This window comes from Spiroplasma gladiatoris (assembly GCF_004379335.1).
Lineage (GTDB): Bacteria > Bacillota_I > Bacilli_A > Mycoplasmatales > Mycoplasmataceae > Spiroplasma_A > Spiroplasma_A gladiatoris.
Window position 1 is genome coordinate 346,027 of the sequence record NZ_CP038013.1, and the last position, 115,343, is coordinate 461,369.

At 24.4% G+C, this 115,343-nt stretch carries 109 protein-coding genes, 2 tRNA genes and 1 pseudogene (2 of these 112 only partly in view); 94 read left to right on the forward strand and 18 right to left on the reverse strand.

What is annotated here, in order from left to right:
* The 5 genes from SGLAD_RS01635 to SGLAD_RS01655 form a co-directional block, all read left to right on the forward strand.
* A protein-coding gene (locus tag SGLAD_RS01635) for a CinA family protein (RefSeq protein WP_134297302.1) crosses the window boundary here: on the forward strand, positions 1 to 453 show its 3' portion. 3 nt of this gene lie to the left of the window's left edge; only the last 453 of its 456 coding nucleotides appear in the window; its start codon lies off the left edge, out of view; its stop codon occupies positions 451 to 453.
* Between the two features lie 58 nt (positions 454 to 511).
* Positions 512 to 1,546 carry a recombinase RecA gene (gene recA, locus SGLAD_RS01640; protein ID WP_279585903.1) on the forward strand — a complete coding sequence of 345 codons (1,035 nt, stop codon included), beginning with the start codon at positions 512 to 514 and terminating at the stop codon, positions 1,544 to 1,546.
* Between the two features lie 41 nt (positions 1,547 to 1,587).
* The gene (locus SGLAD_RS01645; protein ID WP_134297303.1) at positions 1,588 to 2,391 is read left to right on the forward strand and encodes a hypothetical protein; all 804 of its coding nucleotides are present in this window, start codon (positions 1,588 to 1,590) and stop codon (positions 2,389 to 2,391) included.
* A 177-nt stretch (positions 2,392 to 2,568) separates the two neighbouring features.
* Positions 2,569 to 4,095 carry an Rnase Y domain-containing protein gene (locus SGLAD_RS01650; protein ID WP_166739152.1) on the forward strand — a complete coding sequence of 509 codons (1,527 nt, stop codon included), beginning with the start codon at positions 2,569 to 2,571 and terminating at the stop codon, positions 4,093 to 4,095.
* 341 nt (positions 4,096 to 4,436) lie between these two features.
* Entirely contained in the window at positions 4,437 to 5,600 is a 1,164-nt protein-coding gene (locus tag SGLAD_RS01655; RefSeq protein ID WP_134297305.1) for a hypothetical protein, read from the forward strand.
* Positions 5,601 to 5,709: 109 nt separating this feature from the next.
* Here SGLAD_RS01655 and SGLAD_RS05300 read toward each other — a convergent pair whose 3' ends face one another.
* Positions 5,710 to 5,847, reverse strand: coding sequence for a hypothetical protein (locus SGLAD_RS05300; protein WP_166739153.1), 138 nt, complete (start codon positions 5,845 to 5,847; stop codon positions 5,710 to 5,712).
* A gap of 270 nt (positions 5,848 to 6,117) precedes the next feature.
* Here SGLAD_RS05300 and SGLAD_RS01660 point away from each other — a divergent pair, with 270 nt between their 5' ends.
* The 3 genes from SGLAD_RS01660 (at position 6,118) to SGLAD_RS05455 (ending at position 7,103) form a co-directional block, all read left to right on the forward strand.
* Positions 6,118 to 6,381 (forward strand): hypothetical protein, encoded by a 264-nt coding sequence (locus SGLAD_RS01660; protein WP_134297306.1) that lies wholly within the window; start codon positions 6,118 to 6,120, stop codon positions 6,379 to 6,381.
* 200 nt (positions 6,382 to 6,581) lie between these two features.
* The gene (locus SGLAD_RS01665; protein WP_134297307.1) at positions 6,582 to 6,872 is read left to right on the forward strand and encodes a hypothetical protein; all 291 of its coding nucleotides are present in this window, start codon (positions 6,582 to 6,584) and stop codon (positions 6,870 to 6,872) included.
* A gap of 102 nt (positions 6,873 to 6,974) precedes the next feature.
* The gene (locus SGLAD_RS05455) at positions 6,975 to 7,103 is read left to right on the forward strand and encodes a hypothetical protein (protein ID WP_279585904.1); all 129 of its coding nucleotides are present in this window, start codon (positions 6,975 to 6,977) and stop codon (positions 7,101 to 7,103) included.
* Between the two features lie 124 nt (positions 7,104 to 7,227).
* Here the strand turns inward: SGLAD_RS05455 and SGLAD_RS01670 are convergent, their stop codons facing one another.
* Positions 7,228 to 8,073 carry a DegV family protein gene (locus SGLAD_RS01670; protein WP_134297308.1) on the reverse strand — a complete coding sequence of 282 codons (846 nt, stop codon included), beginning with the start codon at positions 8,071 to 8,073 and terminating at the stop codon, positions 7,228 to 7,230.
* A gap of 68 nt (positions 8,074 to 8,141) precedes the next feature.
* The gene (locus tag SGLAD_RS01675; protein ID WP_134297309.1) at positions 8,142 to 9,188 is read right to left on the reverse strand and encodes an alpha/beta hydrolase; all 1,047 of its coding nucleotides are present in this window, start codon (positions 9,186 to 9,188) and stop codon (positions 8,142 to 8,144) included.
* 142 nt (positions 9,189 to 9,330) lie between these two features.
* Between SGLAD_RS01675 and SGLAD_RS01680 the strand changes: the two genes are divergently transcribed.
* From SGLAD_RS01680 to SGLAD_RS01705, 6 genes are all read left to right on the forward strand, one after another.
* The gene (locus SGLAD_RS01680) at positions 9,331 to 9,759 is read left to right on the forward strand and encodes a hypothetical protein (RefSeq protein WP_134297310.1); all 429 of its coding nucleotides are present in this window, start codon (positions 9,331 to 9,333) and stop codon (positions 9,757 to 9,759) included.
* A 139-nt stretch (positions 9,760 to 9,898) separates the two neighbouring features.
* Positions 9,899 to 11,704 carry an ABC transporter ATP-binding protein gene (locus SGLAD_RS01685; RefSeq protein ID WP_134297311.1) on the forward strand — a complete coding sequence of 602 codons (1,806 nt, stop codon included), beginning with the start codon at positions 9,899 to 9,901 and terminating at the stop codon, positions 11,702 to 11,704.
* Positions 11,705 to 11,715: 11 nt separating this feature from the next.
* Positions 11,716 to 13,575: an ABC transporter ATP-binding protein gene (locus tag SGLAD_RS01690; RefSeq protein WP_134297312.1), complete on the forward strand. Its 1,860-nt coding sequence runs from the start codon at positions 11,716 to 11,718 to the stop codon at positions 13,573 to 13,575.
* Between the two features lie 92 nt (positions 13,576 to 13,667).
* On the forward strand, positions 13,668 to 14,423 hold the full coding sequence (locus tag SGLAD_RS01695; protein WP_134297313.1) for a hypothetical protein: 756 nt from the start codon (positions 13,668 to 13,670) through the stop codon (positions 14,421 to 14,423).
* 97 nt (positions 14,424 to 14,520) lie between these two features.
* On the forward strand, positions 14,521 to 15,864 hold the full coding sequence (gene ffh, locus SGLAD_RS01700; protein WP_134297314.1) for a signal recognition particle protein: 1,344 nt from the start codon (positions 14,521 to 14,523) through the stop codon (positions 15,862 to 15,864).
* A gap of 21 nt (positions 15,865 to 15,885) precedes the next feature.
* Positions 15,886 to 16,605, forward strand: a complete 720-nt coding sequence (locus tag SGLAD_RS01705; RefSeq protein WP_134297315.1) for an SDR family oxidoreductase — start codon at positions 15,886 to 15,888, stop codon at positions 16,603 to 16,605.
* 36 nt (positions 16,606 to 16,641) lie between these two features.
* Here SGLAD_RS01705 and SGLAD_RS01710 read toward each other — a convergent pair whose 3' ends face one another.
* Positions 16,642 to 17,592 carry a hypothetical protein gene (locus tag SGLAD_RS01710; RefSeq protein ID WP_134297316.1) on the reverse strand — a complete coding sequence of 317 codons (951 nt, stop codon included), beginning with the start codon at positions 17,590 to 17,592 and terminating at the stop codon, positions 16,642 to 16,644.
* Between the two features lie 105 nt (positions 17,593 to 17,697).
* On the opposite strand from SGLAD_RS01710, the gene SGLAD_RS01715 reads away from it, so the two are divergent.
* The 50 genes from SGLAD_RS01715 to SGLAD_RS01960 all read left to right on the forward strand — a co-directional run bounded on the left by SGLAD_RS01715 (position 17,698) and on the right by SGLAD_RS01960 (position 68,456).
* Positions 17,698 to 18,162, forward strand: a complete 465-nt coding sequence (locus tag SGLAD_RS01715) for a 23S rRNA (pseudouridine(1915)-N(3))-methyltransferase RlmH (protein ID WP_134297317.1) — start codon at positions 17,698 to 17,700, stop codon at positions 18,160 to 18,162.
* A 74-nt stretch (positions 18,163 to 18,236) separates the two neighbouring features.
* Positions 18,237 to 19,190 carry a ribosome biogenesis GTPase YlqF gene (ylqF, locus tag SGLAD_RS01720; RefSeq protein WP_134297318.1) on the forward strand — a complete coding sequence of 318 codons (954 nt, stop codon included), beginning with the start codon at positions 18,237 to 18,239 and terminating at the stop codon, positions 19,188 to 19,190.
* A complete protein-coding gene (locus SGLAD_RS01725) occupies positions 19,184 to 19,831 on the forward strand; it encodes a ribonuclease HII (RefSeq protein ID WP_134297319.1) in 648 nt (215 codons plus the stop codon). Before ylqF ends, SGLAD_RS01725 begins: the two co-directional genes overlap by 7 nt.
* Complete coding sequence (locus SGLAD_RS01730) at positions 19,809 to 21,491, forward strand: phospho-sugar mutase (protein ID WP_134297320.1); 1,683 nt, start codon at positions 19,809 to 19,811, stop codon at positions 21,489 to 21,491. The genes SGLAD_RS01725 and SGLAD_RS01730 overlap by 23 nt, the downstream gene beginning before the upstream one ends.
* Before the next feature lie 77 nt (positions 21,492 to 21,568).
* On the forward strand, positions 21,569 to 21,874 hold the full coding sequence (locus SGLAD_RS01735; RefSeq protein WP_134297321.1) for a single-stranded DNA-binding protein: 306 nt from the start codon (positions 21,569 to 21,571) through the stop codon (positions 21,872 to 21,874).
* A 6-nt stretch (positions 21,875 to 21,880) separates the two neighbouring features.
* Complete coding sequence (locus SGLAD_RS01740; protein WP_134297322.1) at positions 21,881 to 22,636, forward strand: DNA-processing protein DprA; 756 nt, start codon at positions 21,881 to 21,883, stop codon at positions 22,634 to 22,636.
* 205 nt (positions 22,637 to 22,841) lie between these two features.
* Positions 22,842 to 24,848, forward strand: a complete 2,007-nt coding sequence (locus tag SGLAD_RS01745) for an ABC transporter ATP-binding protein (protein ID WP_134297323.1) — start codon at positions 22,842 to 22,844, stop codon at positions 24,846 to 24,848.
* A gap of 43 nt (positions 24,849 to 24,891) precedes the next feature.
* Positions 24,892 to 26,214, forward strand: a complete 1,323-nt coding sequence (gene trmFO, locus SGLAD_RS01750) for a methylenetetrahydrofolate--tRNA-(uracil(54)-C(5))-methyltransferase (FADH(2)-oxidizing) TrmFO (RefSeq protein WP_134297324.1) — start codon at positions 24,892 to 24,894, stop codon at positions 26,212 to 26,214.
* 78 nt (positions 26,215 to 26,292) lie between these two features.
* A complete protein-coding gene (locus tag SGLAD_RS01755; protein ID WP_134297325.1) occupies positions 26,293 to 27,897 on the forward strand; it encodes a hypothetical protein in 1,605 nt (534 codons plus the stop codon).
* A 47-nt stretch (positions 27,898 to 27,944) separates the two neighbouring features.
* Positions 27,945 to 28,021, forward strand: a tRNA-Arg gene (locus SGLAD_RS01760).
* A 208-nt stretch (positions 28,022 to 28,229) separates the two neighbouring features.
* A tRNA-Arg gene (locus SGLAD_RS01765) sits at positions 28,230 to 28,306 on the forward strand.
* 94 nt (positions 28,307 to 28,400) lie between these two features.
* Positions 28,401 to 28,748 (forward strand): hypothetical protein, encoded by a 348-nt coding sequence (locus SGLAD_RS01770; protein WP_134297326.1) that lies wholly within the window; start codon positions 28,401 to 28,403, stop codon positions 28,746 to 28,748.
* Positions 28,749 to 28,890: 142 nt separating this feature from the next.
* Positions 28,891 to 29,250 carry a 30S ribosomal protein S16 gene (gene rpsP / locus SGLAD_RS01775; RefSeq protein WP_134297327.1) on the forward strand — a complete coding sequence of 120 codons (360 nt, stop codon included), beginning with the start codon at positions 28,891 to 28,893 and terminating at the stop codon, positions 29,248 to 29,250.
* Positions 29,250 to 29,510: a hypothetical protein gene (locus SGLAD_RS01780; protein ID WP_134297328.1), complete on the forward strand. Its 261-nt coding sequence runs from the start codon at positions 29,250 to 29,252 to the stop codon at positions 29,508 to 29,510. The genes rpsP and SGLAD_RS01780 overlap by 1 nt, the downstream gene beginning before the upstream one ends.
* Positions 29,497 to 30,000, forward strand: coding sequence for a ribosome maturation factor RimM (gene rimM, locus SGLAD_RS01785; RefSeq protein WP_166739154.1), 504 nt, complete (start codon positions 29,497 to 29,499; stop codon positions 29,998 to 30,000). The genes SGLAD_RS01780 and rimM overlap by 14 nt, the downstream gene beginning before the upstream one ends.
* Complete coding sequence (trmD, locus tag SGLAD_RS01790; protein ID WP_134297330.1) at positions 30,000 to 30,728, forward strand: tRNA (guanosine(37)-N1)-methyltransferase TrmD; 729 nt, start codon at positions 30,000 to 30,002, stop codon at positions 30,726 to 30,728. Before rimM ends, trmD begins: the two co-directional genes overlap by 1 nt.
* 9 nt (positions 30,729 to 30,737) lie before the next feature.
* Positions 30,738 to 31,157, forward strand: a complete 420-nt coding sequence (gene rplS / locus SGLAD_RS01795; RefSeq protein ID WP_425057117.1) for a 50S ribosomal protein L19 — start codon at positions 30,738 to 30,740, stop codon at positions 31,155 to 31,157.
* Between the two features lie 102 nt (positions 31,158 to 31,259).
* Complete coding sequence (locus SGLAD_RS01800; protein ID WP_134297332.1) at positions 31,260 to 32,009, forward strand: DUF3196 family protein; 750 nt, start codon at positions 31,260 to 31,262, stop codon at positions 32,007 to 32,009.
* A gap of 10 nt (positions 32,010 to 32,019) precedes the next feature.
* A complete protein-coding gene (locus tag SGLAD_RS01805; RefSeq protein WP_134297333.1) occupies positions 32,020 to 32,376 on the forward strand; it encodes a hypothetical protein in 357 nt (118 codons plus the stop codon).
* A 5-nt stretch (positions 32,377 to 32,381) separates the two neighbouring features.
* The gene (gene obgE / locus SGLAD_RS01810) at positions 32,382 to 33,674 is read left to right on the forward strand and encodes a GTPase ObgE (RefSeq protein WP_134297334.1); all 1,293 of its coding nucleotides are present in this window, start codon (positions 32,382 to 32,384) and stop codon (positions 33,672 to 33,674) included.
* The gene (nadE, locus tag SGLAD_RS01815) at positions 33,670 to 34,404 is read left to right on the forward strand and encodes an NAD(+) synthase (RefSeq protein WP_425057118.1); all 735 of its coding nucleotides are present in this window, start codon (positions 33,670 to 33,672) and stop codon (positions 34,402 to 34,404) included. The genes obgE and nadE overlap by 5 nt, the downstream gene beginning before the upstream one ends.
* An 81-nt stretch (positions 34,405 to 34,485) precedes the next feature.
* Complete coding sequence (locus SGLAD_RS01820; protein ID WP_134297336.1) at positions 34,486 to 34,977, forward strand: hypothetical protein; 492 nt, start codon at positions 34,486 to 34,488, stop codon at positions 34,975 to 34,977.
* A gap of 149 nt (positions 34,978 to 35,126) precedes the next feature.
* Entirely contained in the window at positions 35,127 to 35,393 is a 267-nt protein-coding gene (locus tag SGLAD_RS01825) for a TIGR04561 family membrane protein (protein WP_134297337.1), read from the forward strand.
* A 33-nt stretch (positions 35,394 to 35,426) separates the two neighbouring features.
* Positions 35,427 to 37,145 carry an MSC_0882 family membrane protein gene (locus tag SGLAD_RS01830; protein WP_134297338.1) on the forward strand — a complete coding sequence of 573 codons (1,719 nt, stop codon included), beginning with the start codon at positions 35,427 to 35,429 and terminating at the stop codon, positions 37,143 to 37,145.
* The gene (gene hemW, locus SGLAD_RS01835) at positions 37,124 to 38,239 is read left to right on the forward strand and encodes a radical SAM family heme chaperone HemW (RefSeq protein WP_134297339.1); all 1,116 of its coding nucleotides are present in this window, start codon (positions 37,124 to 37,126) and stop codon (positions 38,237 to 38,239) included. Before SGLAD_RS01830 ends, hemW begins: the two co-directional genes overlap by 22 nt.
* 66 nt (positions 38,240 to 38,305) lie before the next feature.
* Positions 38,306 to 39,067, forward strand: coding sequence for a hypothetical protein (locus SGLAD_RS01840; RefSeq protein WP_134297340.1), 762 nt, complete (start codon positions 38,306 to 38,308; stop codon positions 39,065 to 39,067).
* A 144-nt stretch (positions 39,068 to 39,211) separates the two neighbouring features.
* Complete coding sequence (locus SGLAD_RS01845) at positions 39,212 to 41,359, forward strand: ATP-dependent Clp protease ATP-binding subunit (RefSeq protein ID WP_134297341.1); 2,148 nt, start codon at positions 39,212 to 39,214, stop codon at positions 41,357 to 41,359.
* A gap of 60 nt (positions 41,360 to 41,419) precedes the next feature.
* Complete coding sequence (hrcA, locus tag SGLAD_RS01850; RefSeq protein WP_134297342.1) at positions 41,420 to 42,445, forward strand: heat-inducible transcriptional repressor HrcA; 1,026 nt, start codon at positions 41,420 to 41,422, stop codon at positions 42,443 to 42,445.
* A 3-nt stretch (positions 42,446 to 42,448) separates the two neighbouring features.
* Positions 42,449 to 43,072, forward strand: coding sequence for a nucleotide exchange factor GrpE (locus SGLAD_RS01855; protein ID WP_134297343.1), 624 nt, complete (start codon positions 42,449 to 42,451; stop codon positions 43,070 to 43,072).
* Positions 43,073 to 43,103: 31 nt separating this feature from the next.
* The gene (locus SGLAD_RS01860; RefSeq protein WP_134297344.1) at positions 43,104 to 43,778 is read left to right on the forward strand and encodes a hypothetical protein; all 675 of its coding nucleotides are present in this window, start codon (positions 43,104 to 43,106) and stop codon (positions 43,776 to 43,778) included.
* A 38-nt stretch (positions 43,779 to 43,816) separates the two neighbouring features.
* A complete protein-coding gene (gene dnaK, locus SGLAD_RS01865; protein ID WP_134297345.1) occupies positions 43,817 to 45,607 on the forward strand; it encodes a molecular chaperone DnaK in 1,791 nt (596 codons plus the stop codon).
* Positions 45,608 to 45,666: 59 nt separating this feature from the next.
* Positions 45,667 to 46,827 (forward strand): molecular chaperone DnaJ, encoded by a 1,161-nt coding sequence (gene dnaJ / locus SGLAD_RS01870; protein WP_134297346.1) that lies wholly within the window; start codon positions 45,667 to 45,669, stop codon positions 46,825 to 46,827.
* Positions 46,828 to 46,887: 60 nt separating this feature from the next.
* Positions 46,888 to 48,192 (forward strand): hypothetical protein, encoded by a 1,305-nt coding sequence (locus tag SGLAD_RS01875; RefSeq protein ID WP_134297347.1) that lies wholly within the window; start codon positions 46,888 to 46,890, stop codon positions 48,190 to 48,192.
* Complete coding sequence (gene mnmA, locus SGLAD_RS01880; RefSeq protein ID WP_134297348.1) at positions 48,182 to 49,303, forward strand: tRNA 2-thiouridine(34) synthase MnmA; 1,122 nt, start codon at positions 48,182 to 48,184, stop codon at positions 49,301 to 49,303. The genes SGLAD_RS01875 and mnmA overlap by 11 nt, the downstream gene beginning before the upstream one ends.
* 58 nt (positions 49,304 to 49,361) lie before the next feature.
* On the forward strand, positions 49,362 to 50,015 hold the full coding sequence (locus tag SGLAD_RS01885; protein ID WP_134297349.1) for a hypothetical protein: 654 nt from the start codon (positions 49,362 to 49,364) through the stop codon (positions 50,013 to 50,015).
* A 120-nt stretch (positions 50,016 to 50,135) separates the two neighbouring features.
* Positions 50,136 to 52,217 (forward strand): DUF2779 domain-containing protein, encoded by a 2,082-nt coding sequence (locus tag SGLAD_RS01890; protein WP_134297350.1) that lies wholly within the window; start codon positions 50,136 to 50,138, stop codon positions 52,215 to 52,217.
* A complete protein-coding gene (fmt, locus tag SGLAD_RS01895) occupies positions 52,207 to 53,157 on the forward strand; it encodes a methionyl-tRNA formyltransferase (RefSeq protein ID WP_134297351.1) in 951 nt (316 codons plus the stop codon). Before SGLAD_RS01890 ends, fmt begins: the two co-directional genes overlap by 11 nt.
* A gap of 58 nt (positions 53,158 to 53,215) precedes the next feature.
* Positions 53,216 to 53,770, forward strand: a complete 555-nt coding sequence (gene efp, locus SGLAD_RS01900; RefSeq protein ID WP_134297352.1) for an elongation factor P — start codon at positions 53,216 to 53,218, stop codon at positions 53,768 to 53,770.
* Between the two features lie 44 nt (positions 53,771 to 53,814).
* The gene (locus tag SGLAD_RS01905; protein ID WP_134297353.1) at positions 53,815 to 54,108 is read left to right on the forward strand and encodes an MMB_0454 family protein; all 294 of its coding nucleotides are present in this window, start codon (positions 53,815 to 53,817) and stop codon (positions 54,106 to 54,108) included.
* Positions 54,109 to 54,295: 187 nt separating this feature from the next.
* On the forward strand, positions 54,296 to 56,143 hold the full coding sequence (locus tag SGLAD_RS01910) for a hypothetical protein (protein ID WP_134297354.1): 1,848 nt from the start codon (positions 54,296 to 54,298) through the stop codon (positions 56,141 to 56,143).
* Between the two features lie 71 nt (positions 56,144 to 56,214).
* Positions 56,215 to 57,276 carry a hypothetical protein gene (locus SGLAD_RS01915; protein WP_134297355.1) on the forward strand — a complete coding sequence of 354 codons (1,062 nt, stop codon included), beginning with the start codon at positions 56,215 to 56,217 and terminating at the stop codon, positions 57,274 to 57,276.
* Between the two features lie 14 nt (positions 57,277 to 57,290).
* Complete coding sequence (locus SGLAD_RS01920) at positions 57,291 to 58,538, forward strand: hypothetical protein (protein ID WP_134297356.1); 1,248 nt, start codon at positions 57,291 to 57,293, stop codon at positions 58,536 to 58,538.
* 43 nt (positions 58,539 to 58,581) lie between these two features.
* Complete coding sequence (locus SGLAD_RS01925) at positions 58,582 to 59,466, forward strand: hypothetical protein (RefSeq protein ID WP_134297357.1); 885 nt, start codon at positions 58,582 to 58,584, stop codon at positions 59,464 to 59,466.
* Between the two features lie 86 nt (positions 59,467 to 59,552).
* Positions 59,553 to 60,917, forward strand: coding sequence for a hypothetical protein (locus tag SGLAD_RS01930; protein WP_134297358.1), 1,365 nt, complete (start codon positions 59,553 to 59,555; stop codon positions 60,915 to 60,917).
* Positions 60,918 to 60,961: 44 nt separating this feature from the next.
* A complete protein-coding gene (locus SGLAD_RS01935; protein WP_134297359.1) occupies positions 60,962 to 61,579 on the forward strand; it encodes a hypothetical protein in 618 nt (205 codons plus the stop codon).
* 79 nt (positions 61,580 to 61,658) lie between these two features.
* The gene (locus SGLAD_RS01940; RefSeq protein ID WP_134297360.1) at positions 61,659 to 62,480 is read left to right on the forward strand and encodes a Cof-type HAD-IIB family hydrolase; all 822 of its coding nucleotides are present in this window, start codon (positions 61,659 to 61,661) and stop codon (positions 62,478 to 62,480) included.
* A 105-nt stretch (positions 62,481 to 62,585) separates the two neighbouring features.
* Positions 62,586 to 63,872, forward strand: a complete 1,287-nt coding sequence (tig, locus tag SGLAD_RS01945; protein ID WP_134297361.1) for a trigger factor — start codon at positions 62,586 to 62,588, stop codon at positions 63,870 to 63,872.
* Between the two features lie 101 nt (positions 63,873 to 63,973).
* Complete coding sequence (gene lon, locus SGLAD_RS01950; RefSeq protein ID WP_134297362.1) at positions 63,974 to 66,361, forward strand: endopeptidase La; 2,388 nt, start codon at positions 63,974 to 63,976, stop codon at positions 66,359 to 66,361.
* 65 nt (positions 66,362 to 66,426) lie between these two features.
* Positions 66,427 to 67,665, forward strand: a complete 1,239-nt coding sequence (locus tag SGLAD_RS01955) for a replication-associated recombination protein A (protein WP_134297363.1) — start codon at positions 66,427 to 66,429, stop codon at positions 67,663 to 67,665.
* 14 nt (positions 67,666 to 67,679) lie between these two features.
* On the forward strand, positions 67,680 to 68,456 hold the full coding sequence (locus tag SGLAD_RS01960) for a hypothetical protein (RefSeq protein WP_134297364.1): 777 nt from the start codon (positions 67,680 to 67,682) through the stop codon (positions 68,454 to 68,456).
* A gap of 26 nt (positions 68,457 to 68,482) precedes the next feature.
* Here SGLAD_RS01960 and SGLAD_RS01965 read toward each other — a convergent pair whose 3' ends face one another.
* Complete coding sequence (locus SGLAD_RS01965) at positions 68,483 to 71,152, reverse strand: hypothetical protein (protein ID WP_134297365.1); 2,670 nt, start codon at positions 71,150 to 71,152, stop codon at positions 68,483 to 68,485.
* Positions 71,153 to 71,281: 129 nt separating this feature from the next.
* Here SGLAD_RS01965 and SGLAD_RS01970 point away from each other — a divergent pair, with 129 nt between their 5' ends.
* Complete coding sequence (locus SGLAD_RS01970; protein WP_134297366.1) at positions 71,282 to 76,918, forward strand: ABC transporter permease; 5,637 nt, start codon at positions 71,282 to 71,284, stop codon at positions 76,916 to 76,918.
* A 26-nt stretch (positions 76,919 to 76,944) separates the two neighbouring features.
* On the opposite strand, the gene SGLAD_RS01975 is transcribed toward SGLAD_RS01970, so the two are convergent.
* The gene (locus SGLAD_RS01975) at positions 76,945 to 77,376 is read right to left on the reverse strand and encodes a hypothetical protein (RefSeq protein WP_134297367.1); all 432 of its coding nucleotides are present in this window, start codon (positions 77,374 to 77,376) and stop codon (positions 76,945 to 76,947) included.
* A 67-nt stretch (positions 77,377 to 77,443) separates the two neighbouring features.
* Between SGLAD_RS01975 and SGLAD_RS01980 the strand changes: the two genes are divergently transcribed.
* From SGLAD_RS01980 to SGLAD_RS02020, 9 genes are all read left to right on the forward strand, one after another.
* The gene (locus SGLAD_RS01980) at positions 77,444 to 78,019 is read left to right on the forward strand and encodes a DJ-1 family glyoxalase III (RefSeq protein ID WP_134297368.1); all 576 of its coding nucleotides are present in this window, start codon (positions 77,444 to 77,446) and stop codon (positions 78,017 to 78,019) included.
* A 169-nt stretch (positions 78,020 to 78,188) separates the two neighbouring features.
* Positions 78,189 to 79,547 carry a transcription termination factor NusA gene (gene nusA, locus SGLAD_RS01985; protein WP_243831624.1) on the forward strand — a complete coding sequence of 453 codons (1,359 nt, stop codon included), beginning with the start codon at positions 78,189 to 78,191 and terminating at the stop codon, positions 79,545 to 79,547.
* A 7-nt stretch (positions 79,548 to 79,554) separates the two neighbouring features.
* Entirely contained in the window at positions 79,555 to 79,830 is a 276-nt protein-coding gene (gene rnpM, locus SGLAD_RS01990; protein WP_134297370.1) for an RNase P modulator RnpM, read from the forward strand.
* Positions 79,830 to 80,138 carry a L7Ae/L30e/S12e/Gadd45 family ribosomal protein gene (locus SGLAD_RS01995; protein WP_134297371.1) on the forward strand — a complete coding sequence of 103 codons (309 nt, stop codon included), beginning with the start codon at positions 79,830 to 79,832 and terminating at the stop codon, positions 80,136 to 80,138. The genes rnpM and SGLAD_RS01995 overlap by 1 nt, the downstream gene beginning before the upstream one ends.
* 2 nt (positions 80,139 to 80,140) lie before the next feature.
* Positions 80,141 to 82,015 carry a translation initiation factor IF-2 gene (gene infB / locus SGLAD_RS02000; RefSeq protein ID WP_134297372.1) on the forward strand — a complete coding sequence of 625 codons (1,875 nt, stop codon included), beginning with the start codon at positions 80,141 to 80,143 and terminating at the stop codon, positions 82,013 to 82,015.
* 1 nt (position 82,016) lies between these two features.
* Positions 82,017 to 82,364 carry a 30S ribosome-binding factor RbfA gene (gene rbfA, locus SGLAD_RS02005; RefSeq protein WP_134297373.1) on the forward strand — a complete coding sequence of 116 codons (348 nt, stop codon included), beginning with the start codon at positions 82,017 to 82,019 and terminating at the stop codon, positions 82,362 to 82,364.
* A 96-nt stretch (positions 82,365 to 82,460) separates the two neighbouring features.
* Positions 82,461 to 82,934, forward strand: a complete 474-nt coding sequence (locus SGLAD_RS02010; protein WP_134297374.1) for a helix-turn-helix domain-containing protein — start codon at positions 82,461 to 82,463, stop codon at positions 82,932 to 82,934.
* 94 nt (positions 82,935 to 83,028) lie between these two features.
* Positions 83,029 to 83,316, forward strand: coding sequence for a DDE-type integrase/transposase/recombinase (locus SGLAD_RS02015; protein WP_134297375.1), 288 nt, complete (start codon positions 83,029 to 83,031; stop codon positions 83,314 to 83,316).
* Positions 83,317 to 83,398: 82 nt separating this feature from the next.
* Entirely contained in the window at positions 83,399 to 83,623 is a 225-nt protein-coding gene (locus tag SGLAD_RS02020) for an IS3 family transposase (protein ID WP_279585906.1), read from the forward strand.
* Positions 83,624 to 83,697: 74 nt separating this feature from the next.
* Here the strand turns inward: SGLAD_RS02020 and SGLAD_RS02025 are convergent, their stop codons facing one another.
* A complete protein-coding gene (locus tag SGLAD_RS02025; protein ID WP_134297377.1) occupies positions 83,698 to 84,396 on the reverse strand; it encodes an ECF transporter S component in 699 nt (232 codons plus the stop codon).
* A 96-nt stretch (positions 84,397 to 84,492) separates the two neighbouring features.
* Here SGLAD_RS02025 and SGLAD_RS02030 point away from each other — a divergent pair, with 96 nt between their 5' ends.
* The 3 genes from SGLAD_RS02030 to SGLAD_RS02040 are packed head-to-tail and all read left to right on the forward strand — an operon-like array spanning position 84,493 to position 87,781.
* Complete coding sequence (locus SGLAD_RS02030) at positions 84,493 to 85,206, forward strand: RsmE family RNA methyltransferase (RefSeq protein WP_134297378.1); 714 nt, start codon at positions 84,493 to 84,495, stop codon at positions 85,204 to 85,206.
* 38 nt (positions 85,207 to 85,244) lie between these two features.
* A complete protein-coding gene (locus SGLAD_RS02035) occupies positions 85,245 to 86,444 on the forward strand; it encodes a hypothetical protein (RefSeq protein ID WP_134297379.1) in 1,200 nt (399 codons plus the stop codon).
* Positions 86,445 to 86,446: 2 nt separating this feature from the next.
* Positions 86,447 to 87,781: a hypothetical protein gene (locus tag SGLAD_RS02040; RefSeq protein ID WP_134297380.1), complete on the forward strand. Its 1,335-nt coding sequence runs from the start codon at positions 86,447 to 86,449 to the stop codon at positions 87,779 to 87,781.
* Here SGLAD_RS02040 and SGLAD_RS02045 read toward each other — a convergent pair.
* Genes SGLAD_RS02045 through SGLAD_RS02055 form a run of 3 tightly spaced genes read right to left on the reverse strand, consistent with a single transcriptional unit; the run spans position 87,778 to position 89,090 of the window.
* A complete protein-coding gene (locus tag SGLAD_RS02045; RefSeq protein WP_134297381.1) occupies positions 87,778 to 88,095 on the reverse strand; it encodes an IS3 family transposase in 318 nt (105 codons plus the stop codon). The genes SGLAD_RS02040 and SGLAD_RS02045 overlap by 4 nt on opposite strands.
* Complete coding sequence (locus tag SGLAD_RS02050) at positions 88,089 to 88,808, reverse strand: DDE-type integrase/transposase/recombinase (protein WP_134297382.1); 720 nt, start codon at positions 88,806 to 88,808, stop codon at positions 88,089 to 88,091. Before SGLAD_RS02050 ends, SGLAD_RS02045 begins: the two co-directional genes overlap by 7 nt.
* Before the next feature lie 12 nt (positions 88,809 to 88,820).
* Positions 88,821 to 89,090: a helix-turn-helix domain-containing protein gene (locus SGLAD_RS02055; protein ID WP_134297383.1), complete on the reverse strand. Its 270-nt coding sequence runs from the start codon at positions 89,088 to 89,090 to the stop codon at positions 88,821 to 88,823.
* A 499-nt stretch (positions 89,091 to 89,589) separates the two neighbouring features.
* Between SGLAD_RS02055 and SGLAD_RS02060 the strand changes: the two genes are divergently transcribed.
* The 3 genes from SGLAD_RS02060 (at position 89,590) to SGLAD_RS02070 (ending at position 92,752) form a co-directional block, all read left to right on the forward strand.
* Complete coding sequence (locus SGLAD_RS02060; RefSeq protein WP_134297384.1) at positions 89,590 to 90,723, forward strand: hypothetical protein; 1,134 nt, start codon at positions 89,590 to 89,592, stop codon at positions 90,721 to 90,723.
* 97 nt (positions 90,724 to 90,820) lie between these two features.
* Complete coding sequence (locus SGLAD_RS02065; RefSeq protein WP_134297385.1) at positions 90,821 to 91,768, forward strand: hypothetical protein; 948 nt, start codon at positions 90,821 to 90,823, stop codon at positions 91,766 to 91,768.
* 30 nt (positions 91,769 to 91,798) lie between these two features.
* Positions 91,799 to 92,752: a hypothetical protein gene (locus tag SGLAD_RS02070; RefSeq protein ID WP_134297386.1), complete on the forward strand. Its 954-nt coding sequence runs from the start codon at positions 91,799 to 91,801 to the stop codon at positions 92,750 to 92,752.
* A 176-nt stretch (positions 92,753 to 92,928) separates the two neighbouring features.
* Here SGLAD_RS02070 and SGLAD_RS02075 read toward each other — a convergent pair whose 3' ends face one another.
* The 5 genes from SGLAD_RS02075 to SGLAD_RS05400 form a co-directional block, all read right to left on the reverse strand.
* Positions 92,929 to 93,144 carry an IS3 family transposase gene (locus SGLAD_RS02075; protein ID WP_134297387.1) on the reverse strand — a complete coding sequence of 72 codons (216 nt, stop codon included), beginning with the start codon at positions 93,142 to 93,144 and terminating at the stop codon, positions 92,929 to 92,931.
* 243 nt (positions 93,145 to 93,387) lie between these two features.
* Entirely contained in the window at positions 93,388 to 93,528 is a 141-nt protein-coding gene (locus tag SGLAD_RS05305) for a hypothetical protein (protein ID WP_166739155.1), read from the reverse strand.
* Entirely contained in the window at positions 93,521 to 93,904 is a 384-nt protein-coding gene (locus SGLAD_RS02080) for an IS3 family transposase (protein WP_134297388.1), read from the reverse strand. Before SGLAD_RS02080 ends, SGLAD_RS05305 begins: the two co-directional genes overlap by 8 nt.
* On the reverse strand, positions 93,835 to 94,185 hold the full coding sequence (locus tag SGLAD_RS02085) for a hypothetical protein (RefSeq protein WP_134297389.1): 351 nt from the start codon (positions 94,183 to 94,185) through the stop codon (positions 93,835 to 93,837). Before SGLAD_RS02085 ends, SGLAD_RS02080 begins: the two co-directional genes overlap by 70 nt.
* 97 nt (positions 94,186 to 94,282) lie before the next feature.
* A complete protein-coding gene (locus tag SGLAD_RS05400; RefSeq protein ID WP_134297390.1) occupies positions 94,283 to 96,223 on the reverse strand; it encodes an ABC transporter ATP-binding protein in 1,941 nt (646 codons plus the stop codon).
* Positions 96,224 to 96,341: 118 nt separating this feature from the next.
* On the opposite strand from SGLAD_RS05400, the gene SGLAD_RS02095 reads away from it, so the two are divergent.
* Positions 96,342 to 96,791 carry a MarR family transcriptional regulator gene (locus SGLAD_RS02095; protein WP_134297391.1) on the forward strand — a complete coding sequence of 150 codons (450 nt, stop codon included), beginning with the start codon at positions 96,342 to 96,344 and terminating at the stop codon, positions 96,789 to 96,791.
* Between the two features lie 46 nt (positions 96,792 to 96,837).
* Here the strand turns inward: SGLAD_RS02095 and SGLAD_RS02100 are convergent, their stop codons facing one another.
* Together SGLAD_RS02100 and SGLAD_RS02105 are read right to left on the reverse strand one after the other, a co-directional pair.
* Positions 96,838 to 97,368, reverse strand: coding sequence for a hypothetical protein (locus SGLAD_RS02100; RefSeq protein ID WP_134297392.1), 531 nt, complete (start codon positions 97,366 to 97,368; stop codon positions 96,838 to 96,840).
* Between the two features lie 179 nt (positions 97,369 to 97,547).
* On the reverse strand, positions 97,548 to 98,918 hold the full coding sequence (locus tag SGLAD_RS02105; RefSeq protein ID WP_134297393.1) for an ISNCY family transposase: 1,371 nt from the start codon (positions 98,916 to 98,918) through the stop codon (positions 97,548 to 97,550).
* A gap of 182 nt (positions 98,919 to 99,100) precedes the next feature.
* Here SGLAD_RS02105 and SGLAD_RS02110 point away from each other — a divergent pair, with 182 nt between their 5' ends.
* The 9 genes from SGLAD_RS02110 (at position 99,101) to SGLAD_RS02145 (ending at position 110,075) form a co-directional block, all read left to right on the forward strand.
* The gene (locus SGLAD_RS02110) at positions 99,101 to 101,065 is read left to right on the forward strand and encodes a hypothetical protein (RefSeq protein WP_134297394.1); all 1,965 of its coding nucleotides are present in this window, start codon (positions 99,101 to 99,103) and stop codon (positions 101,063 to 101,065) included.
* Positions 101,066 to 101,263: 198 nt separating this feature from the next.
* Complete coding sequence (truB, locus tag SGLAD_RS02115) at positions 101,264 to 102,175, forward strand: tRNA pseudouridine(55) synthase TruB (RefSeq protein WP_134297395.1); 912 nt, start codon at positions 101,264 to 101,266, stop codon at positions 102,173 to 102,175.
* Positions 102,176 to 102,928 carry a nucleotidyl transferase family protein gene (locus SGLAD_RS02120; RefSeq protein WP_134297396.1) on the forward strand — a complete coding sequence of 251 codons (753 nt, stop codon included), beginning with the start codon at positions 102,176 to 102,178 and terminating at the stop codon, positions 102,926 to 102,928.
* Between the two features lie 277 nt (positions 102,929 to 103,205).
* Complete coding sequence (locus SGLAD_RS05310) at positions 103,206 to 103,349, forward strand: hypothetical protein (RefSeq protein WP_166739156.1); 144 nt, start codon at positions 103,206 to 103,208, stop codon at positions 103,347 to 103,349.
* 330 nt (positions 103,350 to 103,679) lie between these two features.
* Positions 103,680 to 103,907: an ATP-binding cassette domain-containing protein gene (locus SGLAD_RS02125; RefSeq protein ID WP_134297397.1), complete on the forward strand. Its 228-nt coding sequence runs from the start codon at positions 103,680 to 103,682 to the stop codon at positions 103,905 to 103,907.
* 172 nt (positions 103,908 to 104,079) lie between these two features.
* Entirely contained in the window at positions 104,080 to 104,220 is a 141-nt protein-coding gene (locus SGLAD_RS05535) for an ATP-binding cassette domain-containing protein (protein ID WP_425057120.1), read from the forward strand.
* Between the two features lie 207 nt (positions 104,221 to 104,427).
* The gene (locus SGLAD_RS02135) at positions 104,428 to 104,718 is read left to right on the forward strand and encodes a hypothetical protein (RefSeq protein ID WP_134297398.1); all 291 of its coding nucleotides are present in this window, start codon (positions 104,428 to 104,430) and stop codon (positions 104,716 to 104,718) included.
* A 910-nt stretch (positions 104,719 to 105,628) separates the two neighbouring features.
* Complete coding sequence (locus SGLAD_RS02140) at positions 105,629 to 107,611, forward strand: hypothetical protein (RefSeq protein WP_134297399.1); 1,983 nt, start codon at positions 105,629 to 105,631, stop codon at positions 107,609 to 107,611.
* A gap of 481 nt (positions 107,612 to 108,092) precedes the next feature.
* Positions 108,093 to 110,075 (forward strand): hypothetical protein, encoded by a 1,983-nt coding sequence (locus SGLAD_RS02145; protein ID WP_134297400.1) that lies wholly within the window; start codon positions 108,093 to 108,095, stop codon positions 110,073 to 110,075.
* A gap of 102 nt (positions 110,076 to 110,177) precedes the next feature.
* Here the strand turns inward: SGLAD_RS02145 and rpsO are convergent, their stop codons facing one another.
* The gene (gene rpsO / locus SGLAD_RS02150; protein ID WP_134297401.1) at positions 110,178 to 110,444 is read right to left on the reverse strand and encodes a 30S ribosomal protein S15; all 267 of its coding nucleotides are present in this window, start codon (positions 110,442 to 110,444) and stop codon (positions 110,178 to 110,180) included.
* Positions 110,445 to 110,713: 269 nt separating this feature from the next.
* Here rpsO and SGLAD_RS05540 point away from each other — a divergent pair.
* The 4 genes and pseudogenes from SGLAD_RS05540 to SGLAD_RS02175 all read left to right on the forward strand — a co-directional run.
* Positions 110,714 to 112,081: pseudogene (locus SGLAD_RS05540) on the forward strand (ISNCY family transposase).
* Between the two features lie 426 nt (positions 112,082 to 112,507).
* The gene (locus tag SGLAD_RS02165; protein WP_134297404.1) at positions 112,508 to 112,693 is read left to right on the forward strand and encodes a hypothetical protein; all 186 of its coding nucleotides are present in this window, start codon (positions 112,508 to 112,510) and stop codon (positions 112,691 to 112,693) included.
* Between the two features lie 575 nt (positions 112,694 to 113,268).
* Positions 113,269 to 114,327 (forward strand): DNA cytosine methyltransferase, encoded by a 1,059-nt coding sequence (locus SGLAD_RS02170; protein ID WP_134297405.1) that lies wholly within the window; start codon positions 113,269 to 113,271, stop codon positions 114,325 to 114,327.
* On the forward strand, positions 114,320 to 115,343 hold the 5' portion of the coding sequence (locus SGLAD_RS02175; protein ID WP_166739158.1) for an HNH endonuclease. 110 nt of this gene lie beyond the right edge of the window; the window shows 1,024 of its 1,134 coding nt (coding positions 1-1,024); it begins with the start codon at positions 114,320 to 114,322; its stop codon lies beyond the right edge, outside the window. Before SGLAD_RS02170 ends, SGLAD_RS02175 begins: the two co-directional genes overlap by 8 nt.

Here is a 115,343-nt window from a genome sequence, read left to right on the forward strand (position 1 = left end):
AAATATTTATTTGAATATTTACAAAAAAATAATTTAAGCTTATCAAGTTGTGAATCTTTTACTGGTGGAATGTTTGCTAGTTTATTTAGTGATATACCTGGAGCAAGTAATTATTTTAAAGGTAGTTTTATTTGTTATTCAAATGATTTTAAGATTGAACACTTGAAAATTAATCAACAAGTTATTAAAAAAAATAGTGAAGTTTCAAAAGAAGTATTAGAATTAATGTTAAAAAACACAAAACAAATTTTAAAAACCGATGTTGTATTTGCATTTAGTGGTTTTGCAACCCCAATTGATGTTAATAACTCAAGAAGTGGATTAAGTTATCTAGGATTTTTAATAAATGATAAATGTTATATATATCAATTTATAATTAAAGAAGATATTAGTAGAAGTGAATATAAAAAACAAGCTATTGATTTTGTTTTAAGAAAATTTGCATCTATTTAACATTTTTTTGTATATTTTTATAATTTCTTAACGATATTTATATTGGGAGGAAATATTTATGATAAAAAACACAGATACAAATTTAGAAAAGGAAGTAATTTTTAATATGGATAATATATATGACGATCCAAACTTTAAAGCTGTATTAAAAGATATTGAAAAAACTTTTGGTAAAGGGTCAATCATGAGACTTGGGGATAAAGCAAACAATTTAATTGATACTATTTCAAGTGGAAGTTTTTTGATCGATAAAGCAATTGGAATTGGAGGCTATCCAAAAGGAAGGATTATAGAAATTTTTGGTCCTGAATCAAGTGGAAAAACAACTTTATCTTTACATGCAATTTCTGAAGCACAAAAAAACAAAGGAAGAGCTGCTTTTATTGATGCAGAACACGCTTTAGATCCAAGGTATGCAAAAAATTTAGGAGTTGATGTTGAAAACTTAATTGTTGCTCAACCTGATTCTGGAGAACAAGCGCTTGATATATTAGAAATGCTAGTTAAATCAAATACAATGGATATTGTGGTTGTTGATTCAGTTGCTGCACTTGTGCCTAAAAGTGAATTGGAAGGTGAAATGGGAGATCAACAAATTGGTTTACAAGCCAGACTTATGTCAAAAGCTTTGAGAAAATTGAACGGGATTATTTCTAAAACCAATACAACTGTTATTTTTATAAATCAATTAAGAGAAAAAGTAGGGGTAATATTTGGTAATCCAGAAACAACTCCTGGTGGTAGAGCTTTAAGATTTTATTCATCTGTAAGAATGGAAGTTAGAAAAGGCGAAACAATCACGACTAATGGTGAAGCAAGTGCAAATAAAATAAAGATTAAAATTGTTAAAAATAAAGTCTCACCTCCATTTAAAACTTGTACAATAATTATTGCATATAACAAAGGTATTGAAAGAGATTTAGAAATAATTGAAATGGCAACTTTGTATAATGTTTTAACAAGAGCTGGTGTTTGATATTCATATAATGAAGAAAAAATTGGACAAGGAAAAGAATCGGTTAGAGAATGATTTAAAAACAATCAAGATAAGTTTTTAGAGATACAAAATAAAATTTCAGAATTAATGAAATAATTATAAGAAAAAATTAATTATAATATTAAAGAAAGAGACATATGAAACAAAATACGCACTTAGAAAAACATAATAAAGGATATTTTCCTCAAGAATTAAACAGTGTTTTAAAAACTTTTTTCCTAACACTTGTTTTTTGTTTTGCTGTATTAGCACTTTTATTAGGTTTATTATTTAGTTCAATAATTGAGGATAATTTAATAATAATAATTCCAATCATTGTTGTTTTTGCTTTTTTTTCTACACCTAATTTTTGTTTAGGTACAATAGAGTATTTAAAAATAAAAACTATCAATAGAGAAAAAGATAATAAAGTTTTAAAAGCTGCTTATATCTTTTTTCTAATTCCATATATTAACTTCTTAGTTTTTAGTATTCTTTTATTAATTAAAAAAAAGCATATTAAAAGTGGTCCGTTTACATATGATAAAAAAATTAAATTTGTTTTCGGTTCTTTTTTAGAAATTATTTTTGGTCATACAAAAAAAGGAATTGCAAAAACAATTTTATTTAAAGGTTTATTAATATTAATTTTAGAAATAGGGTGCTTAATTTTTGCTCTATTACTTTCTTTTAAAGTTATTAATTTTAATGATGAAGTTGGAAAATTAAAAATAAAGGATTTTTATTTTTATATATATTTTTTATTAGCTCATATTTTAATGATAGTTTCTTATATAAAAGAAATCCCTTATGTTTCAAGAAAAACTATTGACAACACCAAAGATAATAAATATAAATTTTGATTGTATTTAAGTATTGGATTACCTATAATTAATTTTATTGTTTGAACTACAATTACTTTTAAAAAATTAAAAATTGAAAGTAATGTAAATTTAATATAAATAATAATTTTAAATACATTATTTAAAATTATTAACTTATTCTGTTGAAAATGGAATAAGTTTTTTTATTTTAAAAATAATTTTAATTCGAAATATTTTTTAAAACTTTTTTATAATACTAAGTGTATAATTATAATGTTTAAAAAAATACCTAATCTACTTGAAAGTAGGAATCGAATGACAAATTTAGAAGATAACTCATGGTTTATAGTCGTAACAATTTTAGCAATAACAATATTTTTACTTATGTTATATTGTTGTTATTTGCTTTTTAATCGTCGAAGAAATCATGTAATTAAAAAAGCAAAAGAAGAAGCTAAAAAAATAAAAATGGAGGCGTTAGCTTCTGCCAAAATAGAAGCTACTATTTTAAAAAATACTATTGAAGAAGAACTGTATTCAAAGCGTTTAGAAATAGATCATGAATCAGCAATTTTAGAACAAAAAAAAGTTAAATATTTTGAAGACTTGGAAAATTTAAATTTAAGAGAATCAAAAATTGTTGAACAACAACTTGAAAATAATAGAGTTAAAAATAAGCTATCAATTGATGTTGATAATGTTGTAGAAATATTAGAAAAATTAGCAAACATGTCTTCAGAAGAAGCAAAACAAAGACTAGAATCTTATGTTGAAAATGCTTATTTAGAAGATATTTATAAAGAAATAAAAGCAAAAGAAGACTTGTTAAGGTTAAATTCAAGAGAAACAGCTCTAAATATATTAATTGATGCTATGGAAAAGGCTCACGTTCAAGTTTCTACAGAAAAAAATACTACAATATTTAAACTTGAAGATGACTCATTAAAAGGAAAAATTATTGGTAGAGAAGGTAGAAATGTAAAAACATTTCAACAATATGGTGGTGTTGATATAATAATTGATGAAGTACCAAATCGTATTGTTATTTCATCTTTTAATCCGATTAGAAGAGAAATTGCATACAATACTTTAGCAGAGTTGATTAAAATTGGAAGATTGCAACCTGCCGCTATTGAAGAAACATTATTATTAGAAGAACAAAAAATTCAAGAATCATTTTTAAAAACAGGTTTAGAAGTTACCAAGGAATTAAATATATTTGATTTTCCTGAAGAAATTATTATTAATTTAGGAAAACTTAAGCACCGCTTTAGTTATGGGCAAAGTGTATTACAACACTCTATTGAAGTTGCAAAAATCGCAAGATCAATTGCTGAAACTTTAGAATTAGATACAGAAATAGCTCTTAAAGCAGGATTGTTACATGATATTGGTAAAGCAATTGATTTTGAACAAGAAGGTAGTCATGTTTTATTAGGAACTAATCTATTAAAAACTTATAAAATGGATAATATTATTGTAAATTGTGTAGAATCTCATCATGGCGATGTTGAAAAAAAATCTGTTTATGCAGAAATTATATCTATATCTGATACCATTAGTGCTGCAAGATATGGAGCAAGAAATAATGGAGCTGAAGAGTTTTTTGAAAGACTTAAAGAAGTTGAAGAAGAATGCGAGAAGTTCTATGGGGTACTGAGAGCTTACGTGTTTCAGTCAGGAAGACAAATCCGTGTAATTGTAAATCCAGATTTAGTTAAAGATCATGAGTTAATGGATTTAACTCAAAAAATAAGAGAAAAAATAAAATCTATTAATAAAACTCCAGGTGATATTTATATAACTTTAATTAGAGAAAAAAGAGAAATAATAAAACTTTAATTAAGTTAAAATTAAATAAAACAATAACAAAAAAATGTTTCTTGTATGAAACATTTTTTTATTATTGATTATAACTATTAGTTACTTTAAACAAAAGTTTTTATATAATGGATTAGAAAGATTTTCTTGGTATGTATAAATGAAAAAAGATTCAAAGAAAAAAATATTGAAAATAAACATAGTAATGATTTAGAAAAAAAGTTTGCTATTCTTAAACAAAGAGAAAAAAGAAATAGTAAAGATATATTTAACTGAAGTGTAAGAGGGAAAGCGTTTATGGCACTTGCGTTTACTTTAGCATTTTTTATTATTCTTTTTATTAGTGCGTTTACAATCATAATTTGGTTAACAACTTTACAAGAATATTTGAAATTAATATTTTTATTAAGCCTTTTTTCTATGAAAAAATATCTAAAGCATGAGACTATGCTGCTTCAACTAATTTTATTTTAAGAACATTTATAAACTTTTTTAGCATATGATCTGTTTATTTTTTAGTATTTACAACTAGTTTTTTAGTTTTTTTATATATAAAAATGTTGAAAAATATTGACTTTTATCATTTTAAAAGAATATTTTGATATCCTGTAAGATCTGCATTTAGATTATTTGCAATTTTATATATCTTTATTCAAATGTTACCTGTAATTGTTAATACTTTGATTTATCTACAAACAAGAGATAAGACATGAAGCTTTTTATATAAAAACTGAGCATCTTTATATCATTTTTATACACTAAATTTTACAATTTTTGGTATTGGTTTTTTTATGATATTAAATTATATAATCTATACTGCATTTAGTACAACAATCAATATAACAACTTTAATAAAATGAAAACATAATAAATCTAGATTGAGAGATAAATATTGAAAGTTATTAATAGTTGCTGGATGAATAAATTTATGAACTTTATTTTTAGCTTTATTTTTAACTACTTTTATTATTGGAACTCCAACATTAATTTGAAAAAAATGCTTAAAATTTAGTTTATTAAAAAATTATTTACCTTGATTGTCTAAATATTCTACATTACCAAGTCATTGAGTCTATATAACCACTTATTTATCTTTAGTGATGCTATTTGGTTTAAATCATTTAAATATTGGTGTATATAACAATTTAATTTTATTAGAATTATTTAAAAAGAGTATTTATCCAAAGTATATTCATTGAAGATTTTTATACATTATATTTTTTGGTTTCTTTTTAGGAGATTTTTTCATTACATTTGGGGTAATAGAATTATTTAACCAGATTTCTTGTGTTGTAAATAATAGTGGAAATAAAGTCATTAATGCAGGTTTTAGCGAAACAAATTTATATTATCAAAATTTATTTTATATTGAGTCTTTTTCTCTTATTTGTTTTTCGTTTTTAGGATTTAGTTTTTTAGGATTCTTTATATTTTTAATATGAGAATTATTTTTTGGTTGATGAGGTATGTCTATATACAACTATTTTAAAGTATCATGTTTTAGTTTTTTATATTTATTTTTTTAGGAGTTATATCAATAATATGTATTAATTTTATTTATGTTGATTCTTCTATTAAAGAATTTAGATCTTATAATAAAATTATTTCTTTAGAAAACACAAAAAAATTATCATACTATATATCTTCGCCATTAATATATTTAATGTTTGTTCCATTGCTAAATATAATTTCTTTTACATTTACACCTTTTATTTTGCAACCATGAGCAATTGTATTTTTTGTATTAATAAGTGTTATTCAAACATTAAGCATATCTTTAATTTCTGTTTTATTATTTAAAAATGGTATATAAACAAATTGATGGCTTTTAAAAAACTATTCAAAGAAATGTTTTACTTTCCTAAGTTACATACAAAATATGAATTTAAGTCAATCAAAAGAAGAGCTTATAATTAAAAAAATCTTTATAAATTAGTCAATAAAAAAGCAGAATTTTTAAAAGAACTTACTTTTTGAAATGAAAAATTAAAAGAAGATAACAAACAAATAATATTACCTCAAATAGAAGAAATAGCATCAACATTGTCAACGATTGATAGAGACATTGAATTAATTAAAATAAAACTAGGTATTAATCCAAATGAATTAAGTTTCGAAGAAGAAATTGATAAAGAATTATTAAATCAAAGTTATTATAAAGAGCAAACAAATAAAGAATATCAAGAAATTGAAGAATATGAAAATTTAGAAACACTTCAATCAGAAGAAGAATATGAAATTATAGATGAGAGAGTTAAAATTTATTTTGATCAAAGTGATAGCAAAAAATTAGAAGTTTTAAATTAGATAGCAGATTCTTAACTTGCTACTTTTGTGAATAAGTTATTAATTTTGAACAAGATATATTAAAAAAAATATTATTTGTATTTGAACTTTCTGATGATACAAGGGGTATATTTCATAAAAAATGTTTTGAAAAAAATGCTCATTATTTTGAAATAGTAGATAAAACTAATTAAGGAGATTAAATAAAAAGATTATTAATAGTGCTAGGCTCATTTTTTATAACAAATTTTAGTTTATTACCAGTTATATCTTGTAAAAGAATTGAGCCTCCAACAAAAGCTATTAACTTTAGTGAGGAATTTAAAGATGTGATACTTGAAATTGATGAAATTAAAACCTTTGATTTATTAGCTCCTAATCCTATAAAAGATGCAAAAATTGTAGTAGATAACTCTAACACAGATGTCTTTTCAAATAAACTTGATAAAGTTAAAGATAATGAAGGCAATGGAAAATTTAAATTAATAATTCAAGCTCTAATAGGTGGTTAATCTGATATTAAAATTAATTATGGAAAAAAATGAGCAAAAATCAAAGCAAATGTTAATTGTATTGATTTTTCAAAATTTAGTAAAGAAGAGTCACAATTAAGTGTGGATAAAGCATATAACGATAATGAAAATATTATAAAAAATATTATTTTAGATTTAATTAAAAATAAGTTTCCAAATTTTAAAAATCCAAATTTAGATTTATTTACTTTTAAGTTTGAAAAAAAGTAATTTTGTAAATAACATAATTCTTTCTGTTACTGTTACATCAGCAGAAAATGTTAGAAATGTTATTAATTCAATCAAGTTTAAAATAAATTAAAAAAACTTAAATCTTTATAAGATTTAAGTTTTTTTAAAACTTATTAACTTTAGTGGCAAAAAAAGCAAATGTTTCTGCACCTGTATGGCAAATGATTACAAAAGGTAGTTTTTCAACTAAGCCTATTTTTAAGTTTTTTTGTATTACTATTTTTTTTATTTCTTCTAACAATTCAATCGAACAATCTGAATATGCAATATCAATAACATAATCATCAGTTTCATTTTTAATAATTTTATCTAAAGAATTTTCTATAGCTTTTTTAAAAGTTCTTGTTTTATCTTCTTTATCTATTATTCCTGTATAAGAAAGAATAGGAGTTATTTTAAGTATTTTTGCTAAGCTAGCTGCTGCCTTTGTAACTCTTCCTCCTCTAACAAGTTGTTCTAAAGATTTAGGAATAATATAACCTTTAATATTTTCGTACTTATTTTCGATTTTTTGACAAACTTCAATTGGTTCAAGGCCTTTATCAAGTAAATAACGCACTTCTTCTAATTGTCTTTTTATAAGAATACTAACTCCATTGTTGTCAATAATGTGAACTTTTCCTTTATAACCATTTTCTTCATTATTTGCAAACATTTTAAAAGTATTAAATTGTCCTGATAAACCCTTAGATATTAATAAACAAATAACTTGGTCATAATCTTTTAGCAGTTCATCTCATTTATTAAGCATTTCTCCAGTTATTGATTGAGAAGTTCTTAAAAGTTCTTTGCCATTTAAATTGTTAAATTGCTCTTCTGTAAAATTTTCATCATCTTTTAATGAAGTTCCATCTTCTCTTAAAATTAGAAGGGGAACTAAAAATGTGTCTTTATATTTACTTAAGTCCTTGACCCCACATGCAGAGTCAATAATAATTGCTGTTTTCATTTATATACCTCACAATTATTTTATATAAATAAAAACTTAATGAAAAATAAAAAAATAAATTTTAAATTTTAAAATTTATTTTTTGTTTCTATGAAGTTATATACTTTATTTTTATACTCTGTTTGATGATCTTGATAACATGCAGAATGTTTTGATTTTTCAAACAAAACTAATTGACTATTTTTATCTTCATCTTGATTATTTTTTAAATGATGCATAACTACACTGCAATGATAGGGTATAAATTCATCTTTTAAGCCGTGAATGTATAAAATTGGTAATTTTTTAACTCTTTCATACTTATCAAATAAACTAACTTTTGCTATATCTGATTTTGAATATCTTAAAAAGTTTCTTTTTATTCCTAATGACATAAAGTATCAAGGAATTTTTAAATATCTTTTTAAAAAGAATCTTATTTGAGGAATTGCTGAACTAAATGGACAGTCTGCAATCATCCAACTAACAGGATTTTTTTTATAATACTCTTTTGCATAATACAAACTAGTAGTTGCCCCCATACTAACACCAAGAATTCCGATTTCAACTGCTTTAAACTTTTGTTTAATTCAACTAATCATTTGATCTAAAATTTTTGCATTAGTTAATCCAAAATCACTTTTAACTCCATAAGTATTTCCATGAGCATATGCATCAAATGTTAATATATTATAACCTTTTTCATAAAAGAAGTTACAACTTCTTAAACCACTATACTTATTTCTTTTAAAACCATGCAAACCAATAACCCATTTTTTGAAATTATTATCCTTTCTTTTAACTATCAAAGCGCTTATTTTTTTTTCTTCATCTCCTAGATCTAACTCTTCAACATTATCTTTTTGTATTGCAAAATCTTTAAGTTTTCTTGCTTTAATATCATATTCAATTTGTTCTCAACTGTTTAGTTGATATCCTTCTTTAGAAATACCTGACTTTTTATATTTGAATAAATATGAAATGAATATTTTTGAGCACAAAAAACTTAAAAGCAAAACGATAGGGAAGAAAATAACCATAATAATTACTTTGTAAGGTTGATATGTATATTTTTTTAAATATTTTCAGCTTTTTTGTATTTTTTTATCTTTAAATTTTATGTTTGTATTTTTCATAAATAACACCAAAATAATTTTATAATATATAATTTAAAACTTTTTTATTTATTCTAAATTAAAAAAATTTTAGGTATTTTGAGTTATATATAAAACAATTTTTATGTAAATATGCTATAATAAAAATAACGGATGTGATTTTATGTTAATTCGTAAAGAAGAATGAGATGACTTTAAAAAAGATTTAAGTGTAATTATTTGTCAAATTGAGTGCAATAATACTTTTAAAGTCCAAAAATACATAAGTGATCACTGAAACAACCTACCAATGTGTATAAATGCAGAGTTAAAAAAATATTTTGAAGATGAAAAAAAATATGGTGGTAACAATATTGTAACTTGTTATGATTGTAAAAAAGAAATCCTTGCAGTTAGTTCACAAACTAAATCAAAAATGTTTTATATAAATATTTTTGAAGGTTTTAATAATTTAATTGATCTTAACTTTAAATCAATTATTCATATTCCATTAAAATGTGAAGCTTGTAAAAAGTGAATTTGTGGAAGTGATTTTTGTGATTGTAAATGTTTTTTTGAAGAAAATGAATGCGAATGGTTAAAAACATTATAAATAAATATTTATTAATTTTTACTTTAAACTTTTAAGGTATATAATGTTATTAATTGAGTTTTAAAAATTGTAATTAAAATCAGATTTAATATTTTAATAAAATTAAAATATTTTTTTATTGTAGAAAGGAAATTAAAATATGCAATCAATAGAAGAAAGATTAAAATTTTTTTCAAAAGATAAATTCAAAAAGTATGGCGCTCTTTTAAAAGAAGCTATAAAAGCGCATCCAAAATTATTTACATTATTTATTGTTATATCAATTCTTGATACAGCTTTATTCTCAGGAATGTCTTTTATTATCTCAAGTTTAGTAAAAAGTGTAACTAATACAGGAGGGCATTTTATTTTTGGACTAGAAGTACAATGATATCATTGAGTAGCAATTGGTTGTGCAATGGTAGTTTTATACGCAATAGTAGACTACCTTTTAAATTATACTAGTGGGATATTTACAAGATTAACTGAAATATTTGTAAGGGTTAAATGTTTAAAAACATTAACTGATGTTGATCTTAGTTTTTATTCAAAAAATCAAATCGGAAATATTATGACAAAAATTATTGGCGACTCACAAGGACTAGCTGATGGAATGAATGAATTTTTGGTTAACTTGTGTTACATAATCTTAATGTTTATTTTAATTAACGTGATTATGTTTAGTTTAGATTGAAAAATAGCATTAATTTGTTTAGCAATTTTTTCATTCTTATTTATAGTTGCATGAACAATATTTTTTAGATATCAAAAAGCTTTAATTAGATCAATTGACTTTAAACAAATAAATGATACAAATGATGTTGATAGATTAATGAACATTCGTTTAATTAAATCAAGTGGTACTGAACTAAGTGAGTATGAAAAAATAAAAATTCAAAATAGTAAATATGGTCAAAAAATTAATAAAACTGTTTGATGATCAACTATAATGATTATTTTTACAAACTTTTTTGGTTGAATTTTACCGGGTATAATAACTTTAACAATTATGTTTTTGTATAAAGACACAATGTCTGTTGCAAATATATCATCATTAATAATTTCATTTATTTCATTTATTTCAATTTTAACTGGTGCAATATTTTTATTGCCTATAATTTTAAGAGCTTTATCAAGAACTATGAACTGTAATACAAGATTGGTTTATATTTATTCACATAAATCACTTTTACAGTATGTTGATAATCCAAAAAAAATTAATACAATTGAATCAATTGAATTAAAAAACTTAGAATTTATTTATCCTGAAGCACCTGGAAAATTAATTATGCCAGAAATAAATTTTAAATTTGAAAAAGGAAAAAGTTATGCATTTGTTGGTGAAACTGGTAGTGGAAAATCAACAATTGCCAAATTATTATTAAGATTTTATGATCCTTCAAAAGGAAGTGTTTTGATAAATGGAATTGATTTAAAAGAAATTGATTTACCTTCTTATCTAAGTCATGTCGGTTATGTTGAACAAGAACCTCAAATACTATTTGGTACTGTTTTAGATAACATTAGATATGGTAATTTTGATGCAACTGATGAAGAAGTAATAGCAGCTGCTAAAAAAGCACAATTACATAACTTTATACTAGGACTTTCAGAAAAATATGACACAATTTTAGGAGAACGTGGATTTATTTTATCTGGAGGACAAAAACAAAGACTTGTTATAGCAAGAATGTTTTTAAAAAATCCTGAGTTACTAATTTTAGATGAAGCAACAAGTGCTTTAGATAATATTGTTGAAAAAGAAGTTCAATCGCAATTAGATAAATTAATTGTTGGTAGAACTACAATAGTGATTGCTCACAGATTAAGTACAATAAAAAATTGTGATCAAATAATTGTTTTAGGAAAAGATGCCGGTGGAATTATTGAAGTTGGTACTTTTGATGAATTAAAAAATTCAACTGGTCATTTTGGAAAATTATATAAAGCAGGATTAATGAGTTAGGAGGGGAAAATATGAAATATGAACAAGGTGCAAAAAGTAAAATCATGGATAAAATCCAATCTGAAAAAAGTCAAATTGGATATTTAAAAATGCTTTTTAGATATTTTAAAAGACATCCTTTTTTTGGGGTTTGAATATTTTCTTTAGCTATTATAACAAGTGGTATTGCTGTTAGTTTACCTTTAGTAATGCAAGAAATGATAACTTGTTTACAAGGTATTGATGATAAAATAACTTCAAGTTTTTTAGGTTTTCAATTTGGTTGGGAACAATGAATGTATTTGCAAATTGGAATGTATGTTGTTTTAGCATTTACTGTATTTAATTTGTATCTTGCTGTTGGAAAATTAGGAAAACGTGTAGAAGTTCATTTAAGAAATCAAACTGTAAAATCATTACTTTTACAAGATATTTCTTATTACACCGATCAAAAAATCGGAGAAATTTTAACAAGAATCGCACAAGATACTCAAATTATTGGAGATCAAACTCAATTAATTCCAACACTGGGTTTAATGGCTATTTTTAACTTTTTAGGGTCTGCTATTGTATTAACTCATATTGATTTAAGATTAGGTTTAATATCATTTGCATTTGTGTTGTTGGGAGTTTCTTCAATCTTTTTATTTATGTCAAGAGTACAAAAAAAGATGATGCAATTAAGAACTGTTATTACTTATGTTAATGGAGATATTACAGATCGTGTTGCAACTATGCGTTTAATTAAAGCTAGTGGTACAGAAGAATACGAAAAACAACGTTATTCAGATATTCATAATGAATTTTATGATGTTGTAAAAATGTTTTTTAGAAGATTTAGTTCAATATTAACTTCTGCTTTTGTTGCAGTAATGTCTGTACAACTTGTTATATTTACTTGCGCATATGTTTTTTATTCAGATGATACAAATCGATTAATTGTTGTTGCTACATCATTTGCAGCAGGTTTAGGGACAATGGTAAGTCCAATATATCAAGTTTTAAGAATTTCGTTTGGTTATTTATTAGCAAATCAATGTACAAAAAGAGTACAACTAGTAATAACTTCAAAACCGAGATTTGATCAACATTATTATGAAGGAACTGGAATAAATCTAGAACATATTGATGGAGATATAATTTTTGAAGGAGTTAAATTTGCTTATCCTGAAAAATTAGAACAAATTATTTTACCTAAATTTGACTTTAAATTTGAAAAAGGAAAAAGCTATGCATTTGTTGGAGAAACTGGTAGTGGAAAGTCAACAATATCTAGATTACTGTTAAGATTTTATGATCCAACAGAAGGTAGAATTCTAATTAATGGGAATGTTAATTTAAAAGACATAAGACTTAAATCATATTTAAATAGAGTTGGTTATGTTGAGCAAGAACCTCAAATTATGTTTGGAACAGCTAAAGAAAATATTAAATATACAAATCCAGAAGCAAGTGACGAAGAAGTAATAGAAGCTGCTAAAAAAGCTAATCTTCATGATTTAATTATGACTTGACCATTAGGGTATGACACTATCTTAGGAGAGCGTGGATTTATGCTATCTGGAGGACAAAAACAAAGACTTGTTATTGCAAGAATGTTTTTAAAAAATCCTGAGTTACTAATTTTAGATGAAGCTACAAGTGCTTTAGATAACGTTATTGAAAAAGAAATACAAGTTGAACTTGAAAAATTAATGGTTGGAAGAACAAGTGTTTCAATTGCTCACAGATTAAGTACAATAAAAAATTGTGATCAAATTATTGTTTTAGCACCTGGTCAAGGTGTTGTTCAAATGGGAACTTATGAAGAACTTAAAAAAATCCCAGGTCATTTTAAAAACTTATATGATGCAGGATTAATGAAAGTAGATAAAAAAACAGTTGCTTTATAAAAAATTACATAAATTTTTATGTAATTTTTTATTTAGTTTAATATGATATTATCTAATAAATATTAATATTTTAATTATTAAAAGAAGAAAAAATGCTTTCAATTCTTGTTTTACTTGACTCATATTCTAATTTAATTTTATTAACATTAATGATTACAATTTTTATTTTTTTAATTTCTATGTACAAGATTACTATAAAAGTTTATATAAAAGGAAACTTTACTTTATTAAAAAGTCATTTTAATAATTTATTAAACTTAGATTACTTTAATTTAATCGATAAACTTAGTATAAAAAAATATGCGTTTGTAAATGGTCTTATTACTTTAATAGCAATTTTGTTAGAATCGATTTTATTTATTTTAAAAACATTTGTAATTGAAGTTTCAAGTTATAAAATGCTATTTATAATTGTTTATATAATAAGTGTTTCTTTTTTAATGCTAATATATTTTGTTTTTATAATGTATTTTTTAGCTAAAGTTAATAAAGATTACCAATTTAGTGAACAAGAATCAGAGATATACTTTAAAGATTTATTTTTAAAATATAGCAATAAAAATTATATAAATTTAAAAATAAATACTTCATTAAACTTGTATGATCCAAATAAATTTTTAAATATTATTCAAAAAAAATTTCAAATTAAAATTAAAAAAAGTAAAAATTACAAGCAATTATTAAGTATTTTTAAAAATTATTTATATGTTAATTCTATGAATCTATCAAGAATCAATTTTAGTCTTTCTAATACTTTAATAATAGTTGGTGAAAATAAAGCAGATTTTGAAGATTATAAAGTTGCATTAATTTCTAACTTTTTGTTTTATGTAAAAAAATATAATTAATATTTTTAGTATAATTTTTTATTGAATGTAAAGTTAATTGTTTTTTTAGAAAAAAATAATAATGTTATAATAATTTAGACAAAAAAGGAGTATTTATATGGGATTTGGAGATTTTTTATCAGGACGTGTTAAAAAAAGTATAGAAAAAAATTTAAAAAAAACAACTTTAAACGAAGAAAACATCAAAGAAGTATTAAGAGAAATTAGACTAGCTTTACTTGAAGCTGACGTAAATATTGAAGTTGTTAAGAAATTTATAAGTAGAGTAGAAAAAAAAGCAGTTGGAGAGTATATTCAACAAGGTGTAAGAGCAGACCAACAAATGGTAAAACTTGTTCATGAAGAACTTGTTGAAATTTTAGGTAAAGTAAACTCTCCTTTAGAAATTAATAAAAAACCATCAATTATAATGATGGCTGGTTTACAAGGTGCTGGTAAAACAACAACAGTTGGTAAGTTAGCTTATTTATTACAAAAAAAATATAAGAAAAAAGTTTTAATGGTTGGATTAGATATTTACAGACCAGGTGCTATTGATCAATTAGTAGAACTGGGATCAAAAAATGATTTAAATACTTTTGAAAAAGGTAAACAAGATCCAGTTAAAACTGCAAAACTAGCAGTTGATTTTGCTCAAGAAAAAGGTTATGACGTTATAATATTAGATACAGCTGGACGTTTACAAATTGATCAACAATTAATGAAAGAATTAAAAGAAATTAGAAAAGCAGTTTCTCCTCAAGAAATATTATTAACTGTTGATGGTATGACAGGTCAAGATATTATTAATGTAAGTCAAGAATTCAACTCACAACTAAAACTTAGTGGGGTTATTGTTACTAAATTAGATGGTGACGCAAGAGGGGGAGCTACCCTATCAATAACTGATATTACAAAATTACCAATTAAATTTATTGGAGAAGGTGAAGGGATTTCTGCTCTTGCAGAATTTCACCCTAAACGTATGGCAGATCGTATTCTTGGAATGGGTGATGTTGAAACATTGTTTGAAAAAGCAGTAGATGTTGTTGACCAAAGAACAATGGAAAAAACAATGAAAAGAATGTTTGCTGGTCAATTTGATTTAGAAGATTTAAGAAACCAACTTGAACAATTATCAAAGATGGGTAGTTTGGGTGGTCTTATGAAAATGATGCCAGGAATGAATGGTAAAATTTCTGATCAACAACTTGAACAAGCTCAAAAACGCTTATTTGTTGCAAATGTTTTAATGAGTTCGATGACTATTAAAGAAAGAAGAGACCCAAAAGTATTAAAAGCACCAAATCGTAAAAAAAGAATTTTAAAAGGTTCAGGTAGAACTGAAAAAGAATATAATGAACTATTAAATCAATTTGATAAAGGTAAAAAACAAGTTTTGGAAATGGCAAAGCAACTTAAGTCTGGAAGAATGCCTAACATGGGAGGATTTAGACTTTAATTAAAGTTTAATTTAAAAGATATGAAAAAATTAATTGTTATAACAGGTGCTTCATCTGGAATCGGAAAAGAACTAGCGATAAAATTTGCTAATGAAGGATTTCCTTTGTTGTTACTTGCAAGAAGAGTAAAACTTATTGAAGAATTAAATTTAAAAAATGCAATTTGTAAATCTGTTGATGTGAGAAATTATGAAGATTTTAAAAACGCTATTAATGAAGCGCAAAATATTTATGGCAAAGTAGATTGTTTGATTAATAATGCAGGTATTATGCCTCTAGATAAAATTTTTAATCTAAGTTTAGATACACAATATGATATGGTTGATATAAATATCAAAGGTGTATTAAATGGAATGAATGTTGTTATTAATGATATGAAAGATGCAAATGCTGGAACCATTATTAATGTAAGTAGTGTTGCCGGAAGATGAACTAGTGAAAACAGAGTGGTGTATAACGGTACAAAATTTGGAGTTCATGCAATAAGTGAATCTGCCAGAAAAGAACTTGCTCCATACAACGTAAGAATATTAACTATTGCACCAGCATTAGTAGATACTGATTTAATTTCAACTACAACAAACGAAGAAGTATTAAATAACTACCATAATTTCAAAAAAAACTTAAAAGGAGGATTAAGTGCAAAACAGGTTGCTGAAGTAATCTATTATGCATATTCTTTACCTCAAAATGTTTCTTTAAAAGAAATAGTATTATCTGATACTAAACAAGTTGTATAAAAAAGCTAGATATAAATTTATATCTAGCTTTTTATATTATTTTATTTTCTTTTTTAACTCTAAAACATTTTGCTTATTTTTTTTAGTTTCAACATCCTGAGCTTTTTTAAATGCTTCATCTTCTTGCTTAATAGCTAATATTTTTCTATTAGCTTCTTCAATTGATTTTTGAGTTAGTTCAAGTTCAAGTCTTCTTTTTTCTGCAGCCTTAATCTTACTTCATATTCCTAATTTCATTGCATCGCTCATTAATAAAATAACAACAATTGCAACATGGAATAAATCTTCTATTACCCTTGAAGTATGTCTTTTTTCTTTATCACTTAAATCTGAAGGTTTATAGCTTTCTAGCAAACTAACTTCTTTAAAGTAATTTGTTGCAAAATCAACACCAAACTTTTGAAATACAATTGCTTCACCAGCGCGTAAAAATAATGCTAAACTGTGAAATAGTCTTAATCTAGTTTCAACATCCTGAGGTGTTGCTGCTCTAAACTGACTAATGATATTATTTAATCTATCATCATGATATTGTTCTTCAATTTCTTCTATAATTACTCTTGATCCTCTACTTACAAGTTTAAGAACAGTTTTTTTATCAGCTAAATCAGCTTCAATAAATTTGTAATTCATTGCACTAATGTATTTTTTGATACGTAAAGGTAATATATACATATCATATGCAATATATTCTGAATATCTTCATTTTCTTGCAACTATTTGTGTAACTATGTTATAAACAATTTCTAAAATTGTTAAGTTTAATACTCTTTCACTTATTTTAAATTCTAATTTATTTAATCTTAATAATTGAAAATACTCATACCCATAATATTCCATACTAATCATATTAAAGTAAGTTTGAATTGATGAGTTATTCATAATTGCAGAGTATGAAAATTGAATATCTGGTACTAATGCGTCAATAATATTTTCAAACTGTGGTCTAAAGTCAAGAACAGATTGAAATTGTTTTTTTTCAGCCATGTTATTAATCCTCCAAAATCTTATTTAAAATTATTTTACCATAATTTTAAGGTTTTTATATCCTAAAATAGTATATGATTAACATAGAAAAAAAGGTTTAAAAAAATGAAATTAATAATATTTTATTTTAATAAAATAACAAAAGAATATAAAGAAATTTTTGAATATTATTTTAAAAAACTGATAAAAAATATAAATATCAATATTATTGAATTAGAAGAATATTCAAAAGCTGATTTTGTGTCAAATCAATTAAAAAACGAGGAATTGATAAATAAAAAAATTAAAGATTTTAAAGATTTTGAACTATTTTTACTAGATATTAATTCTAAACAGTACACATCAATAGAATTTGCAAAAATTATTGAAAATAATAAAAATTTTAAAAGCGCAAAAATTGGTTTTATAATTGGTCCAAGTGATGGTTTTAGTAATGAGTTTAAAAAAAACTTTAATAAAAAAATAAGTTTTGGAAATTTAACACTTCCACACCAATTGGTAAGAATTATATTATTAGAACAAATTTATCGAGCTTTTAAAATAATTAACAATGAGCCTTATCATAAGTAACTTATTAATAGTTTTAAAAATTTTATGTAATTTAAAAAAATATAGTTAAAATATGTTTAGTGAGGTGCAATATAATGGAAAAAGCACATTTTAATTGATTTCCAGGTCATATGAATAAATCAATTAAAGAAATTGAAGAAAAAATTAAAATTGTAGATTTAGTAATAGAAATAGTAGATGCAAGAGCACCATTTTCAACTCAAAACCCATTACTTAGAAAAGTTTTATCAAAAAGGCCAAGATTGATTTTACTATCAAAGTGTGATTTAGCAGATGATTCTGTAACAGAATCATGGATAAATTATTTTAAACAAAATGGTGATCAAACTTATACAATTAAAAATAAACAACAAAACATTTATAATGATGTTTTAAAATTAATTAATTTAATGACTAAAGAAAAACAATTAAGAGATATAAGTAAAGGAATTGAAAAACCACAACTTAATGTTTTAGTTGTAGGAATTCCAAATGTAGGAAAATCAACAACTATTGCAAGATTATCTAAAGGCAAACAATTAAAAATAGGTAATAAGCCTGGAGTTACAAGAGGTATGCAAAGAATAATAATGTCTGAAAATATAACTCTAATAGATACACCTGGAATTTTGCCTGCTAAATTTGAAAATGAAACAATTGCTTGTAATTGTGCAGCTACTAACTCAATTAAAATTGAAGTTGTTCCAAAAGAAAGATTTGCAACTAAATTAATGCGCTATATTTACAATAGTTATCCATCATTAATTGAAAATAAATATAAAATTACAAAAAATGTTTTAAGACCAATAAATTATGATGATACTTTTAAAATATTTGAAGAAATCGCAAAAAGAAATAAATATATCATTCTTGATGATGTAGCAGATGTAGAAAGAGCTATTGCATTATTTATTAATGATTTAATAAATAATAATTTTGGAAAAATCTCATTTGAAAAACCAATTGAAATTGATAAAACAAGTCATTCATCAATGGATGAAATTGATCTTGAAGAAACAATAGAAAGTGATTTAACAGTTGAATGATAGATGACAATATTCGTTATGAATTTGATAAAAATATCAAACTTCAATATAATGCTGAATTAATTTCTGGAAGTGATGAAGTTGGTAGAGGAGCTATGGCAGGTCCAATAGTTGTTGCAAGTGTTATTTTAAAAAATAATTATTTTAATCCTTTAATAAAAGATTCAAAATTAATAATAGAAAAACAAAGAGAAATTCTTTATGAAGAAATTATAAAAAATTCAGTTTGTTATTCAATTAAAGTGTATGATTCAAAAATTGTTGATAAATTAAATCCTAAACAAACTAGTGTTTTAGGGATGCGAGAATCAATACAAGACTTAAAAATAAAACCACAACTATGTTTAGTTGATGGAGAAAATATTAATTTAAAAGATTATCAAGTATTAAAAATTATTAAAGGAGATTATTTAAGCCAAACAATTGGTGCTGCAAGTATTCTTGCAAAAGTATTTAGAGATAATTTAATGAAAGAGTATGACAAAATATATCAAGGATATAACTTTTTTAAACATAAAGGTTATTGTACAAAAGAGCATATACAAAAAGTAAAAGAACTAGGAATATTAGATATTCATAGATTAAGTTATAAACCAGTTGCTGAAATCAAGGAGACTCAAAATGAATTTTGACAAGACAAATAATACATATTTAAAATGAATTAATAACAATAATTTAGATGAAGAAATAAAGAATTTATTAAGTATTGCTAGTGATGAAGAGTTAAACGCAGCATTTAATTTAAAATTAGAATTTGGAACAGCTGGTATAAGAGGAATTCTTGGTGCAGGACCTGGAAGATTTAACATTTATACAATTAAACAAGTTACAATTAGTTATGCAAAATTACTAATTTCAAAATATCCAAATGAGTTAAATAGGGGAGTTGTCATTGGTCATGACAACCGCCATAATTCTGCAAAGTTTGCTAATATTGCAGCAGAAATTCTTACAAGTTTTGGTATTAAAGCATATTTATTTGAAGAAAATAAAATGAAACCAACCCCAGTTGTTTCTTTTGCAACAAAAGATTTAAATGCAATCGGAGGTATTATAATTACTGCAAGTCATAATCCAGCTGCATATAATGGTTATAAAATTTATGATGAAAACGGTTGCCAATTAATTGATAGCGAAACTGAAATAATTGCTAAATATATGGATGCAATTGAGGATGTATTAGATTGAACTTATAAAGTAGATTTAAGTTTATTAAAAACCGTAGATCAAAAAGTTATTAATAATTACAATAAAATGATTGAAAATCTTCAATTTTATAAAAATGAAAATAGAGATAATTTCAAAATTATTTTTTCTGCAGTTAATGGGACTGGAACAGAATTTACACCACCCTTATTAAAATCTTTTGGTTATGAAATTATTGAAGTAGAAGAACACTCTTTTGAAGATGAAACTTTTAAAAATGTTGGTAACCCAAACCCAGAATTTGAACCTGCTTGAAAAATTCCATTAGAATATGGACAAAAAAATAAAGATGCATCAATAATAATATTACAAGATCCTGATGCTGATCGAATCGGTTGTGCAATAAATCATAATGGAGAATGAATTAGATTGGATGGTAATCAAACTGGTCCAATTTTAATTGAATGAAAACTTAGTCAGATGCAAAAACATAACTTATTACCAGAAAATCCTGCAATGTATTCAAGTTTTGTAACTAGTGATTTAGGAGATAGAATTGCTATAGAAACTTATGGTGTAAAAGTTATTAAAACATTAACTGGATTTAAATGAATGGGATCAGAAATTTTAAAAGAACCAAAAAGAGGATTAAACTTTGTTTTTGCTTATGAAGAAAGTTATGGATATGTTATTGATTCTTCAACAAGAGATAAAGACGGTATTCAAGCAGCAACAATGCTTGTAGAAGCTGCGTGATATTATAAAAAACAAGGAAAAACTTTAATTGATGTTTTAAACGAAATTTATGATAAATATGGTTATTATTACACTTATACCGAAAACTTAAACTTTAAACCTGAAGAAATTAAATCTAAAATTGATCCAATTATGAAAAAATTAAGAAGAGAAAATTTTAATATTATTGGAGATTTAGAATTAAATTATGTAGAAGACTATATCGGTGGCTTATTTAATATGCCAGGACAAAATTTATTAAAATTTTACTTTAATGATGGTAGTTGAATTGCTATTAGACCAAGCGGCACAGAACCTAAAATAAAAATTTATTATGTTGTTGTTGATAAAACAAAGAACTTAGCTGAACAAAAATGTAATATGCTTATAAAAAATTTAAACGAGATACTTGAAATTAATTAAAATTTTTAATTAATTTTTTTATTTTTTGTATTTTTTTCTTTTATTTAAACGATTTATTAATTGGGAGGAAATTATAAATGAATAATGTTACAGTAATTGGACAAATAGAAGAATTACCACAAGTTATTTACAACTCTAAAAGTGGTGATAAAAAATTATATAAGTTTGTATTAAAAGTTCCTAGAGGATATAAAACAAAAGATGGAAAAGAGCAACAAGACTTTATTAATGTAAAAGTTTGAGGAAATATTTTAGGTGATGAATATGAGTATTTTGATCAATCATTAGTTGGAGTCGAAGGAAAATTAGTATCATATGGATTAAGTGATGCTACAAGTTATGGGAATGAACTTGTTGCAAGTAAAATAATGCAACTAAATTAGGTTTAAATGGAAAAAGTATTACTATACTTTAGTTTAAAATATAATGGTAACTGAGATAAAATTTATAGTGCTTTAGAAAATAAAGAAAAAATTTTACATAGTCAACTTGAAGATATTGAAAACAATATTGACTGTGACTTTATAACAATTTTGAATCCTTTATATCCAAGTTATTTAAAAACAACTCATAAACCACCTTTTGTAATTTTTTACAAAGGTAACATTGAGCTAATCACTAAATATAACAAAAATATCTCTGTAATTGGAGGTAAAGAGTTTAGTGACCAAGGTTTAAAAAACACTTATAAAATTATTAAGGAATTAAATGAAGAAAAAAGAATTATTGTTACATATCAAAATGCTGGAATTAATGATGCAATTATTGATTTATGTAAAGAAGAAAACTACGAAAGTATAGTAGTTCTTTCTAATTCTATGAAAAGTTATTTAGATTTAACTAAAAATTCTTCTCCTACAAATAATAAATTATACATAAGTGAAAATTATAATAGTTGTGAAATTGATAAAATTTTATATAGCGAGTATGTTAATCGATTAATTTGTGGTCTTTCTAAGGGATTGTTATTTACTCAATACAGTTTTTCTGATTCTTATTTTTCTTTAGTTAATTATGCAATAAACGAAGGAAAAGAAATTTTTGCAATGCCATCAAATGATAAAAAATTAAATGAAACTAATAAGTTGATTAAAATGGGTGCAAAATTTACAGAAAATGCAAAAGATATAGTAAATGAAATATAAAGTGCTATAATAAAAGTGTGATATTTATATCACACTTGTAAAAGGTTTATACCTAACAATTTTTTAACTAATCATTTTATTCCCGACACATGAATGATGAGTATAAAATAGATGCAAATATGCATCTATTTTTTTTATTTAATTAAATATTAGTTTTATTTAAATATATAATTTATTTAATCAAAAAGTAAGGAAGGAATAAATTATGGCTAAAAATAAAGCTATAAAAGACTCTTCAAATAATATTAATTTGATAAGTTCAAAAGACATTAAAAATAATGATAATAAAAACTTTAAAATTAAGAAAAAAGGAGGAGCTTTTACTAAAACTGTTTTTTATTATATGAAAAAAAACAAATTAATTACTTTCTTTATGTTTTTAATTTGTATAGTTTCTTCAGTTACAACAGTGCTTGGACCTAAAATAATACAAAATATAATGACTAATTTACTAGCTCCAACTGATGGTTTAGAGCATTTTTTAGCTGGCGCAAAAACTCCTGAAGCTATTAACGAACTTTTAAAAGGTAAAGTGTTTATTTTAGGAAATCATGGAGATATTTTGAACGAAAATTATGTAAGTGATTCAAAGAATTATTACACATTATTTATGGGGTTGCATTTTAGTTGAATGCAATGAATATATTTACAAATAAGTTTATTTTTTATTTTGGGTGTATGTGCATTTTTTTCTAGTTTTTTAGGTGGTACTTTAGGTAAAAAAATCGAAATAGATTTAAGAAATAAAGCATTAGAAAATTTAGTTAAACAAGATATGAGTTATTATAGTGATAAAAAAATTGGAGAGCTACTTACAAAAATAGTTTCAGATACACAAATAATAGGAGAGCAAACTTCAACAGTGCCAGTAACAATAATTTCTACATTAGTTACATTTTTTGGATCACTTGGTGTTTTATTGACAATAGATTCTACATTAACTTTAATAGTGTTTGTTCTAATGCTTATTTTATTAATTATTATTGAATCATCATTTGGTGTTATAAAAAATTATTCTTCAAAAGTTAGAAAAACTTTAACAACAATAAATGGTGATGTAACAGATAGAATTGCAACAGTTAGACTGATTAAATCTAGTGGAACTGAATCATTTGAAAATAAAAGATTTGGTGAAGTTCATGTTGATTATTATAAAAAATCAGTAATTTTAATTACAATTCAATCAATATTATCAACAATAATGATTGCTGGAATTAGTTCCGTTCAAATTATCGTTATAATATCTGCATCAATTTTATATAAAGATGATGCTCAATACCTTACTGTGACACTTTCTACTTTTATTGTTGGTCTTGGGTCAATGGTTGGACCATTAATGACTTTATCTAGAATCATGAACGGAATTATTCAAGCTTCCACATGCTGTTCAAGAATTTCAGAAATAATATCTTCAAAACCATTAATTGATAGTCATTACGATAGTAGCGAAGGAGTTGTTATTGAAGAAATTAAAGGAAGTATAGTATTTCAAGATGTAGAGTTTGCTTATCCTGAAAAACCAAATAAAGTTATTTTGCCTAAATTTAGTTTCACATTTGAACAAGGAAAAAGCTATGCATTTGTTGGTGAAACTGGTGCTGGAAAGTCTACAATTTCTAAATTATTATTAAGATTTTATGATCCTTCTAAAGGAGATATTTTTATAAATAATAATATAAATTTAAAAGATATTCATCTTTCAAGTTATTTGGATAAAGTTGGTTATGTTGAACAAGAACCTCAAGTTTTATATGGAGATGTTTTTGACAATATAAGATATGGTAATTTTGAAGCATCCGATCAAGAAGTTATTAACGCTGCAAAAAAAGCAAATTTACATAACTTAGTTTTAACTTGACCTGAAGGTTATAAAACAATTCTTGGCGAACGTGGTTTTATGTTGTCTGGAGGTCAAAAACAAAGATTAGTTATAGCAAGAATGTTTTTAAAAAATCCGCAAATTTTAATTTTAGATGAAGCAACAAGTGCGTTAGATAATATTGTTGAAAAAGAAATTCAATTAGAATTAGAAAAATTAATGAAGGGAAGAACAACAGTTTCAATAGCACATAGATTAAGCACAATCCAAAATTGTGATCAAATAATAGTTTTAGGAAGAGATAAAGGAATTGTTCAAATTGGAAGTTATCAAGATTTAAAAACAGAACAAGGACATTTTAAAAGATTGTACGAAGCTGGATTAATGGATTAAATATAAATTCAAGAAAAGATTTATAAATTGGTATAATTAAGTAATGAAAAAAATAGTTAACGTTATTGGCGCTGGTTTAGCAGGTTGTGAAGCTGCTTATCAATTAGCCAAAAGAAATATAATTGTAAATTTATTTGAGAAAAAAACAATTAAAAAAAATGAAATCCAAAAGTTAGATTTTTTTGCTGAACTTGTTTGTTCTAATACTTTAAGATCAACGGATTTAAAAAATGCTGTTGGAACTTTAAAAGAAGAAATGCAATTACTTGATTCATTAATAATTAGAGCTGCAAAATACGCAAGTATTCCAGCTGGACAAAGTCTTGCAGTTGATAGAGAGATTTTTTCAAAGTTCATAACAGAAGAAATGCAAAACAATAAAAACATAAATGTTTTTAATAAAGAAGTTGAAAAAATTGATTGTAATGTACCTATAATAATTGCAACAGGTCCTTTAACTAGTAAAAAACTACAAGAAGAAATAATAAATTTAATTGGAAAAGATTATTTTTATTTTTATGATGCAGTAGCGCCAATTGTAAAAAAAGAATCAATAAATATGGACATAGCTTTTAAAAAAAATCGATATGAAAAAGGTGAAACACAAGATTATATTAATTGTCCAATGAATTATGAACAATATAAAAATTTTTATAATGAGCTTATAAATGCAAGTATTACAACAACTCACTTAGAAGATGAAAAAGATTTAAAAGTATTTGAAGGATGTATGCCAATTGAAGTAATGGCAAAAAGAGGATTTGAAACACTAACCTTTGGACCCTTAAAACCAGCAGGTTTAAGAAATATAGATGGATCAAATAATTATGCAGTTGTTCAACTTAGACAAGATAATGCAGCAGATGATTTATATAATTTGGTAGGTTTTCAAACTAATTTAACATGAAGTGAACAAAAAAGAGTGTTTAGATTAATTCCAGGTCTAGAAAAAGCAGAATTTATAAGATATGGGGTAATGCATTTAAATAATTTTATAAATTCTCCAGAATTATTAAATGAGTATAACCAACTAAAAACAAATAAAAACATTTTTTTCGCTGGACAAATTACTGGTGTTGAAGGTTATGTAGAATCAACTTGTAGTGGAATAATTGCTGCTATAAATATGGCTAGAATGTTAAGCGATAAAAACATGGTTAAATTCCCACTTGAAACTGTAATGGGTAGTTTACAAAATTATATTATTTCTACAAGTTCAAAAGATTTTCAGCCAATGAAAGCGAATTGAAGCGTTGTTAAACCAATAGTTTTAGAAAAAAAGATAAAAAAAGAGGAAAAAAAATCTCTTTATTCACAAATTTCTTTAAATGCAATTAAAAAATTTATTGAAATAAATGATTTGTAAAAATTATTAATTTGACATAAAAATGTTGATAATTAACAACAAAAGGACTAAAATTTAAAAGTTGTAAAGAGGTATAAGATGAAATTATATGAAAAAGAAAGTCTTTTTTGATTTGGATTACATAAAATCGCAAAAGATGATCCTGAACTAAAATATCACATCACAACTCAAAAAGAACTAATCAATGATTTATATCCATTAGCATATTTTGGTGTAATTCAATACACATTATATAGAGGCATTTCTATATCAGAAGTTCCTTTAGAAGAAACAAATGAATATGTTAAATACATCATTGATAATATTGATGAAATTTATAAAATTAAATACCGTTTTGTAAAAGAAAAACCTAAAAAAATAAATTTTAATGATAAAGAAATTTGTTCTCTTTGTGAAGAGATAATTGGAAGACTATTTATTCCATTTATGAATGAGTATGCATTTAAAAAAGTAAGTAATGCCATTAATATGAATGGTGCTTACATTAGAGAATCTTTGCTTTGCTATGAGTATGATATAAATCATAAATCAGATGATGGAAAAGTTAAAACTAGTGTTTTATATCCTTTCTTATTCACTTTAAATTTAATAAAAATTTTTGATAAAAAAGGATTGTATAACAGAATATTAAAAACATATCGAAAAGATGAATTGATAAGAAAATATAAGGCTGGTAGGGATTGAAAACAAAAAGAAGTTGAATATCTTCAAGAAAGTTATGAATTATTAAATAATGATGAGGAATGAAGTTTATTTTTAAGTAATTTTTCAAGTTCTAAATGAGATATTTTTGATATGAATGAACGATTTAAAGCTTTATTTCAATTAACAAAAATAACAACAATTTTAATGAAAGATGAAATAACTGCTGTTACTATGCTTTCTGATGGCGAAGAAGTTTTTGAGATGTTAAAAAACTACTTACCAATGTATATTGATTATGATCGCTATATTGACGAAGAAGGAAAAAACATTAGTGATCTAAAAGAAAAAGATGTTTTAATATTTTCTCCGTTTACTCAAAGAAATGTTAACTTACACCTTTTATTCCCTTATATTGAATCAAAAAATGAAAGACATATAGAATGTGACTTTAATAAACTTAGAGCAATTGTATTTATTTTTTTAAAGTCTTATTCAAAAGTTAGAACACTTTTACTTACTCATGAATATTTACCTAAAATAATTGATATTTTAATTGAAGGTAAGAAAAAAATATTTTGTGATATTTTATCAATTTTTGAAGAAGTTAAAGATCATAAATATAAAAGATTAATTGACTTTGAAAACTTCACAGAAGATTTATTCTTTTTAACAGAAGAACAAATTAGTAATGCTTTAAATAAAGAATGTTATTCTTTAAAAGAATTTATGCAAATTCCTGCATTTATTAAAATGGGAAAAATTGTGACTTTTAATTTGGCTTTAAAAAATTATACTGCAAGAACTTTTGATTATAACTTGTTTGAATTATTAAAATACCTATTAATAGTATTTGGTCCTCATCCATTAGATCACACTATTCAAACTAAAGAAAATATTGAAAATTTTTATAAAAAGTTTGAAAATTTTGTTAGACTTTATGAGGAAGCGAAAAACAATTCTGATATATTAGAAATAACTAATGAATTACAAACAGCTTTAGAATTACCACTTAAATTATTAAATTGAAAAAAAGACTAAATTTAAATAAATATTTCATATAACTAATTTATTTTTTGTCTTAATTTGCCCACGTAGCTCAGTAGGATAGAGCATGCGCCTTCTAAGCGTAGGGTCAGAAGTTCGAATCTTCTCGTGGGCGCCATTTATAAACAACAAACAACAACCTTATGGTTGTTTTTTATTATATATAATAAAAAATTATTATAATTTGACCTTTTAGTTTCAATAATAAAACATAATTGTTGTAGGAAAAAAATAAATCATAATATTTAATAAATTAAAAAACAAAAAAAACATAAAATAACTAGTAAATATATCTCATATTTGCTATTATATTTTTGTCTTAATTTGCCCACGTAGCTCAGTAGGATAGAGCATGCGCCTTCTAAGCGTAGGGTCAGAAGTTCGAATCTTCTCGTGGGCGCCATGAATGAATTTTAACAACCTTATGGTTGTTTTTTTATTAAAATTTTTATGTTATTATAAAATTAAAAAAACTTTAAAAATGTTAGGGAGAAATAATGCTAGCTTTATGAAATGATAATGGTGTTACAGAAGAAGGCAAAAAAATTATATTAATTTTTACAATTTGCTTGGTTTATACTTGTGGAATTATTGGTCACGGTTTATTTGTAATTTTATTTTCAAAAAACAGTGATAGAGATAATAAAAAAATTAGCAAAATTTTATTATGAATAACCTCAATATTGTTTATCCCAGGTTTAATTATTATGACTTTAATAGTATTAATTTTTTTAGATAGAAGTTATAAATGTTTACTAGCTTGATTTCCAGTTAAAAATAACCCATTTATAATTGAAGTAAATAATTATAAAAGTAAAAATATAAATATTAATAAAAAACAATAATTTATTAACTTTATTAACTTATTTTAAAAAAGTTTTTATCTATATAAGTATTAATTAAGTTGTTAAGTAAATTTACTTGACAAACTTTTAAATTACTATAATATTAATAATGTCGTAAATATAGAATTTAAAGGAGGAAAAAATGGTAAAAATAAGGTTAAAAAGAGCTGGTAAAAAAAGAGCTGCATTTTATAGAATAGTTGCAGCAGATGCTCGTGTAAAACGAGACGGTGCTTATATAGAACTTGTAGGAACTTATGACCCAATTAATGGAGAAGTAAACTTAAAAAAAGAAGTTGCTTTAAAATGATTACAACAAGGAGCACAACCAACTGACACTGTTAGAAATATTTTATCTAAAGAAGGTGTTATGAAAGACTTACATGATGCTAAATTAGAAATATCTAAAGCTAAACCAAAAAAAGCAAAAACAACTAAAAAACCAACAGCAGCTAAAACAAAAACAACTAAAAAACCAGCTGCTACAAAAGAAGCGGAATAATGTTTGACACTTTATACGAAATAATCAATGAGTATTTAGAATTTGCTTTACCTAGTGACTCAACTTATATTTTTAAAAAACAAATTGAAACTAATGAAGAATATAAATATATTTTATTGATTGATGAAAATCTTAGTATGACAAAATTATTTAAAAAAAATACCTTTTTAAATAATTTAATAACAGCTTTAAATCTAGAATTTTCTAAATATGAAAAAAAAGTTTCAATTGATTTAGAGGTATATGATGAATTTTTATAATCAATTAACTAAAATAGGACAAATTAAAGCGACTCACGGTATAAAAGGGGAGCTAAAAATATGAATTGATTCACAACTGGAATTATTAGAAGATCTTAAAAACTATCAAATTTTTTTAGAAGATCATCAAAAAAATATTGATGTTTATAATGTTGAAAAGTTTTATAATTTAAACAATAAATTAATTATAAAACTAAAAGATATTGATAATATCGATTCTGCTAAAAAATTTATTAATCAAAATATTTTGGTTAAAAAAGAAGATAACATTATTGGAATTGTAAAAACTTTGATAAATTATTCTTTGTTATTTGAGAATAATATCATTGGTAAAGTTATTGAAGAAATGAATAATGGCGCTCATGAATTAATTAAAGTAAAAACAACTCAAGGTATTGAGTTTTGAATTCCATATGTTGGTGAATATATTTTAGAAGTTGATGAAAATAAAAAAATTATTAGTGCTATAAATATTGAGAGACTTATGTAATGAAATATTCAATCATTACTTTATTTCCAAATCTAATAAACAGTTATGTAAATGAATCAATCATTAAAAGAGCAATTCAAAAAGAAAGAATTGAAATTGAAATAATTGATTTAAGAGATCATACCAATTATTCGCATAATCAAGTTGACGATTATCAATTTGGAGGCGGAAAAGGAATGGTTTTAATGGTTGAACCAGTTGTCAATGCTATTGAAAATTGTTGAACAAATGAAAGTTTAATTGTATTAACAAGTCCTCAAGGAAAAACTTGAAACCAAAATCTTGCAAAAAAATTAAGCAAAGAATATAAACATATTATTATTATTTGTGGACATTATGAAGGTTTTGATGAAAGAATATTAGATTATGTTGATATGGAACTATCAATTGGAGATTATGTTTTAACTGGTGGAGAATTAGCAAGTCTTGTATTTATTGATTCTATTACTAGACTAATTGATGGAGTAATTCAATCTGAATCACATCAAAACGATAGTTTTGAAAACAATTTATTAGATCATCCAGTTTATACCAAACCTGTAAATTTTCGTAATAAAAGTGTACCAGAAGTCTTATTAAGTGGTCATCATGCAAATATAAAAAAATTTCGACAAGAGGGTAGAATTATTAATACTTTTAATAAAAGACCTGATTTGTTAAAAGAAAATAAACTTTGTAAAGAAGACTTAGAAATATTAAATAAATTAAAAAATAGAAAGGAAGAATAAACCATGAATATGTTATCTAAAAACACAAAAGCTTTAGTTGATGAACAATTGAATAACAATCTTCCAGAATTTACTTCAGGAGATACAATTAAAGTTAATGTAAAAATTAAAGAGGGAGAAAAATATCGTATCCAAGCCTTTGAAGGTGTTGTTATTAAAACTCAAGGAAGCGGTATATCATTTTCTGTATGCGTAAGAAAAAACTCAAGTGGAATTTTTGTAGAAAGAACTTTTCCAGTTCATTCTCCAATTATTGACTCAATCGAAGTTATTAAGCGTGGACGTGTAAGACGTGCAAGAATTTATTACATTAGAAAATTATCTGGAAAAGCAGCTCGTATTAAAGAAGTTGTGCATTCTAAATCAAAAGATATTAATGCAAAAAAAGCTGTTAAAGCAGCTCCAAAAAAACCTGCATCAACAAAATAATTAATAATTTTTTTAAGTTTATACAAATGTATAAACTTTTTTTATTTTTATTAGTAAAAAACTATAAACTTTATTTTGTTAAAATATTTATAAGAGGTTAATATGCAAAAGAATTATTATGAATTAACTTTAGAAAATTTGGTTGAATTACTTGGAAAAAATCGTTTTGAAGAAGCGTTAATTATTATAAATGATGAACTTTCTGCACCTTATATTCCAGCTGATTTTGAAAAAAACTTACAAATAATTAAAAATGAAATTAATAATAAGTTAAAAACAAATCAAAAAGAATCTCATAATATGTGAGGATTAAATAAAGTTGTAGATATTATGAAGCAATCTTTAGATCAAGAAATGCATTTAATTGCTTTTGACAATTTAAGAAATTTAAATGCTAGAAAAATCCTAAATCATATAAAAGAATATTTATTGTCAAAAGATATAAAAAATGAATACAAAACTTTTTTATTAATGGTATTAATAGAACAAAAATTAGATGAAAATTTAGTTGTTAAAAAACAAGAAAAAATTATTAATATTAATCCAGCAAATTATAATCTTAAAGAATCTCAAGATTTTTTAAAAACATTAGAGTTTAAATTATCCAATTTAGTTTATGATAAAGATCCTAGTTTTTTTTCTATATGTAAACATGTTGCAAATACTTATTTTTATAATATTTTTCCTGATTTTGAATTAAACCAATTTAAAATTGAAGATATAGTTGCATGTATTTATTTATACTCTCAAAACGCTTTAGGATTGGAGATTGATAAACAATTAAATGAAAAAATTGATTTCAATTATGATAATGCAATGTTATTATTAGATAAGTTTAAAGACTTAATTTAGGAGAATTATAATGAAAAAAACAACATTTATAAAAGAAGATTTTAAAAAGTTTGAAGATAATAAAAATGTGATGATGCAATTATTTGGAATTACATGTAGTGTTTGTGGAATTGATGAAATAGCTTACACTGCAATTAACGCACCAAAAACAATCGGACAAATTGCACATGAAGCATATGAAGAAAATCCAGATATTAGTGATGAAGAACTTGATAAATTAATAGAGTCTCCAATTAAATTGTGACAAGAAGTTGATGACTATAATTCTTCAATTGGAGTACCAACATTTGTTTGTGATAATTGTTATGATCAACTTCTTAACAATGAAATTCACATTTCAAATATAGGTCAAGAAGAAGAGGAATAATATAAATGAAATTTGTTGACTTAGCTAGTTTTAATATTAAATCAGGAAAAGGTGGCGATGGCGCTGTCTCTTTTCGTCATGAATTATATGTTGCTAATGGTGGTCCAAATGGTGGCGATGGTGGAAAAGGCGGCGATGTTATTTTTAGAGCTGATGAAGGAAAATCATCTCTATTAGACTTAAAATTACAAAAGTTTTATGCTGCTGAAAATGGACACAAAGGTGATATTAAAAATCGTCATGGAAAAAATGGAAAAGATATTGTTATAAGAGTCCCTGTAGGAACAGTTTTATTTGACGAAAAAACTAACGAATTTTTAGCAGACTTCACAGAAGATGGACAAGAAAAAATTCTTGCATATGGTGGAAAAGGTGGAAGAGGAAATGCAAGATTCGCAAACTCAAGAAATAAAGCTCCAACCATTTTTGAAGCAGGAGATCTTGGTGTTGAAATAAATATTAAAGCAGAATTAAAAGTACTTGCAGATGTTGGATTTGTAGGGTTACCTAATGCAGGTAAGTCAACTTTGCTAAGAGCAATTTCCAACTCAAAACCAGAAATTGCTGATTATCCTTTTACAACATTAAATCCACAATTAGGAGTTTCGATTGATAAAAAAGGCAGATCTTTTGTTGTTGCAGACTTACCTGGTTTAATAGAGGGTGCTAGTTTAGGAAAAGGTTTAGGACATGAATTTTTAAGACATATTGAAAGATGTAAAATAATTTGTCATGTTATTGATATGTCAGGAAATTATGGTACTGAAGATGTTATTAAAAATTATTTATTAATCAGAAAAGAATTATTAGATTATAATTTAAAACTTGATAAACGTTTAGAAATTATAGTTGCTAATAAAATTGACACTGAAGAAGCTAAAATAAATATTTTATACTTCAAAGAACACTTTAAAGATAAAAAAATTATTGAAGTTTCAGGTTTAACTAAAACTAATATCGATCAATTATTATTAGAAATTGGAGACAAACTTGAAATTGTAAAAGATGAACCACTTTGATTAATCAAAGAAGATGTTGAAAGTGACTTTAAATTATACACTTTTGAAGGTGATTTAAAAGATGTAATTGTTAATAATTTAGGAAATGGAAAATGAAGTATTGAAGGAAAAGATGTTTTTAAAGTATATCAAAAAACACCAATCTCTACTCATGACAATCTTTTATTATTTAATGAAAAATTAAAAAGACTTGGCGCTTATGATTTATTAAGAAAAAAAGGAGCACAAAAAGGAGATATAGTAAAAATATTTGATATTGAATTAGAATGGATGGATTAATATGGAGTTAAAAGATTATTTAGATTATTTAGTCGATTGAATAAAAGAACAAGTTACAAAAGCAAATCAAAAAGGAGTTATTATTGGTATTAGTGGAGGTATTGATTCGGCTGTTGTTGCTGCACTTGGTAAAAAAGCATTTCCAAATGATTATTTAACAGTTTGAATGCCTTGTCAATCAAGTCAATTAGATGAACAGTGTAAAAATGATTTAATTGAAAGTTTAAAATTAAAATACGTAAGTGTTGATTTAAAACCAGTTTTTGAAAGTTTTAAAACTGCTTTAAACGAATCAAAAATGGAACAATCAAAATTGGCTCTAGCAAATAGTAAAGCAAGATTAAGAATGACAACATTATATTCTTTTGCTCAAACAAATAATTATTTAGTATTAGGTACAGATAATTGAGCCGAATGACATTTAGGATATTTTACAAAATTTGGTGATGGTGGAGTTGATTTATTACCAATAGTGCACCTTTTAAAAAGAGAAGTTAAACAAGCTGCATCAATTCTAGGTGTGCCTGAATCAATAATTAATAGAGCACCAACTGCAAGTTTGTGAGAAGATCAAACAGATGAACAAGAAATTGGTTTTGGTTATGATTTAATCGATGATTATCTACTAAATAAACCAGTTGATGAACAAGTTAAAAAAAGAGTTGATCAGTTGCATAAAATTTCTGAACATAAAAGAATTGCAGCACCAATGCCTAATAAAAAGAATTAGTTTTATTTACAAAATATAATTTATTTCTTTGACTATATAGTGTTTTTAATAGATAATTATTTAAACAAGGAGAATTGAAAAATGACAGATCAACAAGCAAATAATATTAGTGAATTTATAGATAATTTAGATGATGAAATTGCAGATAAAATGTTTGAAGAACTAATTGCTGGTATGAGTTTATACTTTGCTATTTTAAATTTTGGAGAAGAAATAGATCGTGTATTTGAAGACGAAAAAAACAAAGACTTATCTTTAGAAGAAAAAGCAAAAATTATTAAAAGTGCACCAATTGGAGAAGAAGAAATTTATGCTTCTTTAATGGGATGATTATCTGAAGAAGATAAAGCTCAAGATTTTGCAGAAGATTGTACTGAATCAATAGCTTTTAATCCTGAATATCCTCAGGTTTTATTAGATAAATTAAAAGAATTAGAAATCGAAGAAGCTGACTTTTCAATAAACTTAATAGTTACTTTTAAAGACCAATTTATTGATTTTTTTGTAAATGACATTGATATTGAAGAGTGAAAGAACGATATTATTGACGCACTAGTTGTTAGTTGAGAATAAAATATTTTTAAAAACCCATATAAATGGTGTTTTTTTGTATCATATCTTTACCAAAATAATTTTAAATTTTTTACAAATATGTTATTATTATTGTGATTGTAGATAGGGAAATTTGCAATTTATGGGCTTATATATAAAAGGTGAAAAAAATGTTTCTAGCTAAAACAGTTTTTAAATTATTAACTTTAGAAGTTCCTTTATGATTAATTCTTGTAATTTTTGCATTAATAGGAATAGCAAGTTTATCAATATACTTTTTCGTTCTATTTAAAAAAAATCGTAAATTTGTTTTTGAAAAAGAAGAAGTATCTGCACAAGATTTCAAAAGATTAGATCGTTTTGAAAATTTAAGAAATGATTTTGAAGTTGAGATTGCTAAAGTTAAGAAAATACGAAAAAACTTGAAGATAAAATAATATATATATGTTCATAAAAAAGGGGCTTTTTTTATGAGTGTGCTAAAAAAATTAACTAGTTCAATAATTGGAAACAATATAAATCAGCAAAATCAAGCTGATAATTTTAGTGTTCCATCTCAACAAAATAGTAATATCCAAAGTCAAAATAATCCTTATAGCAACTTTAATAATCAAAACAATCAATTTAATGATAATGTTTTTGATAAAACTAATATGTATCAAGAACAATTGATTCAACAAAAAAATCAATATTCTAATGATAATGTTAATTCAATGATAAATTATGATAATAGAAATAATATGAATGGTTTTATAAATAATGATCAAATGATTAATCAACAAGTTCAAATGCATCATCAAAACCAAATGTATCAACCAAATAACATGTACCAACAAAACCAAATGCATCATCAAAACCAAATGCATCATCAAAACCAAATGTATCAACCAAATAACATGTACCAACAAAACCAAATTCATCAACAAAACCAAATGTATCAATTGAATAATCATGTAATGAATTATCCAAATGCCCAACAAGGTTATTTGCAACCAGATAATAATAGTTTTCCAAAATCAAATAGACATCCAAATAACTTTTATAATGAAAACCCACTTCAACAACCAGCTTTAGATTTTGATAATTTAAATAATATTAATTATGGTAATTTTTATGACCCAAACATGCATCAAGGTGTTCAAAATAATCAATATAATCATCATTTAAAGTATAATAGCTCTGATTATTACAATCAACTTAGTCAACAAAATTTTCAAAGAAATGGTTCAAATGAAGAACAAAGTTTAAATTTGAATAGAGTTCAACAATATAGTCAAGCACCAAGTAATTTTATTCAACCAGATAATTATTTTAGAGATCAATTTGTTGGTTATCAAATGAGTCCAGCTAATAATTATCATCGTTATGAAAATGCTACATATAAGCAAAAATTTAGTAAAACAAATATAATTCCTAGAGAAATAGCTAAAGAAATTAAATCTGAGAAACTAAGAAACGCATTATTATTTATGATTGGATTTTCAGGAATAATTTTAACTTCATTGATGTTAGCAATTTATTACAATACTACAGATCAAAATCCAAGTTGATGAATATTTACTAGAAAACAAACAATTTATCCTTTCTTTTCTATCTTTTTATTATTAATTTCAATTGGTTTTTTCTTTGTAAGTATTACAGATTATACTTTGTTAATTTCAAATGTAAGGAAATATGAGCGAGATTTATTAAATGGTAGAGAATTAGTACCTTATTTTATTACTAGAAATTATCGTTCAATTATTTCTAGAGGTGTTTATATTAATTGAATTGGTTTTTCAACTTATATAGTTGGAGCTATTTGTTTAGGAATTTTATATGGATTACAAGCTTTATATAAAGAACACCCAGATGAATCAATAACAATTTTCTTTTGAAAAATTGGTCAAACAAAATCATTTGAATCTGATATTGTTGTAAACATCATTGTTTTAATTTCTGTTTTTGGAGTTCATATTTTAAATATTATTACTTCAAGAAGTAGAAAAAATAATATCATTAGTTATTATGGATACGAAATCATTCCTCAACATGAAATAATTGCAATTAAAAAAAGAGCAAATAAAATTTGTTTAATAATATTTTTAGTGATAACTTGCATAATATTATTTGCAATTATTATTCCTTGATTAATTATTAGAAAGAAAAAAGGATTAAGTTTTAACCCATGACAAAGAGTCAAAAATTAATAGATAGAAAAATTAATAGTTTATATGTTCACATTCCGTTTTGTGAACATATTTGTTTTTATTGTGATTTTGCAAAAGTTATAAAACCTAAAGATAAAAAAAATATTGAAACTTATTTAAATAATCTTGAAGTTGAGTTGAATTCTTATAATGATAAATTAAATGATCTTGAAACAATTTATATTGGAGGAGGTACTCCAAGTTGCTTGGACCCAATTGATACAAAAAGAATGCTTGAAATATTAAAAAAATATTCTAAAAACACAAATGAATTTGAATATTGTATCGAATTAAACCCTGAATCAATCAACGAGCAAAATTTAATATTATATAAAGAATACAATATTAATCGTTTAAGTATTGGAATACAAACTTTTGATAATGATTTATTAAAAAAAATTGGTAGAATTCATGACAATTCAATTGCAATCGAAAAATATAAATTAGCTCGTTTTTTTGGTTTTGAAAATATTAGTATTGATTTAATGTACAATCTTTTTAATCAAAAAATAGAACACATTAAAACTGACATTGATTTTATTAAGGAACTAAAACCAGACCATATTTCATGATATTCATTAATTATTAAAGATGAATCAATTTGAGGTAAAAAGAATTTTAAAAAACCTTTAAATGATGAATATTTTGATGAGCACATTAATAAAAATTTAAGCAGTTTAGGTTATCAAAGATATGAAATATCTAATTATTGTTTAAATCAAAAATTCTCAAAACATAATTTAAATTACTGAAATAATTCTTTATTTGTAGGAGTTGGTTTTGGAGCTTCTGGTTTTGAACAAATTGAAGGTAAATATTACTTAACAAACAATAAAGGAAATGTTTTAAATTATAAAAAACAATTTGAACTAGTTTCAACTCAAGATTATTACTTTCAAATTTTTATGATGGGATTAAGATTAGTTGAAGGAATCGATATAACATTAGAAAAAAATATATTAGCTTACCAATATTTTGAAGAAAAACTAAACAATATCATCAATAAAGGTTGACTTGTTAAAGAAGCAAATTTTATAAAATGTACTAAAAAAGGTTATGATATTTTAAACGAGATTTTAGTTGAACTTTTATAAAATACAAAAAATTAGTAATTTTTTGTATTTTTTTTTCGATTATATTATTAGGAAGGAAAAATAAGTATGATAAATGAATTGCAACATAAAAATATAAAGGATATTAGTAGTTCTTTTTATTTTACAAAATTAAATTTAGTTTATAAAAATGAAGAAAATTTAGCTTTTTTTGTAAACTCTAATTTAATTAAAAATAAAATTACAAATAAATACTTTAGATTATTAAATTACTCAATATTATCAAATGATTTTGATTTGATAAACAATCATATTAAAAATGAGTTTCCTAACTCTAAAATAAAGCATTTACTTAAACTAATTGCTAAAACTAATAATGTTTTATTTGAAAATAAATTCAAAAATCAAGTTGATTATGAAAGTATGTTCAAACTTAATATTTATTGTCAATTGTTTTTAATTTATATTAGATATAATCCAAATATTTGGTTGAGTTTAGATCAAGAATATGTTAAACAAGTTAGTAAAACTAACCAACTTGATTGAAGCATTATAAATTATATTATTAATTATCATGTTTTAAAAGATTGTCGTTTTGATCTTACTTATGATCAAAAGTATCTGGTTAACACTTTGATGTCATTATCTTTAGAAGATTTAGATTCAAGGAATAAAATGAAAAAAATTTTAGAAGTACCAATCCTAGCTACAAAAATATTTATGATCCAAAGAGAAGCGATTAAAAAAGGCAAATCATTGCGCGAAAATAAGAAAAAATATAAACATTTATTATTTTCAACAGCAATGCAGTTAATTATTCATTTTATTAATAATAATATAGATGATATTAACTTTGCCTCAAAACACTAATTATTCTATTATTCCTTGAAAACAAAGTTTAACTTTGTTTTTTATTTTAATTTTTTAGCACTTAAGTATTGACATTGCTAAAAACAAATGTATTATATTATTGATTAGCAATAGATAGTAAAGAGTGCTAATCAGGAGGTATATATGGATTTTCAACAAAAACCAGATCCTTTAAATGATCCAGAAATTTTAAAAAAATATACTAGGGATTTATCAAAGGATGCTAAAGAAGGGAAAATTGACCCAATCATTGGTAGAGATGATGAAATAATGAGAGTAATTAGAATTTTAAGTAGAAAAACTAAAAACAACCCTGTATTAGTTGGTGAACCTGGAGTTGGTAAAACAGCAATTGCAGAAGGATTAGCGCAAAGAATTAATAAAGGTGATGTTCCAAGTATTTTAAAAAATAAAAGAATATTAGAACTTGACATGGGAAGTGTTATGGCAGGTGCTAGTTTCTTAGGAGATTATGAAGCAAGAATAAAAGGTATAGTAAATGCGATACAAAAAGAAAATGGAGAAATTATATTATTTATTGACGAACTTCATTTAATAGTTGGAGCTGGAAAAACTGGTAACGGGGGAGGAATGGATGTTTCAAACTTATTAAAACCAGCATTAGCTAGAGGCGGATTAAAAGCGATTGGTGCAACTACCTTAAAAGAATATCGTGAATACATTGAAAAAGATGCTGCACTAGAAAGAAGGTTTCAAAAAGTTATGGTTTCTGAACCTTCCGTAGAAGAAACTGTATCTATTTTAAGAGGGTTGAAAGAAAAATTTGAAACATATCATGGAGTAAGAATTCATGATAACGCATTAGTAGCGGCAGCTCAATTAAGCGATCGCTATATTGCAGATCGTTTTTTACCAGATAAAGCAATTGACTTAGTGGATGAAGCTAGTGCAACAATTAAAACAGAACTTGCATCAGTCCCAACAGAGTTATATCAAATTGATAGAAAAGTTATGCAATTAGAAATTGAAAGAGCTGCTTTAAGTAAAGAAACAGACGAAAAATCAAAAGAACGTCTTGCTATTAATGAAAAAGAACTACTTAATTACAAAACAAAACAACAAAATTTAACAGAAAAATGAGAAACTGAAAAAAAAGCTCATGAAAAAATAAATCAATTGCGTTCGACAATGGATCAGTTGAAAACAGAATTAGATCAAGCTCAAGCAGAAGGTAAGTTCGAAAGAGCCGGAGAAATTCAGTATTCATTACTACCAGCAATTGATAAACAATTGAAAAAAGCAGAAAAAGATGATGAAAATCAGTTAATGTCTGAAGAAGTATCAGAAAAAGAAATTGCAACAATTATTGGTAGATGAACTGGAATACCAATTGAAAACTTAATGGAATCTGAAAAACAAAGACTATTAGGGTTGGAAACATCATTAAGAAAAATGGTAAAAGGACAACCTGAAGCAATAAAAGTTGTTAGTGAAGCAATTTTAAGAAGTAGAAGTGGAATTAAGAACCCAGAAAAACCAATTGGTAGTTTCTTGTTTTTAGGACCAACTGGAGTTGGAAAAACAGAAGTAGCAAGAAGTTTAGCTAAACAACTATTTAGTAGTGATAAAAAAATGGTCAGATTAGATATGAGTGAATATATGGAAAAACACTCAGTGTCTAAATTAATAGGCTCTCCACCAGGCTATGTTGGATACGAAGAAGGAGGTAGACTTACAGAGGCTGTAAGAAGAAATCCTTACTCAATTGTTTTATTCGATGAAGTTGAAAAAGCCCACCCTGATGTGTTCAATGTATTATTACAAATTTTAGATGATGGAAGAATTACTGATTCGCTTGGAAAAACAATTGATTTTAAAAATACAATTATAATAATGACTTCTAATATTGGTTCAGATTATTTAATGACTACAAATCCTGAGTTAATAGAAGACAAACAAATTGAAGATATGTTAAAAAAATTCTTTAGACCTGAATTTTTAAATAGAATCGATAATATTGTAAGATTTAATCCATTATCAAAAGAAGTTATTCGAGAAATAATTGAAAAAACTTTAGTAGAACTTAAGGCAAGAATTTTAGATAATGGTGATTATATAATTAACTTTTCAGAAGCAAGTGTAGAAAAAATTTTAAAAGAAGGTTATGATAGAGAGTTTGGTGCAAGACCAATTAAGCGTTACATTGAAAAAAATCTTGAAACTCTAATTGCAAAAGCAATTGTTTCAAGTGAAATTGAACCAAAAAGAAATTATGTTGTTGATGTTAAAAATGATCATTTTACAATATCAAGTGCAAATAAATTAAATTAGCACTTGACTACTCTAAGTGCTATTGGTACACTAAAAAAGGATTGTTAAGGAGGAATTTTTATGTTAAGTAATAGACAAGAAATTATTCTTAGATTGATTATTGAAGAATATATAAAAACAGCTTCTCCTGTAGGTTCAAAAAGAATACAAGAAGTTATGTCTGTTGACATATCCTCTGCAACAATTAGAAACGAGTCTGCTTTTTTAGAAGAACAAGGTTTTTTAGAAAAAGCACACACTTCTTCAGGAAGAGTACCATCAACAAAAGGTTATCGATATTATGTTGATAATTTGATGAAAAAAAATGACATTGAAGATGTTAAGTTACAAATTGAAGAAATATTTCAAAAACGTGGTGTAACAATAGATCAAGTTTTAGATCAAACATCAAAAATTTTAAGTGAATTGACTAAACTGGCAACAGTTGTTTCAACAAGTGAAGATATTGAAGAAACTCGACTTAAAAGAGTTGAACTAGTAATGCTTTCAAAGCAAAGTGCTGTTGTATTATTTATCCTGTCAAATGGAAGTATAGAAAACAAAACTATTAATTTGGAAGCAATATCATTAGAAGAACTAAAAATATCAATCGACTTATTTAATGATAGGTTGACTGACTCAAAAATTCAAGAAATTGAGTTTAAAGCAAAAGCTATACTTCCTATTTTAAAAGAGCAAGTTAAAAAATATGAGTTTGTTCTACACACATTTGTAAGTGCTTTATTACACACTGGAAATACATCACAACTTAAAACTAGTGGAATGAAATACTTATTAGAAAATCCAGAATTTAATGATCCTAATAAGATTAAAAGTATTATTGAATTTATTGAAGGAGCTTCTCCGTTTGTGTGATTTCAAACTCATCTAAAGAATCATTCTAAACCAGCTGTTGCCATTGGCTTTGAAACTGGAATTGGTAATGATGATATTGCTGTTGTTGGAACAAATTTTCCAACACAAAACGGTGGAAAAGGAACTTTAGCATTAGTGGGACCAAAAAGAATACAATACGATAAAGTTTCTGACCTATTAGAATGAATCGGTCATAAAATCGAAGAAAAGTTCAACCAAGGAGAGGAGTAAAAAATGAAAAACGAAGAATATAAAAAAGTTTTTGATCTAATTGAATCTTTGAAAAAACAACTAAACAATGGAAATAATAATGAAGATGAAAATGATCAAAATAAAACTAAAGATAAAAAGCAAAAAACACAAAATGATAGTGAAGAAAAACAATTAACAGATATTGAACTATTAGAATTAGAATTTGTTAACTTAGTAGAAAAAAATGAAGAACTTCAAGAAGCTAAACTTATGGCTATAGCAGATAACCAAAATACTGTTAGAAGATATCAAAATGAATCTGCTGCTGTTAAAAAATATGGTGGAGAAAAACTAGCATCAGAATTATTACCAGCGATTGATATGTTTAGATCGGTTTTAAAAACTAGCCCAGATAATCCTGAAGTAAAAAATTATTTAATGGGATTTGAAATGATTATGAATCAAATTGACCATGCTTTAACAAATGCAGGATTAAATATGATAGTAACAAAAATTGGAGACGATTTAGATCCAAGCTTGCATAATGCAATTGACCAAATTGAAGCAGAAAATGTTAAGACAGGACAAATTGCTATGATAGTTTCAAATGGATATAAGCTACATGATAGAGTTATCAAACATGCAGTTGTAAAAGTTGCAAAATAAAAAATATTTATATAATTAAAGGTAAATGAAAATGAATAAAGATAAAGAGAAACTTAAAGATTTAATTAAGGAAATTAAATCAGCTGCAAGAGATTGCAAAATGAACTGTAAAAATGCTTCAATTGAATGCGAAGGTAAAAAAGCAATACATTATATAATAGGAAATTATCACTTTTGTGATGATTTAATAAATAAATGTGATTGTAAATATCATAAAAAAGTTTATAAATTAAAAGAAGAATTATCAAAAGAGGTAAAAAAATATACTAGCATTAATATTGAAGAAGCTTTTAAAGATTTCAATTTTAAAAGAAAAAATAAAAATAAAGATTCTTTTAAATACAAACCAAAAGATAAAACAAGTGTTTATAAAGAACATTTAATTAAATTAATTAATAAAGTAAGTGGTAAATGTGAAAACTTTTTAGAAGAATTTAAAGATTTTAATGAATTGTTTGACGATTTTAAAGAAGAATCTTTAAATCAAATTAGACAATTACAACCACTACAAAAATTAATTAAAAACTTTGAAAAAATTTCAACAAAGTTTGATGTAATTGAAGAATATTTTGATGCTATTGAAGATATTGTTGAAGATGTTGAAGATCTGTTGGATGAAGATTATGAAGTTCATTATGAAAATGATAACACAGACACAGATGACATAGAAGACACAGACGATACAGATACAATAAGAATATATTAAGAATTATTTGATTTAAAAAAAGGAAGAAGGTTTAAATTATGGCTAAAGAAAAAATTATAGGAATAGATTTAGGAACTACTAACTCAGTTGTTGCAGTAATGGATGGAGGTCAACCAATGGTTTTAGAAAATCCTGAGGGACAAAGAACCACTGCATCAGTTGTTGCATTTAAAAATGGCGACATTATTGTTGGAGGAGCTGCAAAAAGACAAGCAGTTACAAATCCAAATACAGCTATTTCAATTAAACGTGAAATGGGAACAAGTAATAAAAGAAATTTAGAAGGTAAAGATTATACTCCTGAACAAATTTCTGCAGAAATTTTACGTTATATTAAAAAATATGCTGAAGATAAATTAGGAACTAAAATTACAAAAGCTGTTGTAACAGTTCCAGCATATTTTAATGATGCACAACGTAAAGCTACAAAAGATGCAGGTAAAATTGCAGGTCTTGAAGTAGAGCGTATTATTAATGAACCAACCGCTGCTGCATTAGCATATGGTATTGATAAACAAGATAAAGAACAAAAAGTTTTAGTTTATGACTTAGGAGGAGGAACATTTGACGTATCAATTTTAGAATTAGCAGATGGTACTTATGATGTTCTTGCAACTTCTGGAGATAACAAACTTGGTGGAGATGATTTTGACGAAAGAATCATGGACTGAATTGCAGATCAAATTAAAAAAGAATATAACATTGATTTATCAAAAGATAAAATGGCTTTACAAAGATTTAAAGATGAAGCTGAAAAAGCAAAAATTAACTTGTCAAGTCAAGTTGAAACAGAAATTAACTTACCATTCATTGCAATGAATGAAAATGGGCCAGTTAACTTTAGTTCAAAATTGTCAAGAAGTGAATTTGAAAAAATGACAAAAGATTTAGTTGAAAGAACTAGAAAACCAGTAATGGATGCTTTAGAACAATCAAAATTAAAAGCAACAGATATTCATGAAGTATTATTAGTTGGAGGATCAACTAGAATTCCAGCTGTTCAAACTTTAGTAAAATCATTATTAGGAAAAGAACCTAATAGAACTATTAATCCAGATGAAGTTGTTGCAATGGGTGCAGCTATTCAAGGTGGAGTTCTTGCTGGTGATGTAACAGAAGTATTATTATTAGACGTTACTCCTTTAACATTAGGAATTGAAACAATGGGTGGAGTTATGACACCATTAATTAATAGAAATACAACAATACCAACAGAAAAATCACAAGTATTTTCTACAGCGGTTGATAATCAACCAGCAGTTGACATCAATGTTTTACAAGGTGAAAGACCAATGGCTGCTGACAATAAATCATTAGGACAATTCCAATTAACAGGAATTAAACCTGCACCAAGAGGAGTGCCTCAAATTGAAGTTACATTTAAAATTGATGTTAACGGAATAGTTTCTGTAACTGCAAAAGATAAACAAACTAACGAAGAAAAAAGTATTACTATTTCAAACTCAGGAGCTTTAAGCGATGCTGAAATTGAAAAAATGATTAAAGAAGCAGAAGAAAATGCAGAAGCAGATAGCAAAAAACGTAAAAATATGGAATTAAAAAATAAAGCAGAATCATATTTAAATATTATTGAAGAATCAATGAAAGAAAGTGCTGATAAAGTTTCTGAAGATCAAAAAAAACAATCAGAAGAACTAGCAAAATCAATTCGTGAATTAATTGCAAAAGAAGATTATGAAGCTTTAGAGAAAAAAATGGAAGAGCTTGAAGGAGCTATGAAAATGGCTTCAGAAATGGCTGCTCAACAAGTAAATCAAAATAACGAACAACCAACAGATGATAAAAAAGATGATTCAGAAAAAAAATAATTTATACAAAAATAAACAACTAAGTTTAGTTGTTTTTTGTAAAATAGGTGAGGTGCAATATGGCTAAACGTGATTATTATGAAGTCCTTGGAGTTAGTAAGAATGCATCAGAAGATGAAATAAAAAAAGCTTATCGTAAGTTAGCAAAAAAATATCATCCTGATGTTAATAAAAACCATGACGCAGAAGAAAAATTTAAAGAAGCAACCGAAGCTTGTGAGGTGCTATTAGATCCAGAAAAAAGAAAAACTTATGACCAATTTGGTCATGATGGTTTACAAGGAATGGGTCAAGGTGGTTTTGGTGACTTTGGTAGTTTTGGTGACTTTTTCTCAAACATGTCTGGAAGTGGCGGGGGAACAGGAGACTTTTTCTCAGATATTTTCTCAAGCTTTTTTGGTGGAAAATCTAGATCAAGTGGATTTGGTGGTTCTAAAAATTCATCAGGACCAACACCTTCAAGAGGAAAAGATATAATATTAGAAATGCATCTTACTTTAAAAGAAATATTATTTGGAGTTGATAAAGAAGTAGAACTTGATTTAATTTCAAAATGTAAAGATTGCAACGGAGTTGGTGCAAAAAATAAAGATGATATAAAAACTTGTGAAGTTTGTGATGGAGCAGGAATGGTAACTGTTGTCCAAGAGTTTGGATTTACAAAGTTTCAAAGTAGTCAAGCTTGTCCAAAGTGTCACGGTAATGGAAAAGAAAATAAACACCCTTGCAAAAATTGTCAAGGAAATGGTGTTAAAAAATCTAAAGAAACTATTCAAATTTCAATTCCAAAAGGTTTATCACCTGGGCAAAAAATATTATTAAAAAACTCAGGTAATGAAGGTAAAAATGGAGGTCCAAAAGGTCACATTTATGCAGATGTTTATTTAAAAGCTTCAAGAAATATTGATATTGTTAATCAATTTGACATTAAATCAAAAATTGATGTTTCTTACTTAGATGCGATTTTAAAAAACGAAGTTATTATAGATACTTTAGATGGACCTTTATCAGTTAAATTGCCTAAGTCAGTTAAAAATGGAGATGTTATTTCTGTACCAAACCATGGTCTTTATAAAGGATTAAAAAATTCTAAAAGAGGAGAATTGTTATTAGAAGTAAATATTGTGACTCCAAACGAACTTAGTTCAGAAGAAAAAAAAGCAATTGATCAATTATTAAAAGTTAATAAGTTTAAAACAACTAATGATTTAAAAGAATAGCGTTTATGCTATTTTTTTGATTTTCATTTTAATGTATAATTATAAAACAGGAGTGATATTATGGCAGAAAAAATAAAAGTATTACAAATTAATAAAAGTAACTCCAAACCTGAGTTGACTAAAAAAAAATCTTTTATTCCAGTTGAAAAAGTTTGATTTGAAAATACAGTTGAAGATGATTTAACTAATTTTGATTTAGAAAAAACAATTAATATTAAAAATAAAAACTCTGCAAAAATTTCACTTGTACAAAATGCTAACTCGCATTTTTTTGCACCAAAAGAAGAAAATGAAATAAGTTTTAAAAGCAATGACATAGGAAATAATCAATTTGACACTTTAAATATTGTTGATAGAAGAATTGTAAAAAGACCCTCTCAACTTCCACCAGATATTATTAAATTAAGACAGCTTAGTTATATAAAAGAACAAAAATTAAAAGAAATAATGCTTGATAAATTAAATGTTAATTTAAAATTTAAAAATAACTTTAAAAATTATCGATTAATTGAAGGTGAAAATAAAACTAATAATTTAGAAACATTAGAAGTTTTAGAAGATAATAAAAAAGTTAATTCAAACGAAGAATTTTTTTCAAAAGAAATTGATTTAGAAGTCAAAGATATTAAAAATGAAATTTATGAAAATAAAATCGAAAAAAATATTTTTTTACAAAATGATATACAAACTAATAAAAATGAAAATTTAGAAAAAACAAATTTTTTAAATAAAATTAACATTAACGAAAGTAATTCTAATCAACAATCAATCAACAATCAAATTTTAGATTTAGAACTAGAAGTGAAAAACTTTGAAAATAAAGTTGAAGAACTTGCTAATCATGAAGTTGCACACAATAAAGTTGAAGAACTTGCTAATCATGAAATTGCACACAATAAAGTTGAAGAACTTGCTAATCATGAGGTTGCACACAATAAAGTTGAAGAACTTGTTAATCATGAAGTTGCACACAATAAAGTTGAAGAAACTTTACATAATAATAATAACTCAAATAAAGAAATTACAGCTAGAAGCATTCCTGTGATTAACGATTTAAGTTTTAAACTTGATGACCAAACAGATGATTTAGATAGAGCTATTAGAACAAAGGTGATTAATGAAAAAAAAATCTTTAGCAATGAAGGACCATCATTTAGCAGTGAATCTTCTAATACAACAATTCTTGTAGAAAATATTGTTAAAAGCGCAAAGTCTATCAATGATTTTAATTTAGAGTCTTCAAAGTATGATGATTTTGAAGCGTGATTAAATAACTCAAAAGAAATGAAAAAAATAGCAAAAATAGCAAAAAAAGAAGAAAAAAGAATGCTTAAATTACAAAAAGGAAGCAAAAATGCAAAATAAAAAAGTAATAGTAGGTTTAAGTGGTGGGGTTGATTCATCAGTTGCTGCTGCTTTATTAAAAGAACAAGGTTATCAAGTCGAAGGCTTATTTATGAGAAATTGAGACAGTAACTTAAATAATGATATTTTAGGAAATAAATTAGAAGAAATTTGCCCCCAAGAACAAGATTATCTTGATGCAATTAAAGTAGCAGAGACTTTAAATATAAAATTACATAGGATTGATTTTGTAAAAGAGTATTGAGATTATGTATTTGAATATTTTTTAAAAGAATATCAATTAGGAAGAACTCCAAACCCAGATATTCTTTGTAATAAATATATAAAGTTTGATAAGTTTTTGAATTTTGCAATTAACAATTTAAATGCAGATTATATTGCTATGGGACATTATGCAGGTGTTAATTATAAAAATGAAAATAATAAGTATGAATTAATTAGAGCTGTTGATAATAATAAAGATCAAACATATTTTTTATGTCAATTAAATCAATTTCAACTTTCAAAAACTTTATTTCCACTACAAAGTCTAGAAAAGAGTGAAGTTAGAAATATTGCAAAAAAGTATAATTTCATTACAGCAGAAAAAAAAGATTCAACAGGAATTTGTTTTATTGGAGAGCGTTATTTTACTGACTTTTTACAAAATTATATTCCTAATCAACCAGGAAAAATTATTGATATATCAAATGGTAATATACTTGGCGAACATATTGGTGTAATGTATTACACTATTGGACAAAGGAAAGGATTAAACTTAGGAGGTCAAAAAGAACCTTACTATGTTGCTAAAAAAGATATTAAAAATAAAATTTTATATGTTTCAAAAGCAAGTGAAGATAAATATTTAAATTCTAACAGTTGTATTGTTAAAGAATTTAACTTTATTAACGAAATTACAGAATATTTTTTAGAAAATACTTTTAAATGTACCGCTAAATTTAGATATCGTCAACCTGATGTTAATGTAACTGTTAAATTACTAGATAAAAATACTTTGCAAATATTTTATAATCAAGAAGTAAGAGCTGTCACTGAGGGTCAAGAAGCAGTTTTATATTTAGATAATATTTGTCTTGGTGGTGGAGTAATTGACAAAGTTTTAACTTAATCAAACATAACTAAATAAATAGGTTAAAATCAAAATGATATATTAAGGAGATGTTTATATGTTTTTAGCAGATGGTCTTGGTGGTTTATTTGGAGGAAGTAATGTTACTACAACAATTATTTTTGCAGTAATTGTACTAGTAATAATTATTTTCATTGTAATTTCATCAATAACTAGTAAAAAAGCTCAAAAAAAAGAACAAGCTAAAAGAAAAAAAGTAGTTAAAGAAGAAATCAAAAACTACTTGTCTCAGACTCAAAATTTAAAAAATATTAAATTAGAATATGAAAAAGTTTATGCTCGTAAAGGTCCAGAGTATAAATATAGAGATGTGTTTGATGTTATTGTACAAATGTATGAGCCAAAAACTAATGAATTGATAAAAACTGCTGCTTATGAAGTTGAAGGAATGACAACAAAAGCAGATAAAAAAACTTATACAACAGCTTGACAAGTCAATAAAGAATTGGATATTGAAGATACTAAAAAACGTATTGCTATTGCGGAAAAGAAAATAAAACTTTCAAAAGAAGAATTAAAAATTATGAAAGCAGAAAGTTTAGTAAAAAGTCGTGAGGCTAAGGCTAATTTAAAAGCAAAAGAAGCTAAATTAAAAGAAGTTAGAGCAAAAGAAAAAGCAAATCCAAATGTTAGAGTTGCAAGTGAATTGAAAGCAACAACAGTTAAATTTATTCCAAAAAGAAATAAATAAATTATAATCTTTATGCTATTTAAATAACATAAAGATTTTTTTATTAATTAAAGAAGTTATTATATAAAATATTTATTTATGAAATATTTTATATAATAATAAAGAAATAGAGGGATTTATATGATTTTAAAAAATGTTGTTAAGAAAGAAGATTTTAAAAAATGATTTACATCTTGTAATAAAGAAGCTTGAATATTTCATGATATTACAAATTTTGAAAAAGCTTTGGAATTAAAAAAACAAAAAGTTTATGAATATTTTTTAAAAACTGAAATAGATGATGGAGGTTTTGATACTTCATCTGGTTTTGACCCACTAGAACTTTATAGTGAATTATTAAACAAAGAAGATCTTTCAGAGGAAGAAGAAAAACAAAAAGAAACTTTATTAAAGACCTTAGAAAGTTTTGAAGGAATTGAGTTATCACCAATGAGTGCTGAAACAATTTTAGATGGAGAAGCTGTTGGACAAGCTGCTAGAGAATATTTTATTGAAAAACTTGAATCAGAAAACATAAAAAATAAAACAAATTTTAAATACTTTGATTTTCAACAATTTGGTTACGAACTATCTGCTAACAAAACAAAAGAAATATTACTAGACAGTGATTATAAATTATTTTTCGAACCCACTTTTGAAGTTTTTAGTGGAAAACTAAGAACAAGATGCGATGTGCTTTGAAAAAATCAAGATAATCAGTTTGAAATTATAGAAGTTAAAGCCTCAACAAAAGAAAAAAAAGAACATATCTTTGACTTGCTATATCAATATATTGTGGTTAGCAAAAATTATAATATTAAGGAAGTTAAGTTATGTTTGATAAATAACGATTATTATCGAGGCTTAGAACATCCTTTAGTATTGTTAGAAAATTTAGAGGATTTAGATTCAAAAGTTGATTATGAAAAAGAAGTTAAACCATTTTTAGAAAATGATTTTGAAGTAGAAAACACAAACGAACCAGAAGATATTAATTACCAAATTTTATTTAATGTTAAAAATAGAATTACTAAAAATAAAAAAACTATAAGTTTTAAAACATTGTTTGAATGTATATTATACTCTACTAATATTGAAGATATATTATTAGATATTTCTAATTCATTTGATAACGAAAACATATTAAAAAATGATCTTTGTGGAACTTATAAAATAGATTACAAAAACTTTGATTTGAAATTAGAAGAAAATAAATATTGTAAACATGTGGTCAATTGATTTGATAAAACTGATTATACTTTATTCAATCTTCCTAGATTCAAACAAAAAGCAGCAAAATATTTTAGACAATTTGATAAACTAAATTTAGAAAGTCTAACTTTTAATGACTTAACACAATTAGAAAAGCCTAGTTTAAAAGAATACTTTAATGATGATTTAAAAAAAATAATTATTAAAACAAATACTTATTTAAAAAATAATAAAGTTTTAGATCCAACCGATGTAATTGATTTAGAAAAGCTTGATGTTTTAGAAGAAGTTTTAAGAGAATATTATGATTTCCCTTTATATATGTATGACTTTGAAACTTCAAAATGAGCTATTCCAAAATATAATAAAACAAAAAGTTATCAACAAATACCTTTTCAATTTTCTATTCATATTTTAAAAGATGAAGATTATGACTTTAATCAACCTAATAAAACTATGGATCATTATAATTTTATTGCAAGTAGCATTGAAGATCCTAGACCTGATTTTATAAAACAATTTATAATAGCTTGTTTTTCAAAAGGTCCTGGTAGGTATGTTGCTTACAATAAATCTTTTGAAAGAATGGTTTTAAAAGATTTGATGACTGCTTTTCCTAAATATCTAAAACCATTAAAATATATTTATGAAAACACAATTGATTTAATGGACTTTTTTAAAAAACCAAAGAGTAATTGATTAATTTATCATCCCGACTTTAGAGGTTCTGCTTCTATAAAAACTACTCAGCCAACTTTGGATAGTTCTTTATCTTATAAAGATTTAAAAATTAATAAAGGTGATAAAGCTAGTTCTGTTTTTAGAAGATATGCAGATCAAACCTTTAGTCAAGAACAATGAGATCAACTTTACAAAAATGATATGCTTTTATATTGTGATCGTGATACTTTAGCTATGGTTGTTGTGTTACAAAAAATAATCGAAATTGTAAAAGAAGCTAAACCAGATATAGTAGAAAGAATTAGAAAGGTGAAATTAAATGAAGTATAAAGTTATATTTTGTGGAACTCCAAATATTGCAGTTGATGTTTTAAAAGGACTAGAAAAAATTGATATAGAAATTGTTGGAGTTATAACCCAACCTGATAAATTTATTGGAAGAAAAAAAGAAATTAAGTTTTCAGAAGTAAAACAATATAGTTTAGAAAAAAAATATAAAATATTACAACCAATTAAAATTAAAGATAGTTATGAAGAAATAAAAAATTTAAAAGCAGACTTTTTAGTAACTTGTGCATTTGGTCAGTTTATTCCACAAAATATTTTAGATTTGTTTAAAAATTGTATAAATGTTCACGGATCAATTTTGCCTAAATATCGTGGTGGTAGTCCGATCCAGTATGCAATTATGAATGGAGACAAACAAACTGGTGTAACTCTTATGAAAATGATAAAACAAATGGATGCTGGAGAAATTTATGTCACAGAAAAAATTGATATATTAGATACTGATGATAGTGGAAGTCTATTTTTAAAAATGGGAAGTCTAGCAAATAAAATGATTGAAAAATACTTAATTGATATTTTTGAAAATAAAATTCAAGGAGTAAAACAAGATGAAACAAAAGCAAGTTTTGCATATAATTTATCAAATCAAGAAGAAAAAATAGATTGGTCAAAATCTAATGTTGAAATAATAAATTTCATTAAATCACAATCTCCAAGTCCCATTGCTTTTACTTTCTTAAATAACGAAAGAATAAAAATAAAAAAAGCAAGATTAATTAAAGAGGATGAAATATTTATCTCATTAATGAAAATCTTTGTGCCAGGAGAAATAATTAATTTAGACAACGAAGGTATAATAGTTCAAACAGGAGATGGAATATTAAAAGTTTTAGAATTACAAAGAGCTGGCAAAAAAATGGGAAGTGCAGGATTATATAATTTTTCAAATTCTCCTTTTTTACCTACTTCTATGTTTAAATAAATACCAATAAAAACTTTTTTTGTATATAATCAAGATAGAAAATATATAAGGAGAATATATGCTAGTAAACGATTTAAGACCAGGAACAACATTTTTATATGAAGGAAATATTTTTGTAGTATTAGACTATTCATTTTCAAAATCTGGTAGACAACAAGGAAAAGTAACTGTTAAAGTAAAAAACTTAAGAACTGGAGCAAGAGTTGAACTTACATTTACAGGTGGAGATAAAGTAGACAAAGCTATGGTTGAAAAAAAAGATATGCAATATCTTTATAATGATGGAAATAATTGTATGTTAATGAATACAGAAACTTATGATCAAGTAGAAATTGCTGCAAACAAATTAGAATGAGAGTTAAAATTTTTAGTTGAAGGAACTATGGTTAAAATGACCGAATATGAAGGAGAAGTATTAGGTATTACTATTCCTGAAAAAATTGAACTAACTATTACAGAAGCAGAACCTGCTGTTAAAGGTGATACTTCAAGTGGTGCGCAAAAAAAAGCTATTTTAGAAACTGGATTGGAAATTATGGTGCCTTTATTTATAAAAGAAGGAGAAAAAATAATTATTAATACAACTGATGGAAAATATTCAGGTAGAGCATAATTTAATTTTCATTTTGGTATAATTAAAAAAAAGGAAAGATAAGTATGTACATTTCGATAGATTATAACGAAAAGGGAAACCTTGAAATTGAAGAAAAAGCAATTGAAAAAATGATAGAGTTTCATGTTATTAGTAATACAAAAGGAATAACTGATGTAAAAGCATCTTTTAGTTTACATCATGAAAATACTTTATTTATTTTGATTAAATTATTTGTAAAAAATAAAGAAGAATTAGAAATTAACGAAAAAGAACTTACTTCTAAAATTGAAAAATCAATTCAAAAAACATTTCTTTATAAACCAAAAAATGTAGCTTTTGCTTATATTAAAAAATAACTAGAGACTAGTTATTTTTTATTTTAAAAAAACTCAAACCATTATTAAACTAATTGATTTAATTTGATATAATTATTTAAATAAATTAATTCTATTTGTAGCAATGTAGTCTGGTTGGACTTTAAAAATAGCAAAAAATAGTGTATAATAATTAAGTCTTATAGGTAAAAATTAGGAGGAAATTAATATGGCTACACAAAAAAAAGTAAGTGGGAAAAAAAAGGAATTAACTAAACCAGGTTCAGAATATATTTGACAACCTTTTAGTCAAAAATCTTTAGCTTTAATTAATAAATATAATTTACAAACAGAAGAAAATTATAAAAAATTAATTTCTTCTTTTGATAGAATTCAATCATTACCAGATGATGATCCAAGAAGACCTAACCTTATTGAATTATGAGAAGGTGAATTTAATAGATTGTTTAAACACTTTTGACAAACTTTTGCAGCAAGTAGTAAAAGACAAGATAGTAGTGTTGCAGGTTGAAAAGAAAGATTAGATGTAAAAGTTGTGCCAAATACTCCTGATGCAAAACGTCAAGACTTGTTGTCAAGATTATCTGGTTCTGGTAGTACAGGTAGAAGTGCTCAAGAAGAAATTTTATCAAGAGCAGGATTTCAAAGTACTGTAACAACTGAACCGTTTAGTTTTAGAGCTCAACCAAAAACTGGGCAAAGTTTATATGAAATAGAAAATATTTTAGATTCTGCAGAACAAGCAGGTGTTGCTAAACCAGGAAGTATTCTTGAAAACAACGACCAAAGCGCTTATCTAGCAGGAAATAATTCAGGTTGAGTAGAAAATGAAACCAAAGAAAATGAAATTGAACTTGATGAAGAAACACAAATTATGACTCAAGAAGTTAAACCGGATCCAAATTTATTAGATTTTGTTAATGGTACAGGTTCAGTAATTGAAGAAGTTGAAGAAGAACAACAAAATGAATCATCACAAGAAAAGTCAGGTTTTTATTCAAATGACGAAGAAGTAAAAGAGTTTGTTGGGGATGAAAATATGAGTCGTCAGCAATTCAATATTTTAAATAATATTCAAGCAGAACATATTCCTCCTCAGGATGCTGATGCATTAGCTGTATTAGAATTAGGAACTGAATTTTTCCAACAACAATTAGGTAGACATGGGTTAACAGCAGAACCAATGCAAGAAGGTGATTCACCATTTGTATATACTGATAAAGATAATTTAATAAATCCTGAAAAAAGAAATATTTTATCAAGAGAAGGATTTGAGTTATATCAAAATAATGAAACTAGTGGTTTAAAAGCTGAAGGAAAACCTAATTACGATATTAAAACAGGAGAAATTTCAAAACCATTCCATGAAATTAGACCAGTTGGTAATTATGGTATAACTTATGATTATAAAAAACGTCCATCAATGCAAGACTTCTTTGAATCACAAGAAAAAGAAGGTCGTGTTATTGATGAAATGACACAAAAAATTGAATTTTTAAGAGATTTACGTAACGAACGTCGTCATAGAATTAATATGATGAAAATTGAACGTGCAAATAGTTATATTGTTGCAAGAGCAAGAAGAATGGCAGAAGCACGTGAACTTAGAAGATTAAAAAGACGTGAAGAAATTAATTTAAAAGCTATTGAAAAAGCTGAAAGAATGAGACGACTTCATGAACGTCAAAAACTTATTGAGTTAATGAAAGAGCGTCAGTTAAAAAGAGCTGAAGAAAAACGTGTTGCAACTGTTCTTAAACTTGAAAGAGAAAGACGTTTGGAAAGAGATGCAAAATATAGATCTGAGATTGCTTCTATAGATGCACAAATTAGACACGAACAAGAATTAATTAAACGTACAGAATTAAAAATGAAAGCCTACTTCACAAAAGTTCATGACGATCAGTTGTTTGACGAGTCATTAAGAGTTGCCAAAAAATCTAATCAGTTTATAAAATTAGAACAAAAAGCAGAATTAATGCAAGAACTTGAAGAACAAAAAAGAAAAGATAGAATTGAAAAAATTAGTAGAAAATTTAACAAGAATATCAAGTAGCAATTGTAAATGGGCAGAGTATATTTTATTGTACTTTGCCATTTTTTATTAAATAGAAAGGAAGTGAACCAATGGCAGCAAAGAAAAAAAATAAAGTAAAATATCCAGATGAAAATTATTTGAAACAAGTTGGATTAACAACTTCTTCGATTAACGCTTTAACAGGTCAAATCGGTAGAACAGCTCAAAAAATTACAGAAATAAAGTTACATCAGTCAGTTATTAAAATGCAAAATGTAATTAACGCTAAAGAAAATTTATCTAAGGTAGACCATGAAAGAAGAAATCGAATTTCAAATTTAAAAGATAAACATAAAGATGTTTTAGAAAAATTAGAACTATTGGACAAAAGAAATAAAACCTATGTAAATACTAAAAAACTTGATTATGAAATCTTACAAGAAGAAAGAAGAAAAAAAGCAAAACAAACTAAAACTAACTCGCTAATGGTTTCTCCCGACTTTGATAAATTAATTAAATCTGCAGCAAATATTTATTTACAAAATACAAAAGTTAATAAAAGAAAAATTAAAGAACATTCATCAAATACTTTAACAAGAAATATAGTAAAAAATGATATTAATGATATTTTTAAACTTAAAGATAATAAAAAATTTTCTTTTAAGAAAAGTGAACCAAAATCAAATGTTCCTATAAGAAGTGCAAATTTATTAAGTGGATTTGATTTTACAAGTGAGTCAACTAAATTTTTTGCAAAAGAGTTAGGTTGAATAGAGAGAGATAAACCAAAAAGAATTTTTGAATCTCCTTTAGCAAGTTATAATACAAAAAAATTAGATAGTAAAGAACAACGAGATAAAGGTGAAAAAATTAATGAAAATCAAACTTTAAAAGAAGATTTAAATAAAGAAAATGAAAATCAAACTCATCAAGAAATGGATTTAAAAACAATTGATGAAATGGTTAAAAAATATGCAAAAGAAGTTGAAAAAATTAATAAACAAAAAGAAAAAAAAGAAATTGAAGCAATAAATATTTCAAAAATTACTAAAAAAATTCTAGAACAAAGCCCTTTGGCAAAATTATCAAGAGATAATAAAAAGAAATCTGTAACTCCAAAAGGTATTGATATTAGTAAAATACCATCAATAGTTTTTGATGAAAAAAAGTAATAGAGGTGGAAAAGATGGCAAAAATAATAAAAGAAAAAGAAAAAGATTTTGTACTAATTTCAGAAAAAACAAAAGCAAGAATTAAAGGGTTAATCGAAAAACGATTAACTACTCAAACTGTTGCACTATTCGCTCAAGAATATGAAAGTTATGATTATGATATTAGAAGTGAAATAATTCAATATATTTTATTTTTACTTGAAAAAGCACAAAATGAATTAGAATTTAATACTTTAAAAAAACCAACTGAATGAGATCAAAAAGCTTTTGAAAGAAGAAGATTAGAATTTATTGAAAAACAAACAAATGTTAAAAAAATTCAAGATGCCTTAAAAATTAAAGAACCACATAATAATGAACTTTTAGCTAAAAATCAGCAAAAACTAACTCAAAAATCTAATGAAAAACCTAAAGAAGAGTTGTTGGTAAAACAAGAAGAACCAAAAATTACAAAAGAAAAAAAAGCTCAAAACTCAAAACAAGAAAAATCTATTGAAATAAGATTAAGAGAAGCTGCTTTAAGAGAAGCAAAAGAAGCAAAAGAATTAGCAGCAAAAAAAGCTAAAGAAGAGCAACAAGCAAAAGAATTAGCTGAAAAAAAAGCAAAAGAACAACAACAAGCTAAAGAAGCAGCTGAAAAATTGAAAAAAGAAAAAGAATTAGCAGCAAAACAAGCTAAAGAAGCAGCTGAAAAAAAAGCAAAAGAACAACAACAAGATAAAGAAGTGAGTTCTAAAGTCAATAAAGCAAAACAAGTTGCAATTAAAAAAGATGTACAACCAGAAGTTAAAATAGTTAGAACGCAAAGAGATTATGAAAAAGAACAAGCAGAAAAAGAAAAATTATGAAAAGAATTATATGGAAAATCAAGAGTTCAAACTAACGAAGCAAAAAGACCATCAACTAGTTCTTTTGTAGGTAGTGCTAAAAATACAGATAAAACTCCGCTTATCAAAGAAGAAGCCTTAGTTAATTTTAAACTTTATGGTCATACTTATCCTATCGAAGAGTTGACAGATCCAAAACATAAATTGTATTTCTTTTGAACAACTATAAAAAATAAATATAGATCTGGCAACTTATCAGTTTGATTGAAAGATCAGTCTAAATTAAAAAACTGATGAATATATAAAAAACGTTTAAAAGCACAAAAACATGCTTTTAAAACTTCTTCCTCAACAAATACTCAACCTCAAAAAAAAGAAGTTGTAGTTAATAAAAATAATTTAGAAAAAGAAAATACTCAAAAAACTAGTGATTAAGCATAAACTGTTTAAAAATTGTTGATAGAAACGAGATGTTTATATGGAAGTTATTGAATATTATAGCATTGGAACTGCATTAGTTATTTTATTTTTAATAGGTATTGTTTCAATAACAACTGGTTTTTTAATTAAAAAAAATAACAATAAAAAAATAGTTAAACAAATTACAAAAATTCCATACTTTACAAATGAAGGTCATGGTAAAGAAAAATGATGAGTATCAAATAAAGGGGAATTGGAAAAAAAGGGAATTAAATCACAAGATTTTAATTACAAAATCGCTTTTTTTAATTATTATGAAAATTTTTCAAAAGATTTTTTTAATTCAAAATATGTAAGAACAAAGTCATATTTAATAAAATTTTTAGATATAAAATCAACTAATAAAACTATTGCAAAATTAAAATTGTATACAAAATGTTTAGAAAACATTTGATGAAAAAAATATCGTATATTTATGAAAGAAAGTTTAGAAGAAATACCAACGTTAACATCTTCGCCAGCTTACTTTTTTTATAAATATTACTTTATGTTTTTACAAGAATTACGAAAAACTCTAGCATTTTATTTAACTAATCACATAATTCCAAATACAATTTTTTTAGAATTAAAAACAATACATTTTGAAAAATTTGGAATTAGAAAAGTTTCTGATCCTAAAAAAAATATAGCATTTGCTTTTATGCAAGTTGTAAAAGAATCTGAAACCCTAATTGATAGATTAAGTAAACAATTTTTTGATGAACTAGAAAACAAAGGAAAAGATTGAAGTATAGATTATAAAAATAATCATGAAATCAAAAATGTTTTTAAAGAAAATGATTATATAAAAAAAATATATTTGAAACAAAAAAGTAAGACAAATAAGAAAAAGTATAATGTTAAACAAAATGTAAATAATAATCAAACAAAGGATTTAAACTAAAAAATATCTACATTAGATATTTTTTTAACTTTTTTACTAAAATATTAATCTTCAAAAAGTTGTATAATAATCAAGAGGTGCTTTTTATGAATTTTAAAGCTAGTGATGCAATTAATTTAGTATTTACTTTAATAGGGAATGCAACTGCAAAATCAATATTAAGTATTAGAAATAATTTAGAAAAAAGAAAAATATTATCAAATGAGATTAAAGATTTTTACAGAGAAAATTATAAAAAAAATGTAAAAAATGAACATGAATTAATTAACCTATTTGATGCTAAAAATTGAAGTTTTTCAATTGATAAAAAAGAAATAGAAGAGTTAAAGAACTTTTTCTTTGAAAACTTTTTTGTTAAAAATGATTATAATTACTATTTAGAACACAAACACGTTCTAGAAGAAATTAATAAAATATATCAAAAAGCATTGGATAATGCATTTGTAATTGATAAATCACAAATTGATTGAAAAAAAACTATAAGAGTTATAGAATCAAGATTTTTGACATGAATAAACAATAAAAATTTAAAACAAAATCATGAACTTAAAGAAAAATTATTAGTTATTATGATAAGTTTAAATGAGTCTAATGATAAAGGTTATACTTTAAAATATAAAAATTTATTGAATAATTTAGATAGATATAAAAAATTTGTAAATGACTATGATCAAAAAATAATTGAAAACAATACGGTAAATTTACAATTTTATAATAAGTATCAAAACATTTTAAATATTCATAATTGTTGTGATTATAATATGACAATTGATGAATATTTGGATTATGAAAACATCATAAAACAAATTAAAAAACTTCCAGATAATGGTGAGTTGTGAGATTTTGATTTTACTATTGTTCTTTTAAAAAGAGTATTTTTTTGTTCTATCATAAATAATCTTTTTACAATTCATTCTGAGGATGTGCCAAGAGCCAAAATCGAGATGATTTTATCAAATGGTGGATTTAGAATTGATTTTTCAAAAGAAAGTTTAAAAAATCTCTATATCGCATTAACACAAAATGAAACTAAAATTAAAGAATTAATAAAATTTAGTTCAAAGCGATTAAATTTAAATTTAATCGAACTTATAAGAAGTTTAATAAAAAACCTGTTACTTTCAACAAATTTAGAACAATTTCAAAATTATAATAAAGAAGAAACCTTTAATATACCTAATCTAAAAGTACTGTCTTGTTATTCTATTTTAATAGGAAAAGTAATAAATTTTCATTTATCAAGTATTAATGAGACAATATTTGCTTATCCAGAAAAAAATTCAATAAATTTTGAAATAGCACTTGTAGATACTTTGTTAAATTTTAATAATAAAAATGATATTATAGATATTTTAAAAACTAATTTTAAAGAAATCAGAAATTATCCAAGTACTGTAATTATCAAATCAATTGATTTTATTGAATACTTATCTAATGTTGAAAATATTTAAAATCATTTCTTTGAAACGAATTTTTTATCGAAAGAAAGGGTCACATGTGTTGTAAATGTTCTAAAAATATTTTTAATAATTGTTCATGCTCTATTTATGAAGTAAATTGTACTAATTCATGTTGTTGATGTTGTAGTTTTGATAAATTTGAGTTTGATAATTTAAAATTTAATTATTTTAATGAAATATTAATAGAGTTAGAAAAAGTTTTATCAAATCATAAACATTTAAAAATAGTAAAAAAAGTATTAAAACAATCGTTACAAGATTTAAATAGTTTAAAAAAAGAATTTAAAGTTATATCTGAAAAAAATTATTTAAAAATTATTGATAATGCATCAGATATAAAAATCGCTTGTATTGAAATAGAAACTGACTTGGGTTATAAAATTAGAAATATTTTAAAACAATGAGAAATTCAAATTGAAATAATATATTTAATTATAAATTTCGAAGAAGAATACTTTAGTAAAAAAGTATATGTAAGTTTAAGCAAATATATTTTATTTATTTATAAATATATGTACAGTTTTGCGAACTTATTTAAATTAATTTCAAATACACCTGAAAACATCAGTTTAATTGAAACTATTAAAGAAAAATTTATTGATTTAGATAATAGTATTAAAGATCTAGATTATAAATTAAAATTAAAAATTTAAAAAATATGTACTCACTTAAAATAAATATTTCTTTTGCAATTTTTATTTTAAAATATGAACAAAAAATGAGGATAAAAAAATGCAAAAAATAAAACTAATAGCAATTGACTTAGATGGTACATTGTTATATCAAAATAAAATTGCAAGTCAAGAAGAAGTTAAGTATCTAATAGATTTACAAAAAAAAGGTTATAGTGTCATCATTGTTACAGGTAGAAATTATCAATCTTGCTATAAATTTGCAAAAAAATTAAAAATAAATAAAAACTTTAACTATTTAATTTGTGAAAACGGAGCTTATGTAACAAGAGCAAATAAATTTTTACCCGATCTTATTGACTTTATCAATAAAAAAGATTGTAAAGATTTATATGAGTACTTTTCTAAACTAGAAATACCTTTTTTTGGTCAAAAATGTATGTCTCCTAAAAAGTTATTTTGTAGTGAACCAAGCAAAATTAGCAAAAAAAGTTATAAATACAAAACTTATATTATAAAAAAAAGTTTTGATTTTAGTGGTATGACTTTTATTGGAACTCATTTTAAAATTGATAAAGATTATGAAACCATTGCTAAGGAAATTGAAACTAATTTTAGTTCTAGATTAAAAATCTCTCATAGTTTTGGAGATAATGATGGACTTATTTATTATATGTTTTCTTCTAAAAATACAGATAAAGGATCAAAAACTTTAAAACTAATTAATTCTTTAGGATTTGAAAATGAACAAATTCTTTATTTTGGGGATGGAGATAATGATGCAAGTGCTTTAGAATTATTTGAAAATAGTGTAGCTATGGGTAATGCACAAGAATCTGTAAAACAAAAAGCTAAATACATAACTAAAAAATGTACAGAAGAAGGTATAATGAATTTTTTAAAAACTAATAATATTAAATAATAAAAGAGATTTAACCTTGATAAATGCTTAATAATATTGCTAAATACCATATATATTTGTTATAATAAAATTTGTATGAATATGTATAAATAGGAGGCATATAAAATGAAATTTAACGCTAAAAAATTAGTTGATCAAGGAATAGGGATTTGAACTGTAACAATTGATGGAAATGAATGAGAAAACGCAGTCAAAAAAGGAAAGAATAAAGTGGCTGCTTCAATTAAAATCGATGGTTTTAGAGAAGGGAAAGCCCCAAAAGAAATGGTTGAAAAATATTTAACACCAGTTAAATATTTAAATGCTGCAGTTCAATCGGTTATGGCAAAAGCATGAGATTTTGCAAAAGAGCAAAAAACAGATGTAGAACCATTTTCTTCTCCAACTCCAACTCCAACAAAAATCTCTGAAAAATCATGTGAACTAGAGTTTCGTTTTGATTTAAAACCAGAAATTGAAATTGGTGAATATAAAGGAATTAAGTCTAAGGATTTAGTAAAAGAAGATTTTAAAGCTACAAAAGAAGAAATTGAAACAGCAATTAATCAATATCGTGAAAGATTTGCGTTAGAAAAAGACAAAGAAGATGGAGTTATTGCTAAAGGTGATGTTGCCGTATTTGACTTTGAAGGGTTTGTTGATGGGGTTGCTTTTAAAGGTGGAAAAGGATTAGATTTTAGATTAGTTATTGGTTCTAACCAAATGATACCTGGTTTTGAAGATGAATTAATTGGAAAAAAATTAGGAGAATCAAAAATTAATGTGACATTCCCAAAAGATTACACTCCAGAATTATCTGAAAAAAAAGCAGAATTTGTTATTAATGTTAAATCAGTTAAAGAAAGAATTCTCCCTGAAAAAGATGATGAATTAGCAAAAGATTTAAACTTGCCTAATATCAAAACTTATAAAGAATTAGAAAATAGTGTTAAAGAGCAAATTATAACTCAAAAAACACAAACATCTAAAAATGCTTTTGTAAATAAAGTAATAGATATTATAATTGAAAACTCAAAAATACAATTACCAAAATCAGCAATTAATAAAGAAATTGACAATTTGTATAAAGAATTTGAAGCAAGAGTTGCTAATGAAAAATTAACTATGAAAGAATATAAGAAAAAAACAGGTCTTACAGATGAAGCGATTAGAGCAGAATTATTTGGAGATGCAAAAAGAAAAATTTGTAGTTATTTGGTAACCGATAAAGTAAGAAATAATGAAAAATTTGAACCAACCAAAGAACAAGTTGAAGAAAAATATAGCAAGTTAGCAGCTCAATTTGGAATTGAAGTTGATTATATTAAAAATACAATCTTACCTGAAGTTCAAGTAAGAGAAGAGATTATTAGAGAACAACTTGTAGACTTTTTATACGAAAATAATGGTTAAAATATGAGATTTCTCATATTTTTTTAATTTTTTAGCACTTAATGCTTGAAAGTGCTAAAAAGTATGATATTATTATTTTGTACCAAAATAGGAGGAATAATATGAAAGAAACAAAAAGATTACCTTTACTTGTAACAAGGGGTAGTTATGTTTATCCAAGTTTTGAACAAGTTTTAGAAATTGGACGTGACAAAACAACATTAGCTGTTAAAGAAGCAGTTCAAAATAATGACGGATTAATTTTAATCGTGTCACAAAAAAAACCATTAGAAGATGATCCAGACACAAATGAATTATTTAACTTTGGGGTACTTGCAAAAGTAAACATTAAAAAAGAATGAAAAGATGGTACTTTAACTGTAAATATAAAAACTATTTCAAGAGCTTCAATTAGTTCAATTGAATTAGATGGATACTATTCAGCAGAATATGAAGAAAAAATCCCAAATAACAAAAACAACAAAGAAGATGTTGAAAAAATTACAAAACACATTAAACAAATGATTGCTAGTCAAGATGAGTTTCCTTCAGAAGTTGAAGAAATTATAAAAGATTCTTCTGCAAATACTGATGCTAGTTTTTTAGTTGACAGCGCTGCGCATTTAATGCCGTTTATGCCTATTGAAAAAAAACAAGCTATTTTAGAAGAAATTGATCCAGTAAAAAGAATTGCAATCATTAATGATTTCTTAGATGAAAAACGTCAATCAGCTGATATTGAAACTTCAATTAGCAAAAAAATTAAATCAAGAGTAGATGAACAACAAAGAGAATTTTACTTAAGAGAAAAATTAAAAGCTATTAAAGAAGAGTTAGGCGATATGGACGGAGAAGGTGATGATATTAAAAAATACAAAAAACGCCTTGAAACAGAACCTTTCCCAGAAAATATTAAAAAACGTATAAGTCAAGAAATTGAAAGATATGAAGGTTTACCTTCTTCTTCAAGTGAAGCAAACATCATTAGAACTTATATTGACTGAATGATGCAAACACCATGATGACAAAAAGCAGAAGAAAAAACTGACCTAAAATTTGCAAAAGAAGTTTTAGATAAACATCATTATGGTTTAGAAAAAGTTAAAGAAAGAATTATCGAATATTTAGCAGTTAAACAAAATACAAACAAAGTTAAAGGTCAAATCATTACTTTAGTTGGTCCTCCAGGGGTTGGTAAAACAAGTTTAGCAAAATCTATTGCTGATGCAATGGGTAGAAACTTTGTAAAAGTAGCACTTGGTGGAATTAAAGACGAATCAGAAATTAGAGGTCACAGAAAAACTTATATTGGAGCTATGCCAGGAAGAATCATTCAAGGTATGAAAAAAGCTGGAGTGAAAAACCCAGTATTCTTACTTGATGAGATTGATAAGATGGCAAGTGATTATAGAGGCGATCCTGCCTCAGCAATGCTTGAAGTTTTAGATCCAGAACAAAACTCAAAATTTTCAGATCACTATTTAGAAGAAGAATATGATTTAAGTGATGTTGTATTTATAGCAACAGCAAACTATCCTGATGGAATTCCTGAAGCTTTATATGACAGAATGGAAATCATAGAACTTTCAAGTTACACAGAAATTGAAAAATTTAAAATTGCAAATGAATATTTAGTACCAAAAGTACTTGAAGATCATGCGGTAACAGCAGAGCAAGTTCAGTTTACAACAGAAGGATTAAATGAAATTATTAAACATTACACTAGAGAAGCTGGGGTTCGTCAATTAGAACGTTGAATCGCTTCAATTACAAGAAAATTTGTTGTAAAAATGCTAAATAAAGAAATTGATAAACTAGTTGTAACTCCAGAAGTTGTAAATGAATTACTAAAAAAACGTATTTTTGAACATACTGAAAAAGAAAAAGATGCACAAGTTGGAGTTGTAACAGGTCTTGCATATACTCAATTTGGAGGAGATATTTTACCAATTGAGGTAAATCATTTTCCAGGAAAAGGTGGACTAGTATTAACTGGTAAACTTGGAGATGTTATGAAAGAATCTGCAACAATTGCTTATGACTTTGTTAAATCTAATTTCAAATCATTTGGAATTCCTAAAGAAGTTTTTACAGAAAATGACATTCACATTCACGTTCCTGAAGGGGCAGTTCCAAAAGATGGACCGAGTGCTGGAGTAACAATTACAACAGCTATAGTTTCTGCATTGACAAATAAACCAGTTCCAAAAGATATTGGAATGACAGGAGAAATTACTTTAAGAGGGCTGGTATTCCCAATCGGAGGATTAAGAGAAAAATCTATATCTGCTAATAGAAGTGGATTAAGTAAAATCATAATTCCTTTTAAAAATCAAAAAGATATTGAAGATATTCCTGAAGAAGTTAGAAATGCATTAAAAATTGTACCTGTTCAAAGATATGAAGAAGTATATGAAGAAGTATTTGGAGCAAAACCAGCTGCATTTACAACTGAGTTACCAATTGCAACTTCATCTGATCCAGGTGCTAAATCAGCAGAAAGTCATTAATATTTAAATCAACACAAGAATGTGTTGATTTTTTATTTAAAATAATAAGGTAAGCAGGAGATAAAATGGCAAAAGCGTTAAGTTATTTATTAAGACCTAATTCATTAAAAGATGTTGTTGGACAGACCCACTTGTTAGGTGAAAATGCAATAATCAATAAAATGGTAGAAAAAAAATTTTTAGCAAATTTAATTTTTTATGGACCACCAGGAATTGGAAAAACTTCAACTGCAATAGCTCTTGCAAAAGATTTAGATTGTGATTTTATACAATTTAATGCATCAAAAGATAAAAAAGAAACATTATTAAAAGCAATTGAATCAAAAAATTTTAACAATCAATTAATATTGATTATTGATGAAATTCATCGAATGAATCGAAACATCCAAGATTATCTTTTAGATTTTTTAGAACAAAGAGAAATAGTTGTTTTTATTACAACAACAGAAAATCCTTATTTTGTAATAAATCCCGCAATAAGAAGTAGATGTACAGTTTTACAGTTAAAAGAAATATCAAATGATGAAATGTTTTTAGGTCTCAAAAATATAATTAAAAATAATCAAATAGAAATAAATATAAGTGATGATAACTTAAAAGTAGTTTGTAATTATTCAAATGGTGATTTAAGATTTGCACTTAATGCAATTGAAATATTAATTAACTTATATGGTGATCAAGAAATTGATATAAATACTTTAAAACTTATTTTTGATAGAGCAAATATTAAAGGTAGTGCAGAAGGTGATGAATATCATGATTTAAAAAGTGCTTTGCAAAAATCAATTAGAGGTAGTGATGTTAATGCATCGCTTCATTATTGAGCAAGACTTATGGAAATTGGTGACTATGAAATTTTAATGCGTAGAATGCAAATCATTGCATATGAAGATATTGGTCTTGCAAATCCCGCAATTGCTCAAAGAGTAATATTAGCTTGTCAAGCATTCCGTGAAATTGGTATGCCAGAAGGTAAAAAAATCTTAGGAATGGCTATAATTGAAATGGCTTTAAGCGAAAAATCTAATTCAGCTTATTTAGCGATTGAACAAAGTTTGAAAGATGTACAATCAGGTTTAACCCCACCAATTCCAAATTATTTAAGAGACAATCACTATGCGAACGCTAATAAACTTGGAGTTAAAGGATATATTTATCCCCATGATTATAAAAATGCTTGAGTTGACCAACAATACCTTCCTGATAAAATTAAAACAAAAGTTTATTTTAATTTTAAACCTCATTCAAGTTATGAAAAAAAACTAAAAGAAATATATGATAAATTTACTAAAAATATTAAATAAGAAAGGGTGTAAATATGTTATCAACTTATAAAATAAAACAAGATTTAGCAAAAACTGGATATAATTGATTTCCTAATTATAAAGATATACTTGAAAAAGTTTGAGCAAACATGGAATCATATTTTGATGATGATGAAGAAGTTCAATCAGCTTTATGAGCAAGTTTTAAAAGATATGAAGATAAAAATATTGGTATTGTGTTTATAACTTCGAAAAGAACTTTTACGATTGAAACAGCTGATAGTGATGCAAATACACAAGTTAGATATTTACCAATTGATTCTTATAGTTTACAAAAAATTCAAATGCAACTTGCTAAAAGCGGAGGATTAAACTATGTAAGTTTACAAAATGATAGTTTTGGAAATGGTATAACTTTTGCATGTCCAAATCCTGATGTTGTGAAACACTTTGTCGAAACCTTAAGAGGAAGAAGTAATGCTGAAATTGAAATACTTCCAGAATCTGATGAACCACTACTAGCAAATAATGAAATAAAACAAGTAATTGATAAAGATTTAAATAAAGCAAAAGAAAATAAACCACATAAATTTGAAGAAAAACATGAAGACAAAGCACCTATGAAAGAGCATGATTTATGAAGAAAAGCACCTCCTGAAAATATACAAAAAGAAGTTGTTATTAAAGTTGTTCCTCCAAAAAAAGTAAAACCAGATAAAAAGAAAATAACTGGTTATGCTTCAAAATGAAAGTCAAAACTTTGATTATTATGATTTTTATTACCCATCGGACTAATTGCAATCGTTTTATCAATTATGTTTTTAGTTTAAAAAAAATCTCGTTTAGAAACGAGATTTTATATTTTTCTTATACTTTCAATTGTTCAACTTTTTTTTGTTACATATTCTAGTAAATTAACTTCATAAGTATATTCTTTTTTATCATCTGGAGAAGTATAAGTTATTCTTATTCTTATTTTTCCATATTTGTTATTATCAGTAATATCAGAATAAGACACTAATTTGTATGAAAAATTCTTTGCATCAGTATATTTTGCAATATGTTCTTTTATATATAATTTTTTTATTTCTGTAATTGCTTTAAAGTCATTTAATGCAGAATCTCTAATCTTAATAATTCCTGAGTCATCAAAGATGGTTTCAGCTGCAAATAAAGGAGAATCTTTTCTAAATGTTTTTTCACCTTCAACATAACCCATAGCATATAAAGCTCCTTTTGTTCCAGAATAATATTTATTTGAACTAGAATCTTTTATTGCATAACCAGGAAACTTAATCAGTGCAAGTGCAACAGTCATTAAGTTATATTTGCCATCATCACTTCCAGAAGTTCCTTCTAAATCTTTTACAGGAGTTGGTGTTGTAGAACTATTGCTTTGTGAAACATCTTTTTTATAATAAACTGCTATTTTGCTTTTATCACTTAGACTTTCAACTAAAGTGTTAATTCCTTCTTGAACTTTTCCTTTTTTATTTTTTTCTTTATTATTTTTATAATCAATGTCACTTTCAAAAGAATTACTAAATGCTTTTAAAACTTCATTAATATTTACTCCACTACCAAAATCCATATTAATTAAATTTATAAAGTTTATAGGTTTGTCTTCAACCTTTTTACCTGTTAATTCTGTTATAAGAGTTGAATCTTGATCTCATAAAACTCTAAATCCATGCTCCAATTTTTTAAACGATTGCTCACTAATATTTATACCTGTATCTACAAATGTATTAATAGTTTGTATCAAAGAAGCAATTCCTTGTGCGTTTCTATCGTTTGAAATTGTATCTAAAACAACCCCAGCTAATCTAGAAATTGCTTTTCCACCAAGTCCTTTTATTATTGAAGGAACTTCTACTCCATCAATTAGGTCTAAAATCTTATAACCAACACCTTGAATAACTCCGTTTAAGAAAGAATCAACTCCAACAACTTCTTTGCTAAACATCCCACCAGTTAAAGCACCTAATTTTACAATATCGATCAAGTTGGCGTTTGCAGATAATTTATAATCAGTTCCGAGTTTATTATCTTCTGAACGATTAGCGTTTGAATACATTAATAGAAAAAATATTCTTTGCATGTTATAACCGTTTTTATCATCAGCATAAATTGCTTTTTGTAAATTTTTTAATAAAGTATAAACACTAAATTTAACTTTTTTAATTTCTCGATTATCTTTTTTATAATTGCTTTCAATAATTAAAGTGTCTTCTCCTTTTTGATCATTTATTCTTGTTAAAAAGTCTTTATTATGCTCAACAACATCATTTAAAAGAGTTTTTGACTTTAAGTAAAATAAATTTTCACTATTAACATCTGATCCTAATTTATCCTCCATTTCTTGAAAATCAATAACACCAAGATTGATTACTAAACTACAAACTATATAAAGAATGTCGGGTATTTTTTCAATTAAAGCTATATAATTTAATTTATCTTTATTTTTAATTAGATAAGCAATATTTTCTCCAAGACTTTTTCTAAATCAGTCTGGGTCAACAATTGGATGATAATTATCAAATTTTAGTTGATCTTCTATATCGCTTCTTGAATCTCCCTCCTTATAGTTTCTTCCGCTTAATCTAATTAATAATTTATTTAATCTAACCAAAGCAGATTGTTGTATAACTTTTGGGGTTAAAACTAAATTAGTATCAATAGCTTCATCACTTGTTTGTATAAAACCAGGATGTTCTTCTTTTTCATCATCTGTTAATTCATAACTTCCTTTAAAATCACTTAACATAACTTCGTTTATATACTCTTCTAATATAAAAGGAATTTCAGTAGAAGTTCCACCTTGTCCTAGTAAGATTTGAATGAGTTCACTAGAAACAACCGGATCAATTGTGCCATGATTGATAAAATTAATATTTAAAATCATTCTACAAATTATTGAAATTAATCCTGTTTTTTTAAAATCGTTAATTAATTGTTGAGCATAAGGTGACAAATATTTTAGTGAATTTAAAGCATTATTATCAATTTTAAATTCAGTTCCGTTTTCACTTAAAAATCCAGAAACTTGTGGTAATAAACTTTCTAATATTCCTCCCAAAGAAGGTTTAATTCCTCCAGCTGACTTAATAGCTGCTAAAGCAGTTGATCCACCATCAATTATGCTATCTGCATAAGAGTTTGGAGACAAATTACTTTTTAAATTATAAGCATTTTGGTCTTTTAAACTATTATAAAATTTTCTATCTAAAGGATCTTCAAAAGTTGCATTAATATAATCACTTGTTTTTGCTTGTTTTGTAGCATTAAAACCGGGTAAATTATTTACCATTTTTTCAGAACCAATATATCCATTTAAATAATCAACATCAATTTCTTGAACATCATTTAAAATCGCACTTCTTGAAGCAACACTAGCAATATCTGCAATTGATTTAACTTTATTTACAGTATATTGTTTTTGGTAATTTACCAAAGAACATGAGGTAATTGAAAAAACTGATGAACTAATTGCAATCGAACTTAAAATTCCTAATATTTTTTTCATATTATCACCTTAATTAATTATATATAAGTTATAATAAAATAATTTTATTATAATAAAAAACCTTGCTATTGTAATTTTATTAAAAAAACTTTAAGATAATTTTTGATAGAAATATAAGAAGGGGATTAGATGTACAAAAATAGTATTTGATTATACTTAAAACAAGGATTAAAAGGGGTTGTAAAGTTTAGAATACAATTTTATGTAATTGTAATCTTAACATTTATTTCCTCTTTAATCTTAGGTATTTCTTTGTCTGCTTCAACAAGAATTTTAAATAACTATAATGAAATTATGCCAAAAATGGATAAATTTAACTATGTTTCAAGTCGTGAAGTTGGTACAAAAAAAGATAATGATCCAAAAATTGTTCCAATGGCAGATTTAATTGATTATCAATTTTTAGCCGGATATTATTCAATTAAAAAAGACAAAACTGATTCAGATAATAAAAGTTATGGATATAACTTTAATTTAATCTCAGTAGCTAATAAAAACGAATCTAAAACTTTAAGCAAAGAAAACAATCAAGATAGTAATAATTTTTATGTTGATGCTGTTGATGAAAATGGTGATTATGTAATTGACCCAGCTCTTCAAGATCAATACAAAAAAAATTATCAAGAAACTTTTATTTCAAATGCTTTTAGTCAAAAAAGAGTAAAAGATAGTTTCTTTAGTATGTTGAGTAATCCTTCTTTTTTAGAAACTTTCTTTCATTATAAATATGACAGTGTAAAAGATGAAGTTGAGTATAAAAGTACATATAATAAATATCAAAAATTAGAAATAACAGGATCAACAATTTATGCAGATTATGTTGATGGATCAAGTCAATCTGAATCAGAAATTGATTATAATTATAAAAAAGATATATATGGTAATTTTTTTACTAATGCAGTTTACTATTTAAGAGAATACTATTTACAAGATTTGGCTAGCAGAAAAGCTTATTTAAAAGATACTACTTTTGATAAGTTATGACAAAGAGATATTATAAATAAAGATAATTTTTCACAACTATTTGCTCCTGCTCCTAAGGAAGATGAAATTGACGATTCATCAAAGCAATATGCTATGCCTACAAATGTAAAATACCCATCAAAATATGATTTATACTTAATTAATGCTATAAGTAGTTTAGTAGGACAAGTTATTAATTCTGTTATCGAATATATTCAATATTACATTGACTCATCAATTGCAAAAGTTACAGAAGAACAAAAAACAAGTATTGTTAGTGAAGATGACTTAAAAGTAATGTTTAATAAAGTAGAAGATGAGAAAGGTAACACAATAGATAATCCAGGTTTTGAATGATATGATTCAAGTGATAATTTAGATTCTAAAAAAAATAAACAGATTGCAAATGTTTTATATGCTTATGTTTTTGGTAATTTTTATAGTTCTGATTTATCAGAATATAAAGAACAATACAAAGATAAGATTGAACTTATGCAATTTAATAGTGATAAAAAACAAGTACCTTATGTTCAACAAGTTGATTTAAGTTATTCTTATGAAGAACCAAATAGTGGTAATACAGATTCAAAAATTAAAAATGAAGCACAAAATATTTTAGAACCAACAGCTAACATTGAATATGATCGCTATGTTTGTAAAAATGCAACTGAAAAATATTCAAAAGGTTTAAGAGGGAGTATTAATCAATTGGTTGTTGAACTTGATATAGATAATATGCCTACTGGAACTGTGGGTAAGATGAGCGATACTAAAATTTTAAAATTCGAAGATGAAAAATCTACAATTAATAATGAATTAGCAAGCTCAAATGGTTTTAATTATTTTGTTGACAGATTTGATTATAGTCGTACAAAATTTAATAGTGTAAAGCTATATTATTTAAAAAGTGATATTGTTGGAGAAGCAACAAATGTAACTGTTGAACACCGTGCCGAAATGGCTTTGGCAGATACAGTACAAGAATTGAAATATCGTATGGTTGTTTTAGATGAATTGTGAAACTCAAGATTGACAATAGTTTCTGGTCAAGAACCTAAAGCAGACAATGAAATTTTAATTAATTCTCAATTTGCAAAAGCAAACAATATTAAGTTAGGTAGTTCTATGTCAATTGGTGGCTCTGCATTTATTATTAGTGGATTTGCAGTCGATCCTTTAACATTTTATCCAGTTGCAGATTTAGATGTTCCAATTCCAAATATTAAAAAAGGTGTAATAATTTATGCAAAAGAAGATACTTTAAAAAGAATTGTAACTGAAGATTTTAGTAAGTTTACATCTAAAGTTTTAAACACATTTGTAACAGCAAATAATACTAGTAAATCTGAAAATGCTATGGTTGATTATCTTTCTACAATGATGAATAATGAAAGTTATTTATATCAAGCATACAACGCTAAACAAAAATATACTCAAGCAAAAACAAATAATAGCGTTATTGAAAATCAAACAAAACTATTAAACAGTTTTAACAAGGGATATGAATCCTTTAAAAGTTTTGATGAATCAACACTTTCTTACAATTGAACATTAGCGCCCATGGTGACAAAAATATTTCAAATATTTTCATACACAGTATCATTTTTAATTGCGCTTATTGCTCTTGCTGCAACTTTGATTGCTATTAAAAAAACTATTGAAATGAATGCTGGAGAAATTACAATTTTAAAAGCAATGGGAGCAACAAGTTCAAGTGTTTCAGTTTCTTACTTATCCTATGGAATAATATCTTCTTTTATTATTGCACCAGTTGCTTGGCTGTTAAGTTCTTTTTTTCAAGAGTGAATAGTAAGTTTATTAATTTCTTATACTGGAGGAGCTTATTGGCAAGCAACCTTTGATTGGCAAGCTTTGCTAGTCACGTTAGGTATATTTGGAGCACTAACGCTAGGTGTCTCATATTATGTTGCTTATCGTTTAGTTAAAAAACCAGTTTTAGAAATTGCAAAAATTAAAGACACTATTAAGAAAAATGTTTATTTAGAAAGAATTAAAGAATTTTTAACAAAAAATAAATCCTTTTCAAAAAAATTTAGCACTGAACTTGCAATCAATGGTTTTTCAAAAACATTTTTAACAGCAATTACAATTTTTATTGCATCATTTTTCATCGCTGGAGCTATGGCTATACCAGGTGTAGTTAAAAAAACTTTAAATGACTATTACAAAAGTGTTAATTATACAAATGCTGTAAATTATGTTGATTTAGTAGGAAATGGACCTTTATCAAAAAGTGCACTTTCTGCTTGACAAGGTGTTGAAAGTTATGAAGATAAATATATTGACACACAAGGTAAATTAGATTCTGGCATTGGTTTAATTGGTAAATCAACTTCTTCTACTCAACCAATTTCTGATCATTCAGTTATGCCTAAAGTTTTAATTTCTTCAGATGATGGAACGTATAAAAAAGTTAAATATGATTGAACTTATAGCGCTGCATTAGAAGGAATTAAAAACGAAAACGGAGAAGTTGCAGAAGATGCTAATGTTATTTCATTCATTGCTTCAATATTTGGAAATAATATTGTTGAAATGTTAGGAAAAAGTATAAGTATTGGTGATATTCAATTACTACTTGATTGAATCATTCATTCAGACGATCCTAAATATGATAATCTTGGCGAACGTCAACAAAAATTATCTCAATATTCAACAATGCTTACAACAGGACTTCCTTCAATTATTAAAACTGTTTTATCTTCAGGTGTTGGAGATTTGGAAGGAACATGAAAAGAACAAATTGTTGATGTTATTCTTACTCAAACTCCTGCTTATATAAGAAATTATTTAAACATTTCTGAAAATAGAAAAAATCAATATCGATTTGGATGAACTTTTAACACTTATATTCCAGGAACTGATTCTATGTTTACTCAAGTAAATATGAAAAATAAAAATGATGAAGTTCAAGTAACGGGACTTGACTCTACTCAAGTAGCTTATAAATTACCAGAAAATGGTAAAAATATCTTTTTAAATCAAATTCAATTAAACGAAATTGAAAATATTTTATTCAATAGAAACAATGCAAGTCAAAATTTAAAAGATATTAAAGTTAATGGCATAACTATTTATGATGCTCAATCTAGAACTTTAAATATTCCCACACTTGCAAATGAAGAATCATCAATTAAGTATAAATATGAAAATTCTGCTTTAAAAGATATGAGATCACAAGTTACAAGAATGATACTAGCAAAAGATGCTACAAATATTCCAAATAGCGCTTGAAAATATGATGATAGAGACTATGTTTATTATAAAACAGGTGATGCTAACTTAGCTGATGAGACTGGATGAATTGATCCAGCTTCATTAAGTGATTCAAAATTTACATATGCTTCAACTTTTGCAGGATCAAAACCTAATGAAATTGGTGATGGATATTATGTTAATGGATTTAATCGATATTCTAAAACTAAAAAAATCGTAAATAACTCATATGGATTTTATAATATAAACTCACAACTTGATAAAAATGGTAATGAAACTTTAAATGCAGAAATTAGACCTTATTATCAATATGATGATGTTATGTTATTTATTCCAGAACAAAAAAAAGATGATTTTAATAGTATGTTAAATGCTGGAGATAATACTAGAAAAGATGCTTGGTATGGAACGGTTAGCAAAGAAGAAGTTCCAAGCGATACTAGAAATGATTGAAAAAAAGCATTAGGTCAAAATAGTGAACCAGAAAGTTATTTATGAATAAGACCTTATTCACTATATTTCGAAAGTTCAAAACCATATTCAAAACCAACAGTTAATTTAGTTGGTAAAGAAACTGAAAACTTTACTAATGAAAGAAGAAACTTTTTACAATATGCATTTTCAAAATCAGATAATCCTATTACGGTTTCAAGTAATGTTTCAATGGATTGAAATTCTATTTCAGAAGGAAATGTAAAAGAAGTTAACTTAACAAAGTATAAATCAATACCAGTTTATGGAAGTAAATTGATTATTGCAGATCAAGGGTTAACTAATTTAATTAATGGTTATAATACATCAAGATATATTCCATTTAACTTTAGTTATGAAGATGCAGCAAATCCAAGTGGCGAATATGAAGTAGATGGTGTAAAAATTGGTAAGTATAAATTAAATGATCCTTTATCTATGATTAGTGATTCTAGAAAAAATGATTGAGTTTTTGGAAAGGACAGTAATCAAAAATCAATAAGACCAAGTATGTGATACAATGGAAGTTATTCTAATGCAAGCGAACCATATTTTATGACTACGCAAGGATCATTTTCGATGTCTCCAAGAATTGGAGACTACTCGATTAATGTTCCAAATAACTTTACTTCAACAGTTGAAATTGGAAATATAAAATTATTAAGTGAAGAAAAAAACTTAATAAATCAAATTGCAACTTTAATAATTACTATTGGTGTTTTCTTTATTATTTTTATTGTTATTGTTTCAACTTTATCAATAATTTTAATTTCAGATTTATATGTAACTCAATATAAAAAATTTATGGTTGTTATGAAATCCCTCGGATACTCAAATCGAGAAATTATAAATTACACATTTAGATTTGTAACGCTCTGGTCATTTTCATTATTTTTACTAGGAACAATTTTAAGTTATTGTGCAGTTTATTTCACAATGCAATTTGTAAGTAAGAATATAATGTCTATTCCAGTTGGATTTATGTGATGAACTCCATTATTATCATCAATTTTAATAATGGGATCATACATATTCTCTATATCTGTTACTACAAAAAAAATTAGAAAAGAATCACCAACTGTATTGGTGTTATAAAAAAAACTTCTTTACAAGAAGTTTTTTTAATATTTAGTAATTTTTATTAAGTCATTTAATTTAATATTCAAATATTTAATTGAGTGTTTTGCAAGAACAAAAATTATTACAGCATTACTATGATGCTCTGTAACTTTATTTGGTAAAAAACTAGAATAAGTTTCAATTACTTGATATTTTTTATCACAAAAAATTAAGTCCACTTCATATTTAAAACCAAAACTATTAAAACCTTTTAATCCAAGAAATCTAAAACCAATGGTATGATTAAATTTTTCTTTTAAAATAAGAGCATTAAATTTTTGTTTAATAGTTTTAATATTTCTTATATTTATATCTTTAATTTGATTGTTAATTACAAGTTGATAAACTTTATTTTCATCAACGCGTTTTTTTTGCACTTTTTTAGAGTCGCTCATAAAATTAACAACACCTTTAAATTTTTTTACTAAACCCATTAATTTTCACCTATGATGATTATAAACATTTTTTTATATATAATATACATATAAAAGGAGTATTTATATGGCAAACGTAGCAGTATTTTTAGCGACAGGTTATGAAGAAACAGAAATGATTGCAACAGTTGATGTTATTAGAAGAGCAGAGCAAATGTTTCCTAATTCTTTTCCAATCGTTGATATAGTATCAATTAGTGATAAAAATGAAGTTGTTGGTTCTCACGGAATTTCAATAAGAGCTGACAAAACAATTCAAGAAATAGATTTTAATAACTATGATTGTTTAATATTGCCAGGAGGGCAACCAGGTGTTGATAACTTAATGGAATCAGAAACTCTTATGAAAAACTTAGTAGAACATGCAAAAAAAGAAAAAACACTTGCAGCAATTTGTGCTGCTCCTCAAATTTTAGGAAAACTAGGGTTAGTTGACAACAAAGAAGTTACTCACTATCCTGGTTGTGACAAGTATTTACAAAAAGCAATCTTAAAACCACATATTAGCGCAATTGAAGATGGAAATATTATTACTGGATCTTCAATTGGTGCTGCATTGCAATTTGGGTTACAAATAGTAGATCATTTTACTTCAACAGAACAAATGTTGCAATTGCATCAATCTTTAGTATTTAATTACTAATATTATTTCTAAATGAATAAATCTTTAAGTATTAATAATTTTTATGTATAATAATAAAGTCAAAGTTTCAATAAATGAAAAGAAGGCGTGCAAGTCTTCTTTTCTATTTGTTTGACAGGCTAATTAAAGTAAAAATTAGTTTTAAATAAGTGGGAGGAATTAATTGACCATGATTGATGGTGCAAAATTATTAGAAGCAATTCACGAAATTGTTGATGAGAAAAAAATTGATAAAGAAATCATTTTAGAAGGAATTTCAGAAGGATTTAAAAAAGCTTATGAAAAATTCTTTGACTTAGAAGCAATTATTAGAGTTGATATTGATGAACAAACAGGACAAATTAAAGTCTTTAAACAATTGAATGTAGTTCAAAAAGTTGAAGATGAATGATTAGAAGTGGGAATTACTGAAGCTAAAGAGCGTTTTGGTGAAGAAGTTACAATCGGAGATATTGTCTATGAACCTGTAAAATTTGGAGAAGAATTCTCAAAATTAGCAGTTATGCAAGTTGGACAAATTATTAAACAAAAAATTCGTGAAGGTGAAAAAAATAAATTATATGAAGAATTTTTAACAAAAAATCATGAAATAGTTGGTGGAACAATTAGAGACATAACTGATACAAACTATCTAGTAGATGTTGATGGATCAACTATTGCAATATGAAACAAAAAAATGATTCCCGGAGAAGAATTTGAAGAAGGAGATCGTATTTGTTTTTATGTTGAAGAAGTTTCAAGAGAAAACAAGCACTCACAAGTTTTAGCTTCAAGAATACATCCTGATTTTTTGGCAAAACTTATGGAAACTCAAGTTCCTGAAATTGCTGATGGAACTATTGAAGTAAAATCTGTTTCAAGAGAACCCGGAAGAAGATCAAAAATAGCAGTTCATTCAAACGAAGAAAATGTTGATCCAATTGGAGCTTGTGTTGGGGCTGGTGGAAACCGTATTAAAGAGGTTTCAAAAGAACTAAACGGAGAAAAAATTGATATTGTATTATGAAATGAAGATCAAAAAACATTTATTATTAATGCATTAGCTCCAGTCAAAGTTGTAAGTATTGACTTTAATGAGGATTTAAATGAAGCATTTGTAATAGTTCCTAATGAACAATTATCACTTGCTATTGGTAAAAAAGGAATGGCAGCAAGACTTGTTGCTAATCTAGTTAATACAAAAATAAATATTTTATCACTAGACAATTCAATTGAGCAAAATATAACTAATTTATGAAACGGTAATATTACAGAAGATGAATTAAAAGACCCTGATTTTTTAAATAATGTTAACAAAAGAAAAAACAACTCAAACAACTTTTCAAATAAATTTAAACCTCGATATGATAATGCAAGAGATTTAGAAGAAGACAAATTTTATGATGAAATTGATGATTCAAAATATTTACAAGACAACTCTTTAGAAGATATTGAAACTTATTCTCAAACTTTTGAAGAAATATCTAATAATGAAGAAGTTGATGAAACAATAGATATCGATGATTACGATTCATATTATGAAAAGTAAAAAATAAATGCAAGATATTAAACATAAAGTTCTTAGAAAAGATGTTTGTTCTAACAAAATGTTGCCAAAAGTAGAACTAATTAGAGTTGTTAAAAACAAAGAAGGTCAAGTATTTGTTGATTCAACAAAAAAAGCAAATGGTAGAGGTGTTTATCTTAAACCAACATTAGAAAATGTAGAAAAATTAAAAAAAACCAGAGCGTTAGAAAGATTTTTAAAAACTAAAATTGAAGATCAAATTTACGAGAACCTAATTTTAGAAATAAAAAATAACTGAGATTAATGAAGGATTTATTAAATGCGCTTGGATTAGTTGCGAACGCAAGACAAATAGTTTCTGGAGAAATATTATTTAAAAAAATACAACAACAAAAAATTAAATTAGTTTTAACAACTAGTGATATGGGGAAAAGTCAATTAAAAAAAATCAATGATAAATGTAACTATTATAATATAGCTATTTTTAATGGTTTAATTGATAGTGATCAGTTAAATAAAGCAATTGGAAGAATGAATATAAAAGCAATCGGAATAGAAAATAGTAACTTTACAAAACTAGTACTTAGTAAAATAGGCAAGGGAGATGTGTAAGTATGGCAAAGCAAAATAATAACAAAAATAAACTGTCTAATAATAAACAACAAGCCAAAAACAAATCCAAAGCTCATACAACTAATTTAAAAAATAAATTAAGAGAAACAAAACAAACAGGAGTTATTGATGGAGTATTTATATATACAGAACCATTAACAATCGCTGAATTTGCTTCTAAATTAAATAAAGGACCCGCTGAAATTGTAAAATGATTTTTTACAAATGGAAGTATGGTAACACAAAATCAGTTGTTGACTGAAGAGCAAATGGGAGAGTTATGTCTAGAATTTGGATATGACTTTAAAAAAGAAACAACAGTTACTAAAGAAAATATTTTTGAAACTTTTGATGAAAACGATGATCCAAAGGATTTAACTTTAAGAGCACCTGTTGTTACAATTATGGGACATGTTGATCATGGAAAAACAACTTTACTTGATTCAATAAGAAACACAAATGTAACAGATGGAGAGTTTGGAGGGATAACTCAACATATTGGAGCTTATCAAGTTAATTTAAAAGATAACAAAATAACATTTATTGATACTCCAGGACATGAAGCATTTACAGAAATGAGAGCTAGAGGAAGTGAAGTAACAGATATTGTTATTTTAGTTGTAGCAGCAGATGATGGAGTAATGCCTCAAACAGAAGAAGCAATCGATCACGCCAAAGCAGCAGAAGTTCCGATTGTTGTATTTGTAAATAAAATTGACAAACCAGATTCAGATCCTGAAAAAGTTAAAATGGAGTTAATGAAATTTGGGATTGTAGCAGAAGAATATGGTGGAGATATTCCATTTATTTTGGGAAGTGCAAAAACAAAACAAGGAATCGAAAACTTACTTGAAACATTACTGCTAATTTCAGAATTAAAAGATTTAAAAGCAAATCCTAATAAGTTTGCGAGAGGTACAGTAATTGAAGCACATTTAGATAAAAGTAGAGGACCAATTGCAACAGTTTTGGTTCAAAATGGTACTTTAAATATTAGAGATATTGTTATTGCTGGGGGAACTTTTGGAGCAATAAAAGATATTGAAGATGAACATAAATTAAAAATCAAAAAAGTAGGACCAGGAAAACCTGCACTAATAGTTGGTTTAAATGAAGTTCCTAAAGCTGGTGATAAGTTTATGGCTGTTGCTGAAGAAAAAATGGCAAGAGAAATTGCTGAAGCACAATCAATAAAACAAGCCAATGAAGCTAGACAAAAAACTCAAACATTTACATTAGACTCAATTAAAAATCAAATTGATGCAGGAGAATTAAAATCAATTAATGTTATTTTAAAGGCTGATACACAAGGAACAGTAGAAGCTGTTAGAAATTCAATGTTAAGAATTAATATTGAAGGTGTTAAAATTAATGTTATTCGTGCAACAGTTGGAACAATTAGTGTTTCAGATGTAACTCTTGCTTTAGCGTCAAGTGCTTTAATTTATGGTTTTAACGTGAGACCAAACGCACAAGTTCGCCAAAAAGCAGAAGAAGATGGTGTAGATATACGTTTACATAACATTATTTATAAATTAATCGAAGAAATAGCAGAAGCAGCAACAGGAATGTTAGATCCAGTATATGAAGAAAAATCTCTTGGTGAAGCAGAAGTTCGTCAATTATTTAGACACTCACAAGTTGGAACTATTGCTGGATGTAGAATTGTTTCTGGAACTGTACCAAGAGCAAGCAAAGTTCATATTTTAAGAGATGGAATTGTAATTTATTCTGGAGAAATGTCTTCTTTAAAAAATAAAAAAGATGATATTAAAGAAGCAAGGGAAGGTCAAGAATGTGGAATCACTATTAAAAACTTTAACGATTTAAAAGAAAATGATATAATTGAAGCATATAAGATAGAAGAGGTAAAATAATATGAGTAAAGAAATTAAATTAGAAAGAACTCAATCAACTATTATGAGAGAATTAAATTTAATTTTACAAAGAGAATTTCCTGATGCTGAATTTTTAAACTCTTTATCAGTTCATGAAGTTAGATTAACAAATGACATGAGTGTTGCTAAAGTATTTTATTCTTCAATGGATAGCGAAGCTTCAATTGAAGATATAAAAGAAGAGATAAAAGAATACTCAAAAGAAATAAGAATGATTTTAGCAAGTAAAGTGGAAATGAGAAGTGTTCCTGAATTAAAATTTGAACATGATAACTCATTAGAAAAAGCTAATAAAATCGAAAAAATATTAAAAGAAATAAAAGAATAAATATAAAATACCACTTTATTTGAACATCTAAAATAAAATTGACAGTAAAAAAGTACTTTTATTGTTAAAATTTTATTGAAAGGTGTTCTTTTTAATATGGCAAAACAATGATCAAAACATGAAAAAATTAACATAGTTAATGAGGCAAAAGAAGCTGGAATAATTAATACTGCAGTGAAATTCAATTTAAGCACCAGTACTATTAAGAGATGAAAACATGAAATAAGAACTAAAGGTGAAGGTGCTTTAGAATGAGGTAATGGAGTTCAAGCTAAAAGTAATATTAAGAAATTCAAATCTCACGATTGGTTATTTAAAGATCCTGATGATATGAGTTTAGAAGAATTGAGAGAAGCGTTAAAATTAGAGTGCGCTTTAAAAAAGCATTTGGCGAAGACTGTTAAGGAAAAGTACTTCGCCATTTTTAATACAAAAAAGTCTTTTTCATTAAAAATAGTTTGTAAATACTTAGGAGTATCAAGATATGGTTATTTAAAATGATTAAAAACAGGTAAACCTAAATACAAAAACTATGATAAAAAAATTTCTAACAAAATTATATATATATAATCTTTTTAAAAAACGTTATGGCTACAATATGATTACACTCATGTTAAATAAGTATTTTAAAATGAACTTAAAACCTTGGGTTGTATACAGATATATGAAAATATTAGGCATTAAGACAGTTAAAAAGAAAAGAGTACCCGATTATGATAAATCAGGTCCGTTAAGATTTAAAAATATTCTAAACAGAAATTTTAAAGCAAAAAACTTAAATGAAAAATGAGTTACAGATGTTACTTACATTAAAACAAGTTCAGGGATAGTTTATTTATCTGTCATTAAAGACTTATACAATTCAGAAATAGTAGATTGAAAACTTTCTAAAAGACCTGATAATGAACTTTGCCATACAAATTTAAAATCTGCAATCACAAAAAAAAGGTAAACCAAAACTTATTCAATCTAATCAAGGTTCGCCATACACAAACGAAACTTGAAAATATTTATGTGATTCTAATAATATAAAGATTTATATGTCGAGAGGAGGCAATTCTCCTGATAACGGTGCATGTGAATCGTTTTTTGGAACTTTAAAAAACGAGTGTATTTATACTTATAAAGTAAATGAGCTAAATTATTCTAATATATATAATGTAATTTCTGATTATATTGAGTTTTATAATTACATAAGACCTTCATTAAAGTATAAAAAAACTCCATACGAAATTCGTATGGAGAAAGTATCTTTTTAATGTCAATTTTAATTGACAAATTCATATTAAGTGATTTTTTATTAAAAAAATATTTATGAAATAAGCATAAATATTTAGTGTCTTACTTTGGATACAATTAATTGGATTCTGTATGTTAACGATACAAATAATATAATAGCGAATAAGTCAAAAATCATAAGACTAATTCATGAATTCATAAAGCTTACAAATCCAAAGTTTTTATCTTCTAATTCAATCAACGATCTAAAATAAGTCATTGTTGCACTTGCAAATGGTTGAACTACCATAATAATTACACCACTTATAAATGAATAAAAGATTCTATAAGATTTGCTTTCTTTATCATAGATGTTAAATATTTTATAAAATAATAGTCAAAATAAAAATACTCACAACATAAGTCCCATACTAGATGTAAATCTAAACAAGGGACTCATCCCATAAATAATAAATTGTAAAAGTCCATCCAACAAACCAATAATCATACCCCAGTATAAACCGACTACTTGAAAGCTTATAGCAATAACAAAATATTTTAAAGTAAATCCAACATTGACACCGGTGATGCCAAAAGGAATTACTACATTTATTAAACTAACAGCCGTAGACATACTTAGTAACAAACTGACAAGGGTTATGTTAAGCGTTTCGCTTTTTATTTTTGCATGTCTGTTTGTTTTGGATAGTTTGCTGATTTCATAATCAATATCTTTATCTTCAATTTGTAAATTATTAATTTCTTGAACTTGTAATTGTTGATTTTGATTTGATTTTCTATCAGTTTTTTTCAATTTTTTTCTCCAATCTTTTTAACAAGCTGGAACCCAATTAATTGTATTAATATTTGACTATATTATTATATAATATTTTTATATACGGAGAATAAAATGTTCAGTTTTTTTGTCAATGAATTATCAATGCAAAACAAATTTATTATAGAAAATAAAGATTTTCACCATATTGTTAATGTAATTAAATTAAAAATTGGTGAAAAGATTTTTTGTATTTATAACAATAAAAAATATTTATGCTCCATTGAAACTATAGAAAAAAACTATATTATTGCAAATATAATTAATGAAGTTTTGCATAATAATCAACAAATTAAAATAAATCTTATTGTAGGATTGATTAGAGAACAAAAATGAGACTATATTTTACAAAAATCTACAGAGTTAGGTGTAGATAAAATTATACCTGTTGAATTTAAAAGAAACGTTGTAACAATAGATCAAAGAAAATTACAAAATAAAATCACTAGATGAAATGAGATTTGTTTATCTGCTGCAAAACAATCTAAAAGAGTTTCAATACCAAAAGTTTGTGAAGTTGTTAAAAATTTAGATGAACTAAAAAATTATTTAGGCGAATTAAATTTAGTTGCATATGAAAATAATAAAGATATGTCTTTAAAAGAATATTTAAAAAGTGAGTTTAATACAATATCAATTGTTATAGGACCAGAAGGTGGTTTTGAAACAAAAGAAATATCTCAACTAAAAAAACTTGGATTTAATATTATTGGATTAGGTCAAAATATTTTAAGAGCAGAAACCGCTTGTTTATATTTTGTTAGTACAATCATATATGAAAAAACTTAAACTTAACAATGGTATAATAATAAGAATAGGAGGAATCTATGTTTGAAAAAAATGACTCAAAGTTATTAACTAGTGAAATAAAACTAATTAATGAACAATTAAATGCTGTTAAAATAAATCCTAGTTTAAAAAGTTTTATTGATAAAAATATTTTTTTTATAAAAAATAATTTAACTAATCTAGTAAAAATAAAAAAAATTGGTAGTTATGCTATTGATAATGTTTATAATTTTGATGAACCTCTTGTAGTTGATTTATTAGGATTAAAGTATGTTAATAAAGAAATGTATAAAACATATTTAAAAGAAGTTGATACTAAAGAACACTTTGATGATTGTTGAATTTGTGAGTTAAATGAAGAAATTTTTTTAAACTTAAAAAAAAATTATAGAGAAGATAATAATATAATTGTAGAATGAAATACAAAAAAATATTTTTACGGTACTGACTTAAGAAAAGATTTTTTTATACATAATGATTCTATAAAAATTAATTTTTTTAAAAATAAAAAATTAATTTTTATTATTCTTATAAGAACAGCTTTAATTCATAGTGAATATCCAGTTTTATTGTGTATGAAAAATATGTATTTTAAATCTAATGCGCTTGAGTTTATTAAAACTTATAAAACTTTAAATAAACTTACTTTAAAGAAATTAGAAATATTATTTTTTTATATAAGACTAAATTTTAGAAAAGATTATGATGAGCAGCAAAGATTAATGATGAAAATTTTAATAATGAGTGATCTACAGTTACAATTATTTAAAAATAATTATTTCAAAAAGTGAATATCTACTGTTTATTACTTTTTATTTAATAACGATAAAGTTGTAAATGAACTTTTTGAAACTAATAAAATTTATTATAAAAAAAATAAAAAAATAAGTAATCTATATAATTCTTTTAAGTTGAATAATTTAACATGAGTTTTTCACAAAACTTTTATTAGTACTAAAGATTTTCTAGATAAATATTTATATGAAGTTGAAGATTGAATAAAACAAAAAAAATATAAAATTGAACCCATTTATTTTTGATATGACTCAAACCCATATATTCAAAATACTTCTCATACATCAAGTTTCACTTTAAAAAAAGAAAATAAATTATATGATAATTTAGAAATAAAATTTTATTCAAAAGAAATTTATCCTAGTGATAAAAGTATCGGTATTTTTTTAGTTTGATTAAGCTTTTATAAATTTGAAATTTTACCAATAAGAGAAGAGGGATAATTATGGCAAAACCAAATTTGATAAAACAGTTTAATACTGCAACAAATCAAAATATTATTTTGGATAAAGATTTAAATAAAGTAATTAAAAACTCTTATGAACTTTTTTTGGAACTATTTAAAAATAGTAATTTAGATGTAAAAAAATTAGGGGATTTTAAATATAAAAGTTTTTTTTCTAACACAAAAGAAATTAATTTAGATTTATCTATAATTAAATATTTTCCAAATCAATACTATAAATTTATTGACTTTAATAATATTGTTTTAGATATTTTTAAAAACTTGCCAGAAAGATATGTTATTAAAAAAAATAATAACTACATAGCTGTTCTTGAAAACTTTAAAGGATATAATATAAATTATAGATTTATTTTATTTTTTAGAAAAAAAACAAAAGATTTAATTGTTGACTATGTAAATCGAAACAGTATTGTACAAGAAGACTTTGCTTTAAAAATATCAGAATCATTGTGCATCGCTAATAAAATAAGCAATGGAACATTGTTTAATATAAAAAAAATCTTAAATTATATTTTAAAAAATCATTTTGAATATAGTTATAATTTAGATTATTTATTGATTACATGATTTTATGAGTATGTTGCAAGAAGTTTGAATGATTTTATAGATCAAAGATTTAATTTTAAAAACAAAGAATTAGATTTAAATAATTTTAGAAAAATTAAAAATCTAAAACTATGGTTTAAAGAACATGTTAATATAAATAAATTATTCTATTATATTTTTTCTAAAGTGGACAGTTGAAATAGTTACTATTTTAATGAATTAGGTTATGAAAAAATAGAAATATTTACAGATATTTCTAGATATTCTTTAAATACAAACTCTACTTTTAATAATCCAAGCTCTTTTTTTTCTGAAATTAAAATATATGATTTACAAAATCACTCTGACTTAGTTAATATTCAAAATAATATTAGTATGGAAAATGGTGTTTCAAAAATAGCTTATGATAAAGCAAGAGCAGAAGAAAAAAGATACTTTGTTTCACCATTTATTTGCACAGGTACATCAAATTTTGCAATGTTACAAAAATGATTCACTTTACTAAGTACTAAATTATATGCAAAACTACCTTCGAAACTAAAAGAAGAAATAAAATCTTTAAAACAAAGAGAAGCTATGGAAGAATTAAATATAATTGCACATAATTGATTATCAAGTTATTTAAAAAAAATCAAATATTTAACACCATACTTTGATAGAAAGTATCCTTTAGCTTATGAAAGTGATTTAAAAACTTTGATCAGATTAATTGTAACTATGGTAGATAAAACTAAAGACGAAGATTGAATAATGGAAAATGATAATTAAAAAACAGAAATATAAATATTTAAATATACTTTTTCAAGTATACAAAATGTTTTTTTATAAGAATACTTCAAAATTATTTGAAGTATTTTTTTATGTGGAATAAAACCGATATAAACATATGCCGGAGGTCCATTATGTTTAATCATTATTCTTGTATAGTTATAAAACTCTACATAATTATTTATTACCTTTTTTAGATTGATAAAACTATTTTGTTTTAATTTAGTTTTTCATTCTTCCTTTAATGAAGAGAAAAAAGTTTCACACATTGCATTATCAATAGAGTTACCAGGTCTAGATAATGATATTATCATGTTATTTTTTTAGCATATCGTCTCGCAAATACAGATGTGTACTGAATTCCATTATCAGAATGAATAATTAGTTTTTTAGATATATCTTTTCTATGTAGCGAAGCTTTTTCCAGTGATTTTTTATAAATATCTATATCGTTTTTTAAAGATACTTCATTACCGACTATAAGCCCAGTATTTGCATCTTTTATAACACTTAAATATGCAAACTTTTTGTTAAACGGTATATAAGTAACATCTGTAACTCATAACTCATTTTTTGAGTATAAAGATCAATTTCTATTAACATTATTAGGACCGTGTGTTATTTTTTTAACTTCTTTAGGCTTTCTATTCATTTTTTTAATTCTTATAACTGAATATAATTTAAATATTTTCATAATTCTAGCTATCTTAGTTTGACTTGCAACAATGCCGCTATTATTTAAAACTGTTTTTTTGCTTGGCGCCCCATAAATTCCATTATTTTTCATAAAAATCTCTTTTATTTTAGAAGCTAAATTCATATCTACTTTTAAGTTAAATTCTGGCTTATTTTTTTTACATCAGCGATAGTAACTAGCTCTGGTTATATTTAATAATTTACATAAAGAAAAAATTGTATATTTATTTTTATATTTATCTATTTTTTTGTAATAATTAATTATTCTTTTTCTGAAACCTCCATTAGTTCATTGAACTTTTTTAAAACCTCATTCTCCATTTCTAATCATCTTAGTTTTTTGTTAAGTTCAGCGATTTTTTTTATCTTTTGGAACTTTTGAATTAGTTATAATTTTTGCGTTATGTTTGTTGTGTTTTCCTGTTTTTGAAATAAGTGATTCATCACCATAAACTTCTCAATCTAAACACATTCTTCTAACTGTTGAATATGATATGTTGTAAGTTTTTGATAAATCTCTAAAAGATAAATTTTGCTTAAAGTACTTATTTATTAATTCTTTTTTAGTATCAAAATCTAGAATATTTGACTTGTTTCCTTTTAAATTTACCATATAAAAAATTCTCCTTGTATAATTTTTTGTTTTTTTAACATAATGTATACTTAGAGAATTATATTTAAAAATGTGGACTAAAAGCTTTTAATTATGAAAACACTTGATAAACTATAAATAATTTAAAAAATAAAAAAAAATTGATAACAAAGATTATAAATTATAAATTATAAATTTGAATTTAATTAAAGATAAAATTTTATAATTAAAAAATCCTAACATAACTCAAAAAAAGCAAATCCAACTTAAGTAAAATTTTTGCAAAAGATATTAAAATTTAATTTAATTAAAATTATTAAAATTACAATTAAACTATTAAAAATCTAAAGAAAATTTTTAAATTACTTACTTTATTAAAAACACAAATGTAATTATAAACAGATTTACCAAAATTTAATATATATTATTATAACACTTAATTAGATAATTAGTTATTTTTCTAATAAATAATTTTTTAGTTTCATAAATTATAAAATAAATTAAGAATGGAGGAAATAACTTGTTTTTAACAACAATGTTTGCTGCATTATCAATCAGCTTACAGCCAGTTGGTTTGGTTATTTCTAATGTTAATGATTCTAAAAATATTATTAACTCAATTAATAGAAGTGATAAAGTAAATTTAAATGATATAAAACTAGATATAATAAGTTTTAATGTTAATAAATTATTAAATTCAGATGGTACTTTTGATAAACAATATTTATTGCAATGTTTATTAGAAGAATTATATGAAGTAAAAGCTACTGATGAAATTAAAAATAATTTAACTGAATTAGTTGACGATTGAACTTTCGAACCAAATAATTGAAAAAATAGTACATTGCCAAATAAACTTCCTATTAAAGGTCAAACTATGGATATTAATTTAGCTATTAAACCTGCTAATGCTAGTATTAATTTTAAAGGAATTTTGAAATTAAAATATAAATTATTTAATGAATTAGAGCTAATTGATATTGGTGATAAGATTAAAAAAACTGATTTAGGGGAATTTGTAGACACTGACAATAATTTAATTAAAAATAGGGTTATCGAATTAAATTCAAAAACCTTAACAAATTATAAAGACAGTATATACGTAGAAAATAGTGATTATGAAAAAGCAACTATTAAATCTACATTATTAAGTGGTTTTGTAATTGTTAAGTTTCAATCTAATTTAAATAAATTTGGTTGACAATTACAATCATCAAGACTTGAGGTAGAAGCTTATAATTCTACACAACAAAAAACAGAAGAAAAAAGTTATACAATGGATGTAAAACTAGGAAAAGAAAAATTCTTAAGTACTTTTAGAAATGCATATATTGATTGAAGCGGCTTTACATATAATAGTTATGATGGAGATAGATGACACAATAACGACAATGAATCTGGAAATGAAAATTACGTTATATATCAAAAGAAAACAATTCCATTAACTAGTTATTCATATCAAATTGAAGTAATGAATAGATTATATTCAAATACAAATTGAACTAAAGCATATGGTTATTTAACATTGAATTGAATAAGTGACCATGAATTACAAATTGGTTATAAAATAAATGTGCAAGCTTATGCAACTGCTTGAAACTCAAGATGAGCTAGATCAGCGGCTCAAATGTTTTTAGGAGATCTTAGTTTTTAAACTAAGATTAAAATTCAAAAATAACAATTTATTAAAATTCTTTAGTTTATTTTAATTCATACTAAAGATTTTTTTATTAAAAAACGGAGAAGATATAATGAAAAAATTATTAATAACTATAAATGTTGTATTAATGTCCCCTTTTTGTGCCTTAAATTTAATTGCTTGCGAGCCAAGATCAAATTATCCTAAGCCTAACTATGTAAAATGAGAATTAAACGACACTAAATTCGAGATAATCCAACAAGGTCTTAGCAAAAGTTCTATTGAAATTATAATTGAAACAACTCTAAGAAAAATTGCTAACACTTTAAATAATTACTCACCATCAATTACTAGAGATTATAATGTTAAATTTTTCAATAGTAATAATTTGAATAAAGAAATAATTTATAATGATTTAGACATTATTTATGGCGACACAACAATTATTATCGAAGCAACAAATGATACTGAAGTTTTAAAAGGGCAAAAAACAATAAAAATAGATAAATTAAACATAAAAATACTAAATAATACTCAGTTAATTTCTGGATATAAAATGAATTTTTATGAGGATAAAATAAAAACATTACTTCATAATGAAAATAACAATATTAATCCATTATTAAATGTAGATTATAAGATTATTAATCAAGGATCAAATAAAGAAAGCTTTGAAAGCGGAAGTTTAATTAAAGTGGCTTCTATAGAAACTTCAAAAATGTTATCAGGTGAATTTGAAATTAATGTATTTCCCTATGATTCTGAAGGTGAAAATAGTATTTTTATGGAAGAATATAATTTTGAATACACTAGTCGCTTTAATTTAAATAATGAAGAAAAATATTACAATAATTTAAAAGGTATTTTTGAAAAAGAAATTTTTAGTTGATTTGTTTTCAAAGAAAATATAGATTTATCATATAGATTTGAATATAGAAGTGCTAGTGAAAGTAATCCAGATCTTAAAGTTATTACAGGTGTTTTTGTAAAAATACTAGATACATCAACATACATTAAACACTCGCAAAATGAATTGAAATTGAAAATAAAATATTATTAATTCTCATTTTTAAAAAAGGAGGTTGAGTAAATGAAAAAGTTATTATTTTTTATAAATAGTATTTGAATATCTTTTTTTAGTGTTTCAAGTTTATCAGGATGTTTTCCAAACAATTATAATCAAAGTGAAACGAAAAAAAAATGAGATATTAATGAAACTAGTATTCAAAAAATTAAACAAGGTTTAAAAAAACAAGAAATTGAAAAACTAATTACAAATAGTTTAAATGATGCTGTATGATCATTTAATAATTATTTAGTAAATATTAATACAGATTTTTATATTCAATTTTTTAATAGTAATAATTTAAATAAAGAAATTATTTATAAAGATTTGGACATTATTTATGGACAAACAACAATTATAGTTAAAGCAAGTGAATCTAGCAAATTTTTAACAAGTCAAAAAAATATATATATTGATAAAATTGATATTTCAAAGTTTAACAAAATGAATACAGAAGCTGGTTATAAAATTGATTTTTATTTAAAAAAAATTAAGGAAATAATTGAACTTGAAAATGAAAAAATTATAATTGATTTAAATGCTGATTATAAGATAAATTATTCAGAAAATGATTCTAAAAGTATAAAAATAGGACAAAAAATATTTGTAAATGCAGTTGATAGTTCAAAAGTACTTTATGGAAGTTTTGAATGAAATGTTATAGCATATGACCCTTTGAGATCTGATAGTGTTTTTAAAACAAAAAACGATAGCAATTTTAATTTTACTCTTGAATATGAACCAAAAAATAATGATGAGTTTTTTAAAAATTTAGAAGATTCATTAGAAAAAATATTTTTTAAAGATTTTGTTTTTAAAAATAAAATTGATTTTATATATAGGTACGAAGATAAAGATTGAGATTTTGAGGAAGGTTATAAAATAATTACAGGTATTTTTGTTTTATTTCAAAAAGATTCAGACTATATTAAATATACAGAGGAAGAAATAAAATTACCACTTACTTATTCAGAATAATGTTAATTTTAAAAAATTTTACTGTAACGATTTTGCTTTATCAGCAATAATATTTTCATTAGCAATATTTAGATTTTTAATAACCCCACCTAATTTTATTCATTCAGTTAAAAAATATAATAAAAAAGAGAGAAATAGTTTTTTAAATATACTTTGTAAAGCATACAAAAAGTTTTTTATAAGAATACTTCAAAATTATTTGAAGTATTCTTTTTATTTGTAATAAAAACAATATAAGCATATGCAGGAGGTCCATTATGTTTAATCATTATTCTTATATAGTTATAAAACTCTACATAATTATTTATTACCTTATTTAGATTGATAAAACTATTTTCTTTTAATTTAGTTTTTCATTCTTCTTTTAATGAATAGAAAAAAGTTTCATACATTGCATTTATCAACAGAATTACCAGGTCTAGATAATGATATTATCACGTTATTCTTTTTAGCATATCGTCTCGCAAATACAGATGTATACTGAATTCCATTATCAGAATAAATAATTAGTTTTTTAGATATATCTTTTCTATGTAGCGAAGCTTTTTCCAGTGATTTTTTATAAATATTTATATCGTTTTTTAAAGATACTTCATGACCGACTATAAACCCAATGTTTGCATCTTTTATAACACTTAAATATGCAACTTTTTGTTAAACAGTATATAAGTAATATCTGTAACTCATAACTCATTTTTTGAGTATAAAGATCAATTTCTATTAACATGATTAGGACCGTGTGTTATTTTTTTGACTTCTTTAGGTTTTCTATTCATTTTTTTTAATTCTTATAACTGAATATAATTTAAATATTTTCATAATTCTAGCTATCTTAGTTTGACTTGCAACAATGCCACTATTATTTAAAACTATTTTTATTCTTGGCGCCCCATAAATTCCATTATTTTTAATAAAAATCTCTTTTATTTTAGAAGCTAAATTCATATCTACTTTTAAGTTAAATTCTGGCTTATTTTTTTTACATCATCGATAATAACTAGCTCTGGTTATATTTAATAATTTACATAAAGAAAAAATTGTATATTTATTTTTATATTTATCTATTATTTTGTAATAATTAATTATTCTTTTTCTGAATCCTCCATTAGTTCGTTGAACTTTTTTAAAACCTCATTCTTCATTTCTAATCATTTTAGTTTTTTGTTAAGTTCAGCGATTTTTTTGTCTTTTGGATCTTTTGAATTAGTTCTAATTTTTCTGTTATGTTTGTTGTGTTTTCCTGTTTTTGAAATGAGTGATTCATCACCATAAACTTCTCAATCTAAACACATTCTTCTAACTGTTGAATATGATATATTGTAAGTTTTTGATAAATCTCTAAAAGATAAATTTTGCTTAAAGTACTTATTTATTAATTCTTTTTTAGTATCAAAATCTAGAATATTTAATTTGTTTCCTTTTAAATTTACCATATAAAAAATTCTCCTTGTATAATTTTATGTTTTTTTAACATAATGTATACTTAGAGAATTATATTTAGAAATATAAATATTTCTGTTTTTATTTTATTTAATTAGATAATTCATAAAGTATTTTAAATAAACCATCTTCTTTGATAAGTTTATTATAATTACCACTTTGAACAATTCCTTTATGCGGTTCAATAACAAATATATTATCAAATGATTTTATTGTACTTAATCTATGAGCAATTGAAATTGTAGTACGACCAACCATTAATTTTTCTAATTCTTCTTGTATTTCTTTTTCCACTTTATTGTCTAAAGCACTTGTGGCTTCGTCAAGTATTAATACTTCTGGGTTTTTTAAGATTAATCTTGCTATAACTAATCTTTGTTTTTGTCCCCCAGATAATTGCGATCCTCTTTCGAATAATATAGTTTGATAACCTTCATCTCATCCATTAATCAGATCATGTAGTTTTGCCTTTTTTGCAGCCTCAATTACTTGATTGTCATCGATATCGTTTAGTCCATATTTTATATTATCTAAAATTGTACCGCTTAATATTTGTGGCTCTTGATCAACATAACCAATTTTATCTAATCAAGATTTTAAATTTATATCTTTTAAATTAGTTTTATTATTAATAATCACATCACCTTTAAATGGATCATAAAATCTTAATAATAATTTTGCAATTGTAGATTTACCACTTCCAGTTGGTCCAACAAATGCATATTTTTTACCTCTATTAAAAGTTATATTTATATTATTTAATATTACTTTGTCACTTTCGGGGTAACTAAAACTAAGATTTTCAAATTTAATAGTATCAACTTTATCGCTAAAAATAGTTTTTTTATGTTTATCAATTTTTATTTCTTGATTCAACAGGCGATAAACATTTTTAGAACCATATCTTGCATTTGGAACTTGATTTAATACATTTCTTAAATCTAAAAGGGGAAGTGTCATAACTATAACTCCAGAAGTAAAAGTTGTAATAATACTTATTAAAGTTTGAGAGTTGTCATAATATAGAATAACTCCAAATATAACACTAGCCATTGAAAAACTACCAACCCCACCAATAATTAATCCTGCTGGAATTTCTGATAAAAATAATTTTAATTTATTTTTTTTATCAACAACACTTGCGCTTGTTTTAAAGTTTTGTTTTTCTTCATCGAATGTGCCAATAGACTTTATCAATCTAATGTTATAAATTTTTTCACTCATATTATTATCAAAATCTGTTGTAAGTTTACTAATTTTTTTAGTAGATTTAACAGAAAGAACTGAAAATAAAAACACTAATATCATACATATAATTAATAGCCCAAAAACACATAAAGTAAGTTTTCAATCAACTGTAAACATTATTATCGAAGAAACTGTTACTGTTAGTATTGTTCTTAAATATCCAACAGGAGCATCTTTAACATATAGACCAATAATACTTGTGTCTTTTACTAATGTTGAGATTATCTCACCAGTTTTATTTTCACTAAAATAATGTAAATCTTGATCGATTAAATTTTTAATTAAAACATGTTTTAGATTGGTTTCATAACTTCTTGCAATATATCCGCTTAATAAGTACATAAAATAAGAAAATAGTACAACACCACTAATATTTGATACCATTAAATATAAGAAATTATAAACACTAAAATTAAATCCTAATATAACAATATATAGTTTTTGTCCATCAAATTTAATATAATCATAAAACATTGTGTTAATTAACTTCTCTATTGCTTCATTAGTTGCATAACGACTTAAAAAGTCATTTATTTGTTGCTGGGTTAAACCATATTGCTTTAATAATTCATATAATTGTTCTTTGTTTTGAGCTGAAGCAACAACGGATTTTGATACAAGTAAAGCTGTGATATATTCTACTATTTTAATATTTATAGCAGATAAAATAACACAAACTATTACAAAAATTACTACAATAATTGATAAGTATCATTTTTCTTTTAAAGCTCTACAAACATGACTGGTTAAATTATTGTCAATTTTAAACTCTATTTCTTTCATTAGATCATTCCTTTTTTATTAATTTTTTGTGATAATATTTATTTGAATATTGTTTCAAATAAATTATATTGTTTCATTTAAAACAAGATTAGCATAACATTAGAGTTGGAGAAAGTCAATGAAAAAAGAAATCAAGTTTGATCAGTTTTCAAATTTAATAAAAAATTTTATTGTCGTTACTTTACTTTCAAGACAATTAGAAGAATTTATTGAAAATCAAAACAAAGATATTTATAAAAATGCTTATATTCACTTAATGTTTATAAATTATGTTGAAGGAATAAGTCAAATGGAATTAAGTTTACTAACAGGTACAAATAAATCAACACTAGTAAGAAATATAAATGATTTAGTAAAGAAAGACTATGTATGTAAAAAAACCTCAATCCGAGCAAATGAAAATGAATTATATTTAACAAATAAAGGTTTAGAAATTGTCGATAAAATTAAAAATTGAATTAATGATAGGGAACTTGAAATTGAAAAAAGTACAAAAGATAGTCAAAAAACTAAAGAAAGTGTTTCTGAATATTTGCTAAAAATAATTAATATGTACTCTATATATTAAAAAAATACTTAGTTTATTTAAATAAACTAAGTATTTTTAAACATATCTATCATTTTTCTTCATCATTTATTTTATTTTTTAAAATTTCTGAACGTTTTTTAACATAATCTTTTTCAATTTTTCCAATATCATGATATAAATCACGACTTGCTTTAATTCTAAGTTTTTTTAGTTCTTCATCACAATAAACCCATGTTAACCAAACTATGTGGAAATGACGTAAGTATTTAATTTCTCTTTCATCATACATTTCATAACTAAGTTCTTGAGCTTCTTTTTGTGCATAGTCAACTCATTTTTGAGGATCAACATTTTGTCCGTAAGCTTCTTTTGCAAGATCTTTATAACTTAATGCTTTTTTAACTATTATATCTTCAAGTGATTGTAATGTATTTGCGATTTCAGCAACAACTGCTTGATCAAACTCATCATAAGAGTTAAATTGGTGTTTAGATAAATAAAACATTTTAGTGTTTAAATTACTAACAGGATTACCACCACTACCAAGATGTTCTCTTTCGGTTATTATTTTAAACTCAGCCTCAATTTCTTTATAAAAGTCTGATTTTATACGCATTTACATTCACCTCATTTCTTTAAAAATTACATTTTTTTTATTATAGCATAAAAACCCTTTATTTACTAAATTATTGAACACTTAAATAAGGTAAAATAATCTTAAACTATTTAAAAGATTTATTATTTTAATATTACTATTGAAAAACAATTTCATAATACTTGCAAATATGTCAATAACTAATTAATTTTTCCTAAAACTTTATTTTTTGAGTTTTTATAAAAGATTCAATTAGTATACTTTCAAGGACTGCTTGTTTTTATTGGCTTATAAATTTTATTTATCTCAGCCGGGTTTTTATTTTCATACACCTCTTTATAAGTAGAATTTTGTAATACTTCTAATAAAGGCATTCATTCGCTATATGAGTTTGAATATAGTTTTCCGTCAAATGTCTCAACAACCATTATTTTTGTTTTATTTTTATAAAAAACTGGTTCTCCATTTGAATGTGGAATATTGTACTTATTTTGGTATTTTATAGTTGAACCCTTATTTACGGTTCTTTCAAATCTTCTAGATAAATAAAAATCTATATTTTTAGTTTCTTCAAAAAATCTAAAAGAATTAGTGATATTCTCTATTTGAAGGGAAAACTGTGAATTATATTTATCTATATATTCATCTAAAAACAAATTAGCTTGGTTTATAGTTGATATATTATTTTCTTTAAGTTCCTTTGGTAGGCGATCTTGAAGTGTATTTCACAACCTTTCAATACGGCCTTTAGTTTGTGGAACGCTAGATGTTGTTAATTTTATTCCTAAGTTGTGACACAAAAATCCGTATTGTGTTAAGGAGTCAGAATGTAGATCTGACTCCTTTTCTTTTGGACTTCAAAATACCGTTCTTTTGTCTGTCAATATTTCTTTAGGAATCCCATAGTTAAGAAAAACTTTCTTTGTGATATTGTAATAACCCATAAGAGTTTCTTCAGTGTCAAAATATAAAGCCAATATTTTGCCAGTAGCATCATCAATAAAACCATGTAGATATCATTTTTCTTCTTTAATTCAGTAATGTACAGAAGCATCTGTTTGCAACCTTTCTCCAAACTCAGTTTTTCTATGTTGCATTGGATGACTATTTTCAATACTTAATAAAGTATTTAAATATTCTTTTTTTTCTATATTTTTTATATTTTGATTTTTTAAACTGTAAGCTATTTTTTGTTTAATTATTTTTTTAGTTACTTTATGTATTCTTGGAGAATACATGTTATTTTCCTTTAATAAACTAAGTAAATATGTATACGAAACTTTTATATTATAATTTTCTAGCAACTTTTCTTGAAAGTGTTTGTAATTGTAGTCACAAAATTCATCTTTATATAATTTAATTATTTTTTGACTAATATCACTGCTTATTCTTCTGCAAGACAATCTGCCAGTGTTCTTATGAATAAAAGCTATGTAACCATTTTTTTTATATTTATTAATTAATATATTTACATTTCTAATTGTTTGACATAACTTTATAGAAGCTGACTCTTTTGTTATTTTTTGATCTATAACGTCTTTGATAATTTCCATTCTCTTTTTTTCATTCATTTTTAAATATCTCCTCATTTTAAACCTCCCAATAAAATAATTATAGTTTGGGAAATTTTAATTTGTTATATATAAGGAAAATATCATATGTTATTGACATGAAAAACAATTTCATAATACTTGCAAATATTGTTTTTTTTTTTTTTTTATGTTAAAGTGATAAATTATAAGGAGAAAAAAGAATGAAAAAAGTTTTAAGTTTGTTAAGTGCTTTAACTATTGTTGTTTCATCATCTTCATATGTTATCGCGTGTCCAAAAAAACAAGCAGAAGATGACACAACAGAAAATAATCCTGTTGATGATAAAAACTATGAATATTCTAAAATGGAATATTTACAAGAAGTTACAAAAATTATAGATAAAAATATTTTAGAAGCTAAAAATAAATGATTTGAACTTAGTAGTAATAATTCTAATAATGAATTTTTAAACTTTGAGTCTTTAAATGCAACAAGTTTATTTGAAAGCACAAATTCAAAAAAAATTAGTGATGTATTTAAAAATATTGATGAAACTAAAGAGAATGATTTAATTAAAGATGTTAAATCTAAAATTAATTTTGAAGAAATTTCTAAAGAAATAAAAGTTTTAAAAAGCAATGATAAATATAACGCACTAATATCAAATATAAATGATAGTGAATTAATTAAAATTGATATTGAAGCATTGAAAAACAATGAAGAAGGTTTTTTAAAATTTACTAATATAAATAAAGAAAAAAATGATTTTTTAATTAATTTAAATACAAAAATTAAGTTTGAATTGAATTACAATGCAGAAAATCAAAGTGTTATTAAAGATAGCAGTGAAGAAATTAATTTAAATTATGTTAATTCTACAGATAAATCTTTAGTAACATTTTATAACAACAAATTAAATGAAATAAAATATGGCTTTCTAGAAAAAGATAGTGAATATAGCACCATTATAGATAACAGTAGTTCTGAAGAAATAGATAAATTTATTAATGATGAAGAAACTGTAAAACAAAGACTAAATTCAACACTAAATAACGAGACTTTAAAAGCAAAAATTCTAAATAAATTAACAGTTGATGAAACTCTTAAAGATTATGTTTCTGTTGAGTTTAATCCTAGCATTAAAAATTTAGTTGATTTAGATAATTATCAAGCTAAGAATAATAATCAATTATGAAATTATTCATTAAGTGCAAATAAAAATAAAAAATATAAATGAAAAAATGTTGAAGACACAATTATACCTGATATAGAAAAAAATGAAGATCTATATAATTTTATTTTCAAAAAAATTTCAAAAGAAAAAGATAAAAACAATAAATATGAAAAAGTACTTTATGAATATGTAAATAGTAATTTTAAAACTTGAACACAACAATACTATAACAGTATTATAAACTATGATAAAAATATATCTGATAGCGCAAAAGCAGCTATTAAAACAACTACTAATTTAGGGTTGTATAATTTATCAGGATTACAATTAATAATTCAAAAAGATCAACCAAATGAACTTAAAGTTGATTTATCTGAATTTTATATTGCAGCAGGTCTTAATATTTCAAATGAAGATATTACAAGTGAAAGTTTAAATGAAAACTCAGTATTATTTAAATCGATTATTGAAAATTTATCAAAGGGTATTAATGCTTATCATAAAGTATTTGGTATTGAAGATACAAAAGATAGTTATAGTCTTGCTGCTTTTAACGGACAATTAAATGAAACAGACAATATCTGACAAAGTTTTGATCGTAAATATATATCAGGAGCAGAATATTCTTCATCTTGAATGTTTGCAGACTCATATTTATATAGAATGAATAAAGCACTATCTTTAGATATTATAGATAGAAGTGATAGTGGTATAGAAATACAATCAAAAGCTAGAAAACAATTATTTGATGAAGGAAATCAATCAATATATAAATGAGAATTTCAATCAAAAATTGATATTTACTTATACATTCGTAATGAAATTAATGGTATGGGTTTTGTAGTTGATAATTTCAATAATGGTGGAAGTACTCAAACAGCCGATATAGGTTTTAATTTGAACTTTATAAATGTTACCTTTGTAACTGATAAAGTATGAAAAAAACCAGCTAATTATAATCAATACACAAGTCCCAAATTTGTAATATTTGAGAATAAAAGAACTAAGTAAAACATAATACTATTTTAAAAACATTTATTAATTTTATTAATAAATGTTTTTTTATGTAAAAAGTAGTATTTTTAACACGTAGTATTTTTTTTTAATTGTATAAATTATCATCAAACTTTTATTATTTACTATTTTTTATTTTTAAACTAAAAAAAATTACTAAGTATTATAAAATAATAAAGATAAGGGGAATAAATTATGAATAACAAATCGGGAATATTTTTAGTTAACAAACCTTTAAATATAACTTCAAACGAATTAATTCAAAGAATAAAAAATAAGTTTCATATTAAAAAAATAGGGCACGCTGGAACATTAGATCCAATTGCAACTGGTTTAATGGTAGTGTTAACAAACCAAGCTACAAAAATCTCAAATTACTTATTAAAAGCAGATAAAGTTTATATTGTAGAGATGAAATTGTTTAAAAAAACAGATACAGGAGATATAACAGGTAAAGTAATTGAAAGTCAAGAATTTCAAAAAATATCAAAAAAAGATGTTGAGTTAATTGTAGATAAATATAATGGATATATTTATGACCAATACCCTCCAATTTATTCAGCTATAAAAGTTAATGGAAAAAAATTATATGAATATGCTAGAAATGATCAAGAAGTTGAATTAAAACCTAGAACTGTAACTATTAATGAATGTGAGTTAATTAATTTTGATCAAAAAATGGGAATAATAAAATTAAAAGTTAATTGTAGTAAAGGCACTTATATTCGTAGTTTAGTTCAAGATTTTGCTAATGAAATTGGTTGCTTATCTACAGTCAGTTCCTTAGAAAGAACTGGATCTGGAGAATTTAACTTAAGTCAGGCAAAAACAGTTGACCAATTGCAAGAAAGTGATTTAATAAGTATGTATGATGGTTTAATTCAAAATAATCATGCTTTAATCGAATATCACAAAATTAGAGACATCATTCAAGGAAGAGCAATAACTTTAACTGGTAGAAGTGATGAAGTTGTGTTTTTAATAAATGATAAAAAAAATGTTTTAGCAATTTATAAGTGAGTTGCAAAAGACCTATACACTTGTCAAAGAGGTTTGTGAGATGAACAACTAGAATTAGAACTAACAGAAGCTGAAAAGGATTTTTAAATGCAATTAATTGATATTGATTTTACAAAATTAAATTATAATTTCAATAAAAAAAATACAATTTGTATTGGATTTTTTGATGGTGTTCATAAATTACATCAAAAAATTATGTTAAAAACTAAAAGTATTGCAAAAGAAAATAATGAATCTTTTTCTATCATGACTTTTTCAAAAAAAGTTAGCGATTTTTTAAAAAATCAATCTAATAATTTGCAATCAAAAAAAGTTAAATATCAAATTTTACAAAATTTATTTGAACCTGATTATTTATTTGAAATTCAAGTTAATAAAAAAACAATATCAAAAAGCAAATCTGAGTTTATATCTTATTTAAAAGATATACTAAACGCAAATCACATAATTGTTGGTAGTGATTTTACATTTGGATATAAAAGAGAAGGTAAAATTGATGATTTATACGAAGCTTTTGGCAAAGAAAATGTTTATGTATTTAATCGAAATTTTAATTATTCAACAAGTAATTTAAAGCAATTACTTTATGAAGGTAAAATAGAACAATTAAATGATAAAATTGGATATTTTTATAAAGTAATTTTAAAAAAAATTCCTAATAAATCAAATACTTATAAAATCCATCAAAGTAATTCAATACTTAAAAATGGTTATTATCTTTGTTCGATAAATAATAAAGAAATTAAAATAAAATTTGAAAATAATGTTACTTATTTAAAAAACGAATTTAATTATTTTGATAGTATTAGTATCGAAATAATTAAATATTTAAATAAGTAATTTTTTTTATAAAAGTAGTTTTAAATGTATAAAAAAATTTAATAATATGTAAAATAAAATATATTATTTACAATAAAAAAAACAAAAGAATAAAAATAGAAAAAAATGTTAAGTTTTTTATCAATAATATCAATTATTTTAACTTCATTTTCTTTCATGTTAAATGGAACTATTTTAAGTAATATAGATTTACAATCTAATAATAAATTAACTAGAAGTAGTGTATGAGAGTAAAAAATATAGTTCACTCTGTATATGCAGACCTACAGGAACCGAATTGAAAAATAATTATAAAACAGAAATTTTATCAGCAACTTCATATGAATGGTTTAATTTTAGCTCTAATAAAAAAATTATAAAAATTATTGGTAAATACGATTTAAAAACAAATACAAACACAGTTTCAAATTCAAATTATTAATTAAGCTTAGATGAAGGTGGGTCTTCTGAAAATCAAAAAGTTTGAATTTTTAAATATATAAAGAGTGTTTGAAGAGGTTGACTCATCAAACATCTGAAAAATCTACTAAAGTAAATGATAGATACACACCTCAAATGGAAGTGATGCGATTGAAGTTGAATCATATTTTTATGCGAGAACTGCAGTCGTTGTACACCATTGTGAAACAAATTCTAAAATTATAAAAGTTGATTTTATTCTTTTAGAGAGGTGAGTTATGATAAAAATTAGTAATTTAAATAAAAAATTTTATTCTGTCAAGTATAGTAAATATACTTTGTCAATTATATAATGAGTTTTTTTATTCTAACTTTATACATAGAGGATTATATTTATAATGTAAATAAAGACTTTAAAGAAGTTTTTGTTAATGAAAATATTGATTTTGATGTCAAAAATGTAGAAATTTTAGGTATTTTTGGACCTAATGGTGTAGGAAAAACCACTTTATTATGTCAAATAATGAGATTTTTAAAGCCGATAAGTGGTGAAATAATTGTTGATGATATTAATTCTTAAATTAATCATATAAATTTATGGATAAAGTTTGTTTTGTAGCCGGAGAAATAAAATTATATGAAAATATGAAAGTAAAACAATTTTTTAAATTTTCTAAAATATTAGAACATAATTATGAAGAAAGCTTTTTTAGTAATTTAATTAAATTATTTATTTAGATTTAAATAAAAAAATTAAAGACTTATCAAAAGGAAACAAGCAAAAAGTGTCATTGATTTGTGCTTTAATGAATAAACCAAACTTACTTATTTTAGACGGGCCTACATCAGGCTTAGACTCAGTTTTACAAGAAGTTTTAAAAAATTTAATTTAAAATTAAAAAAATAGGTACTACTATACTAATTTGTTCTCATATTTTTGAAGAAGTTGTTAGTTTATGTGATCGAGTAATTTTTTAAAAAAAGAAAAATAGTTAGAGAATTTGAATTATTAGATATGAAATTGGATACAATTAAAAATGAATTTGAAACAATTTCTATTATAGAAGATGAAATAAAAGAAATTGAAGATATTTTTAATAATGAAAAATAATACTAATATTAATAAATTGATAAAAGTTCATTTAATTCTAAATAATGGGATGATAAATATTTTTCACATTACTAATGTTTTTTATAGTTACTATTTTATTAAAACTGTTATTTCAACTCATTTTCCTTTTGCAAAAACACCTTATATTGCAGACATTATTGTAAGTGGTCAACAAAATAAAGGTAGCAATAATACAAGTAGTAGTGAAGATAGTGTGTTTAGCATTTATTCTATTATCTGTTGACTGCTTTTAATGTACCTTTTATTGTATTATTTTTAATTTTTAATATATATTTTATTAATAAATATACTATTAAAGACATAAATAGGGGATGTATTTCTATATTTTTATCATTAAGCGCTTATAGAAATAAAGTTATTCTTTAAAAATTATTAACAACTCTAATAATTAATACAATAAAATTTTTACCTTATTATCTAATAATTATCATATTTTCTTTAATAGCAAAAGATTCTAGCTTATATATTGGTTATGCGATATTTTATGGAATTCAGTTTTTTATGTTTATTTTATTATTGAGTTCAATTATATTCTTGCTATCAACAATTTTTAATGAAAATAGCGTAATATTAACAATTTGTAATTACACATTTGTTGCTTTTATTTTACTAACATGATTATTTAACTTAATTAGTTATATTTTAGAAGATAATATAAAAGCTTTAAAGTATATAAAATATATTTCACCTCAATCACAAATTTTAAGTTTTAAGATTTGACTCAAAATCAAGTAAAATACTTGAAGAATATAGTTATGAAGATTATAAAGTTAAAGTCACTCAAGATGCTATTAAAAAACTAAACTAAATTTTAAGTACTTTAACATTATCAATTTATTTAGGATTAACAGCATTAATGGGTTGATTTACAATTAAACAATTTAATAACAAAGATATTAAGAATTAGTAAAAAGGATAGTTATTTATGCTTAAATTCCTTTTTTAAAAATAATCTATAACAAATTCCTACTAAATAAAACCAGTAATTATTTAAATATAATAAGTTTTTGATATATATATCTATCAAAAGTACTTTAATATTACTTTTGAATTAAAAATATAATATTTAAAAGTAAAAGATTTATTAAATTTTTTTTCATATTTAAAAATATCAACTTATTTATTATTTTTAATAATTATTTATTGTAAAATAAAAAAAAGGAGACAAAATGAAAAGAATTTTAAGTTTATTAGGAGTAATAAGTTTAACTTCATCAATAGCGTGTGGAGTTGTTGCTTGTAAAAAAAATCCAAATTCTGAAAATACTGAAGAAAATGGTATTTACAAAGATTATTTATCTACTCTTTCAGAATATAAAGGAAAAATTAGAGATATTATTAATGGACAAATTCGATTAGTTCAAAATTCATGACAAATTGATAGTGATCAATCAAAAAATAATAAATTTTTAAATATCACAGTTTTAGAACCAATTTTAAAAGAACTTAGTCCTGTTGAAGATAGTGTTCAAGGAAAAAATGGATCATATCTTCTAAACCAAGTTTTTGAAAAAAATAATTTTTTACAAGAATCATATTTTGCTGATTTAAATACTTATTTAGATTTTGATTTAATTAGAAAACAAGTCATTGAATTATCTAAAGATGAAAAATATAATATTTTAACTGGTGGTATTGATGAAGATAATTTAATACTTATAAATAGAGAGAAATACGGAGTAAGTGAATCAAACTTTAAACCTGTAGTTAATTATGTTCAAGATCAATTAGTAGAAGTTAAGTCAATAGTATATTTTGAACTAAATTATCTTGGAATAGATGGTGTTTTATCAAAGAATGAAGAAAATAAATATGATTTTAATTACCAAATATGAACAAAAACAGATGTTCTTGGAGGCTTGAAAAAAAGCTTAGAAGAATTAAAATATAGTCTTTTAATTAATGATGATATTGAAAAATCTTCAATAATTCAAGAAAATGATGTTACTTCTAATTATGATGATTTAAAAAACAAGTTTATTGATAAGTTTAACAAATTAAGTGATCAAATTTTAGAAGTTTATAATAAGAATGTTAACGCTTCTGGTTATACTTTTTCATGAGATAAAGAAAGCAAAACACCATTTAATAACTTTGGAGATACTACAGAAGAGGTTTGAGATTATCAAGCTAAACCTTCTTCTAAAAAAGAATATGCTTGAAAAGATAACAATGATTTATATAAAAACTTAGAAGCAAATCCTGAATTATATGATTATATTTTTAAAGATATTTCTAAATCAAAAGATGAAGATGGTGTTGAAACTTCTATTAATAATTATATATACAATGAATTGCCAAATTGATTTAATACTTATTATTCAAACATAGAATTTGATGCTAATAATGATGAAATATTTAAATCAATTGAAGATACTGATCTAAAAGAAAAAATTATAAAAAAATTAAAATCTACTATCGATCTTAAAAGAGTAAGTGTTGGAAGTTTAAAATTAAATATAAGCGGTGTTGAAACTTCTATTAATAATTTAGATATATTAACTGGATTTAGTTTTGATACAAATGAGGATCTTAGCCAAATCAACAAAGAAAATAAAAACTCAAAAACAGCACTAGGTTTAGCTAAAAATGTTGATAAAGGTTTAAAATCTTATAAAAATGTTTTAGGTGTTAGAAAACCTTCAGATTTAAAAAATAACGACTTTAAAGATTATCGTATGTTTGGATTTGATGGTGGTAAATATAATTTATGAGACACTTTTGATTGAAATGTAATATTTCGTAATGGAGATTTTTTAATTTTTTTATGAGGACCATTTGTAGAACCACTCAATAGATACTTATCATTAAAAGCTGACAATAACGAAAGTCAAGTTAACGCAAGAAAAGAACTTTTATCTGAAGGTAATCAAACAAAATTTGATATAGGTTTCCAAACCAAAGAAAGTGCATCGGGAAGAGGTAGAATTATTAAAGAAGATAATGTTGGTGATTATTGAAATAATGATTATCCTGGATTTATAATAAATGATCAAGGTGGAGGAACAGGTAATTGATATAATCATTGAGAGTTATCAATTGATTATTTAAGTGTAAGTTTTAAAATTATTGAAAACTTTACTGGAGATAAATATTATTATAATATCTTTGCAAATACTGCAGTTATTGAAAAACTAAACAAAAAAGCTTAATCAAATACAAATTAATAAATAATTACACTAAATTAAGTATATTTTAATAAACTACTCTTAAAAATTTCTTTAAGAGTAGTTTTTAATTTATTAACTATTTTATTATTATAAAGTTTATTGTTTTTAAATTCATACCCTATATATTAAACCAACTTATAAGTTGCAATCTTTTGTATGAATGAATAATTATGTCATACTAATTAATTAATACATTTAAATTTTTAATTGTTTGACGCTATTTAGTAAAAGATTATTCTTTTATCATTCATTGATCTATTAAAATTTAATAATCTTTATTTTTTAGTTTATTTTTAAATTTCCTCATTTTAAACCTTCCAATAAAATAATTATAGTTTGGGAAATTTTAATTTATTATATATAAGGAAAATATCATATGTTATTGACACAAATTTTTTTATAATATTTACATAGATTGTTTATTTTTTATTTTTTTTTGTTATTCTATAAAAAAGGAGACAAAATGAAAAGAATTTTAAGTTTATTAGGAGTAATAAGTTTAACTTCATCAATAGCGTGTGGAGTTGTTGCTTGTAAAAAAAATCCAAATTCTGAAAATACTGAAGAAAATAATAATTACAAAGATTATTTATCTACTCTTTCAGAATATAAAGGAAAAATTAGAGATATTATTAATGGACAAATTCGATTAGTTCAAAATTCATGACAAATTGATAGTGATCAATCAAAAAATAATAAATTTTTAAATATCACAGTTTTAGAACCAATTTTAAAAGAACTTAGTCCTGTTGAAGATAATGTTCAAGGAAAAAATGGAAAATATCTTCTAGACCAAGTTTTTGAAAAAAATAATTCTTTACAAGAATTATATTTTGCTGATTTAAATACTTATTTAGATTTTGATTTAATTAGAAAACAAGTCATTGAATTATCTAAAGATGAAAAATACAATATTTTAACTGGTGGTATTGATGAAGATAATTTAATACTTATAAATAGAGAGAAATACGGAGTAAGTGAATCAAACTTTAAACCTGTAGTTAATTATGTTCAAGATCAATTAGTAGAAGTTAAGTCAATAGTATATTTTGAACTAAATTATCTTGGAATAGATGGTGTTTTATCAAAGAATGAAGAAAATAAATATGATTTTAATTACCAAATATGAACAAAAACAGATGTTCTTGGAGGCTTGAAAAAAAGCTTAGAAGAATTAAAATATAGTCTTTTAATTAATGATGATATTGAAAAATCTTCAATAATTCAAGAAAATGATGTTATTTCTAATTATGATGATTTAAAAAACAAGTTTATTGATAAGTTTAACAAATTAAGTGATCAAATTTTAGAAGTTTATAATAAGAATGTTAACGCTTCTGGTTATACTTTTTCATGAGATAAAGAAAGCAAAACACCATTTAATAACTTTGGAGATACTACAGAAGAGGTTTGAGATTATCAAGCTAAACCTTCTTCTAAAAAAGAATATGCTTGAAAAGATAACAATGATTTATATAAAAACTTAGAAGCAAATCCTGAATTATATGATTATATTTTTAAAGATATTTCTAAATCAAAAGATGAAGATGGTGTTGAAACTTCTATTAATAATTATATATACAATGAATTGCCAAATTGATTTAATACTTATTATTCAAACATAGAATTTGATGCTAATAATGATGAAATATTTAAATCAATTAAAGATACTGATATAAAAGAAAAAATCTTTAAAAAATTAAAATCTACTATCGATCTTAAAAGAGTAAGTGTTGGAAGTTTAAAATTAAATATAAGTGGTGTTGAAACTTCTATTAATAATTTAGATATATTAACTGGATTTAGTTTTGATACAAATGAAGATCTTAGCCAAATCAACAAAGAAAATAAAAACTCAAAAACAGCACTAGGTTTAGCCGAAAATGTTGATAAAGGTTTAAAATCTTATAAAAATGTTTTAGGCGTTAGAAAACCTTCAGATTTAAAAAATAACGACTTTAAAGATTATCGTATGTTTGGATTTGATGGTGGTAAATATAATTTATGAGACACTTTTGATTGAAATGTAATATTTCGTAATGGAGATTTTTTAATTTTTTTATGAGGACCATTTGTAGAACCACTTAATAGATACTTATCATTAAAAGTTGACAATAACGAAAGTCAAGTTAACGCAAGAAAAGAACTTTTATCTGAAGGTAATCAAACAAAATTTGATATAGGTTTCCAAACCAAAGAAAGTGCAGCAGGAAGAGGTAGAATTATTAAAGAAGATAATGTTGATTATTATTGGAATAATGACTATCCTGGATTTATAATAAATGATCAAGGTGGAGGAACAGGTAAATGATATAATCATTGAGAGCTATCAATTGATTATTTAAGTGTAAGTTTTAAAATTGTTGAATCATGAACAAGAGATGAATACTATTATAATATATTTGCAAATACTGCGGTTATTGAAAAACTAAACAAAAAAGCTTAAAAAAATTACAAATTAAACTTTGTAATTTTTTTTATAATAAAAAAAACCGCACTAAATCTAAGTGCGGGCTATAAAATTAAAGTAAATTTTTTAAATAATAGTTTACTTTCTTAATCCTAATTTTTCAATAACAGCTTTATATCTGTTAACATCTTTTTTAAGTAAGTAATTTAATAAATGTCTTCTTTGAGCAACTTTTTTAACTAAACTTCTAATTGAAGAATAGTCTTTTTTATGTTTTGCTGAATGATCTTGTAAGTTTTTAATATCGCTGGTTAACAATGCGATTTGAACCTCTGCTTTACCAGTATCTTTGTCATTGTCTCCGAAATTATTAACAATATCTGTTTTTTGTTTACTTGAAACCATTTAATTTCTCCCTTTATTTCAGTCTCTATTTTGATTGAATTTGTTAAAACAAAGCATAAATACCTAAAGGGTTAAGATCTATGCAACGTAAAAACATCAATACATTTAATAGTATATATACATAAAAAGACTAAGTCAATAAAAAGGTTATTATATTTAAATAATTCTGGTGTCAATAACATATGATATTTTCCTTATATATAACAAATTAAAATTTTCCAAACTATAATTATTTTATTGGAAGGTTTAAAATGAGGAGATATTTAAAAATGAATGAAAAAAAGAGAGTGGAAATTATCAAAGACGTTATAGAACAAAAAAAACAAAAGAGTCAGCTTCTATAAAGTTATGTCAAACAATTAGAAATGTAAATATATTAATTAATAAATATAAAAAAAATGGTTACATATCTTTTATTCATAAGAACACTGGCAGATTGTCTTGCAGAAGAATTAGCAGTGATATTAGTCAAAAAATAATTAAATTATATAAAGATGAATTTTGTGACTATAATTACAAACGCTTTCAAGAAAAGTTGCTAGAAAATTATAATATAAAAGTTTCGTATACATATTTACTTAGTTTATTAAAGGGAAATAACATGTATTCTCCAAGAATACATAGAGTAACTAAAAAAATAATTAAACAAAAAATAGCTAACAGTTTAAAAAAATCAAAATATAAAAACTATAGAAAAAAAAGTATTTAAATACTTTATTAAGTATTTAAAATAGTCATCCGATGCAACGTTGAAAAACTGAGTTTGGAGAAAGGTTGCAAACAGATGCTTCTGTACATTACTGAATTAAAGAAGAAAAATGATATCTACATGGTTTTATTGATGATGTTACTGGCAAAATATTGGCTTTATATTTTGACACTGAAGAAACTCTTATGGGTTATTACAATATCACAAAGAAAGTTTTGCTTAATTATGGGATTCCTAAAGAAATATTGAAAGACAAAAGAACGTATTTTGAAGTCCAAAAGAAAAGGAGTCAGATCTACATTCTGACTCCTTAACACAATACGGATTTTTGTGTCACAACTTAGGAATAAAATTAACAACATCTAGCTTTCCACAAACTAAAGGCCGTATTGAAAGGTTGTGAAATACACTTCAAGATCGCCTACCAAAAGAACTTAAAGAAAGTAATATATCAACTATAAACCAAGCTAATTTGTTTTTAGATGAATATATAGATAAATATAATTCACAGTTTCCCCTTCAAATAGAGAATATCACTAATTCTTTTAGATTTTTTGAAGAAACTAAAAATATAGATTTTTATTTATCTAGAATATTTGAAAGAACAGTAAATAAGGGTTCAACTATAAAATACCAAAATAAGTACTATATTACACATTCAAATGAAGAACCAGTTTTTTATAAAAATAAAACAAAAATAATGGTTGTTGAGACATTTGACGGAAAACTATATTCAAACTCATATAGCGAATGAATGCCTTTATTAGAAGTATTACAAAATTCTACTTATAAAGAGGTGTATGAAGATAAAAACCCGGATGAGATAAATAAAATTTATAATCCAATAAAAACAAGCAGTCCTTGAAAGTATACTAATTGAATATTTTATAAAAACTCAAAAAATAAAGTTTTAGGAAAAATTAATTAGTTATTGACAGTAAATAAATCAATTTTTTAAAATATAAATTTTTTTTCAATAAAATTAGTTAATCTAAGGTTTTTTATTTTAATTTATAAATGAATATAAATATATATTTAATTATAAGGGGATTCTCAGTAATTACTAGTTACATTAAAAACTTTTAAAAAACTGACAAAAACATTCAAGACAATTTATTAAGCAGAAGTTTAGTTAAAAAAATTTCCCAATAAGATGTCTGTTAAATTACTTCTTAATTAAATGTCAATAGATATAACACAATAATTTAAAAATTTAAATTAAGAATATAGATTGAAAAACTTACTATTGATAGTAAATTTTTATTTTAACTAACTTAAAATACTTTTGAATTCACAATTATATGTAAGTTTTAGCTTTTTTAATAATATTAATTTATAGATTTTAAAGAGATAAATGAAAAAGCTTAAAAAATTATTATTTTATTTACAAGTTTTTCAGCTATATTTGTATCAAATTTTTAGTTCTGCAATCTATATGAACTATAAAACTACTAACAATTATAACAATATTACAAAATATCCAAAAGCAGCAAGTAAAAGTATTTATAAAAATGACTTAATGTTATCAAGGTGAACATAACAAAACTTTTAATAGAAGCATTCAAACATTTATCAAAACAGATATTTCACTCAACTTGTATACGAGGAAATGTTATAAGTTATTATTGATAATTATATAATTTTAATACGCCTTTTATTGAATTAGTCTTTTAATATTTATTAATTGTAATTTATATTTTTAAAATGTAAATATCTTAATTTTCTATATATTTATGCATCGTTTTAAAAAAATATCAAAATAAAAACTTTAAAAAAGGGAAAATTTAAAAGGATCAAGTAAATAAAAAAATAGATATTATTAATAAATTTGGTAATGATTATAAAGATACTAGTAAAGAAGAAATGCAAACTGCATTGTAGATAAGTAATATTAAAAATCTACAAGATTATTTAGCGAAACGTAAAAAGAAATATTCTTCAATTATAAGCTTTTTAAAAAAAATTTCAAAGAAGATAATTATCAAGTGACTTACTAAAAAAAGTTAAAAGATATAAATTTGTTATTGCAAAACTTGTATTAATAAAATAAAAAATTTAAATATTTAGTTAAAATATCACAGGATTTTTAATATAATTTAGTAAGAGGTAAAAATAATGTATAATGGAACAAGTTTATTTTCCAATGTGGGAATTGATGAACATTTTTTTAAAACAAGAAATGTAAAGATAAAAGTGGCTAACGAATTATTAGATAAAAGAGCTATGTTTTACAAACATTTATATCCTGATGTAGATGTAATAATAGGTGATATAAGAAATGATATCGTTTTTAAAACTATTATAAATAAACATGTTAAATATAAATGTGACTTTCTGATTGCTACTCCACCTTGTCAAGGTATGTCTGTGGCAGGAAAAATGGATAAAAATGACGAGAGAAATGCTTTAATTAAATATGTTGTAAAATTTATACAAATAACAAAACCGAAAAATATTTTAATAGAAAATGTACCAGGTTTATTAAAATTTAAAATAGAAGTTAATGGCGAAAAAGTAGCAATTAAAGATTATATAATTAACACTTTAGAATGTATGGGCTATATAGTTAATTATGGTGTTTTAGATGCCGCTGATTATGAAACGCCTCAACATAGAAAAAGAGCGATTTTTCTAATTTCTAATATTAGGAAGTGAGAATTTCCTAAACCCAAAAATAGAATAACTGTAAAAGATGTTATATATAATTTAGAAAGTATAGAGTCTGGCGAAAAAGGAAAACATAGATTTCATTATGCAAAAAAACATAATAAAAAGCACATTTTATGAATGAGTAATACGCCAACAGGCAAATCAGCACACGATAACTTAGAACATTTTCCTATAAAGGATAATGGTGAAAAAATAAAAGGATATAAGACAACTTACAAAAGAATTGATTGAGATAAGCCTGCTCCAACAATAACTATGGCAAATGGATCAATTTCAAGTCAAAATAATGTTCACCCAGGTAGAATAAAAAAAGATAAAACTTATTCGGATGCTAGAGTATTGACGATATTAGAACTTTTAAGGTTAACAGGGTTACCAGATGATTGAAATATACCGATCTGAGCTACCGATAATTTAATCCGAGAAGTAATCGGAGAATCATTTCCGCCTAAGTTTGCTTTATCAATGTTAAGTACAATGCCAAATGAATATGAAGATGAATAAAATTATATGACAAGCACCAGGCAATGGAAAAATATTCGATAGCAGTTTCTATGATATCAATAAGACTAATTCTTATATGACTACAAGAAGTTTTTATGTGCTTGAATTTTTTATTAAAATGGGGAAGATAAAAATTATTAAAATTAAAGATTTGGAAAAACAAATAAAAAATTATTTAATTAATAACTTTAAATCATTTAAAAAGAATGATAGCGTTGTATCACACTTCTATAAACCTTTAATTTTTTATGGTCTTTTGAAATATATTTATATTGGAAATGACAAATATATTATGCCTTCTTTTGAAGGTAGAAAATTTGTAAGTGAAATTAAAATTAATAATTCTACTCTTGCATTAAGTTACTTTTTTAGGGCCACCATGGAAGTTATGTACCCAAACGATGCTACTCCAGATGTAAAAAATTTATATCTTTTTCCATTTAGAATAATTTATTATTATATTTTAAAAAATGGTTTTATAACCAAAGATTTTATTGATTATAAAATAGTTTTTATAAATACTATTGCAGATATAAATAATAACATTTTTTATAATTTAAAAAATACATCAAAAAACAAAAAGTTCAGAACATGAGTTATTAACTCATTAGTCGATGTAGGAATACTAAATTTAAAAAACGACATATATACTTTGAATAATAATATAATAACTTTAATACAAAATGAATATGAAATGAATATCGATAAAATGTTTTTTACATGAAATGATGAAATAGAATTTTATGATACAAAGATTATAACTAAAAATAAAGCGAGAAATCAAAAGTTAGCGAAATCTTGTATAGAGAGATCTAATTTCAAATGTGAAATTGACAATAATCATTTTACATTTAATAGTTTATCTAATAATATGTATTTAGAATCACATCATGTTATACCTTTTTCTATGCAAAATAGAGTTGATTTTGAATTAGATGTAATTGATAATTTAATAGCTTTATGTCCTAATTGTCACAAAGCTATGCATTATGGCGATAGCAACATAAAAACAAGTA